General features: G+C 71.2%; 102 protein-coding genes (2 of these 102 running past the window's edge). 42 read left to right on the top strand and 60 right to left on the bottom strand.

The features are described 5' to 3' along the window. From ACE3TA_RS06485 to ACE3TA_RS06475, 3 genes are all read right to left on the bottom strand, one after another. A protein-coding gene (locus ACE3TA_RS06485; protein WP_374571726.1) for a putative quinol monooxygenase crosses the window boundary here: on the bottom strand, positions 1–205 show its 5' portion. 86 nt of this gene lie to the left of the window's left edge; only the first 205 of its 291 coding nucleotides appear in the window; it begins with the start codon at positions 203–205; its stop codon lies beyond the left edge, outside the window. A gap of 107 nt (positions 206–312) precedes the next feature. Continuing rightward, positions 313–534, bottom strand: coding sequence for a hypothetical protein (locus ACE3TA_RS06480; RefSeq protein WP_374571724.1), 222 nt, complete (start codon positions 532–534; stop codon positions 313–315). 165 nt (positions 535–699) lie between these two features. After that, a complete protein-coding gene (locus ACE3TA_RS06475; protein ID WP_374571722.1) occupies positions 700–1,395 on the bottom strand; it encodes a TerB family tellurite resistance protein in 696 nt (231 codons plus the stop codon). A gap of 71 nt (positions 1,396–1,466) precedes the next feature. On the opposite strand from ACE3TA_RS06475, the gene ACE3TA_RS06470 reads away from it, so the two are divergent. Next, entirely contained in the window at positions 1,467–5,102 is a 3,636-nt protein-coding gene (locus ACE3TA_RS06470; protein WP_374571720.1) for a hydantoinase B/oxoprolinase family protein, read from the top strand. Positions 5,103–5,115: 13 nt separating this feature from the next. Continuing rightward, on the top strand, positions 5,116–5,901 hold the full coding sequence (locus tag ACE3TA_RS06465) for a hypothetical protein (RefSeq protein WP_374571718.1): 786 nt from the start codon (positions 5,116–5,118) through the stop codon (positions 5,899–5,901). A gap of 7 nt (positions 5,902–5,908) precedes the next feature. Here ACE3TA_RS06465 and ACE3TA_RS06460 read toward each other — a convergent pair whose 3' ends face one another. Together ACE3TA_RS06460 and ACE3TA_RS06455 are read right to left on the bottom strand one after the other, a co-directional pair. Beyond that, positions 5,909–6,256 (bottom strand): PilZ domain-containing protein, encoded by a 348-nt coding sequence (locus ACE3TA_RS06460; RefSeq protein WP_374571716.1) that lies wholly within the window; start codon positions 6,254–6,256, stop codon positions 5,909–5,911. Positions 6,257–6,363: 107 nt separating this feature from the next. After that, a complete protein-coding gene (locus ACE3TA_RS06455) occupies positions 6,364–6,531 on the bottom strand; it encodes a hypothetical protein (protein WP_374571714.1) in 168 nt (55 codons plus the stop codon). Between the two features lie 98 nt (positions 6,532–6,629). On the opposite strand from ACE3TA_RS06455, the gene ACE3TA_RS06450 reads away from it, so the two are divergent. Then, a complete protein-coding gene (locus tag ACE3TA_RS06450) occupies positions 6,630–7,526 on the top strand; it encodes a LysR substrate-binding domain-containing protein (RefSeq protein WP_374571712.1) in 897 nt (298 codons plus the stop codon). A gap of 69 nt (positions 7,527–7,595) precedes the next feature. Continuing rightward, the gene (locus ACE3TA_RS06445; protein ID WP_374571710.1) at positions 7,596–7,853 is read left to right on the top strand and encodes a hypothetical protein; all 258 of its coding nucleotides are present in this window, start codon (positions 7,596–7,598) and stop codon (positions 7,851–7,853) included. Between the two features lie 6 nt (positions 7,854–7,859). Here ACE3TA_RS06445 and metH read toward each other — a convergent pair whose 3' ends face one another. The 9 genes from metH to ettA form a co-directional block, all read right to left on the bottom strand. Next, entirely contained in the window at positions 7,860–10,517 is a 2,658-nt protein-coding gene (gene metH / locus ACE3TA_RS06440; protein WP_374571708.1) for a methionine synthase, read from the bottom strand. 11 nt (positions 10,518–10,528) lie between these two features. Further along, complete coding sequence (locus tag ACE3TA_RS06435; protein WP_374571706.1) at positions 10,529–11,197, bottom strand: gamma-glutamyl-gamma-aminobutyrate hydrolase family protein; 669 nt, start codon at positions 11,195–11,197, stop codon at positions 10,529–10,531. Further along, positions 11,194–12,183, bottom strand: coding sequence for a D-alanine--D-alanine ligase (locus ACE3TA_RS06430; RefSeq protein ID WP_374571704.1), 990 nt, complete (start codon positions 12,181–12,183; stop codon positions 11,194–11,196). The genes ACE3TA_RS06435 and ACE3TA_RS06430 overlap by 4 nt, the downstream gene beginning before the upstream one ends. Positions 12,184–12,189: 6 nt before the next feature. Continuing rightward, the gene (locus ACE3TA_RS06425) at positions 12,190–13,266 is read right to left on the bottom strand and encodes a homocysteine S-methyltransferase family protein (protein ID WP_374571702.1); all 1,077 of its coding nucleotides are present in this window, start codon (positions 13,264–13,266) and stop codon (positions 12,190–12,192) included. Beyond that, complete coding sequence (gene metF, locus ACE3TA_RS06420) at positions 13,263–14,213, bottom strand: methylenetetrahydrofolate reductase [NAD(P)H] (RefSeq protein ID WP_374571700.1); 951 nt, start codon at positions 14,211–14,213, stop codon at positions 13,263–13,265. The genes ACE3TA_RS06425 and metF overlap by 4 nt, the downstream gene beginning before the upstream one ends. Next, positions 14,210–15,181 carry an ArsR/SmtB family transcription factor gene (locus ACE3TA_RS06415; protein ID WP_374572396.1) on the bottom strand — a complete coding sequence of 324 codons (972 nt, stop codon included), beginning with the start codon at positions 15,179–15,181 and terminating at the stop codon, positions 14,210–14,212. Before ACE3TA_RS06415 ends, metF begins: the two co-directional genes overlap by 4 nt. 60 nt (positions 15,182–15,241) lie before the next feature. After that, entirely contained in the window at positions 15,242–15,721 is a 480-nt protein-coding gene (locus tag ACE3TA_RS06410; RefSeq protein ID WP_374571698.1) for a hypothetical protein, read from the bottom strand. A 59-nt stretch (positions 15,722–15,780) separates the two neighbouring features. After that, complete coding sequence (locus ACE3TA_RS06405) at positions 15,781–16,692, bottom strand: 2-hydroxyacid dehydrogenase (RefSeq protein ID WP_374572394.1); 912 nt, start codon at positions 16,690–16,692, stop codon at positions 15,781–15,783. Between the two features lie 230 nt (positions 16,693–16,922). Beyond that, entirely contained in the window at positions 16,923–18,584 is a 1,662-nt protein-coding gene (gene ettA, locus ACE3TA_RS06400; protein ID WP_374571696.1) for an energy-dependent translational throttle protein EttA, read from the bottom strand. Between the two features lie 225 nt (positions 18,585–18,809). Between ettA and ACE3TA_RS06395 the strand changes: the two genes are divergently transcribed. The 6 genes from ACE3TA_RS06395 (at position 18,810) to ACE3TA_RS06370 (ending at position 27,371) form a co-directional block, all read left to right on the top strand. Continuing rightward, the gene (locus ACE3TA_RS06395; protein ID WP_374571694.1) at positions 18,810–21,110 is read left to right on the top strand and encodes a TonB-dependent receptor; all 2,301 of its coding nucleotides are present in this window, start codon (positions 18,810–18,812) and stop codon (positions 21,108–21,110) included. A 149-nt stretch (positions 21,111–21,259) separates the two neighbouring features. Further along, positions 21,260–21,442 carry a CsbD family protein gene (locus ACE3TA_RS06390; RefSeq protein ID WP_374571693.1) on the top strand — a complete coding sequence of 61 codons (183 nt, stop codon included), beginning with the start codon at positions 21,260–21,262 and terminating at the stop codon, positions 21,440–21,442. Between the two features lie 146 nt (positions 21,443–21,588). Continuing rightward, on the top strand, positions 21,589–23,178 hold the full coding sequence (locus ACE3TA_RS06385) for an amidase (protein WP_374571692.1): 1,590 nt from the start codon (positions 21,589–21,591) through the stop codon (positions 23,176–23,178). 171 nt (positions 23,179–23,349) lie between these two features. Beyond that, the gene (locus ACE3TA_RS06380) at positions 23,350–25,839 is read left to right on the top strand and encodes a zinc-dependent metalloprotease (RefSeq protein ID WP_374571690.1); all 2,490 of its coding nucleotides are present in this window, start codon (positions 23,350–23,352) and stop codon (positions 25,837–25,839) included. Between the two features lie 126 nt (positions 25,840–25,965). Then, the gene (locus tag ACE3TA_RS06375; RefSeq protein WP_374571688.1) at positions 25,966–26,883 is read left to right on the top strand and encodes a hypothetical protein; all 918 of its coding nucleotides are present in this window, start codon (positions 25,966–25,968) and stop codon (positions 26,881–26,883) included. A 17-nt stretch (positions 26,884–26,900) separates the two neighbouring features. Further along, entirely contained in the window at positions 26,901–27,371 is a 471-nt protein-coding gene (locus ACE3TA_RS06370; protein ID WP_374571686.1) for a cupin domain-containing protein, read from the top strand. Positions 27,372–27,375: 4 nt separating this feature from the next. Here ACE3TA_RS06370 and ACE3TA_RS06365 read toward each other — a convergent pair whose 3' ends face one another. After that, positions 27,376–28,275, bottom strand: a complete 900-nt coding sequence (locus ACE3TA_RS06365) for an aminoglycoside phosphotransferase family protein (RefSeq protein ID WP_374571684.1) — start codon at positions 28,273–28,275, stop codon at positions 27,376–27,378. A 119-nt stretch (positions 28,276–28,394) separates the two neighbouring features. On the opposite strand from ACE3TA_RS06365, the gene ACE3TA_RS06360 reads away from it, so the two are divergent. Both ACE3TA_RS06360 and ACE3TA_RS06355 read left to right on the top strand, forming a co-directional pair. Then, positions 28,395–29,615 (top strand): glycosyltransferase, encoded by a 1,221-nt coding sequence (locus tag ACE3TA_RS06360; protein ID WP_374571682.1) that lies wholly within the window; start codon positions 28,395–28,397, stop codon positions 29,613–29,615. 86 nt (positions 29,616–29,701) lie between these two features. Further along, positions 29,702–30,118 carry a hypothetical protein gene (locus ACE3TA_RS06355; RefSeq protein ID WP_374571680.1) on the top strand — a complete coding sequence of 139 codons (417 nt, stop codon included), beginning with the start codon at positions 29,702–29,704 and terminating at the stop codon, positions 30,116–30,118. 13 nt (positions 30,119–30,131) lie between these two features. On the opposite strand, the gene ACE3TA_RS06350 is transcribed toward ACE3TA_RS06355, so the two are convergent. Together ACE3TA_RS06350 and ACE3TA_RS06345 are read right to left on the bottom strand one after the other, a co-directional pair. Continuing rightward, positions 30,132–31,358, bottom strand: a complete 1,227-nt coding sequence (locus ACE3TA_RS06350) for an acyl-CoA dehydrogenase family protein (RefSeq protein ID WP_374571678.1) — start codon at positions 31,356–31,358, stop codon at positions 30,132–30,134. A gap of 12 nt (positions 31,359–31,370) precedes the next feature. Next, positions 31,371–32,486 carry an acyl-CoA dehydrogenase family protein gene (locus tag ACE3TA_RS06345; protein ID WP_374571676.1) on the bottom strand — a complete coding sequence of 372 codons (1,116 nt, stop codon included), beginning with the start codon at positions 32,484–32,486 and terminating at the stop codon, positions 31,371–31,373. Positions 32,487–32,644: 158 nt separating this feature from the next. On the opposite strand from ACE3TA_RS06345, the gene ACE3TA_RS06340 reads away from it, so the two are divergent. Beyond that, on the top strand, positions 32,645–33,217 hold the full coding sequence (locus ACE3TA_RS06340) for a hypothetical protein (protein WP_374571674.1): 573 nt from the start codon (positions 32,645–32,647) through the stop codon (positions 33,215–33,217). Positions 33,218–33,403: 186 nt separating this feature from the next. Here the strand turns inward: ACE3TA_RS06340 and ACE3TA_RS06335 are convergent, their stop codons facing one another. After that, positions 33,404–34,051, bottom strand: coding sequence for an OmpW family protein (locus ACE3TA_RS06335; RefSeq protein ID WP_374571672.1), 648 nt, complete (start codon positions 34,049–34,051; stop codon positions 33,404–33,406). A 147-nt stretch (positions 34,052–34,198) separates the two neighbouring features. On the opposite strand from ACE3TA_RS06335, the gene pepN reads away from it, so the two are divergent. Together pepN and ACE3TA_RS06325 are read left to right on the top strand one after the other, a co-directional pair. Then, positions 34,199–36,820, top strand: a complete 2,622-nt coding sequence (pepN, locus tag ACE3TA_RS06330; protein WP_374571670.1) for an aminopeptidase N — start codon at positions 34,199–34,201, stop codon at positions 36,818–36,820. A 209-nt stretch (positions 36,821–37,029) separates the two neighbouring features. Next, the gene (locus ACE3TA_RS06325; protein WP_374571668.1) at positions 37,030–39,498 is read left to right on the top strand and encodes an ATP-binding protein; all 2,469 of its coding nucleotides are present in this window, start codon (positions 37,030–37,032) and stop codon (positions 39,496–39,498) included. Here the strand turns inward: ACE3TA_RS06325 and ACE3TA_RS06320 are convergent. From ACE3TA_RS06320 to ACE3TA_RS06230, 19 genes are all read right to left on the bottom strand, one after another. Further along, positions 39,495–40,010 (bottom strand): periplasmic heavy metal sensor, encoded by a 516-nt coding sequence (locus ACE3TA_RS06320; RefSeq protein ID WP_374571666.1) that lies wholly within the window; start codon positions 40,008–40,010, stop codon positions 39,495–39,497. The two genes, ACE3TA_RS06325 and ACE3TA_RS06320, sit on opposite strands and share 4 nt — an antisense overlap. Beyond that, positions 40,007–40,462, bottom strand: a complete 456-nt coding sequence (locus ACE3TA_RS06315) for a hypothetical protein (RefSeq protein ID WP_374571665.1) — start codon at positions 40,460–40,462, stop codon at positions 40,007–40,009. Before ACE3TA_RS06315 ends, ACE3TA_RS06320 begins: the two co-directional genes overlap by 4 nt. 7 nt (positions 40,463–40,469) lie before the next feature. Then, positions 40,470–41,018 carry an RNA polymerase sigma factor gene (locus ACE3TA_RS06310; protein WP_374571663.1) on the bottom strand — a complete coding sequence of 183 codons (549 nt, stop codon included), beginning with the start codon at positions 41,016–41,018 and terminating at the stop codon, positions 40,470–40,472. Between the two features lie 47 nt (positions 41,019–41,065). Continuing rightward, positions 41,066–41,485, bottom strand: coding sequence for an EF-hand domain-containing protein (locus ACE3TA_RS06305; RefSeq protein ID WP_374571661.1), 420 nt, complete (start codon positions 41,483–41,485; stop codon positions 41,066–41,068). Between the two features lie 75 nt (positions 41,486–41,560). Further along, positions 41,561–44,458, bottom strand: a complete 2,898-nt coding sequence (locus ACE3TA_RS06300; RefSeq protein ID WP_374571659.1) for a bifunctional [glutamine synthetase] adenylyltransferase/[glutamine synthetase]-adenylyl-L-tyrosine phosphorylase — start codon at positions 44,456–44,458, stop codon at positions 41,561–41,563. Between the two features lie 110 nt (positions 44,459–44,568). Beyond that, positions 44,569–45,216 carry a DsbA family oxidoreductase gene (locus ACE3TA_RS06295; RefSeq protein ID WP_374571657.1) on the bottom strand — a complete coding sequence of 216 codons (648 nt, stop codon included), beginning with the start codon at positions 45,214–45,216 and terminating at the stop codon, positions 44,569–44,571. Positions 45,217–45,315: 99 nt separating this feature from the next. After that, positions 45,316–46,719, bottom strand: coding sequence for a sensor histidine kinase (locus tag ACE3TA_RS06290; RefSeq protein WP_374571655.1), 1,404 nt, complete (start codon positions 46,717–46,719; stop codon positions 45,316–45,318). Between the two features lie 18 nt (positions 46,720–46,737). Then, complete coding sequence (locus ACE3TA_RS06285) at positions 46,738–47,409, bottom strand: response regulator transcription factor (RefSeq protein ID WP_374571653.1); 672 nt, start codon at positions 47,407–47,409, stop codon at positions 46,738–46,740. A gap of 29 nt (positions 47,410–47,438) precedes the next feature. Next, positions 47,439–49,010: a Do family serine endopeptidase gene (locus ACE3TA_RS06280; protein ID WP_374571651.1), complete on the bottom strand. Its 1,572-nt coding sequence runs from the start codon at positions 49,008–49,010 to the stop codon at positions 47,439–47,441. A 144-nt stretch (positions 49,011–49,154) separates the two neighbouring features. Beyond that, complete coding sequence (locus ACE3TA_RS06275; RefSeq protein ID WP_374571649.1) at positions 49,155–49,622, bottom strand: cytochrome c-type biogenesis protein; 468 nt, start codon at positions 49,620–49,622, stop codon at positions 49,155–49,157. Further along, positions 49,619–51,595: a heme lyase CcmF/NrfE family subunit gene (locus ACE3TA_RS06270; RefSeq protein WP_374571647.1), complete on the bottom strand. Its 1,977-nt coding sequence runs from the start codon at positions 51,593–51,595 to the stop codon at positions 49,619–49,621. Before ACE3TA_RS06270 ends, ACE3TA_RS06275 begins: the two co-directional genes overlap by 4 nt. Then, positions 51,592–52,095, bottom strand: a complete 504-nt coding sequence (ccmE, locus tag ACE3TA_RS06265) for a cytochrome c maturation protein CcmE (RefSeq protein ID WP_374571645.1) — start codon at positions 52,093–52,095, stop codon at positions 51,592–51,594. The genes ACE3TA_RS06270 and ccmE overlap by 4 nt, the downstream gene beginning before the upstream one ends. Next, positions 52,092–53,207 (bottom strand): c-type cytochrome biogenesis protein CcmI, encoded by a 1,116-nt coding sequence (gene ccmI, locus ACE3TA_RS06260; RefSeq protein WP_374571643.1) that lies wholly within the window; start codon positions 53,205–53,207, stop codon positions 52,092–52,094. The genes ccmE and ccmI overlap by 4 nt, the downstream gene beginning before the upstream one ends. Positions 53,208–53,280: 73 nt before the next feature. Continuing rightward, positions 53,281–54,645, bottom strand: a complete 1,365-nt coding sequence (locus ACE3TA_RS06255; RefSeq protein ID WP_374571642.1) for a hypothetical protein — start codon at positions 54,643–54,645, stop codon at positions 53,281–53,283. A 77-nt stretch (positions 54,646–54,722) separates the two neighbouring features. Continuing rightward, a complete protein-coding gene (locus ACE3TA_RS06250; RefSeq protein ID WP_374571640.1) occupies positions 54,723–56,111 on the bottom strand; it encodes a sensor histidine kinase in 1,389 nt (462 codons plus the stop codon). A 10-nt stretch (positions 56,112–56,121) separates the two neighbouring features. Continuing rightward, on the bottom strand, positions 56,122–56,826 hold the full coding sequence (locus tag ACE3TA_RS06245) for a response regulator transcription factor (RefSeq protein WP_374571638.1): 705 nt from the start codon (positions 56,824–56,826) through the stop codon (positions 56,122–56,124). 11 nt (positions 56,827–56,837) lie between these two features. Further along, positions 56,838–57,176, bottom strand: a complete 339-nt coding sequence (locus ACE3TA_RS06240; RefSeq protein WP_374571636.1) for a hypothetical protein — start codon at positions 57,174–57,176, stop codon at positions 56,838–56,840. Positions 57,177–57,247: 71 nt separating this feature from the next. Then, complete coding sequence (locus ACE3TA_RS06235; protein WP_374571634.1) at positions 57,248–58,174, bottom strand: DnaJ C-terminal domain-containing protein; 927 nt, start codon at positions 58,172–58,174, stop codon at positions 57,248–57,250. Positions 58,175–58,284: 110 nt separating this feature from the next. Beyond that, entirely contained in the window at positions 58,285–61,014 is a 2,730-nt protein-coding gene (locus ACE3TA_RS06230) for a winged helix-turn-helix domain-containing protein (RefSeq protein ID WP_374571632.1), read from the bottom strand. Positions 61,015–61,324: 310 nt separating this feature from the next. On the opposite strand from ACE3TA_RS06230, the gene ACE3TA_RS06225 reads away from it, so the two are divergent. Both ACE3TA_RS06225 and ACE3TA_RS06220 read left to right on the top strand, forming a co-directional pair. Beyond that, positions 61,325–61,990, top strand: coding sequence for a hypothetical protein (locus tag ACE3TA_RS06225; RefSeq protein ID WP_374571630.1), 666 nt, complete (start codon positions 61,325–61,327; stop codon positions 61,988–61,990). 32 nt (positions 61,991–62,022) lie between these two features. Further along, complete coding sequence (locus ACE3TA_RS06220; protein ID WP_374571628.1) at positions 62,023–62,553, top strand: hypothetical protein; 531 nt, start codon at positions 62,023–62,025, stop codon at positions 62,551–62,553. A 10-nt stretch (positions 62,554–62,563) separates the two neighbouring features. Here the strand turns inward: ACE3TA_RS06220 and ACE3TA_RS06215 are convergent, their stop codons facing one another. Next, a complete protein-coding gene (locus ACE3TA_RS06215; RefSeq protein ID WP_374571626.1) occupies positions 62,564–63,028 on the bottom strand; it encodes a YcgN family cysteine cluster protein in 465 nt (154 codons plus the stop codon). A 50-nt stretch (positions 63,029–63,078) separates the two neighbouring features. Between ACE3TA_RS06215 and ACE3TA_RS06210 the strand changes: the two genes are divergently transcribed. The 8 genes from ACE3TA_RS06210 (at position 63,079) to ACE3TA_RS06175 (ending at position 74,024) form a co-directional block, all read left to right on the top strand. Next, positions 63,079–65,151 (top strand): transglycosylase domain-containing protein, encoded by a 2,073-nt coding sequence (locus ACE3TA_RS06210; RefSeq protein ID WP_374571624.1) that lies wholly within the window; start codon positions 63,079–63,081, stop codon positions 65,149–65,151. A gap of 49 nt (positions 65,152–65,200) precedes the next feature. Continuing rightward, positions 65,201–67,000, top strand: coding sequence for an ABC-F family ATP-binding cassette domain-containing protein (locus tag ACE3TA_RS06205; protein WP_374571622.1), 1,800 nt, complete (start codon positions 65,201–65,203; stop codon positions 66,998–67,000). Between the two features lie 522 nt (positions 67,001–67,522). Beyond that, positions 67,523–69,598, top strand: coding sequence for an ATP-binding protein (locus tag ACE3TA_RS06200; protein WP_374571620.1), 2,076 nt, complete (start codon positions 67,523–67,525; stop codon positions 69,596–69,598). Positions 69,599–69,671: 73 nt separating this feature from the next. Then, positions 69,672–70,676 (top strand): ABC transporter substrate-binding protein, encoded by a 1,005-nt coding sequence (locus ACE3TA_RS06195; RefSeq protein WP_374571618.1) that lies wholly within the window; start codon positions 69,672–69,674, stop codon positions 70,674–70,676. Then, positions 70,673–71,419: an ABC transporter ATP-binding protein gene (locus ACE3TA_RS06190; protein ID WP_374571616.1), complete on the top strand. Its 747-nt coding sequence runs from the start codon at positions 70,673–70,675 to the stop codon at positions 71,417–71,419. The genes ACE3TA_RS06195 and ACE3TA_RS06190 overlap by 4 nt, the downstream gene beginning before the upstream one ends. 5 nt (positions 71,420–71,424) lie before the next feature. After that, positions 71,425–72,183, top strand: coding sequence for an ABC transporter permease (locus ACE3TA_RS06185; RefSeq protein WP_374572392.1), 759 nt, complete (start codon positions 71,425–71,427; stop codon positions 72,181–72,183). Positions 72,184–72,217: 34 nt separating this feature from the next. Continuing rightward, positions 72,218–72,919: a hypothetical protein gene (locus ACE3TA_RS06180; protein ID WP_374571614.1), complete on the top strand. Its 702-nt coding sequence runs from the start codon at positions 72,218–72,220 to the stop codon at positions 72,917–72,919. Between the two features lie 10 nt (positions 72,920–72,929). Continuing rightward, positions 72,930–74,024, top strand: a complete 1,095-nt coding sequence (locus ACE3TA_RS06175; RefSeq protein WP_374571612.1) for a DUF2336 domain-containing protein — start codon at positions 72,930–72,932, stop codon at positions 74,022–74,024. Here ACE3TA_RS06175 and ACE3TA_RS06170 read toward each other — a convergent pair. The 7 genes from ACE3TA_RS06170 to ACE3TA_RS06140 form a co-directional block, all read right to left on the bottom strand. Next, positions 74,021–74,743 (bottom strand): hypothetical protein, encoded by a 723-nt coding sequence (locus ACE3TA_RS06170; RefSeq protein ID WP_374571610.1) that lies wholly within the window; start codon positions 74,741–74,743, stop codon positions 74,021–74,023. The genes ACE3TA_RS06175 and ACE3TA_RS06170 overlap by 4 nt on opposite strands. A gap of 53 nt (positions 74,744–74,796) precedes the next feature. Then, positions 74,797–76,176, bottom strand: a complete 1,380-nt coding sequence (locus ACE3TA_RS06165; RefSeq protein ID WP_374571608.1) for a hypothetical protein — start codon at positions 76,174–76,176, stop codon at positions 74,797–74,799. Positions 76,177–76,372: 196 nt separating this feature from the next. Continuing rightward, the gene (locus ACE3TA_RS06160) at positions 76,373–77,116 is read right to left on the bottom strand and encodes a pseudouridine synthase (RefSeq protein ID WP_374571606.1); all 744 of its coding nucleotides are present in this window, start codon (positions 77,114–77,116) and stop codon (positions 76,373–76,375) included. Continuing rightward, positions 77,113–78,027, bottom strand: a complete 915-nt coding sequence (locus ACE3TA_RS06155; protein ID WP_374571604.1) for a class I SAM-dependent methyltransferase — start codon at positions 78,025–78,027, stop codon at positions 77,113–77,115. The genes ACE3TA_RS06160 and ACE3TA_RS06155 overlap by 4 nt, the downstream gene beginning before the upstream one ends. 2 nt (positions 78,028–78,029) lie before the next feature. Continuing rightward, on the bottom strand, positions 78,030–79,628 hold the full coding sequence (locus ACE3TA_RS06150) for a peptide chain release factor 3 (protein ID WP_374571603.1): 1,599 nt from the start codon (positions 79,626–79,628) through the stop codon (positions 78,030–78,032). A gap of 49 nt (positions 79,629–79,677) precedes the next feature. Next, positions 79,678–80,058, bottom strand: a complete 381-nt coding sequence (locus tag ACE3TA_RS06145; protein WP_374571601.1) for a hypothetical protein — start codon at positions 80,056–80,058, stop codon at positions 79,678–79,680. 93 nt (positions 80,059–80,151) lie between these two features. Beyond that, positions 80,152–80,484: a DUF1491 family protein gene (locus ACE3TA_RS06140; protein WP_374571599.1), complete on the bottom strand. Its 333-nt coding sequence runs from the start codon at positions 80,482–80,484 to the stop codon at positions 80,152–80,154. Positions 80,485–80,613: 129 nt separating this feature from the next. Here ACE3TA_RS06140 and ACE3TA_RS06135 point away from each other — a divergent pair, with 129 nt between their 5' ends. Then, entirely contained in the window at positions 80,614–81,480 is an 867-nt protein-coding gene (locus ACE3TA_RS06135) for a hypothetical protein (RefSeq protein ID WP_374571597.1), read from the top strand. A 24-nt stretch (positions 81,481–81,504) separates the two neighbouring features. Here the strand turns inward: ACE3TA_RS06135 and ACE3TA_RS06130 are convergent, their stop codons facing one another. Then, the gene (locus ACE3TA_RS06130) at positions 81,505–83,121 is read right to left on the bottom strand and encodes a sensor histidine kinase (protein ID WP_374571595.1); all 1,617 of its coding nucleotides are present in this window, start codon (positions 83,119–83,121) and stop codon (positions 81,505–81,507) included. A 246-nt stretch (positions 83,122–83,367) separates the two neighbouring features. Here ACE3TA_RS06130 and ACE3TA_RS06125 point away from each other — a divergent pair, with 246 nt between their 5' ends. Next, positions 83,368–84,132 (top strand): sensor histidine kinase, encoded by a 765-nt coding sequence (locus ACE3TA_RS06125; RefSeq protein WP_374571593.1) that lies wholly within the window; start codon positions 83,368–83,370, stop codon positions 84,130–84,132. Positions 84,133–84,179: 47 nt separating this feature from the next. Continuing rightward, positions 84,180–84,602 (top strand): SufE family protein, encoded by a 423-nt coding sequence (locus ACE3TA_RS06120; RefSeq protein ID WP_374571591.1) that lies wholly within the window; start codon positions 84,180–84,182, stop codon positions 84,600–84,602. 34 nt (positions 84,603–84,636) lie between these two features. Here the strand turns inward: ACE3TA_RS06120 and ACE3TA_RS06115 are convergent, their stop codons facing one another. The 4 genes from ACE3TA_RS06115 to ACE3TA_RS06100 form a co-directional block, all read right to left on the bottom strand. After that, positions 84,637–85,122, bottom strand: coding sequence for a PAS domain-containing protein (locus ACE3TA_RS06115; RefSeq protein ID WP_374571589.1), 486 nt, complete (start codon positions 85,120–85,122; stop codon positions 84,637–84,639). 174 nt (positions 85,123–85,296) lie between these two features. Next, positions 85,297–85,716: a MucR family transcriptional regulator gene (locus ACE3TA_RS06110; RefSeq protein ID WP_374571587.1), complete on the bottom strand. Its 420-nt coding sequence runs from the start codon at positions 85,714–85,716 to the stop codon at positions 85,297–85,299. Between the two features lie 241 nt (positions 85,717–85,957). Then, entirely contained in the window at positions 85,958–87,181 is a 1,224-nt protein-coding gene (locus ACE3TA_RS06105) for a DUF2336 domain-containing protein (RefSeq protein ID WP_374571585.1), read from the bottom strand. An 83-nt stretch (positions 87,182–87,264) separates the two neighbouring features. Further along, the gene (locus ACE3TA_RS06100; protein WP_374571583.1) at positions 87,265–88,149 is read right to left on the bottom strand and encodes a crotonase/enoyl-CoA hydratase family protein; all 885 of its coding nucleotides are present in this window, start codon (positions 88,147–88,149) and stop codon (positions 87,265–87,267) included. 140 nt (positions 88,150–88,289) lie between these two features. Between ACE3TA_RS06100 and ACE3TA_RS06095 the strand changes: the two genes are divergently transcribed. Then, a complete protein-coding gene (locus ACE3TA_RS06095) occupies positions 88,290–89,828 on the top strand; it encodes an acyl-CoA synthetase (protein ID WP_374571581.1) in 1,539 nt (512 codons plus the stop codon). A 207-nt stretch (positions 89,829–90,035) separates the two neighbouring features. Here the strand turns inward: ACE3TA_RS06095 and ACE3TA_RS06090 are convergent, their stop codons facing one another. Together ACE3TA_RS06090 and ACE3TA_RS06085 are read right to left on the bottom strand one after the other, a co-directional pair. After that, entirely contained in the window at positions 90,036–90,665 is a 630-nt protein-coding gene (locus ACE3TA_RS06090; protein ID WP_374571579.1) for a hypothetical protein, read from the bottom strand. A gap of 141 nt (positions 90,666–90,806) precedes the next feature. Continuing rightward, the gene (locus ACE3TA_RS06085; protein ID WP_374571577.1) at positions 90,807–91,694 is read right to left on the bottom strand and encodes a restriction endonuclease; all 888 of its coding nucleotides are present in this window, start codon (positions 91,692–91,694) and stop codon (positions 90,807–90,809) included. A gap of 182 nt (positions 91,695–91,876) precedes the next feature. Here ACE3TA_RS06085 and ACE3TA_RS06080 point away from each other — a divergent pair, with 182 nt between their 5' ends. From ACE3TA_RS06080 to ACE3TA_RS06060, 5 genes are all read left to right on the top strand, one after another. Then, positions 91,877–92,278 carry a hypothetical protein gene (locus ACE3TA_RS06080; RefSeq protein ID WP_374571575.1) on the top strand — a complete coding sequence of 134 codons (402 nt, stop codon included), beginning with the start codon at positions 91,877–91,879 and terminating at the stop codon, positions 92,276–92,278. Between the two features lie 337 nt (positions 92,279–92,615). Then, positions 92,616–92,921, top strand: a complete 306-nt coding sequence (locus ACE3TA_RS06075) for a hypothetical protein (protein WP_374571573.1) — start codon at positions 92,616–92,618, stop codon at positions 92,919–92,921. 183 nt (positions 92,922–93,104) lie between these two features. Beyond that, positions 93,105–93,581, top strand: a complete 477-nt coding sequence (locus ACE3TA_RS06070) for an HIRAN domain-containing protein (protein ID WP_374571571.1) — start codon at positions 93,105–93,107, stop codon at positions 93,579–93,581. Between the two features lie 339 nt (positions 93,582–93,920). Further along, a complete protein-coding gene (locus ACE3TA_RS06065) occupies positions 93,921–94,079 on the top strand; it encodes a hypothetical protein (RefSeq protein WP_374571569.1) in 159 nt (52 codons plus the stop codon). Between the two features lie 105 nt (positions 94,080–94,184). Then, positions 94,185–94,658 carry a YaiI/YqxD family protein gene (locus tag ACE3TA_RS06060; protein WP_374571567.1) on the top strand — a complete coding sequence of 158 codons (474 nt, stop codon included), beginning with the start codon at positions 94,185–94,187 and terminating at the stop codon, positions 94,656–94,658. Positions 94,659–94,665: 7 nt separating this feature from the next. Here the strand turns inward: ACE3TA_RS06060 and ACE3TA_RS06055 are convergent, their stop codons facing one another. The 3 genes from ACE3TA_RS06055 to ACE3TA_RS06045 form a co-directional block, all read right to left on the bottom strand. Next, positions 94,666–95,067 carry a GFA family protein gene (locus ACE3TA_RS06055; protein ID WP_374571565.1) on the bottom strand — a complete coding sequence of 134 codons (402 nt, stop codon included), beginning with the start codon at positions 95,065–95,067 and terminating at the stop codon, positions 94,666–94,668. 19 nt (positions 95,068–95,086) lie between these two features. Then, positions 95,087–95,530 (bottom strand): VOC family protein, encoded by a 444-nt coding sequence (locus tag ACE3TA_RS06050; protein ID WP_374571563.1) that lies wholly within the window; start codon positions 95,528–95,530, stop codon positions 95,087–95,089. Positions 95,531–95,621: 91 nt separating this feature from the next. Beyond that, on the bottom strand, positions 95,622–97,823 hold the full coding sequence (locus ACE3TA_RS06045; RefSeq protein ID WP_374571561.1) for a formylglycine-generating enzyme family protein: 2,202 nt from the start codon (positions 97,821–97,823) through the stop codon (positions 95,622–95,624). Between the two features lie 230 nt (positions 97,824–98,053). Here ACE3TA_RS06045 and ACE3TA_RS06040 point away from each other — a divergent pair, with 230 nt between their 5' ends. Next, positions 98,054–100,591, top strand: coding sequence for a hypothetical protein (locus ACE3TA_RS06040; protein WP_374571559.1), 2,538 nt, complete (start codon positions 98,054–98,056; stop codon positions 100,589–100,591). 24 nt (positions 100,592–100,615) lie between these two features. On the opposite strand, the gene ACE3TA_RS06035 is transcribed toward ACE3TA_RS06040, so the two are convergent. After that, positions 100,616–102,175: an aminoacyl--tRNA ligase-related protein gene (locus ACE3TA_RS06035; protein ID WP_374571557.1), complete on the bottom strand. Its 1,560-nt coding sequence runs from the start codon at positions 102,173–102,175 to the stop codon at positions 100,616–100,618. 123 nt (positions 102,176–102,298) lie between these two features. Here ACE3TA_RS06035 and ACE3TA_RS06030 point away from each other — a divergent pair, with 123 nt between their 5' ends. Genes ACE3TA_RS06030 through ACE3TA_RS06020 form a run of 3 tightly spaced genes read left to right on the top strand, consistent with a single transcriptional unit; the run spans position 102,299 to position 104,993 of the window. After that, positions 102,299–102,745 (top strand): MaoC family dehydratase, encoded by a 447-nt coding sequence (locus ACE3TA_RS06030; RefSeq protein ID WP_374571555.1) that lies wholly within the window; start codon positions 102,299–102,301, stop codon positions 102,743–102,745. Positions 102,746–102,758: 13 nt separating this feature from the next. Then, the gene (locus ACE3TA_RS06025; RefSeq protein ID WP_374571554.1) at positions 102,759–103,169 is read left to right on the top strand and encodes a VOC family protein; all 411 of its coding nucleotides are present in this window, start codon (positions 102,759–102,761) and stop codon (positions 103,167–103,169) included. A 42-nt stretch (positions 103,170–103,211) separates the two neighbouring features. Further along, positions 103,212–104,993 (top strand): chloride channel protein, encoded by a 1,782-nt coding sequence (locus ACE3TA_RS06020; RefSeq protein WP_374571552.1) that lies wholly within the window; start codon positions 103,212–103,214, stop codon positions 104,991–104,993. 6 nt (positions 104,994–104,999) lie between these two features. Here the strand turns inward: ACE3TA_RS06020 and ACE3TA_RS06015 are convergent, their stop codons facing one another. Further along, on the bottom strand, positions 105,000–105,911 hold the full coding sequence (locus ACE3TA_RS06015) for a serine protease (RefSeq protein WP_374571550.1): 912 nt from the start codon (positions 105,909–105,911) through the stop codon (positions 105,000–105,002). 170 nt (positions 105,912–106,081) lie between these two features. On the opposite strand from ACE3TA_RS06015, the gene ACE3TA_RS06010 reads away from it, so the two are divergent. The 4 genes from ACE3TA_RS06010 to ACE3TA_RS05995 all read left to right on the top strand — a co-directional run bounded on the left by ACE3TA_RS06010 (position 106,082) and on the right by ACE3TA_RS05995 (position 110,706). Further along, on the top strand, positions 106,082–108,184 hold the full coding sequence (locus ACE3TA_RS06010; RefSeq protein ID WP_374571548.1) for a S9 family peptidase: 2,103 nt from the start codon (positions 106,082–106,084) through the stop codon (positions 108,182–108,184). Positions 108,185–108,413: 229 nt separating this feature from the next. Continuing rightward, positions 108,414–108,953 carry an N-acetyltransferase family protein gene (locus ACE3TA_RS06005; RefSeq protein ID WP_374571546.1) on the top strand — a complete coding sequence of 180 codons (540 nt, stop codon included), beginning with the start codon at positions 108,414–108,416 and terminating at the stop codon, positions 108,951–108,953. 132 nt (positions 108,954–109,085) lie between these two features. Next, positions 109,086–109,880 carry a TauD/TfdA family dioxygenase gene (locus tag ACE3TA_RS06000; RefSeq protein WP_374571544.1) on the top strand — a complete coding sequence of 265 codons (795 nt, stop codon included), beginning with the start codon at positions 109,086–109,088 and terminating at the stop codon, positions 109,878–109,880. Further along, positions 109,870–110,706 (top strand): aldo/keto reductase, encoded by an 837-nt coding sequence (locus tag ACE3TA_RS05995; RefSeq protein WP_374571542.1) that lies wholly within the window; start codon positions 109,870–109,872, stop codon positions 110,704–110,706. Before ACE3TA_RS06000 ends, ACE3TA_RS05995 begins: the two co-directional genes overlap by 11 nt. On the opposite strand, the gene ACE3TA_RS05990 is transcribed toward ACE3TA_RS05995, so the two are convergent. The 3 genes in view from ACE3TA_RS05990 to ACE3TA_RS05980 are tightly spaced (at most 37 nt apart) and all read right to left on the bottom strand, a layout consistent with a single transcriptional unit that may run on beyond the window. After that, positions 110,703–111,053: a cytochrome c gene (locus ACE3TA_RS05990; protein WP_374571540.1), complete on the bottom strand. Its 351-nt coding sequence runs from the start codon at positions 111,051–111,053 to the stop codon at positions 110,703–110,705. The genes ACE3TA_RS05995 and ACE3TA_RS05990 overlap by 4 nt on opposite strands. A gap of 37 nt (positions 111,054–111,090) precedes the next feature. Continuing rightward, entirely contained in the window at positions 111,091–111,396 is a 306-nt protein-coding gene (locus tag ACE3TA_RS05985; protein WP_374571537.1) for a hypothetical protein, read from the bottom strand. 24 nt (positions 111,397–111,420) lie between these two features. After that, positions 111,421–112,259: the 3' portion of an MBL fold metallo-hydrolase gene (locus ACE3TA_RS05980; protein ID WP_374571535.1), read on the bottom strand. It continues 784 nt past the right edge of the window; 839 of the gene's 1,623 nt are visible here — the last part of the coding sequence; the start codon falls outside the window, past its right edge; its stop codon occupies positions 111,421–111,423.

Here is a 112,259-nt window from a genome sequence, read left to right as displayed (position 1 = left end):
TGCCGCCGTGGTGCTTGAGCGCGTCCGCGTCGACGTACATCTCCAGCACCTTGTAGACCGTGGGGTCGGTGCGGCTCTTGGTGAGCTGGTACATCAGGCAGCCGGGCTCGTTGGCCTTCACCTGGGCGGTGAGATCCTTGAACACCGCTTCGAATTCAGCGCCCTTGCCTTCCTGGACCTTGAGGGTCGCCACCACGCCGATCATGTCGTTCTCCCAACACTTGTTTGAACGCAGACGGTAGTCGGCGCGCGCGCCGGGAGCAAGGCGCGTTCGATGCAAGCGATATGGGAGCGTCTAGCCGCGCGCGGCGGTCAGGGCCGGTCGTTCCAGCCGTAGGCGACCCAGTGGTGGCCGCCCAGGTGATGGGCTTCGATCACCCCGTCGGTGCGCCGGCGGGCGGCGCCGCGGCGGGCGCGGAAGGCCAGGCCGGTCAGGGCCAGGAGCGCGCTGGCCATCACCGCGATGACCACCACGGTGGCGGCGAAGAAGAGGGCCAGGACAGCGCCGATCGCCACGGCCAGGGTCGTCGCCAAGGCGCCGCCTACGGCGACGAGGCTGCGAAACGCCGAACCGGGACGAGTTGCGAATTCCCTGACCATCTCTTTCGCCTCCGCCGTCTTCTTACGGCCTGCAGTTCATGTCGGCATGGCGCGGCCGGCGATCAAGCACTCTAGCACCAAAAACCGCGCGATCCGACATCATGCCGCACCCGCAGGCGCCAGAGCGCGGCGCTCGCGCATGGCCGCGTCGAAAGCGGCGTTGATGGCCGCCGCCTTGGCCTCGGCGAGCGCGATGAACTCGGCCGGCAAGCCCCGGGCGCGCGCCCGGTCGGGGTGGGCTTCCACCAGCGCCCGCTTCCAGGCCGCGCGCAGCTCCTCGTCGGGCGCGTCGTGCGGCGTCTCCAGGATGGCGTAGGGGTCGTCCTCGGCCAGGCCCAGGTGCGTCGCCTTCAGCCGGCGGAAGGCGAGCGGCGACATGGCGAACAGGTCGGACACCCGCTCCAGGTAGGCCATCTCGTCGTCGGTCACCGTCCCGTCGGAGGTGGCGATGTGGAACAGGCCGTCCAGCACGTCCTCGAGGATCTGCGGGCAGCCGGCGTAGCGCTTGGCCAGCCGCCGCGCGTAGCTTTCGAAGCCGCGCGTGGTCTGGCGGGCGAACTCGTAGAACCGGCGCACGTCCTGCGCCGAGCGGCCCTCGGGGTGGAACACCTCGGCGAAGGTCTCGTATTCAATGTCGCGGGCCTTGCCGTCGGCCTTGGCCAGCTTCGCGCCAAGCGCCGTCACCGCGGTCGAGAACGCCGGGTCTTCGCCCGGCATGCCGGGAGGGCAATCGGGGCAGTCCGCGAAGTCGGGACGGCGGGCCGCGAGCCCTGCAATTTTGCGCCAAAAGCTCATGGGAGTAAGCGGAAGCCTAGAGTCGCGCCGGCGCCGTGACAACGACAATCGAACCTCTGGAAGGTTAAGTTTTGGACAGGCGATATGCTTTCTGGATCGATAGGGGCGGCACCTTCACCGACGTGATCGCCAGCTCCGACGACGGCGCCGAGGTTTCCCTCAAGCTGCTCTCCGCCTCGCCCGCCTACGAGGACGCCGCCGTCGAGGCCATGCGGCGGGTGCTGAACGCGGCCCCCGGCGATCCGTTCCCGGCCCACCGGGTCGAGGCGATCAAGATGGGCACGACGGTGGCCACCAACGCGCTGCTGGAGCGGCGCGGGGCGCGCACCCTGTTCGTCACCACGGCGGGCTTCGCCGACGCCCTGGTCATCGGCGACCAGGCCCGGCCCGACCTGTTCGCCCTGAAGATCGAGCGCCCCGCGCCGCTGTACGAGGCCGTGGTCGAGGCCGACGAGCGGCTGGCGGCCGACGGCTCTGTGGCGCGTCCGCTGGATCGCGCGGCGCTGAAGGCCCGGCTGGAGGCGGCCGCGGCTGAGGGATTCACCGCCTGCGCCGTCGCTTTCCTGCACGCCGACCTCAATCCCGAGCACGAGCTGGCGGCGGGCGCGATCGCCGAGGCGGCGGGCTTTTCCTTCGTCGCCCTGAGCCACGAGGTCTCTCCCCTGCCCCGCTTCGTGCCGCGCGCGGAGACGACGGTGGCCGACGCCTATCTGACGCCGGTGCTGCGCGCCTATGTGGACCGGGTGGCCCGCGCGGTGGCCGGCGCGCCGCTCTACTTCATGACCTCGGCCGGCGGGCTGGTGCGGGCCGAGGCCTTCCGCGGGCGCGACGCGGTGGTTTCCGGCCCGGCCGGCGGAGTGGTGGGCGTGGCCCGCACCGCCCACGCCGCGGGCGCCCTGGCCGTGCTGGGCGTGGACATGGGCGGCACCTCCACCGACGTCTGCCGCTTCGCCGGCGCCCTGGAGCGGCGCGACACGGCCCGCGTGGCTGGCGCGCGCCTCAGAAGCCCGATGCTGGACGTGGAGACCGTGGCCGCCGGCGGCGGCTCGATCCTGGCCTTCGACGGCTTTCGCGCCCGCGCCGGCCCGGCCAGCGCCGGCGCCGATCCCGGGCCCGCCGCCTACGGCCGGGGCGGCCCGGCCACGGTGACCGACGCCAACCTCGTGCTCGGCCGGCTGGACCCGCGCCGCTTCCCCAAGGTGTTCGGGCCGGGAGCCGACGCGCCGCTGGACGCGGCCGCCGCCCGCGCGCGCCTGGCCGAACTGGCCAAGGCCATGGGCGCGGAAAGCCTGGAGGCCGCCGCAGAGGGCTTCGTCGCCGTGGCCGTCGAGCAGATGGCCCAGGCGGTGCGGCGCATCTCCACCGAGCGCGGCTTCGACCCGCGCGACCACGCCCTGGTGGCGTTCGGCGGGGCCGCCGGCCAGGTCGCCTGCCAGACCGCCGAGGCGCTGGGGGCGGCCGAGGTGCTGTGCCCGCGCTACGGCAGCGTGCTCTCGGCCTGGGGGATCGGCCAGGCGCGGGTGACGGCCCTGCGGCAGGCGGGGCTGGAGACGCCGCTCTCCGCCGAGGGGCTGGACGAGGCGCGCTCGGCGCTGGACGCCCTAGCCGCCGAGGCCGAGGCCGCGCTGGCCGAACAGGGCGCGCGGGCCGGCGAGGCGCGCCGCACCCTGCGCCTGCGCTACGACGGCGCCGACGCCGAGCTGCCCGTTCCGCTCTCGGACCTGGCCGACGCCAGGACCGCCTTCGAGGCGGCGCACCGGCGCCTGTTCGGCTTCGTCGAGCCGGCGCGGCCCCTCCTGATCGCGGCGGTGGAGGCCGAGGCTGCGGAGCCGGAATTTAAAACTCCCCCTCCGTCGGCTTCGCCGCCACCTCCCCCAGAGGGGGAGGATCTGTCCGGCGCGAAGATGCTCCCCCTCTGGGGGAGCTGTCGCGAAGCGACCGAGGGGGGTTTCGACACCATCCGCCTCTACGCCGCCGGCGCCTTCCACGACGCCCCGGTGATCCCGGCCGAGGCGCTGAGCGCCGCCGAGGGGCCGGCGCTGATCGTGCGCGGCGACACCCAGATCGCGGTGACGCCCGGCTGGCGGGCGCTGGCGGGCGAGGACGGCCTGATCCGACTGGTGCGCGCGGGCCAGGCCCGGCGCGCCGAGATCGCCCTGGACAGGCCCGACCCGGTCACCCTGGAACTTTTCAACCGCCGCTTCATGGGGGTGGCCGAGGCCATGGGCGCGGCCCTGGAGCGCACCGCCCACTCGGTGAACATCAAGGAGCGGCTGGACTTCTCCTGCGCCCTGTTCGACGCCGACGGCGGACTGGTGGCCAACGCCCCGCACATGCCGGTGCACCTGGGCTCGATGGGCGCCAGCGTGCGGGCCGTGCGCGAGCGCCACCCGCGCCTTCGCCCCGGCCAGGCCTTCGCCCTGAACAACCCCTACGCCGGCGGCACCCACCTGCCGGACATCACCGTGGTCATGCCGGTGTTCATGGACGAGGGGCGCGAGCCGGCCTTCTACGTCGCTGCCAGGGGCCACCACGCCGACGTGGGCGGCATCCAGCCCGGCTCCATGCCGCCCTTCTCGCGCACGATCGAGGAGGAAGGCGTGCTGCTGGACGCCCTGCCGATCATGCAGGACGGCGTCTTCCTGGAGGATCAGACCCGCGCGGCGCTCGCCGCCGGCCCCTGGCCCGCCCGCGCGCCGGAGCGCAACCTCGCCGACCTGAAGGCGCAGATCGCCGCCTGCCAGGCGGGCGCGGCCTCGGTCGCCCAGATGATCGAGACCTACGGGCCCCAGGCCGTCCACCGCTACATGACCTTCGTGCAGGAGAACGCGGCGGCCTGCGTGCGCCGGGCGGTGGGCCGGCTCTCGAGCGGCTCGGCCGAAGTCCCCATGGACGGGGACGGCAGGATCGTGGTGCGCACCACGGTGGACGCCGCCAGGGGCGAGGCGGTGCTCGACTTCACCGGCTCGGCCGATCAACTGCCGTCGAACTTCAACGCCCCCTCGGCGATCGTCGACGCCGCCGCGCTCTACGTGTTCCGCAGCCTGGTGGACGACGACATCCCGCTGAACGCCGGCTGCCTGGAGCCGCTGGGCGTGATCACCAGGCCGGGCTCGATGCTGGCGCCGCGCCCGCCGGCCGCCGTGGTGGCGGGCAACGTGGAGACCAGCCAGCACGTGGTCGACGCGCTCTATGCGGCGCTGGGGGTGATGGCCAACGCCCAGGGCAGCATGAACAACTTCACCTTCGGCGACGAAGAGCGGCAGTACTACGAGACCCTATGCGGCGGGGCCGGCGCCACGGCCGACGCCGACGGGGCCAGCGCCGTGCACACCCACATGACCAACTCGCGCCTGACCGATCCGGAGATCCTGGAGCGGCGCTTCCCGGTGCGGGTGGAGACCTTCGCCATCCGCCTGGGCTCCGGCGGCGCGGGCTTGCGGCGCGGCGGCGACGGGGCGGTGCGGCGCATCCGCTTCCTGGCCCCGATGGAGGCGGCCCTGCTCTCCACCCGGCGCGAGCACGCGCCCCAGGGCCTGGCCGGCGGCGGGCCCGCCCTGCCCGGCGCCCAGCGTTGGATCACGGCGGCGGGCGAGGTAAGGGAGCTTTCCGGCTGCTTCTCCGTTACGGTGCAGCCTGGCGACGCGATCGAGATCGAGACCCCCGGGGGCGGGGGCCATGGCGCGCCGCCGCAAGTATCGCCCTAGGGATCGCGCCTTGATGTCCGTGTTGCTCTTCGCCCTGGCCCTGTTCGCGGCCGCCGATCCCGAAGCCGCCGCCCCGGCCGAGGCGCCGCCCGCCGAGGCGGCCGCGCCGGATGCGCCCGCCGCGGAGGCGCCGGCGGCCGACGACGCCCCTGCCCCGCCCGTCTATCCGGTCGGCGCGCCGCACGACGACTACGGGCTGGTGGCCTGGTGCTACGGCGCGCTCGGCGGCTACCTGGACCTGCACGACCAGGTGATGCCCGAGGTGACGCGCATCGAGACCACCTGGCGGCGGCCGGGCTCGAACCTGGCCGACGACCTGAAGGTCTACAGCGACATGCAGAAGGAAGGCCGGGCGAACCTGAAGCTGTTCGCCGGCGCCATCCAGGCCGCCGAGAAGGCCAGCCTGAAGCCGATCAGCGCCCGCGGCCAGCAGGCCGTCAAGCAGGGCCGCTCCACCTGGACGGCGGCGGCGACCATGCCCAAGGCGCGCGTGGCGCAGGAATGGATGAGCTGGACCCTGCCCGAGATCTGCATGACCACGGCCACGCGGCTGAAGACCGAGGCCACGCTGATGGGGGCGACCTTCGACCCCACCGAGGCCGTGGACGCCGCGCCCGAGACGCCGCCCGAAGCGGCGCCGGACGCCGCCGCCGCGCCGACGCCGGAAGCCGCGCCGGAAGCGCCGCCCGCCGAGAGCCCGGCCGACGACGGAGCGCTCAGCATCGACCGGCTGCTGGCGCCGTCCACCAACGCCGCCACGAATTCGGACCAGGCCGGCGAGGCGGCCCCGGCGAACTGACCGGCGCTCAGCGGGGAAGCTGGTCCAGCCACAGACGGCGGGTGTAAGGCATGGGCTCCGGGCCCGGCTGGGTCAGGTCGTAGCTTTCCTCGAAGGCCAGGCCCGCCAGGGCGCCGTGCCGCCAGGCGGTGCGCGCGGCGAACGCCTGGCCGGTGCGCAGGACGATCAGCACCGGATCATTCGGGGCCAGGGGATCGGCCAGGCGCACCTTCGCGCCGCCGTCCGAGAGGTCGCGGATCGTGCAGTCGCCCGACAACATGTTGTCGCGCCAGGCGATCTTGCCGCTCATCAGCACCTTGCGGCGGCGCTCCGAGCGGCGCTCGGGCCGGATGTTGTCGTTGGCGGTGGCGCGCATTGAAGTCTCCCCCAGCTGGAGCCTCGGGCGTCCCGGTATGCGACGCCCTGGGGTTGCGGCTTCAAGCTTGGCGCCACCTCGGCGAAGCCTGTCGCGACAGGACCCGCTCAATGGGGCGCCGACAGCCGGTTCAGGTCGTCCGGCGGCGTCAGGGCCAGCGGCTCGCGCCAGGGCGCGCGACGCGCGCGGCGGCGGCGAACGGCGGCCAGCGCCTGGCCGATCCAGAGCACCCAGCCGAATGGGACTTCCTTATGCTTCCGATGCGCCTCTTCCATGGCGAGGACTCGCTTCCAGCTCTTGAGATGGCCGGATTTTCAGCCTTTGAAGCCCTCGGGACAAACGGGTCCTCCTCGTCTATACATTAGCTCTTCTTATGTCTGACATCCTCGCCCAGATCCCGCTCAGCGCTATCCGCGTCTTCGAGGCCGCCGCCCGCCTGAAGAGCTTCACCCGCGCGGCCGAGGAGCTGGGGATCACCCAGGCGGCGGTGAGCTGGCAGGTGAAGGCCCTGGAGAAGCGGCTGGGCCAGTCCCTGTTCGTGCGCCTGCCCAGGCAGGTGGAGCCGACCGCATCCGGCGAGCGCCTGGCCCGCGCGGCGACAGAGGCGCTCGGCCTGCTTCGCGGGGCGCTGAGCGAACTGACCGAGACCGCCGAGGGGGTGCTGTCGATCACCGCCCTGCCCTCCTTCGCCGGCCAATGGCTCGCCCCGCGGCTGGGCGACTTCCAGCTCGCCCACCCGAAGATCGCCGTGCGCCTGGAGGTCTCCAGCCGGGTGGTCGACCTGCAGCGCGAGCCCTTCGACGTGGCGGTCCGCGGCGGCGGGGGCGACTGGCCGGGCCTGGAGAGCCATCACCTGGGCCCGGCGGACCTGACGCCGCTGTGCACGCCGGCCTTCGCCAGGGCGCACGGCGGGCTTGGCCGGGCGCAGGACCTGCTGGACACGCCCCGGATCGGCGAGGATTCCGAATGGGCCCAGTGGTTCGAGGCCGCCGGCGTCACCGACGCCGGAGCCGCCGCCGGAGCCCGCCTGGCCACCGACAGCCAGGTGATCGAGGTGGGCGTGGCGCTGGCCGGCCAGGGGCTGGCGCTGGGCTCGCCGTTCCTGTGGCGGCGGGAGCTGGCCGAAGGCCGGCTGATCCAGCCCGTGCCGGTCGAGATGCCCTACAGCCAGTATTGGCTGGTCTATCCGAAGGAGCGCCGGCGCTCACCCAAGATCGCCGCCTTCCGCGACTGGATGGCCGGCCAGGTCGCCGAAGACAGCCAAGCCTGATCCCAAAGCCCGGCTTTTGCGTTATGCTTAAGCAAGTCGGGGGACGACAGATCCTCGGGAGGCGACGTCATGGACGAACGCTTTACGGCCCCGCCGGACGCGGAGCTACTGGCGCACGAGCGCACCTACCACATCTTCAACATGCTGGTGCGATGGTCGATGGTCCTCTTGGCCACGTCCATCTCCTTCCTGACCCTGTGGTTCGCCACCCCGGCGGGCTTCCTGGGCGGGCTGGCCATAGGCGCCGTCGTCTTCGTGACCGGCTACCTCGGCCTGATCCGCCACGAGGCGCACCAGCCGCTCGACCTCTGGAAAGAAGGCCGCTGAGCCGGCTCAGGCCGGCTCGTAGTTGAGGATCGGCGCAAGCCAGCGCTCGGCGGTCTTCAGATCCCAGCCCTTGCGCCGGGCGTAGTCCTCCACCTGGTCCTTCTCGATGCGGCCGACGCCGAAGTAGTGCGACGCCGGATGCGAGAAATAGAGCCCCGAGACGCTCGCCGGCGGGGTCATGGCGAAGCTTTCCGTCAGCTCGATGCCGGTGGCGGCCGTCGCGTCCAGCAGCTTGAACAGGGTCGCCTTCTCGGTGTGGTCGGGCTGGGCCGGATAGCCGGGCGCCGGGCGGATGCCCCGGTATTCCTCTGCGATCAGGGCGGCCAGGTCGAAGGGCTCGTCCGGGGCGTAGCCCCAGAGTTCGGTGCGCACCTTGCGGTGCAGCGCCTCGGCGAAGGCCTCGGCCAGCCGGTCGGCGAGCGCCGTGGCCAGGATCGCCGAATAGTCGTCGCCGGCCGCCTTGAACCGCGCCGCCACGTCCAGCTCCCCATGGCCGGCGGTCACGGCGAAGCCGCCGATCCAGTCGGGCCGGCTGTCCACCGGGGCGACGAAGTCGGCCAGCGCCACGTTGGCCCGGCCCTCCTCGCCCTTGGGCTTGAGCATCTGCTGGCGAAGGGTGTGCAGGCGCGCCCGCTCGGTGGTGCGCTCGTCGTCGGCGTAGACGACGATGTCGTCGCCTTCGGCGTTGGCCGGCCAGAAGCCCACCACGCCGCGGGCCTCGAACCATTTCTCGGCGATGATCTTCTCCAGCATGGCCTGGGCGTCGCGGTAGAGGTCGCGGGCGGCCTCGCCGACGATCTCGTCGTCCAGGATCTGCGGGAAACGGCCGACCAGCTCCCAACTGGCGAAGAACGGCGTCCAGTCGATGTGCCGCGCCAGCTCCGCCAGGTCGTAGGGCGCGAACGCGCGCACGCCGGTGAAGGCCGGCCGCGGCGGGCGGTACTCGGCCCAGTTCGGCGTGAAGGCGTTGGCGCGGGCCTCCTCCAGGCTGGCGCGGGCGCGATTGCCCTGCCCCCTGGCGAACTGCTCGCGCACGCGGGCGTATTCGGCGCGGGTCTCGGCGGTGACGCGCGGCCGCTCGGTGGCCGACAGCAGGCCCGAGACCACGCCGACGGCGCGGCTGGCGTCCACGACATAGGTGGTCGGGCCGGCCTTGTAGGCGGGCTCGATCTTCACCGCCGTGTGGGTCTTGGAGGTGGTGGCCCCGCCGATCAGGAGCGGGATGTCGAAACCGCGCCGCTCCATCTCCGCGGCGACGAACACCATCTCGTCCAGCGACGGGGTGATCAGGCCCGACAGGCCGATGATGTCGACCTTGTTGGCCACGGCCTCGTCGAGGATGCGGTCGGCCGGGACCATCACGCCCAGGTCGATCACCTCGTAGTTGTTGCACTGCAGGACCACGCCGACGATGTTCTTGCCGATGTCGTGGACGTCGCCCTTGACGGTGGCCATCAGGATCTTGCCGGCGGCCTGGCGGACCTGGCCCTCCTTTTCCGCCTCCATGAACGGCAGCAGATAGGCCACGGCCTGCTTCATCACCCGGGCCGACTTGACCACCTGGGGCAGGAACATCTTGCCCGAGCCGAACAGGTCGCCGACCACGTTCATGCCGTCCATCAGCGGGCCTTCGATCACGTGCAGCGGGCGCTCGGCGGCGGCCCGCGCCTCCTCGGTGTCGGCCTCGATGTAGTCGGTGACCCCGTGCACCAGGGCGTGCACCAGCCGGTCGCGGGGGCTGCCCTCGCGCCAGGCCAGGTCCACGGTCTTGGCCTTGCCCTTCTCGCCCTTGTACTTCGGCGCGAGCTCCACCAGCCGCTCGGTGTTGGAGATGTTTCCGCGCGGGGGACGGTTCAGGATCACGTCCTCCACCGCCTCGCGCAGCTCCGGGTCGATGTCGTCGTACACCGGCAGGTCGCCGGCGTTGACGATGCCCATGTCCATGCCCGCCGCGATCGCGTGGTAGAGGAACACCGAGTGGATCGCCCGGCGCACCGGCTCGTTGCCGCGGAAGCTGAACGAGACGTTCGAGACCCCGCCGGACACCCGCGCGTAGGGCAGGCTTTCCTTGATCTCCCGCGTCGCCTCGATGAAGGCCACGGCGTAGTCGTCGTGCTCCTCGATCCCCGTCGCCACGGCGAAGATGTTCGGGTCGAAGATGATGTCCTCGGGCGGGAAGCCGACGCGCTCGGTCAGGACGTGGTAGGCGCGCTTGCAGATGGAGACCTTGCGCTCCACCGTGTCCGCCTGCCCCTCCTCGTCGAAGGCCATCACCACCACCGCCGCGCCGTAGCGCAGGCAGGCCTTGGCCTGCTCGATGAACTTGGCCTCGCCTTCCTTCATGCTGATGGAGTTGACGATGGCCTTGCCCTGCACGGTCTGCAGCCCGGCCTCGATCACCTCCCACTTGGACGAGTCGATCATCACCGGCACGCGGGCGATGTCCGGCTCGGCGGCCACCAGGTTCAGGAAGGTGCGCATGGCCTGGACCGAGTCTAGCAGGCCCTCGTCCATGTTCACGTCGATCACCGCCGCGCCGGCCTCCACCTGCTGGCGGGCCACGGACAGGGCGGCGGCGTAGTCGCCCTCGGCGATCAGCTTGCGGAACTTGGCCGAGCCGGTGACGTTGGTCCGCTCGCCGATATTGATGAAGGTGGGTCGCATACGCCGAGTTCCTAGGTATTGCGGACGCAGGCGTCGACGAAGCCAGCGAAGATGGCCTGGCCGGGATGACCGGGCCCAAGGAGTTCCTGGTGCCACTGAAGGCCCAGGGCGAACGAAAGGTCGGGGAGCTCGATAGCCTCGATCACGCCGTCCGGCGCGCGGCCGCAGGCCCGAACTTGCGGGCCAAGCTCCACGATCGCCTCCCGGTGGAAGCTATTGACCATCAGTTGCGCCCCCACCAGGCGCTCTAACAACGAGCCCGACGCTATCTGCACCGGATGGACGGCGGCACGATCGTCATGCCCCTCCACATGGGCGGTCATACGGCATCCGCTCAGGCAGGCCAGCGCCTGCATCCCGGCGCAGATGCCCAGGACAGGCTTGCCCGCGGCCAAGAAGCCTTCGAGCAAGGCTCGTTCCGCATCCGGCCGGTCAGTCCGCGGCGCGGGATATGCGGCGCCAACGTACCAGGCGTCGGGAACGGCGAACCGGCCGCCGCAGGTCATCAGGCCGTCGAACTCCGTGGCCGTCTCACGGGCGATCCCAGGCGCATAGGGAACGCCGTAGGGCGCGGCTCCGGCGGACAACAGACCGTCGAAATAGCCCTTGGCCGCCTCGTAACGGGTCCCACCCGAAGACGTGTTCTCGTCAAGCAGCACGGCGATACGGGCGCGGCTCATTGGCGGGCGCGCCGTTCGGCCAGTGCGACCTGGCCCTTGAGGAATGCGTCGAAAGCTACGCCCTGGGCCGCCAGCGTCTTGGGATAGAGCGAGGCTGGAGTGAGACCGGGCAACGTGTTGATTTCTAGGAAGATGAGCCCATGCGGCGTGACGATGAAATCCGAGCGTGAATAGCCGGCCGCGCCGACGGCGCGATGGGCGTCCAGCGCGCTGGCCTGGAGGGCCGCGTTGACCTCGGGCGCGAAGGTCGCCGGGCAGATCTCCCGGGTCTGCGCCGACAGGTACTTGCTGGCGTAGTCGAAGGCGCCCCCGCCCGGCAGGATTTCCACCGGCGGCAGGGCGATCAGTCCGCCGTCTGTCTCCAGCACGCCACAGGTCGCCTCCTGGCCGGCGACGAAGGGTTCGATCAGATAGGCCTCGCAGGCGGCGGCCTGCGCAAGTCGCGCCAAACCCTCGGCGTCGTCGATGAACAAAAGGCCATAGCTCGAGCCCTCGGCGACGGGCTTCGCGACCAAGCGGCCGTAGCGCGCCAAGCCCTCGGACGCGGCATCAAGCGCCACCTCGCCCGCCACGGCCACGCCCGCTCCAACGACGGCGCGCTTGGCCGCAGCCTTGTCGAACGCGAGCCGGCTAGCAGCGGCGCCGGAACCGGTGAACGCCACGCCTCGCGCCTCGGCGAGCGCGGCGAACTCGCCGCTCTCGGCGGCCCCGCCATGCAAGGCCAGAACTAGCACCCGGCGCTCGGCCACGGAGCGGTCAAGCGCCGCCTCGATCGGACCAAGGTCTTCACCCTCGCCTGCCGGAAAGTCGATCTCGAAAGGCCGCTGATGGGCGATCAGCGCCGAGCGAGCGGCCGTGCGAACACGACCGTCGGGGGTCCAGAACCACAGGTCCGCCTGCGGCAGCGCGGCGATGATCGCCTGGGCGCTGGCCACTGAGACCAACCGCTCACGGTTGGTTCCGCCAAAAAGGATCGTTGGCTTCATCGGCGATCACGCCAGCTCGAACGGCTCCAGCCCCGCAAGCCGCATGGCGTGCGGCCGTTCGGGGATTCGCCGGGGCTTCATGCCGCGCACCTCGTCGGCCACGTGGCGGATGTGGTCGGGGGTGGTGCCGCAGCAGCCGCCGAGGATGTTGACCAGCCCGTCGCCGGCCCAGTCGTGCAGCATGTGGCCGGTCTGGTCCGGGGTCTCGTCGTATTCGCCCATGGCGTTGGGCAGGCCGGCGTTGGGATAGGCCGAGACCAGGGTGTCGGCGATGCGCGCCAGCTCGGCGATGTGCGGGCGCATCAGCTCCGCGCCGAGCGCGCAGTTCAGCCCCACCGCGAACGGCTTGGCGTGGCGCACCGAGTTCCAGAACGCCTCCACCGTCTGGCCCGACAGGGTGCGGCCCGAGCGGTCGGTGATAGTGCCCGAGATCCAGATCGGCAGCGGCTCGTAGCCCTCGTCCTCGACGTCCAGGATCGCCTTGATCGCGGCCTTGCAGTTCAAGGTGTCTGTGATGGTCTCGATCAGGAACATGTCGGCGCCGCCCTCGTGCAGCGCCCGCACCTGCTCGCGGTAGGCGTCGTAGACCTGGGCGAAGGTCACCTTACGCGCGCCCGGATCGTTCACGTCCGAGGACATCGACAGCATCACGTTGAGCGGACCGATCGAGCCGGCCACGAAGCGCGGCTTGTCCGGCTCCCTGGCGGTCCATTCGTCGGCGACCTTGCGGGCGATGCGCGCGCCCTCGAAGTTGATGTCCCACACCGCGCCCTGCATCTCGTAGTCGGCCTGGGCGATGGTGGTGGCCGAGAAGGTGTTGGTCTCGGAGATGTCGGCGCCGGCGGCGTAGTACTGGTCGTGCAGGTCGGCGATGATGTCCGGCCGGGTCAGGCACAACAGGTCGTTGTCGCCCTTGAGCTGGACCTTGTGGTCCTTGAAGCGCTCGCCGCGATAGTCGTCCTCGGTCAGGCCGCGCTTCTGGATCATCACCCCCCACGAGCCGTCGAGGATGAGGATGCGCTCCTTGGCGATCGCCTTCAGGCGGGCGATGCGTTCGGCGCGGCCGGGTTGCACCTTGCTCATTGGGCGGCGCTCCTTTGACGGGCGGGTTCGGCTTCGCGCACGCCCAGCACCCGGCAGATCGCATAGACCAGGTCCGCGCGGTTCAGCGTGTAGAAGTGGAAGTCCGAATAGCCTTCCTCGGCCAGGCGCGCGCACATCTCGGCGGCCACCGAGGCGGCGACCAGCTTGCGCGTCTCCGGATCCTTGTCGAGGCCCTCGAACAGGTTGCCCAGCCACTGCGGCAGCGGAATGCCCACCGGCTCGGCCATGCGCTGCAGGCCCTTGAAGTTGGAGACCGGCATCACCCCCGGCGAGATCGGAATCGTCACCCCGGCGGCGCGGACCTTGTCCATGAACCGCAGGAAGGCGTCGATGTCGTAGAAGAACTGGGTGATCGCCCGCGTCGCCCCGGCGTCGATCTTGGCCTTCAGCACGTCGATGTCGTGGTCCAGCGACGGGCTTTCCGGGTGCTTCTGCGGATAGAGGCTGACGCTCACCTCGAAGGGGGCGATGGCGCGGATGCCCGCGGTCAGCTCGGTGGCGTTCAGGTAGCCGTCCGGGCGGGGGACGTAGACCCCGCCGATCTGGCCGGGCGGATCGCCGCGCAGGGCCACGATGTGGCGGATGCCCGCGTCCCAATAGGCGCGCACCACCTCGTCCACCTCGGCGCGGCTGGCCTCCACGCAGGTGAGGTGCGCGGCGGGCTTCAGCGTCGTCTCCTTGAGCATGCGCACGACCGTGCGATGCGTGCGGTCGCGGGTGGAGCCGCCCGCGCCGTAGGTCACCGAGACGAACTCCGGGTTCAGCGGCTCCAGGCGGCGGATCGCCTGCCACAGGCTCTCCTCCGCCTCCGGGGTCTTCGGCGGCGAGAACTCGAACGAGATCTTCGGGCGCGGGCCGAGCCCGGCGCCGGCATGGGCGACGGGGCCGAGGGCGCTGGCGCGCTCGGGCGCGCGGACGGGTTTCATGCGGCGCTCCTTTGGCGGGCGGACGGTCGCACCGCGCTCCAGATTTTCACGGTCAAGCCCCCGTCGCGGATCGGCGGCAGCTCGACGGCGGCGATCTCGGCCAGGCCCGCCTCGGCGAGCCAGCGGTTCATCTCGGCCTCGGAGAAGCCCAGGCGGCGGTGCTGGTGCTGCTCGCGCAGGAACTCCAGGGCGTGGGGGGCGAAGTCGACGATCAGCAGGCGTCCGCCCTCGGCCACCAGGCGGGCGGCCTCCCTCAGCGCGGCGGCCGGATCGCCCAGGTAGTGCAGCACCTGGTGGACGACCACCAGGTCGGCGCTCTGGCCCGGCAGGCCGGTGCCGAAGATGTCGCCGTGGCGCAGCTCGCAGCGGTCCAGCCCGGCGCGAGCCACGCGGCTGCGGGCGATGTTCAGCATCTGCTGCGACAGGTCCAGGCCCAGCGCCCGCTCGGCGTGAGGACCCAGGAGGGTGAGCATCCGCCCCGCCCCGGTGCCCAGGTCGATCATGCGGCGGAACGGGCCGGGTCCGGCGGCGGCCAGGATCGCGGCCTCCACGTCGGCCTCGGAGACGTAGAGCGAGCGGATCTCGTCCCAGCGCGCGGCGTTGCGGGCGAAATACTCCCCGGCCTCGGCCTCGCGCTCGGCGCGCACCGCGTCCAGCCGCTCGGCGTCGCGGAGCAGCACCGGATCGGCCGGATCGATCAGCGCCAGCGCCTGGGCGACCAGGGCCCCGGCCTCGCGGCCCGTGAGCAGGCGGTAGAACACCCACGCCCCGTCCGGAAACCGCTCGACAAGGCCGGCCTCGGCCAGCAGCTTCAAATGGCGCGAAACCCTGGGCTGGCTCTGGTCGAGCACGCGGCACAGCTCCAGCACCGCCAGCTCCTCGCGGGCCAGGAGCGCCAGGATGCGCAGGCGCGTCGGCTCGCCCGCCGCGCGCAACACCTCCACCGCCTGTTCAGCGCTCATCGCCATGGCGGACATAAAGATATCTTTATATGGTTATGTCAACGTCCAAGTGGGCGTCGCGCCGGCCTAGAGCCCCCGCAGCTTGGCCAGGTTGGTCTTCGGAATCGGCGAGGCGAACGCGCCGGCGGCCTTGGCCTTGTCGCGGGCGAACTCGGCCCAGGCGGCGGCGAAGGCGAGCGGGGTCCCCGCGCCGGCCTCGGCGCAGACCAGGCGCAGGCTGCGCCCCTTCGCGGCCGTGACGATGCGGGCCCAAAGGTCGAGGTCCTCGCTGGGCGCCTGCTCGCCCGTCGCGGTCCCGGCGATCGCCGCGGCCGAGCGCAGGATGCGGACGCTTAGGGTGTGCAGGACCGCTTCCGCGCCGGCCGGCAGGGTCTCCAGCGCCGCGGCCAGGCCCGCCAGCTCGATGCGCTCGCCGGTGAGGTTGCGCTCGCCGCCGGCCACGCCGGTCACGGCCCCGTCGGCCGCGCGCACGAAGGCCCAGCCGCCGCAGCGGAAGGCGGCGTGATGGCTCAGGGCCAGCCAGATTCGGATCGGCGCGTCGCTCATGACGCGGCTCTATAGCCCGCGCCGGCCCGCTCCAGGCGCAAATTCCGCGGAAAGGCGCCCTACTCCGCCACCGGGCTCGCCAGCGGCTGGCCGTCCAGGAAGCGCGCGACGTTGTCCAGCGCTTGCCCGACCATCTTCGGAATCGCGTCGATGGTGCCGCCGGCGGTGTGCGGGGTCAGCACCACGCCGGGTACGTCGGCCCAGCGCCCGGCCGGCGTCGGCTCGGTCTCGAACACGTCCAGGCCCGCGCGCGCCAGGCGCCCGTCCTTCAGCGCCGCGATCAGGGCGTCCTCGTCGATGATCGAGCCGCGCGCGACGTTGACGATCAGCCCGCGCGGGCCCACCGCCTCGATCACCTCGGCCGAGATCATCTTGCGGTTGGAGGCGTCGGCGCGGCAGGCCACCACCAGGATGTCGGCCTCACGGGCCAGGTCCAGCAGGCTCGCCGCCCGCGGCCAGGCGGCCGGCTTGTCCCGGGGGGCCCACCAGGAGACGGTCATGCCGAAGGCCTCCACGCGGGTGGCCACCGCCGCGCCGATGTGGCCGAGGCCGACGATCCCGACCTTTCGCCCGCGAAGGCCGGGGCGCGGGGCCATGCGGTCGGCCAGGGTCCAGCGGCCCTCGCGCACCATGCGGTCGCCGGCGACGATCTCGCGCCAGGAGGCGATGATCAGGCCCACGGCGTGGTCGGCCACGTCGTCGGCGTTCAGCCCGTCGGCGTGGGTGACCTCGATCCCGCGCGCGCGGCACCAGGGCACGTTCACCCCGTCGTAGCCGACGCTGACGCAGGCGATCAGGCCTACGTTCGGCAGGCTTTCCAGGAACTCCGGCTCCAGCTTGGCCTCGCCGGCGTGGACGATCACCCGCACGTCGGGCTTGTCCGCCTCGGCCAGCTCCCAGCGCCGGGCCACGCGCCAGCCCTTGCCCTCGAGCGCCGGCTGCATGACCGCCAGCATCGGGTGGGAGATCATCACGAGCGGGGCGGCGGTCTCGGTCACGGGCGTCTCCTGCGGCTGGGGCTCGGGTGCACATGGCCGCCCCGGCCGCGCCGCGCAACTGGCGCGAGGCTCAGAATCGCTCGCTTCTGCGACGCGCCGCCGCGACAGGCGCCGGCCCCGCCTCGCGCGGCGCCTGAAATTCAAGCTTCAAGCAACTGATCCGAATCAGTTTTCGCGCCCCGCTTGAGGCACGAGGCGAATCCCTAGCGCCCGAATTTCTGGAACTTGATGCGGTGGGGGATCAGGCTGTCCGCGCCCAGGCGGCGCTTCTTGTCCTCTTCGTAGGCTTCGAAGTTGCCCTCGAACCATTCGACGTGGCTGTCGCCCTCGAAGGCCAGGATGTGGGTGGCGAGGCGATCCAGGAACCAGCGGTCGTGGCTGATCACCACCGCGCAGCCGGGGAAGTCCTCCAGGGCGCTCTCCAGGGCCTGCAGGGTCTCCACGTCCAGGTCGTTGGTCGGTTCGTCGAGCAGGATCACGTTGCCGCCGTCGGCGAGGGTCTTGGCCAGGTGCACGCGGTTGCGCTCGCCCCCGGAGAGCAGGCCGACCTTCTTCTGCTGGTCGCCGCCCTTGAAGTTGAACGAGCCGACATAGGCGCGGCTGGGGATTTCGCGGGTCCCCACCTTCATGATGTCCAGCCCGCCGGAGATCTCCTCCCAGACGGTCTTGTTGGGATCGAGGGCGTCGCGGCTCTGGTCGACGTAGGCCAGCTTGACCGTCTCGCCCAGGCGGATGGCGCCCTGGTCGGGCTCTTCCTTGCCGGTGATGATCTTGAAGAGGGTGGACTTGCCCGCCCCGTTCGGCCCGATCACGCCGACGATGCCGCCGGGCGGCAGCTTGAACTCCAGGTCCTTGAACAGGAGCTTGTCGCCGTAGGCCTTCTCCAGGTTCTCGGCCTCGATCACCACATGGCCCAGGCGCGGGCCGGGCGGGATCTGGATCTGGGCGAAGGTCTGCTTGGCGCGCTCGGCCTGATTGACGAGGTCGTCGAAGGCGGCCAGGCGCGCCTTGGACTTGGAGCGCCGCGCCGAGGGCGAGGAGCGCACCCACTCCAGCTCGCGCTCGATGGTGCGCTTCTTGCCGGCCTCTTCGCGCTCTTCCTGGGCGGTGCGCTTGGCCTTCTGCTCCAGCCAGGCCGAGTAGTTGCCCTCGTAGGGAATGCCCTTGCCGCGGTCGAGCTCGAGCGTCCACTTGGTGACCTGGTCCAGGAAGTAGCGGTCGTGGGTGACCAGGATCACGCAGCCGGGGAAGTTCTCCAGGTGGTGCTGCAGCCAGGCCACGGACTCCGCGTCCAGGTGGTTGGTCGGCTCGTCGAGCAGCAGCATGTCGGGCTTGGAGAGCAGCAGCCGCGCGAGCGCGACGCGGCGCTTCTCACCGCCCGAAAGACTGTCGACCATCCAGTCGTTGGGCGGGCAGCGCAGGGCGTCCATGGCCATCTCGATGCGGCTGTCGATGTCCCACAGGTCGCCGGCGTCCAGCTTTTCCTGGAGGGCGGTCATCTCCTCCATCAGCTCGTCGGTGTAGTCCTCGCCGAGTTTGGCGGCGGCCTCGTTGTAGGCGTCGAAGATCTTCTTTTCTTCGCACCAGGCGATGACGTTGCCCCACACGTCCAGTTGCTCGTCGAGCTGGGGCTCCTGCTCCAGGTAGCCCATCTTGGTGCCCTCGGCGGCGAAGGCTTCGCCGGAGAACTCCGTGTCGAGCCCGGCCATGATCTTCATCAGGGTCGACTTACCCGAGCCGTTGACGCCGACCACGCCGATCTTGGCGTCCGGGTAGAACGACAGCCAGATGTTCTCGAACACCTTCTTGCCGCCCGGGAAGGCCTTGGTCAGGCCCTGCATCTGGAAAATGTACTGCTGCGCCATGGGTGGTCCGCGCCCGTGTTCGAAGGTTTTCGGAAGTCGGCGCCGGAGATAGCCGCCGCGCGGGCGTGAGGCAATGGCGGGGCGGCCAGGCCGCCGGCTTCGGCCGTCACACAGCCGTCACGCCACGGACGCCGGGGCGCAACAAATCCATCAATTGTCCGTCGCATGTCCCTGATAGCGGCGTTTTCCGTTGCGCCCGCCACGGGCGTGCAGGGGATCACCGACATGAGACAACATCTGCTGCTGGGCGCCGCCATCGGCGCGCTGCTGGCGACGGCCGGCCAAGCCGCCGCGGAAGAAGCCGATTCCACGGCCGCCGCCGGCGCCGACGCCGAGGTTTCCGAACTGGTCGTCTACGGCCAGGGCGAGACCCGCCAGGTCCAGGCCATCAAGCCCCAGGAAATCGAACAGGCCGCGCCGGGCACCAGCCCGATCAAGCTGGTCGAGAAGCTGCCGGGCGTGAACTTCCAGTCCTCCGACCCGTTCGGCGCCTACGAATGGTCGACCCGCATCTCGATCCGCGGCTTCAACCAGAACCAGCTCGGCTTCACCCTGGACGGGGTGCCGCTGGGCGACATGAGCTACGGCGCCTTCAACGGCCTGCACATCAGCCGCGCCATCTCCAACGAGGACATCGGCGGGGTCGAACTGGCCCAGGGCGCCGGCACGCTGGAGACGGCCTCCACCTCGAACCTCGGCGGCACGCTGAAGTTCCTCTCGCGCGATCCGTCCCACGAGATGGGCGGCCAGGTCCAGGTGACCGGCGGTTCCAGCAACACCTGGCGCGGCTACGTGCGCTTCGAGACGGGCGACCTGCCCACCGGCGGGCGCGCCTACATCAGCTACACCGACCAGAACGCCGACAAGTGGAAGGGCGAGGGCAAGCAGAAGCAGAAGCAGATCGACTTCAAGTTCGTCCAACCGATCGGCTCGGCCACCCTCACCGGCTTCTACGACTGGTCGCGCCGCCGCGAGAACGACTACCAGGACCTCTCCAAGGGGATGATCTCGCGCCTGGGCTACGACTGGGACAACATCACCGGCGACTGGGCCAAGGCCGTGGCCGTGGCCGAGACCTACCTGGCCAATCCGGCGGGCGACTGCTCCACCAACGCCTATCCCTCGCCGATCCAGTGCGTGGACGACGCCTACTACAACGCCTCCGGCCTTCGGAACGACGACCTGTGGGCCCTGACGCTGGACGCGCCGTTCGGCGACAACTTCAAGGCCAGCGCCACCGTCTACGGCCACACCAACGACGGCCAGGGCACCTGGTACACGCCCTACGTGCCCTCGCCGAACTACGGCGTCGCCGGCGCCACCACCGACAACGCCCCGATCTCGGTGCGCACCACCGAATACAGCATCGACCGCACGGGCCTGGTGGCCAACGCCGACTGGACGCTGGGCGCCCACACCATCAGCTTCGGCGGCTGGTACGAGGACAACGATTTCAACCAGTACCGGCGCTACTACGGCCTGGACCTGGCCTCGCCCAAGGGCAACCTGAGCTTCTTCTCCAACCCCTTCTACACCCAGTGGGGCTACGCCTTTAACACCAAGACCGCCCAGGGTTACATCCAGGACCTGTGGGAGGTGAACGACGCCCTGAAGGTCAACTTCGGCTTCAAGGCGGTGCGGGTGAAGTCGACCTCGGACACGGTCGTGGCGGTCTCGCCGCAGATCAACGGCTCGATCACCTCCGAGGACAGCTTCCTGCCGCAGGTGGGCGTGAACTACCGCTTCGCCGAGGGCCAGGAGTTCTTCGCCGACTACGCCGAGAACATGCGCGCCTTCGGCGCGGCGCACACGGGCCTGTCGCCCTTCGCCACGACGCAGGACGGCTTCAACGCCATCGTCGGCAAGCTGCAGCCGGAAAGCTCCAAGACCATCGAGGCCGGCTGGCGCTTCCGCTTCGCCCAGGTCCAGGGCGTGCTGGCGGCCTACTACGTCAAGTTCGACGACCGCCTGATCGGCACCTCCGCCGGTTCCGGCATCGTTGGCAACCCGACGATCCTGGCCAACGCCGGCTCGGTGACCTCCAAGGGCTTCGAGGCGGCCGCCACCTGGCGCTTCGCCGACGCCTGGTCGCTGTTCGGCTCCTACGCCTACAACGACAGCCAGTACGACGACGACATCGTCGACTCCACCGGCGCGGTCACCCAGCACATCTCGGGCAAGACCGTGGTCGACGCCCCCAAGCACCTGGCCAACGCCGAACTGGCCTTCGACCAGGACGGCTGGTTCGCCAAGCTGTCGGCGCACTACACCTCCAAGCGCTTCTACACCTACACCAACGACCAGAGCGTCGGCGGCGTGGTCACCGCCGACCTGTCGGCCGGCTACCGCTTCGACGGCGAGGGCTGGATGAAGGGCCTGGAGGTGCAGGCCAACGTCACCAACCTGTTCGACAAGAAGTACGTCTCCACCCTGGGCTCGAACGGCTTCGGCTACTCGGGCGACGCCCAGACCCTGCAGGCCGCCGCTCCGCGGCAGGTGTTCGTGACGGTTCGCAAGGCGTTCTAGGACGCCCGGACGTGCGGCGCGGCCGGGCGGGATCCCCTTGCCGTCCGGCCGCGCCAAGCGCGCGTCATGGAACGAAATCCGTCCCGATGCGTCCTTTGAAGCACTGGGGAGGCGCTCGCGCCTCCCCTTTCGTTTGAAGGAGACCCGACATGCACAAGGACGAGATCAAGGGCGCGGCCAAGGACGCCAAGGGCGCCGTGAAGGAGGCCGTCGGCCGCGCGACCGGCGACCATCGCCTGGAGGCCGAGGGCGCGTTCGAGCGCGCCGCGGGCAAGGCGCAGAAAGCCGCGGGCCACCTGAAGGAAGCCGCGCGCGACGCGCTCAAGCGCTAATCGCGGGCCGGGCCGCCCCGGGCCGCCGGCCCGGGCGGCCGTCGCCCAACAACTGACCGCCCCTCGCATCCCCAGGCGCCGCCCGCCCCTGCCCGCTTCCCAAGCCCGGCCAGTCGCGCTCCAATACCGCTACAACGGAGGGGCGCATGTTGAAGGTGCTGGCGGGAGCGATGGCGGTGGTGTTGAGCGCGGGACCTGCGGCGGCGGCGGACCTGGCCTTTGCGACGGGGGCCGAACAACAGGCCGCGATCGCCGGCGGCCAGGCGACCTCCAAGAGCCTGACTGAGATGTATCTGGACCGGATCGCCCGGATCGACCGCGCCGGCCCAACCCTGAACAGCGTCATCGCGCTCAATCCCGACGCCCTGAAGACCGCCACGCGGCACGACGACGAGCGCGCGGCCCACCACGCCCACGGCCCGCTGCACGGCCTGGCGATCCTGGTGAAGGACAACATCGAGACCGCCGATCCCATGGCCACCACCGCCGGCTCGCTGGCGCTGAAGGACAACGTGGCCGGCCGCGACGCGCCGCTGATCGCGCGCCTGCGCCAGGCCGGCGTGGTGATCCTGGGCAAGACCAACCTTTCCGAATGGGCCAACTTCCGCTCGACCCGCTCGATCAGCGGCTGGAGCGGGATCGGCGGGCTGGTGCGCAATCCCTACGCCCTGGACCGCTCGGCCTGCGGCTCCAGCTCCGGCTCGGGCGCGGCGGTGGCCGCGGGCCTGGCCTGGGCCGCGATCGGCACCGAGACCGACGGCTCGGTCACCTGCCCGGCGGCGATGAACGGCATCGTCGGCCTGAAGCCCACCGTGGGCCTGGTCTCGCGCACCCACATCGTGCCGATCTCGGCAAGCCAGGACACCGCCGGGCCGATGGCGCGCACGGTGGCCGACGCCGCCGCCCTGCTCACCGCCATGGCCGGCTCCGATCCGGCCGACCCGGCCACCGCCGAGGCCGACGCGCACAGGACCGACTTCCTGGCCGGGCTGGACGCCGGCTCGCTGAAGGGCGCGCGGCTGGGCTACGTGCGCAGCATGACCGAGCGTTCGCCCAAGACCGAGGCGGTGTTCGACAAGGCGCTGGAGACGCTGAAGGCGGCCGGGGCGGTGCTGGTGGAGGTGAAGCTTCCCGACGAGACCCCAGTCGACAAGGCCGAAGACGTGGTGCTGCATGCCGAGTTCAAGGCCGGGATCGACGCCTATCTGGCCTCCACCGCGCCGGACAAGGTCAAGACCCGCACCCTGGACGACCTGATCGCCTTCAACGCCGCCACGCCGCGCGAGACCGTGCTGTTCGGCCAGGAGATCTTCGAGGAAGCCGCCAAGGCCCCGGCCTTGACCGATCCGGCCTACAAGACGGCCCTGGAGACCGGGCGGCGCCTGGCCGGGCCAGAGGGGATCGACAAGGTGCTGGCCGAGGCGAACGTCGAGGCGCTGGTCCTGCCCAGCGGCGGGCCGGCCTCGGTGGTCGATCCGGTGAACGGTTCGCGCTGGCTGGGCTCTCCCTCCACCTGGCCGGCGGTGGCGGGCTATCCGCACCTGACCGTGCCGATGGGCTATGTCTCGGGGCTGCCGGTGGGGCTCTCGTTCATCGGCCCCAAGTGGTCGGACGGCCGGCTTCTGTCGCTGGGCTACGCCTTCGAGCAGGCCGCCCCCGCCCGGCTCGCGCCCGCCTTCCCGCCGACGGTGTCCGGCCGGCCGGAATACGAGGCGGCCTACGCGCCCGCGCCGTAGGGACCGCCGCCTCGCAAAGCCTTCACAAAACGCATTCGCAGCGCTGAAATTCATCACAATGAGCGCATATTCTACAGATATTCGAATTTCGTGGACACATTAACGCTGGATATTGATTGAGCCCGCCACCACCGCCCTCCTGCCCTGCGCAGGTAGTCGGGAGGGTTGGTCATGCGGTCTGGTCGAGGCGGACTTCACGTGGTTCTGGCGGCGGCGCTGGCCGTCGTGGCGGCCGGGGCGCCGGCGGCGAGCTCGGCGGCGACGGCCCCGCCCCCCGCCGCGGCCAAGGGGATCGCCGGCCTGAAGCGCACCGACGGCTTCATCCCCTTCTACTGGGACGCCGCGCGCGGCCGCGTGCTGCTGGAGATCAGCCAGTTCGACACCGACGTGCTCTACTATGTCCAGGCCGCCACCGGCGGCGGCTCGGTGGAGCTGCCCTTCGACCGCGGCGTGCTCGACAGCGAGGTGATCCGCTTCGAGCGCGTCGGCCAGCGCGTGCTCGTCAACGAGGTGAACCTCGACTACCGCTCCATCAACGGCGACGCGGCCCACGCGGCCAACACCACCACCTCCTTCCCCACCTCGGTGCTCGCCGTCCTGCCGATCGAGGACGAGGCCGACGGCCACGTGGTGGTCGACGCCACGGCGCTGTTCATGCGCGACGCGGCCAATGTCGAGGGCCGGCTGAAGCAGGCCAAGCAGGGCGCCTACAAGTTCGACGCCGCGCGCAGCACCTTCTATCCGGCGAAGATGAAGGCCTTCCCCGAGAACACCGAGATCGAGACGGTGGCGACCTTCACCGGCGACGGGACCGGCGCGCTGGTGCGCAACGTCACGCCCGACGCGCGCATGTTCACCCTGCGCATCCACCACTCCTTCCTGAAGGCGCCGACCGGCTACACGCCGCGGCAGGCCGATCCGCGCATCGGCGTCTCGGCGATCCGGTTCCACGACTATTCCAAGGCGGTCAGCGATCCGACGAACACCGAGTGGATCACGCGCTGGCGGCTGGAGAAGAAGGACCCGAACGCCGCGCTCAGCGAGCCGGTCAAGCCGATCACCTTCTACTTCGACCCGGCGATCCCCGCCCCGCTGCGCCACGCCATGGAACAGGGCGTGATGTGGTGGAACAAGGCCTATGAGCAGGCCGGATTCAAGAACGCCATCGTGGCCAAGGACGCGCCGCCGGACATGGATCCGATGGACATCCGCTACGCCTACGTCATGTGGATCGACCGCGACGAGCGCGGCTTTTCCAGCGGCGGCACCTTCCGCGACCCGCGCACCGGCGAGATCCTCGGCTCGAAGACGCACATGGATTCCAGCCGCGTGCGCACAATCGCCAGCTTCTTCGACGCCTACAGCGGCGGCCTGCCGAGCGACGGCACGGGGATCACCGTCGCCGACCCGAGCCTGCTGACGCCGGACGGCCTGGACGGCATGCCGCCGGCCCAGCGCGACATGGTGCTGCTGCGCCAGGCCCTGCTCACCGCCCACGAACTGGGCCACGCCCAGGGCTTCAGCCACAACTTCGCCGCCAGCCTCAACGACCGCGCCTCGGTGATGGACTACCCCACGCCGCGGGTGAAGGTGACCAAAGGCAAGCTCGACCTTTCCGACGCCTTCCAGACCTCGGTCGGCGCCTATGACGACTACATGGTGCGCTACGCCTACACGCCCTTCGCGCCGGACAAGGAGAAGGCCGGGCTGAACGCCGTCATCAAGGACATGCGCGACCACGGGATCATCTTCACGCCGATGAGCGATCCGCGCTGGACCTGGTACGACGACCGCGCCACGCCGCAGGAGAACCTGCGCGAGACCATGGCGGCGCGGAAGATCATGCTGGCCGACTACGGCCAGGGCATGCTCAAGCCCGGCGAGGCGGTGGGCTCGATGCGCGACATGCGCCTGTGGATGGCCTATCTGCACGACCGCTACGCCATCGAGTCCGGCCTGAAGTACGTCGGCGGCCTGTTCACCAACATCACCGTCAAGGGCGAGGACCTGCCGCCCACCGAGTTCATTCCCGGCAAGACCCAGCACGAGGTGCTGGACCTGCTGATGGACGAGATCGAGCCGGACAGCCTGTCCATGCCCGACGCCCTGGTGGCCCAGCTCACCCCCGATCCGGGCGGCAACCTGGAGGACATGTCCGACGACGCCGCGTTCGACCCGCTGCAGGCCGCCCGCATCCGCGCGGCCCTGGTGCTGGAGCCCCTGTTCGACAAGGACCGCGCCGAGCGCATGGTGGCGCTGGCCACCCGTCAGGGCGACGCCCTGACCTTCCCGCAGATGGTCGACGAGGTGATGGCCCGCACCTGGAAGGCCGGGTCGGACGGCACGGCGAAGGCCAAGGCGATGCGCCGGGTGAGCCAGGCGGTGGCGCTGGACTCCATGATGGTGCTGGGCGGGGCGGACGGCGCCTCGCCGGAGGCGCGGGCCTATGTGCTCGACCAGCTCGCCCAGCTCTCCACCAGCCTGAAGGCGCGCAAGGACGCCGACCCGCTGACCCAGGCCTTCTATCGCCAGACGGCCAAGGACATCGACCGCTACCTGGAAGATCCCAAGGCCAACGCGCCCAAGGCGGTCTCGCCGGCCTGGGGCGGCAAGCCGCGCTCGCGCTATCCGCTGCCGCCCGGCCCGCCGATGGGCGGCTAGCGCTCAACGCCGTCCTCTCGCTTCTGCGAGCGGGAGGACGGCGCCGGGAGCCCGGCCTGGCTTGCAACGACGGCGGTTCCGGGGGAGGTTCGCCGCGCTTCGCAACCGTTCGCCAGGAGTCCCCGCATGAGCTTTGACACTCCCCTCGCCATCGCCGGGCCCCTGCGCCAGCCGCGCCAGATGCTGGCCGACCAGGAATACGGCGGCCATTCCTCGATCCACGACGACTCCATGGCCGAGAAGCTGGGCTTCCGCGCCGGCCCGATCGAAGGACCGACCCACTTCAGCCTGTTCCCGCCGCTGATGGAGAAGATCTGGGGCCGCGCCTGGTTCGAGCAGGGCTGCATCTCGTCCCACTACATGAACATGGTGGTCGAGGGCGAAGAGGTGCGGGCCTTCGCCGAGATCCCGCCCGAGGGCGCCAAGTCGACCCGCGTCTGGGCCGAGAAGGCCGACGGCACGCAAGTGCTCGAAGCCAGCGCCAGCATCGGCCCGGACGCCGGCCCCACGCTTCTGGAACAGCGCATGGCCGCCCTGCGCCCGCCCGGCAAGCTCTTGATCCTGGAGGACCTGAAGGTCGGCATGACCGGCGCGGCCGACGAGCGCGTGCGCATGGACCCCGACCAGCACATGGGCGCGCTCTATCCGTTCAGCCTGAACCAGAAGCTGAAGGTGATCACCGAGAACTCGCCCTGGTATTCCGACGCCAAGGCCTCGCCCTGGGGCCGGCCGATCATCCCGCTGGAGATGATCAGCGTGCTCGCCGAGTATTCGAACCGCCAGGCGAAGTTCCCGGTGAAGGGCCCGGCGGTGGGCCTGTTCGCCGACCAGGAGATCCGCCTGATCGAGGGACCGCTGTTCGTCGGCGAGGAATACGTCCTGCGCCGCGAGATCGCCGCCCTGGCCGAGAGCAAGCGCACCGAGTCCTACTGGGTGCGCACCCGCATCTTCGATTCCGCCGGCAAGACGCAGGTGGCCGAGATGCTGCTCAACCACGCCACCTTGAAGCACTCCTACGCCGGCTACGCCGAGGCCGCCGGCTGACCCGCAAGGAGGCGGCCATGTCGCAGACCGACGACGGCTGGAAGCATTCGGGCGTCAGGGTGATCCCCGGCGACCAGCTCGACGACAACACCGCCCAGACGCCCGGCATGGAGCGCGCCGCGGCGATCAACTTCGCCCGGGTCGGCGCCCAGAAGCTGTGGGCCGGGACGGTGCACATCCACGCCGGCGCCAAGACCGGCGCGCATCACCACGGCCCCCTGGAGAGCGTGATCTACGTGATCCGGGGCAAGGCCCGCATGCGCTGGGGCGAGAAGCTGGAGTTCACGGCCGAAGCCGGCCCCGGCGACTTCATCTACGTGCCGCCCTACGTGCCGCACCAGGAGATCAACGCCTCCTCCGACGAGACGCTGGAGTGCGTGCTGGTGCGCAGCGACAATGAGGCGGTGGTGGTGAACCTGGAGATCGACGCGGCCGAGACGGTCGAGGAAGTGCTCTGGGTCGACCCGATCCACAAGGCGCCGGAGTAGGCCGCTAGTCGCCGGCGGCCCGATCGGCCAGCACGGCGGCCAGGGTCGCTTCGGAGGCGGCCACGTCGCGCGCCGGTCCCCTGGCCACGCCGCTGACCAGGATCAGGGCCTTCCACAGCGCCCAGCCGCGCCCGCGCGCCCAGGTTCCCTCGTCCAGCGGCAGCGCCTCGCGCAGGGCCGCGCGCCCCGCCTCGCCTAGGAAGCTCCAGGCGATGGCGAGGTCGCAGGCCGGATCGCCGACGCCGAGCTGGCCGAAATCGATCACGCCGCAGAGCCGGCCCTCGTCCACCAGGAGGTTGCGCGGCGCGAAGTCGCCGTGCACCCACACCGCCAGCCCGGCCCAGCCGGCGGCCAGCGCCGCCTCCCAGACCGCGCGGCAGGCGCGCATGTCGGTCCGGCCCTCCAGCCGGGTCAGCGCGTCGCGCACCTGGCCGTCGTAGGTGGAAAGCGGCCCGCCGCGGAAGAAGTTCTGCGGCCCGGCCGCCGGTCCGCCCGCCGGGTCGATCCGGTGCAGGGCGGCCAGGAACGCGCCGAGGTCGCGGGCGAACCGCGCTTCATCCTCCGGCGGCGCCTCCTCGGCCGTGCGGCCGGCGATCCAGCCGTAGACCGCCCAGGGCCAGGGATAGCCCTGCCCCGGCGCGCCGAGCCCCAGCGGCGCCGGGACCGCGACCGGCAGGGCGCCCGCCAGGCGCGGCAGCCAGGTGCGCTCCTTCTCCGCCTGGCCGGCGTAGGGCGCAGCGCTAGGCAGGCGCACGACCATGGTCTCGCCCAGGTGGAAGGTGCGGTTGTCCCATCCGCTGACGGTGACCGGCCGCACCGGCAGATGCGCCCACTGCGGGAACTGGGCGGCGACCAGGCGGGCCGCCAGGGCGGCGCCGATCACCGGCTTCGCGCCGTCCGTCATGGCTCGTCTCCTCCCCTGACTCGCCCGTCGCATGAGATTTACAGCTTGGCCGTTGGATCAAAAGGCCCGGTTCGGCGGTTCTGGGTCCAGGTGAAGCTTAGAACCGGAAAGGACGCCGGGTGTCCGACGCTGCAGTCCCCAAGTTCGCCGACATGATCCGCCTTGAGCCTGGCGAAGCGCCTGAATTCGGCGCCGCGGGCCGCGCCGGGTTCCATCTCCTCGACACGACCATGATGTTCGCCCCCCGAAGCGGCGGGGTGAAGCGCTATCTGCTGGCCAAGAACGGCTGGCTTCGCCGCCACCGGCCGGACGTGCGCCACACCCTGGTCGTGCCTGGCCCGAAGACGGCCGTGGGACCGGGCGGCCTCGTCAGCATCGCCGCCGCGCGTCTGCCGTTCGGCGACAGCTACCGCATGCCCACCAACGCCATGAAGTGGGAATCGATGCTGCGCCTCTTGGAGCCGGACGTGATCGAGGCGGGCGATGTCTTCGTGCCCGGCCGCGCGGCCCTGGACGCCGGCGAGGCCCTGGGCGCGCCCGTCGTCGGCTATTGCCACACTGACGCGGCGGCCCTGGCGGTGCTGCACCTGGGCGACTGGGCCCATGCGCCGGCCATGCGGCGCTGGGCCGACGCCTATCGCCGCTTCGACCGGGTGGTCGCCCCCAGCCGGCACATGGCCGCGCGGCTCGCCGAGGCGGGCGTGCGCCGGGTCGACGTGCTGCCCCTGGGCGTCGACCTGGAGACCTTCGATCCCGGCCGGGCCGACCGGGCGGGCCTTCGCCGGCGGCTGGGCCTGAACGCGCGCACGCGGCTGCTGGTCTTCGCCGGCCGGCCGGCGCGGGAGAAGAACATCGAGGCCCTGGTCTGCGCCGTCGAGCGCCTGGGCGATCCCTATCGCCTGCTGCTGGTGGGGGCCGGCCGCGACGCGCGCTATTCGCCCCATGTGATCGCCCTGGACTACGAGCGCGATCCGGTGCGCCTGGCCGAGCTGATGGCCGGCTGCGACGCCTTCGTGCACGGCAATCCGAACGAGCCCTTCGGCCTGGTGGTGCTGGAGGCCATGGCCGCCGGCCTGCCGGTGATGGGGCCGGCGGCGGGCGGCGTGGGCGAGCTGATCGACGAGACCGTGGGCCAGCGGGCCGCCGGCGCCGAGCCCGCCGACCTCGCCGAGGCGATCGACGCCCTGTTCGCCCGCGACCTCTCCGTGCTGTCGGCCGCCGCGCGACGCCGCGCCGAGGCCCGCCACGGCTGGAACGCCACCTTTGAGGGGCTCATGCGTCTTTATGGAGAACTGCTGCACGGCGGGACCCGTCCGGAGGCCCTGCCGCTCAGCGCCTGAGGCCGCCCCCGGTTGATGGAGGTCAACGCGTCACGCCGGCGGGCGGCGCAGCGTCGCTGCGATTGAGCGACTACGGAGGAACCGCCATGCGCCGCTTGTTTCTGTTGTCCGCCCCCTTGGCCGTCGCCCTCGCCGCCGGCGCGAGCCTGGCCGCGCCCGCGGACGCGCCGGCCAAGCCCGACGCGACCCAGCCCGACACCGCCCAGCCCGTCTACGGCTGTCCCATGGCCGGCCAGGCGATGGGTCCGGGCCAGCACATGGCCGGCGCCGGCTACATGATGGGCCAGGGCCCGGCGATGGCCGGCCAGGGAATGGCGGGCCAAGGCATGATGGGACCGGGCCACATGGCCGGCCAAGGCATGGTTGGCCAGGGAATGGCGGGTCAGGGCATGATGGCCCAGAACGGGCAGCCGGCCATGGCTGGCCAGATGGCCGCTCACTGCCCCTACGCCCAGCCCGCCGCGCCGCCGCCGGCCGAGGCCGCGCCGGAAGCCCCCAATTAGGGCCGCCCGATCCTCAGCGCCCGGTCGGCATGTCCTTGAAGGGCACGTCCTTGTCCACGCGGATGTCGCCGGGCAGGCCCAGCACGCGCTCGGCGATGATGTTGCGCAGGATCTCGTCGGTGCCGCCGGCGATGCGCAGGCCGGGCGCCGACATGAACGAGGCGTGGAACGCCGCGCGCAGGGGCGCCAGTTCCGGGTCGCTGATGATCCCGTACTGATCGAGCATGTCGATCGCCGTGCTCGCCAGGTCCTGCATCTGGGTGGCGGCCACGACCTTGCCGATCGAGCTTTCCGGCCCCGGCGTCTGGCCGCGCGACAGGGCGGTCATGGTGCGGTTGCGCGTGTGCTTGAGCCCCTCGGCCTGGACGTACCAGTCGGCGAGCTTCTCGCGCAGGGCCGCGTCCTTCAGCGCCGAGCCGCCATCCGCGCCGGGAACCGAGCGCGCCGCCTCCATGAACTCGGCCCAGCCGGCCCCGGTGGAGCCGCCCACGGCCAGGCGCTCGTTCATCAGGGTGACGAGGCTCACCTTCCAGCCGTCGCCCACCGCGCCCAGGCGCTGGCTGTCCTTGACCCGCACGTCGGTGAAGAAGACCTCGTTGAAGCCCGAGCCGCCGGACATCTGGTGGATCGGCTTCACCTCCACGCCGGGGGCGTGCATGTCGAGCCAGAACATGGTCAGGCCCTTGTGCTTGGGCACGTTGGGGTCGGTGCGGCAGACCACGATGCCGAAGTCCGAGAACTGGGCGCCGGTGGTCCACACCTTCTGGCCGTTGATGATCCAGTCGCCGGAGCCGTCGTCCGCCTGCACTGCGCGGGTGCGCGCGGCCGCCACGTCCGAACCGCCGGAGGGCTCGGAGAAGAGCTGGCACCAGATCTCCTCGCCGCGCAGGGCCGGGCCCACGAAGCGCGTCTTGGTCGGCCCGTCGGCGAAGGCCATCACTGTGGGCACGCACATGCCCAGGCCGATCTGGAACGGATTGCCCGGCGTCGGATGCTTGGCTTCCTCGGTGTTGAAGATCACCTGCTGGATCGGCGTGCCGCCCGGCCCGCCCCACTCCTTGGGCCAGGTGATCTGGGCGTAGCCTGCGGCGGCCTTCTTGGCCTGCCAGGCCTTGGCCGCGGCCATGTCGAAGCCGGCCTCGACGTCGCCGTCGCCGCCGCGCTTCGGGGCGTTGGCCGCCAGCCAGTCCTGCACCTGCTTGCGGTAGGCGGCTTCCTCGGGGGTGTCCTTGAAGTCCATCTTGCGTCTCCCTCAGGCCGCGTTGCGCCGCTCGAGCTGGCTGACCAGCCGTTCCTTCCAGACGCGCGGGGCGCCGGCCACCAGGCTGAGCTGGCGCGCCCGCCGGTAGTAGAGATGGCAGTCCATCTCCCAGGTGAAGCCGATGCCGCCGTGGGTCTGGATGTTCTCCTTGGCCCCGAACCAGAAGGCCTCGCTGCCGGCGATCCGCGCGGCCGAGGCCGCGAGCGGCAGCTCCGGCGCGTTGGTGTTGAGCGCCCAGGCCCCGTAGTAGGCGTTGGAGCGGGCCAGCTCGTTCTTCACGTACATGTCGGCCAGCTTGTGCTTGATCGCCTGGTAGGAGGCGATGGTGCGGCCGAAGGCGTAGCGCTCCAGGGCGTAGTCCTTGGCCATCTCCAGGCAGCGGTCGGCGCCGCCGCACTGCTCGAAGGCCAGCAGCACCGCGGCCCGGTCGAGCACCTGCTCCAAGAGGGCGAAGCCTTCGCCGGCCTCGCCGAGGCGCTCGGCCGCGGCCCCGTCGAAGACGATCTTCGCCGCATCGCGGGTGGGATCCAGCGTCTCCAGCGGCTCGCGCGTCACGCCCGCGCCGGCAAGATCGACCAGGAAGAGGCCCGGCTTGCCGTTCTCCTTGGCCAGCACGATGGCCACGTCGGCGATGTCGCCGTCCGTGACCGGCAGCTTGGTCCCCGAGAGCTTGCCGCCCTCGACCACCGCCTTCAGCGTCGCGGGGCCGACCGCGCCGGGCCCCTCGGAGGCAGCCAGGGCGCCGATCACCTCGCCGGCGGCGATCTTCGGCAAGAGGGCCGCCTTCTGGGCGTCCGAGCCGGCCAGCATCAGCGCCTCGGCCAGGATGTAGACCGTCGAGGCGAACGGGATCGGCGCGACCACCCGGCCCAGCTCCTCGGCGATGGCGCACAGCTCGATGTGGCCCAGCCCCAGCCCGCCGTGTTCCTCGGGGATGGCGCAGCCCAGCCAGCCCTGGGCGGCCACGGCCCTCCACAGCTCGGCGTCATGGCCCTTGGCGGCGTCGTCCAGCACGCCGCGCACCCGCGATGTCGGACAGTTGGCCTCCAGGAATTTCCTGGCTTCGGCCTTCAGGAACTTCTGATCGTCTGAAAAGTCGAAATTCATCTCTGACCTATCCCGCCGTATCGGCCGACGTTTCCTCCCGCCACGCCTTCGAGGCGCGTGCTGAATTCAGCATAGCCGTCCCGAAAGCCTTGGAAAGATTGACCTCGCGTCAATGATTTCGGGCTTCTATCGGGGTTCGGACCCCGAGGGAGCGCCACATGGCCAAGGCGGTATTTCAGCGGAATCAAAAGGTCTGGGTCGAAAGCGTCGGCGCCTGGTCGGTGATCGAGCGCATCGTGCCGATCTGGGCCCGCGGCTTCGACGAGCCCGTGCGCGTGACCTATGACGTGGGCCTGGGCCGTGAATTCCACGCCCATGAGCTGCGCGCCGAGCAGGATGGGCCCGAGATCCTCGATCAGGCCGGCGCCCAATGGCGGCTGCTGCGCGCCCGCAACAAGTGGCAGACCCCCGAGGACTGCCGCCACCACCCCTATCCGGGCACCTATCCGGTGGTGGTGACCGACGCGAACGACTGGGGCGGCTGGCGCGTGCCCGGCGCCGAGTACGATCGCGACCCGCACAAGATCGAGGCCCAGGCCCGGCTGATCGCCGTGGCCCCGCACCTGCTGGCCATCGCCCGCGCGCTCACCGAGTTCATCAGCGAGGCGCCCGACGACGCGCCGCCGGAAATCCGCCGCCTGGCGGAGGAGACGGTGAAGATCGAGCGCTATCTGTCCGAAGTGCCGGCCCCGCTGACCGGACCGGAAGACCAGGGCACCGTCGCCGCCTAGGGCGAAACTCGGTCCAGGCGGCCCGCGCCGCGAGGCATCCCCCCAAACGCGTCGTCGCCCGGCTTTCACCGGGCGACCCAAGCACGCTGGAACCTGGGCCCCGACCGCCGCGCCTGGCGGCGGAACGGGACGACGCCGTTCGGACGGGCCGCGGCGGGGGGCGCCGGCGTCCGTCCGCCCCGAAAACTAGAACTTGTAGCCGAAGCCCGCGGAGATCACCCACGGGTCGAGGTGCACCGACGACTTCAGCGCGCCGTTGTTGATGTTGGCGTCGGTCTTGAAGAACACCTTCTTCACGTCGAGGTTGGCGCTCCAGGGGCCTTGCACGGCCACGTCCACGCCCGCCTGCAGGGCCAGGCCGAAGCCGTCGTCCAGATCGACGGTGAAGCCGTTCTTGTCCTTGCCGGAGTAGAAGATCATGTAGTTCACGCCGGCGCCGACATAGGGGCTGACCTTGGCGGCCGGAGCGAAGTGGTATTGCAGGGCCACCACCGGCGGCAGCACCCAGGTGTCATGCACGGCCACGTCCACGCCCGGGCCCTTGGCCTTGATCTCGTGCTTGGTCGTGCCGGCGATCACTTCCACCGCGACGTTGTCGGTCAGGAAGTAGCTGAGGCCGATGGTGGGCATCACGTCGTTCTTGACGTCGACGTTCAGGCCCGTGGCCGCGCCGGCCGCGGTCTTGATCGGATCGTTGGCGTCGCTGGTCACGTCGGTGACGCGGACGTTGAGCATCAGAAGGCCCTTTTCCTTGGGCCGGAAGTCCTGCGCGTGCGCGGTCCCGGCCAGGGCCAGGGCGGCGACGCCGGCGAGCGCGTAACGGATAGCGGTCATGACATATCCCCAATTTTTTTGTGGCCTTTTGGCCGGGTGGCGGAAAACTCCTCCCGCGCGCCAACCTCCGCCTTGACATTGCTCAAACGCCGTCAGCATGCCGCAGGCCCCCTGGCGGGCGGCCCCTGGCGGCGCTAAATCCCTTGGATGCGCACCGAAACGCCCCAGCCGATCCGCCTGTCCGACTATCGCCCGCCGGCCTTCCTCATCGACGAGGTCCGGCTGGACTTCGCCCTGGAGCCGAGCCGCACGCGGGTGAAGGCCCGCTTGGCGGTGCGCCGCAACGGCGACCACGCCGAGCCGCTGGTGCTGAACGGCGAGCGGCTCAAGCCGATCTCGGTGGCGATCGACGGGCGCGTCCTGGCAGAGGCCGAGCGCACGATCGACGCCGAGTTCCTGACCATCCCGGGCGCGCCCGACGCCTTCGTGCTGGAGACCGAGGTCGAGATCGACCCGGCGGCCAACAAGGCGCTCGACGGGCTCTACATGTCGGGCGGCCGGTTCTGCACCCAGTGCGAGGCCGAGGGCTTCCGCAAGATCACCTGGTATCCCGACCGGCCGGACGTCCTGTCGAAGTTCACCGTGCGCATCGAGGCCGACAAGTCGTTCCAGCACCTTCTGTCCAACGGCAACCTGATCGAGTCCGGCGAGTTGCCGGGCGGGCGCCGCTTCGCCGTCTGGAACGACCCCTTCCCCAAGCCCTGCTATCTCTTCGCCCTGGTGGCCGGCGAGCTGGACGTGCTGGAGGACAAGCTCGTCACCATGAGCGGGCGCACGGTGGACCTGCGCATCTTCGTCGATCCCGGCATGGCGGCCCGCGCGGCCTACGCCATGGACGCGCTCAAGCGCTCGATGAAGTGGGACGAAGAGGCGTTCGGCCGCGAGTACGACCTGGACCTGTTCATGATCGTCGCCGTGCGCGACTTCAACTTCGGGGCGATGGAGAACAAGGGGCTGAACATCTTCAACTCCTCGCTGCTGCTGGCCGATCCGGAGACCGCCACCGACTTCGACTACGAGCGCATCGAAAGCGTCGTGGCCCACGAATACTTCCACAACTGGACCGGCGACCGGATCACCTGCCGCGACTGGTTCCAGCTTTGCCTGAAGGAAGGCCTGACGGTCTTCCGCGACCAGAGCTTCTCGGCCGACATGCGCGGCGAGGCCGTCCAGCGGATCAAGGACGTCAAGGCCCTGCGCGCCCGCCAGTTCCCCGAGGACCAGGGGCCGCTGGCCCACCCGGTGCGCCCGTCGAGCTATCTGAAGATCGACAACTTCTACACCGCGACCATCTACGAGAAGGGCGCGGAGGTGATCCGCATGCTCAAGACCCTCATCGGGCCTGAGCTGTTCCGCAAGGGCATGGACCTCTACTTCGAGCGCTGGGACGGCCACGCCACCACGGTGGAGGCCTTCATCGCCTGCTTCGCCGACGTGTCGGGCCGCGACCTGACCGACTTCTTCGCCTGGTACGAACAGGCCGGCACGCCCACCCTCACCATCAGCCGCCGCTACGACGCGGCGGCCAGGACCCTGGAGCTGGAGCTCAGCCAGGAGACCGCCCCCACCCCCGGCCAGCCGACCAAGCGGGCCCTGCCGGCGCCGGTCTCCATCGGCCTGCTGGACGCAGAGGGCCGCACCATGGCCTTCGAGCGCGACGGCCAGGCGATGGACGAGACGGTCGTGGTGCTCGATCAGGGCAAGGCGAGCGTCACCCTCACCGGCGTGGACAGCGAGCCGGTGGTCTCGGCCCTGCGCGGCTTCTCCGCCCCCGTCACCCTGAAGACCGACGCCAAGCCCAAGGACCGCTACGTCCAGCTCGCCGCCGACCCGGACCTGTTCAACCGCTGGGAAGCCGGCCAGGACCTGGCCCGCGACCTGATCCTGGCGCGCGCCGCCGGCCACGCCGACGAGGTGGCCGAGGAGCGCTACGCCGAGGCGCTCGGCCGGGCGCTGTCCGACCAGGCCGCCGATCCGGCGTTCAAGGCGCTGACCCTGGCCCTGCCCACCGAGTCGGAGCTGTCGCTGGCGATGAAGCCGGCCGACCCGGCGGCGCTGCACGAGGCGCGCGAAGCCCTGCGCATGCGCCTGGCCCTGCACCTGGAGGACCAGCTCAGGCGCCTGCACATCGGCCTGCAGCAGCTCGGCGAGTTCACGCCCGACGCCGCCGGCGCCGGACGCCGGGCCCTGCGCAACGCCGCGCTGGAGCTGCTGGCGGCCAATCCGCGCTCGGACGTCGCCGAGCTGGCCGACGGCCACTATCGCGCCGCCAGCAACATGACCGACGCCATCGGCGGGCTGAACGCCCTGATGCTGGTGGGCGGGGAAGCCTTCGAGGCGGCCTTGGCCGACTTCTTCGATCGCTGGAAGGCCGAGCCGCTGGTCATCGACAAGTGGTTCGCCCTGCAGGCCCGCGACCCGAGCGAGGGCGCGCTGGGCCGCGTGCTGGGGCTCACCACCCATCCGGCCTTCGACCAGAAGAACCCCAACCGCCTGCGCGCCCTGGTGGCGACCTTCGCCGCGGCCAACCCGGCCCGATTCCACGATCCCAGCGGCGCGGGCTACCGCTTCCTGGCCGACCAGATCCTGGCGGTGGACGGCTTCAACCCGATGACCGCCGCGCGGATGATCGAGCCGCTCGGCGGCTGGCGGCGCTACACGCCCGAACTCGGCGAGCTGATGAAGGCCGAGCTGGCCCGCATCGTGGCGACCGAGGGCCTGTCCAAGAACGTCTTCGAGCTGGCGAGCAAGGCGCTGGGCGAGGGCTGACGCCGGCGCCCGCGCCAAGCCCCTGTGGCGCCGAGGACTCTCATCGTGAAGATCGAGCGCGCGGACTCGTGACGCGACGCAGACGCACGCGTAGACTCCTAAACGCGGGGTGACTCGGGTTCGGTTTAAGGGAGCGGCGCGCGTTGGCCAGACGCGGGGGCGAGAACGCGGCTGATTCTGGCGTCAACGCGTCAGGCGGGGACCTGACAGTGTTCGCGCGGCCGCCTGAAACCCAGACCTTCGCCCGCATCCTCATCCTGTCGACCTTGCTGCTCCTGGCCATCTATTCGGTGGTGGCGGTGATGCGCATCCAGCGCGAGCCGCAGGGCGCGGCCCTGGCCAACGGCGCCCTGCCCGGCCGCGCCGACGCCATGGCCGCGCGGCTGGACGGCGAGGTGACGGCGCTGAAGGGCGGCCTGATCGCCGCCCGCGAGGCCCTGGTCCGCGCGCCCGGCGCGCCGATCGACGCGGCCGAGGCGGGCATGCGCGCCGCCGACGGCGCGGCCCGCGCGGTGGGCGTGCTGGACGACGCCGAGCTCCTGGCCCAGTCCGGCAGGAGCCGCGGCGTCGACTGGCGCGAGGCCGCGCGCGCCGCCGGGCGCGCCGACGGCGACCTGTGGATCGGCGCGGTCGGCGACGCCAAGCCCCTGCTCACCGCCGTGACCGCCGTCTCCACCGCGCAGGGCCGGCGCTGGATCATCGCCTCAGAGGACCCCGCCCGCCTGGCGCGGATCATCTCGCCCACCGCGCCGGAGGCCCTGGTCACGAACGACGGACGCATCCTGACCGCCGGCGGCGAAGGCGGCGTGGCCCAGGCGGCGACGGTCAACGAGGGCTTCGCCCTGGCGCCCGACCAGTTGAAGGCCGGCCAGTTCCTGAAGGCCAAGCGCCCGGACGGCGCGGCGCTGGATCTGGTCGTCCAGCCGGCCGCCGGCGGCGCGCTGGCGGCGCTGGCGGCCGGGCCGGCGAGCGCGGCCGGCACGCTGTCCGTGCGCGAACAGATCGCTTGGGTGATGGTCCCGCTGTTCGTCGCCTTCCTGCTGACGGTGATGCTCCTGTGGCAGAGCCGCAAGGTGGAGAAGGCCGAGCAGGCGTTCAGCGAATCCGAGCAGCGCTTCCGCATGGCCGTGGAGGCCGCCCGCTGCGGCATCTGGGAATGGGATGTCGCCACCGACAGCATGTACATGTCCGACGTCACCGGCGCGATCCTGGGCTGGGGCGGCGGCGGCGTGGTCAAGGCCGACGAGGTGATCGAGCGGGTCGCCGCCGAACACCGCGAGCGCCTGCGCCAGGCGGTCACCACGGCGGCGATCTACGGCGGCTTCGACGTGTCGTTCCGCGTGCCCAATCCGCAGGGCGGCCGGCCGATCTGGATCGACGCCCGCGGCCAGGGCTTCGACCGCGCCGCCGACGGCAGCTATGCGCGGATCATCGGCGTGGCGCTTGACGTCACCGAGGAGCGCGTCGCCCAAGCCCGCGCCCAGGCCGCCGAGGTGCGCCTGCGCGACGCCATCGACAGCGTCACCGAGGCCTTCGTCCTGTGGGACCGCCACGGCCGGCTCCTTTTGTGCAACAAGAACTACCGCGACTTCTTCTCGCTGGACCCGCGCATCCTGCGCCCCGGCGCGCCCCGCGCCGAGGTCAACAAGCTCGCCCAGATCGCCATCAAGCAGGAGAGCCCCGCCCCCGACGGCAAGCGCGGCGTGCGCGAGGCCGAGCTGTTCGACGGCCGCTGGATGCAGATCTCCGAGCGCCGCACGGCCGAGGGCGGCCTAGTGATGACCGCCGCCGACATCACCGCCATCAAGGCCCAGGAGGAGGCGCGCCGCCTCAACGAGGAGCAGCTCCAGCGCGCGGTGGTCAGCCTGGAGCAGAGCCAGGAGCAGCTCTCCGAACTGGCGCGCAAGTACGAGGCCGAGAAGCTGCGCGCCGAGGGCGCCAACAAGGCCAAGAGCGACTTCCTGGCCAACATGAGCCACGAGCTGCGCACGCCGCTGAACGCCATCAACGGCTTCTCCGAGATCATGGTCGGCGAGATGTTCGGCCCGCTCGGCGACAGGCGCTACAAGGAATACGCCCAGGACATCCTCAGCTCCGGCCAGCACCTGCTGGCCCTGATCAACGACATCCTCGACATGTCGAAGATCGAGGCCGGCAAGATGACGCTGAAGTTCGAGCCCATGTCGCTGGAGGAGATCGCCGAGGACGCCGTGCGCCTCGTGCACAACCGCGCCGAGGCCACGGGGCTGGCGCTCTCGCTCGATTTCCCGCCCCTGCCCGACGTGGAGGCCGACTACCGGGCCATCAAGCAGGTGCTGCTGAACCTGCTCTCCAACGCCATCAAGTTCACCCCGCGCGGCGGCAGCGTGACCGTGCGCGCCGAGCTGCGGCGCGACGCCCTGGGCGAGCGCGTGCGCGTGAGCGTGCAGGACACCGGCATCGGCATCGCCGCCGAGGACCTGAGCCGCCTGGCCCGTCCCTTCGAGCAGATCGAGACCCAGCACGCCAAGTCGCAGCAGGGCACGGGCCTGGGCCTGGCGCTGACCAAGTCGCTGGTGGAGATGCACGGCGGGGCGCTGGACATGCAGAGCACCCCCGGCGAGGGCACGACGGTGAGCTTCACCGTGCCGATCCGCCAGGTCCGCGGCGGCCAGCCCGCCGGCGTCGCCGCCGCCTAGGGCTCCGCGCCCCCGGCCGGCGGAACGGCGGGCCGGCGCGGCCGGCGCTCCAGGGCCTGCCCGTCGGCGTCGACCGGCGCCAGCCGCTGGGCGAAGCGGGCCCGTTCCTCCGGCGGCAGCCCGGAGGCGAACTCGACGATCCTGTGCTCCACCTCGCCGCGGGCCTGCATCTCCGTGGCGCGGGCCTGGTCGAGGGCGCCGGTGACGGCCCGGCCGTCGAACGGCTCGCGCCCCATCATCCGCCAGGCCTCGCGCCGGGCCTGGCGCACGGCGTGCAGGCGCTGGTTCACGGCGGGCCCCTGCTCGCGCAGCATCTCGCGGAAGCGCAGCCGCTCCTCGGGACCGAGGGCCTGGGCCGCGGCCCAGATGGCCGGCCCCGGGCGCGGCTCCTGCGCCGGTTGCGGCGGCGGCGTCCGCGCGGCCACCACCAGGCCGCCCACCACCGCGCCCACGGTGAACAGGTTGACCGCCAGCGAGACGAACAGGGCGATCAGCAGCACTCGGCGGCTCATCCGGCGGCCTCCTCGGACGACGACCCATCCAGCGCGATGGCTTCATAGCCCGTCAGGGCGCTGGCCACCGCCGCGGCCCCGGCGGGCGCCTGCGACAGCAGCGAGACCTGGGCGCCCGCCACGACCCCGGCGGCGCAGGCCGCCGCCAGGCCCGCGCCAAGCCCGGCCCGCGTCAGCCAGCCGGCCAGGCCCAGCCCCCGGCGAACCCGCGGCGCGGCCGCGATGATCGCCTCGCGCAGGGCGTGGCTCGCCAACTGCGGGCGCCAGGCGTCCAGCGCCGCGTCCAGCTCGCCGGCCGCGGCCAGGATCTTGGCGGTCACCAGCGGCGCCTCGGCCACCGCCAGGGCGGCGGCGTCGCGCACCTCTTCCGGCCAGCGCGAGACGTCCCCGCCATAGGCCTCGGCCAGGGCCTGGAAGCGCTCGAAGGTCAGGCGTTGCATCGGCTCGGTCATCGGCTCCTCACGGCCGCGCCACGTCGGCGAGCGCGGCCCTCAGCCCCCGGCGCCCGCGCGCCAGGAGGCTCTCCAAGGCATCCACGCTCACGCCCATCAGGGCGGCGGCTTCGATATTGGTCATCTCTTGATAGTGGCACAGGGTGATGGCCTCGCGCTGGCGGTCCGGCAGACGGGCCATCGCCTCGGCCACGCGCCGGCCCACGTCCTGGGCCTCCAGCCCGCGGTCGGGCGCCGGCCCCTCGTCGGGCCGCTCGGGCGGATCGTCCGTCGCCACTTCCCGGCGCCGGCGCAGGCGGTCGTAGCAGAGGTTCAGCGCCACGCGGTGCAGCCAGGTGTCGAACCGCGCCGCGCCCGGCTTCCAGTTCGGCGCCTGGCGCCAGGCGCGCACGAAGGTCTCCTGCACCACGTCCTCGGCCTCGGCGGCGTCCCCCAGCATGCGCTGGGCGAGCGACATCAGGCGCGGCAGCTTGCGCGCCATCAGCGCGCGCACCGCGTCGGGCTCTCCTTTGCCCACACGCGCCACCAGCGCTTCGTCGGGATCGCTCCGGCTCAAGCCTCACCTCGCCCCGCGCCGCCCCCGGGCCGGACGAATATGTCCCGTCAGTCGGCACGAGCTCTTGATGGCCGCGCGGCCGACAGCTCGTCCTTGCTGAGCCATCCGTCGCCGTTGGCGTCCGCCATCTTGAAGCGCCTGACCGCGCCGGCGTCTATCTCGGCGCGGGTGATCACGCCGTCCTTGTTCGTATCGAGCCGGGCGACCATCGCGTTCAGCCGGTCGGCGGCCTGCGGCCGGCCGAAGGACTTGGCCCGCTCGGCCATGGCCTGGATCTCGTCGGCGGTGATCTTGCCGTCCTTGTTCGCGTCCAGCCGGCCGAGCATGCCGTCGGCCTCGGCCTTGCGGAACTCGTCCAGGGTCACCTTGCCGTCCTTGTTCAGGTCCGGATCGACGCCGCGCATCTGCGCGTGGGCCGCGCCGCCCACGGCGGCGAGGCAGGCGGCGGCGATGAGAGCGTGCTTCATGAAACCATCCTTTCGGCCTTCGGGGGCAGGAAGGCCTTCATCGCTTGAACGGGCGATGAACCGCAGTTCCGTCGCTCAAGGTGTCAGGACGATGTCATAGGCCTTGCGCGCGGCCTCCCGCGCGGCGCGCAGCCGGGCCTGCAGGGCCTTGAAGTCGCGCGCGCCGCCCGCCCGCGCCAGCAGCGCGCGGAACGCCGTCGGCTCCTGGGCCGGATCGGCGTCGTCCTCCAGCGCCACCTTCAGGAGCTGGGTCAGGTTCTGCTGCAGCCGCCCGGCCTCCTCCAGGGCGGCGAGCGGCGCCTTGGCCGCCAGCCCGGCGTCGCTGAGCGCCGCCAGCGCCTCGGCGGTGTTCTGCCGCAGCGGCCCGCCGCCAGCCGCGTGCAGCAGTTGCAGCCCCTGGGCGGCGAACTCCACGTCCACCAGCCCGCCGGGCGTCAGCTTCATGTCCCAGAAGCCCTTGGGCGGGCGCTCGCGCTCCATCAGGGCGCGCATGTCGCGCACGTCGGCGATCGTGCGGGCGTGGTCGCGCGGCCGGCGCAGCGCCGCCTCGATCGCCGCCGCCGCGTCCGTGGCGAAGCCTTGCGAGGTCGCCCACACCACCCGCGCGCGGGTCAGGGCCAGGTGCTCCCAGGTCTCGGCCTCGCCTTCGTAGTAGCTCTCGAAGGCGGCGAAGCTCACCGCCACCGGCCCCTTGGTGCCCGAGGGGCGAAGCTGCATGTCCACCTCGTAGAGCCCGCCCTCGGCGGTGGGGATGGAGAGCGCCGCGATCAGCCGCTGGGTGAAGCGGCCGAAATAGGTCTCCGCGCCCCACTCCTTGATGGACGAGGCCGCGCCCGGCTCGTCGGCGCGATAGAGGGTCATCAGGTCCAGGTCGGAGCCGGCGCTCATCTCCCGCGAGCCGCACTTGCCCAGCGCCACCACCGCCACCTGCCCCGGAAAGGCGCCGCCCATGCGCTCGGTCTCGGCCAGGGCCGCCGGCGCCAGGGCCCCGATGCACAGGTCGGCCAGCTCGGCGAAGGCGCGGCCGGCCACCTCGGCGCTGGCCGCCCCGCTCATCACCTGTACGCCCACGCGGAAGGCCTGCTCGCGGTGCACGCGGCGCACCGCGTCCATCGCCGCCTCGAAGCCCTCGGCGCGGTCCAGCGCCAGGGCCATGGCCTGGCGGTCCTCCTCGATGTGGATCGGCTGGAAGAAGTCGGCGTCGAGCATCGCATCCAGCGCCGCGGGCCGCCGCGCCAGGGTCGAGGCCAGCTTGGGGGCGAAGGCCATCACCTCGACGATCAGCTCGAACAGCCGCGGCTGGGCCAGGAACAGCGACTGGATCTGCACCCCGGACGCCAGCTTGGCGAAGAAGTCGACGAAGCGGTTGAACGCCGTGTTCGGCGCGCCGGTGGCCTCCAGCGCCTCCAGCAGGCGCGGCGCCAGGCGCGTGAAGAGCTCGCGCCCCCGCTCGGTGCGGGTGGCCGGGATGTGGCCGTGGTGCCAGGCGCGGATCGTCTGCGACACCCGCGCGGGGTTGTCGAAGCCCATCCGCGACAGCGTCTCCAGCGTCTCCGGGTCGTCGTCCACGCCGGTGAACACCAGGCTGCCGAACCTGGAGGAGAGCTGCTCCTCCTCCGGAAAGAGTTCGCCATAGCGGGCGTTGACGGTGCGCAGCACCTTGCTCACCGCCGCATCGAAGCTCGGCAGGCGGCTGAAGCCCGACAGCAGCGCCACGCGCCGGCGATCGGCGTCGGCCTCGGGCAGGCGGTGGGTCTGCTCGTCGGCCACCATCTGCACCCGGTGCTCGATGGCGCGCAGCATGAGATAGGCGTCGTGCAGCTCGCGCGCGGCCGCCTCGTCCACGTGGCCGGCCGCCGCCAGGGCCGCCAGGGCGTCCAGGGTGCGCGAGGAGCGCAGGTCCGGATTGCGCCCGCCCAGGATGAGCTGCTGGGTCTGGACGTAGAACTCGATCTCGCGGATGCCGCCGCGCCCGAGCTTCAGGTCGACGCCCTTGGCCGTCAGGCGCTCGTCGACCTTGTGCACGTGGATCTGCCGCTTGATCGAATGGATGTCGGCGATGGCGGCGAAGTCGAGGTTCTTGCGCCAGATGTAGGGCTGCAGCTCCTCCAGGAAGGCGCGGGCGCGGGCCATGTCGCCGGCGCAGGGCCTGGCCTTGATGAAGGCCGCCCGCTCCCAGTTCTGGCCGACGCTCTCGTAGTAGTCCAAGGCCGCGGCCACCGGCACCGCCGGCGGGGTGGACGACGGGTCGGGCCGGAGCCTGAGGTCCACCCGGAAGACGTAGCCGTCGCCGGTGCGGTTCTGCATCAGCTCGGCCAGCGCCTTGGTCAGGCGCACGGCGAAGCCCTGCGGCTCCACGCCCTCGGCCAGCGGCAGGGCCTCCGGCTCGTAGAAGACCGAGATGTCGATGTCGCTGGAGTAGTTCAGCTCGAAGGCGCCCTGCTTGCCCATGGCGATGCAGAACCAGCCGGGGACCGGACCTTCCTCGCCCTGCCCCAGCCGCGCGAGCCTCCCGGCGGCGAGCTCGGCCCGCGCCAGGCTCTCCAGGGCCGCGGCGACGGCCGCGTCGGCGACGCGGGTGATCGCGCCGGTCACCGCGTCCAGGTCCCACAGGCCGCCCAGGTCGCAGAGCGCGGTCAGCAGGTGCGCCTCGGCCTTCAGCTTGCGAAGCTGGGCGCCGGCCGCCTCCGGCTCCAGCGTCGCGGCGGCGCGGATGCGGGCGAGCAGGTCGGCCAGCCGCGCGTCCGGATCGGCCTCCAAGAGCGCGCGCAGCCGCTGCGGGTCGCGACGCGCCAGGCCCGCCAGGTAGGGCGCGGCGCCGAAGGCCGGTTCCAGCGCCGGCCAGGCGGCGGCGAGCAGGCCGGTCCAGCCCTGGGCCTGCGCGGCCTCGGCCAGGGTCTCTCGCAGCCGCTCGGCGGCCTTGGGGTCGGCCACGGGGCCGCAGGGCTTCAGGCGATCGGCCAGGCGAGTCATGGCCCCGACTTTGCCCACGGATCGCCCCGCGGCCAACTGGTCGTGATCACGCTCTGCAGAGCGCCGACACTAAAGATGCTCCCCCAGAGGGGAGCATCTGGCCCAGCGCCTTAGGCTTCCTCGGAGATGCGGCGCAGGGCCTTTTCGAACAGCTCCGCCGGCTGGCCGCCGGTGATCACGTAGCGGTCGTTGATGATCAGGGTCGGCACCGAGGCGACGCCGGCCTCGTACCACTGGCGCTCCGTGTTGCGGATATGCTCGGCGAACTTGCCAGACGTCAGCACCTCGCGCGCGGCGGCGGGATCGAGCCCGGCCTGCCCGGCCGCCTCGACCAGCACCTCGTGGTCGCCCGGATTGCGCCCGTCGGTGAAATAGGCCTGGAACAGGGCCTTCTTCAGCTCGAGCTGGCGGCCCTGCAGGCCCGCCCAGTGCAGCAGGCGGTGGGCGTCGAAGGTGTTGTAGATGCGGCTGTCGGGCCGGTAGGTGATGGTGAAGCCCACGTCGGCGGCGCGCTGCTGGATCGCCGCGCGGTTGGCCGCCGACTGCTCGGGCGTGGCGCCGTACTTCTCGAAGACGTGCTCGGCGATGTCCTGGCCCTCGGCCGGCATCTGCGGATTGAGCTCGAACGGGTGGAAGGTGATCTTCGCGTCCACCACCCCGTCCAGCCGGCCCAGCGCCTCCTCCAGGCCGCCCAGGCCGATCACGCACCAGGGGCAGACCACGTCGGAGATGAAGTCGATCTTCATGGGCTTGGTCATGGCGCGCCTCCCGACGCTCGTCTGGCGATGCGCCGCCCTCGGCCGCGCGGCTCTTCGACAGATAGCGCCGCGGCCGCGGAATCCAAGGCCGGCGCGGCCCTAGCCGGCGCGCGGCAGGATCAGCGCCACCCGCAGGCCCGGGCCGATGTCGCCCACCTTGCCGGGCCCCTCGTCCAGCTCCAGCCGGCCGTGGTGCGCCTCGGCCACGGCGGCCACCAGCGACAGGCCCAGGCCCGAGCCGGGCTCGTTGCGGCTGTTCTCCAGGCGCACGAAGCGCTCGACCACCCGCTCGCGGTCGGCCTCGGGCACGCCGGGCCCGGTGTCGGTGACCGAATACTCCACCTCGCCGGAGGACCGGCGGCGCACGCGCAGCATGATCGCCCCGCCGGCCGGGGTGTACTTTACCGCATTGTCCAGGATGTTGGCGATCGCCTGAGCCAGGAACTCGCGGTTGCCGCGGATCGTCAGGCCCTTCTGCAGCTCGGCCTTGAAGTCGATCTCCTTGTCCTCGCACAAGGGCTCGTAGAGCTCGGAGATGTCGGAGGCGAGCTCGGCCGGGTCGAACAGCGTCTGGTCGGGCGCCTCGCCGGCCGCCTGCAGCCGGGCGATGGACAGCACCGCGGCGAAGGTCTTCAGCACCCCGTCGGTGTCGTCCAGCGCCTGGGCCAGCGCCTGCTGCGGATCGCCCTTGCCGGCCTCCACGTCGAGATAGGCCGCCTCCAGCCGCGCCCGAAGCCGCGTGAGCGGCGAGCGCAGGTCGTGGGCGATGGCGTCGCCGGCGTGCCGGTGGCCGGCCATGGACCGCTCCAGCCGGTCGAGCATCTCGTTCAGGCCCTCGGCCAGCTCATCGAACTCGTCGCGCGTGCCGCGCACCTGGGCGCGGGCGGCCAGGTCGCCGTTGCGCACGGCGGCGACCACGTCGTTCAGCCCGCCCATGCTGCGGCTGACGTTGCGGCTGACGATCACCCCGCCGGCCAGGCCCAGCACGATGACCAGGCCCCAGGCGCCCCACAGCGCCCGCACCACCTTGACCACATAGGCCTCGTCCTCGCCCACGTCGGCGCCGACGAACAGGATCTCGCCGCCGCTCAGCCGCTCCTGCAGCCCGCGCGCCGGATGTTTGGTCTCATGGCCCTGCAGGTCCTGGTCGGTGACCTGGAAGGTCGTCCAGGCGGGCTCGCCCTTGAAGTCGTCCAGCGGGCTCTCGGCGATGGAGCCGGAGATGCGGGTCCCGTCGGGCTTCATCAGCAGATAGAGGAACGGCCGCTCCGACGCCGCCCGCTCGATCAGCGCCTGGTTCAGCAGGTCGACGCCGGCCCGGTCGTAAGCGCCCTGCAAGGTGCGCATCTCGCGGGTGATCTCGCGGTCGGTGCGCCGCGTCGCCTCGCCCGCGGTGGCGATGTAGATGTAGGCGAGGAAGGCGCTGGCCGCGGCGGCGAACAGCGCCAGGAAGAGCAGCGTCAGCCGGAACGGCGTGGTGCGGAAAATCCGGGGAAGGCGCATGGGCGGCGCCGTTCGGCCTTAAGCGTCGAGCCGGTAGCCCGCGCCGCGGATGGTCTGCAGCATGGGCTTGTCGAAGCCTTTGTCGATCTTCGAGCGCAGCCGCGAGATGTGCACGTCGATCACGTTGGTCTGCGGATCGAAGTGATATTCCCAGACCTTTTCCAGGAGCATGGTGCGCGTCACCGACTGGCCGGCGTGGCGCATCATGAACTCCAGAAGCTGGAACTCGCGCGGCTGCAGGTCGATCTCCTTGCCCTGGCGATGCACCGTGCGGCCGATCAGGTCCATCTCCAGGTCGCCGACGCGCAGCAGCGTCTGCACCGAGCCGGTCTCGCGCCGGCGAGCCAGGGCCTCGACCCGGGCGATCAGCTCGGCGAAGGCGTAGGGCTTGACCAGGTAGTCGTCGCCGCCGGCCTTCAGGCCCGCCACGCGGTCGTTGATCTCGCCGAGGGCGGAGAGGAAGAGGACCGGCGTCTGGTCCCCCTCCCGCCTGATCGTCTCGATCAGGGTGACGCCGTCCATGCGCGGCATCATCCGGTCGACGATCATCACGTCGAACTGGCCCTCGCGCGCGGCGACGAGGCCCGCCTCCCCGTCGGCCGCGCGCACGCACTCGAAGCCGGCTTCGGAAAGCCCGCGCTCCATGGCGTCGGCCGCTTCAAGGTCGTCTTCGACGATCAGGATCCGCATTCGACTCGCACCCCCAGTGGTCCGCGAGCCTAACCCGCGACCTTGAGCGGCAGGAAGAGGGTCCGTCCGGCGCGGTGGACGCCCACCAGCACGCTCGTGCGGCCGGCCTTCTTGGCCACGTCAACGGCCGAGGCCAGGTCGCTGGCCTTGGCCACGTCCGTGTCGCCGGCGCGCACGATCACGTCGCCGGCGCGCAGGCCCCGCTGGGCCGCGTCGGACGAGGCGTCGACGCCTTCCACGACCACGCCGGTCACCCCGGCGCCGACGCTGTAGCGGCGGCGCGCGGCGTCATCGAGCGGCGCCAGCTTCATGCCGAGCACCGAGGGCACGACCGCGCCGGACGAGTCCGCGCCGCCGCCGCTCGAGCCGCCCTGGGCGTTGTCGTTGGCCGCCAGCTCGCTTTCCGAGGGCCGCGTGCCCGAGCGCACGTCGACGACGCGGTGCTTGCCGCCGCGGATCACTTCCAGGTGCAGGACGTCGCCGGCCTTGGCCTTGGCCACCTCGCGGGTCAGCTCCGAGGAGGTCTTCACCCCATGGCCGTTGATGGAGACCACCACGTCGCCGGGCTGCAGGCCGGCGCGCTGCGAGGGCCCGCCCGGCACCAGGTCGGCCACGATCGCGCCGCGCTGGTCGCCCAGGCCCTGGGCCTCGGCCATCTCGGCGTTGAAGTTCTGGATCGTCGCGCCGATGTAGCCGCGGGTCACCTTGCCGCCGGCGATCAGTTGCTTGGTGATCGAGTCGGCCACGTCGGCGGGAATGGCGAAGCCGATGCCCACCGAACCGCCGGAGGGCGAGAAGATCGCCGTGTTCACGCCGATCACCCGGCCGTAGATGTCGAACGTCGGCCCGCCGGAGTTGCCCCGGTTGATGGGCGCGTCGATCTGGATGTAGTCGACGAAGGTCTCGCCGATGTCGCGGCCGTAGGCCGAGACGATGCCGGCCGTGGCCGTGCCGCCCAGGCCGAACGGGTTGCCCACGGTGATCACCCAGTCGCCCACGCGCGGCTTGGCGGCGTTCTCGAAGTTCACATAGGGGAAGTTCGAGCCCTTCACCTTCAGCACGGCCAGGTCGGTGCCCTCGTCGCGGCCGACGATGGTGGCGTCGAGTTCGCGCTCGTCCTTCAGCACCACCTTGATGGTCTCGGCGTTCTCGACCACGTGGTTGTTGGTGACGATGTAGCCGTCCGGCGAGATGAAGAAGCCCGAGCCGGAGGACTGCTGGGTGGGCAGGCGCGGCCGGCTGCTGGAGCCGCCCTTGCTGTTGTCGTCGTCGCCCTGGTCGTCGCCGCCGTCGTCAGGCTGGCCCGGCAGGGCGAACGGGAAGTTCTCGAAGCCAGGCAGGCGGCGCAGGGTGGCCGGATCGACCTTGGAGGTCACGTTGATCGAGACCACCGCGGGCGAGACCTTCTCGAAGATGTCCGCGAACGACAGGGGCGCCCCGGGCGGCGGGGCGAAGATGGGCGCGGTCGACGCCTTGATCACGTCGCTCTGCTGGGCGGCGCGCGCCGGAGGCAGTTGCATGCCCGCGCCCGCCAGCGCGGCGGCCGCGACGCCGGCGCCGGCGACGGCGCCCAGGAGATAACCGGTCTTCTTCGAGGTCATAAGCCTTCACTTCCCTTGGGGACGCGTGCCTGTGGCGCGTTCACCCGTTTAGCTAGGTTCGATGCACGAGACTGCAACGGCTCTCAAGTTACGTTTAGGTCACCCTTGGGCGCAGGAACGCGACCGCAATTGGGCGCGATCTTGTCACGGAGCCTGGTCCCGCATCAGACCTTTCAACCTGTCGGCTTCCTCGTCGGACAGTTCTTCCTCAGGCGCCCGCCGTCTGAGCTGCGCCGCCAGCAACAGGGCGCCCAGCCCCACCACCACGAACGGGCCGACCCACAGGGCCGCGTTGCCGAACGAGAAGCTGGGCTTGAGCAGCACGAACTCGCCGTAGCGGGCGGTCAGGAAGTCGCGGATCTCGCTGTCGCTGCGCCCGGCGGCCACCTGCTCGCGCACGATCTTGCGCAGGTCGGCGGCCAGCTCGGCGTTGGAATCGTCGATCGACTCGTTCTGGCAGACCAGGCAGCGCACGTCGCGGAAGATGTGCCGCGCCCGCGCCTCCTGGGCCGGATCGTCAAGCCGCTCGGCCGGGTCCGAGGCCGCCGCGATGCACATGATCGCCGCGAGCGCGGCGAACAGGCTCGCGAGGCGGTGAAACGGCGAGATCATGTCGCAACATCGCTCTGTTTGCGTCCGACCGCCAGCCTCAGGCGCCGGTCGGACAGGGACACCGCCCCGCCCAGGGCCATGATCACTGGTCCTAGAAAGATCAACAGCGCCCAGGGGTTCCAATAGGCGCGCACCAGCCACACCGGCTCGCCCTCGCTCCCGCGCCGCTCGCCCAGCACCATGTAGAGGTGGCTGAGCCCCACCTGGCAGATCGCCACCTCGGAAGTGGTCTGGCCGCCGGCCGGATAGAACCGCCGCTCCGGCGCGCCGACGCACACCTGCCGGCCGGCCTTGGTGGCGCGGATGATCGCCCGCTCGGCCTCGTAGTTGGGTCCGTCGACCGCGCCGACCTTCTCCATCGTCAGGTGGTAGGCGCCCACGTCCAGGCCGCCGCCCACCGGCACGGTCTCGGCCGCTTCGACCTTCCAGCCGGTCTCGAAGCAGACGCCCAGCACGAACACGCCCAGACCGATGTGGGCCAGCGTCATGCCCCAGGCGCCCCGCGGCAGGCCGCCCAGGCGCCGCCAGCTCTCCGCCGCCGGGACGCGGAAGGCGCGCGCGCGCTCGGCGAGCTCGGCCAGGGCGCCGGCGATCAGCCAGGCGCCCAGCCCCAGGCCCGCCGCGCCCAGGGCGTGGCGCGGGCTGACCAGCGCCAGGGCCGCCAGGCCGGCGGCCAGCGCGATCGCCGCCGCCGCGCCCAGCCGCTGCGCCGCGCCCAGGGCGTCGCCCCGCTTCCAGGCCAGCAGCGGCCCGGCGGGCAGCAGCAGCAGCAGCGCGGCCATCAGCGGCGTGAAGGTCAGGTTGAAGTAGGGCGGGCCCACCGAGATCGACTCGCCGGTCGCCGCCTCGCGGATCAGCGGATAGAGCGTGCCCAGCAGCACCGTCACCGTCGCCGCCGCCAAGAGGATGTTGTTCAGCACCAGGGCGCTCTCGCGGCTGATCGGCGCGAACAGCCCGCCGCGCGGCAGGCTCGGCGCACGCCAGGCGAACAGCACGAAGGCCGCCCCCGCGGTCACCCCCAGGATGATCAGCAGCAGCACCCCGCGGGTGGGATCCACGGCGAAGGCGTGCACCGAGGTCAGCACCCCCGAGCGCACCAGGAAGGCCCCGAGCATCGAGAAGGTGAAGGCCGCCAGCGCCAGGAACAGGGTCCAGCCGGCCAGGGCGCCGCGCTTTTCGGTGACGATGGCGGAGTGCAGCAGCGCCGCGCCCACCAGCCAGGGCATGAAGCTGGCGTTCTCCACCGGGTCCCAGAACCACCAGCCGCCCCAACCCAGCTCGTAGTAGGCCCAGAACGATCCCAGGGTGATGCCGATGGTCAGAAGGCTCCAGGCGGCCAGCGCCCAGGGGCGGATCCAGCGGGCCCAGGCCGCGTCGGCCCGGCCCTCGATCAGGGCGGCCACCGCCAGGGAGAAGACCACCGAGAAGCCGACGTAGCCGGAGTAGAGGAACGGCGGGTGGAAGGCGAGCGCCGGGTCCTGCAGCAGCGGGTTCAGCGAGCGGCCCTCCACCGGCGGATCGAGCAGCCTGGCGAACGGGTTGGAGGCGAAGACGGTGTAGGCCAGGAACACCGCGCCCAGCACGCCCTGGGCGCCGACGGCCAGGGCCTTCAGCCCCCGCGGCAGGGTCTTGCCGAAGATGGCGATGGCCGTGCCGAAGCCGGTGAGCGCCAGGCACCAGAGCAGCATCGAGCCCTCGTGGCTGCCCCAGGTCCCCGCCACCTTGTAGAGCATGGGCTTTTCGGTGTGCGAGTTGGCCGCCACGTTGGCCACCGAGAAGTCCGAGGTGACGAAGGCGAACATCAGCGCGAAGAACGCGCCGGCCACGCCCAGGAAGGCGACCAGGGCGGCCCCTTCGCCGGCCGCGGCCAGCCTGGCCGAGCGCCTGGCGCGCGCAGCGAACGAGGCGGCGACCTGGGCCAGCGAGAAGGCCAGCGCCAGGGCGAGCGCGAAGGCGCCGGCTTCAGCGATCATAGGGCGTCCGATTTAGCGGGCTTGGCGTAGGCGGGCGCGCCGGCGCCCTCGCCGCGCCACTCGCCCTGGTCCTTGAGGGCCTTCTCGAGCTCGCGCGGCATGTAGCGCTCGTCGTGCTTGGCCAGCACCTGGCGGGCGACGAACACGCCGTCGGCCCGGTAGGAGCCGGTGGCGACGATGCCCTGCCCCTCGCGGAACAGGTCCGGCAGGTCGCCCTGATAGACCACCTTGTCGGCGGCGCTGTGGTCGGCGACCACGAACTCCACCTCGCCGTCGGGATGTTTCGACACGCTGCCGGGCTGCACCAGGCCGCCAAGCTGGATCGAGCGGCCCGGCGGCGGCTTGGCCGCGGCCGCCTGCGAGGGCGTGTAGAAGAACGAGATCGAGTCGCTGAGGCCCCACAGCGTCAGCCCCGCCGCCAGCGCCAGCACCGGGGCGATCGCCGCGATCAGCAGCAGCCGCCGCCTGGCCTTCGGCGACTTGGGAAGAAAACCGCTCACGGTCGGGCCTCCTTTGCGGGCGCGGCCATGGCGGGCGTGGCCGCCGCCGCATCCAGTTCCTTCAGCACCGCGGGCTGCTGCGCATAGCGCGCCCGCGCCTTGGCCAGCGCCTCGTCGCGCTTGGCCGTCTCGCCTAGCACGGCATAGGAGCGCACCAGCCGCACCCAGCCTTCCGGATCGTCCGGCGCGGTCTCCAGGCGGCTGGCCAGGCCCGCCACCATGCCGCGGATCGCGTCGAGCTGGCCGGCGGCGAAGGGCGCGGCCTGCTGCGGCTGGGGCGCCGGGCCGTGCTCGGCCTCGGCGATGGCTTCGCTCAGGGCCTGCCGGCGCGGATCGTCGGGCTTCAGGTCGGCCAACAGGGCGCGCCAGTCGGCCAGGCCGCCGGCCTTGTCGCCCGCCTCGATGCGGCCGCGCGCCAACAGGAAGCGCGCCGGCACCGACTTGGGATCGCGCTTGAGCGTCTCATGCAGCACCGCCTCCACCTGGGGCGTCACCTGGCCCTCGGCGTCGACCAGCAGGACCTCGCTCAGCTTCTCCCACAGGTCGGCGCGCTCGGGCGCCAGCTCGATGGCGTGGCGCAGCGCCCGCGCGGCCTCGGCGTTGTCGCCGGCGGCGGCCTCGGCCAGGGCCAGGAAGCGGTAGGCCTCCGGGTCGTTCGGGCGCTTGGCCGTCAGGTCCTTCAGGATGGCCGCCAGTTGCGGCGGCGCCAGGGTGGACGGGTCGGACTTGCGCCAGCGCTCCAGCCGCGCGGTGAACGGCTGGTCGGGCATGCCGGGCGATCCGACGAACAGATAGACCGCGACCCCGGCGACCGGCGCCAGCGCCGCAAGCGCCAGGATCCAGCCGCGATAGCCGCCCGTGCTCCACTCGGCGGCCTTGGCCTCGCCCGCGCCCAGCAGACGGCGGCCGGCCTCGGCCTGGGCGCTCTTGCGCTCGCTCTCGGCCAGCAGGCCCCGCTCGGCCAGGTCGTCGATCTCCTGGAGCTGGCGGCGATAGAGCGCGAGCGCCGGGTCCTCGCCGCCGGCTGAGACGCCGACGCGGGCGGCGCGTCGCAGGACAAGACCCGCGGCGGCGGCGGATACGAGCGCGGCCACGGCCCAGAACATGATCATGTCGGCGCGTTTAGCCCAAAGCGGCCCCGCGCGCGAGGTCCGGTGAATTGCGGAGTCGCCGCGGGCGCGTGGATCAGGCCGCCGCCGTCAGGGCCGCGGCCCGCCGGCGCACCACCTCGGCGGCCCGGCGGTCGCGCACCAGGCCTGCGAAAGTGGCCGCCAGGTTCAGATAGGCGTGGCCGATCGCGGGGTCCTCGACCTCTCCGTGGCGCATCATGTCGAGCACTTCCTCGACGTAGATGTCGATGGCCTCGCCCAGGCTCTCCAGCACCTTGGTCCGCATGGAGGCGAAGCCCCCGTAGTTGGCGCTGGAGCGAATCTCCTCGGCGAAGTTCAGCAGCGACATGGCCCGGTTCACCGCCGCGCCGTCGGGCGCCTCGGTCAGGCGCGGCATGTCCTTCATCACCCGCGCGACGCGCATCGGCGCGCGCGGCAGGGCCGCCATCATGGCCCTTTCGGCCTCCCGCAGGCGCCGCTCCACGGTCTGGGCCAGGTTGCGCCGCTCGTTCGCCAGGCGCTTGCCCCAGCCGGTCTCGCGCGCCAGCTCGATGGCCTCGTCGATCAGGCCGATCTGGTGGGTGATGATGTCCACCAGCTTGCCCGCCGCCCGGGCCTGGGCGACGCCGGCGCCGGCGTCGAACCGGCCGACCTCGGCCAGGCCGTCGTCCACCGCCTGGAACACCCGCTCGGCGAAGACCGCCAGCTCCGAGCCGGCCAGATAGGCCTCCGAGGGCTTGTCCATCACCACCGAGATGATGCGCAGCACCCGCCAGGGCTCGGCGAGCTGACCCGCCAGCATCTCGAAGAAGCGAGGCCCGGAGTCCTCGGAAATGCTCACCGCGTCCTTGTAGGCCAGGCGCGCCACCGCGGCGCGCTCCTCGCTCAGGCGGCCGATCCATTCGGGCAGGCGCGCGATGGCCTCGCGCGCCACGGCCGACAGCTCCAGGCAGGCGCAGAGCTCGCGCCCGCCGTTCTCCCGCGCCCCCTCGGCCAGCGTCAGGGCGCGCTCGAAGTCGGGCTGGCCGCCCGCGCGCATGCCGGCCAGGGCCCGGCTCACCAGGTCGTCGAAGGGCTCGGCGGAGGTCTCGCCGGCGCGATAGTCGATCAGCCAGAAGGCGGCGTACTCGATCTCGCGCGGACAGATCGCCTTCAGCCCGCGCCAGATGGCCGCCAGCACCTGGGCCGGGAAGCGCAGGCGGTCCGGATCGCGGCCGTCGCCCACGCACAGGGGCGCGATGGCGATGAACACGGCGTTGCGCAGCCGCCGGTCGGCGGCCTCCACCTCCACCAGGCGGCGCACGCTGGACAGGGCCGGGTCCGCGCCCGCGTTCATCAGCGCGGCCTGCAGCCCGCCGACCACGCCGTCGGGCGCCGACTGGACGAGGTTGCGAACGATCGCGATCTTTTGCTCGGGCAGTCCGGCCATCTGGTCTTCCATACGCGGTCTCCCGCGCTTCGGGCCAAAATGCCGACAGGGGGGTTAAGGTTTGACAAACCACGACTATGCGTCGCGGCTCAGGCCTCGGCGCGCGGCAGCTCCAGTTCCACCGAAAGCCCGCCGAGGGCCGCGTCGCCCAGCCGCAGCGATCCGCCGTAGGCGCGGGCCAGCTCGTCGATGATGTTCAGGCCCAGGCCGGAGCCCGGCGCGGCCTCGTCCAGCCGCGCGCCGCGCTTGAGCACCTCCTCGCGCCGGTCCGGCGGCAGGCCCGCGCCGTCGTCCTCCACGACCAGCCGGAAGCGGTTCGCCGACAGCGGCTTGGCGCGCACGCGCACTCGGCCGCGGCACCACTTGCAGGCGTTGTCCATGGCGTTGCCGGCGATTTCCAGGAGGTCCTGCCGCTCGCCCAGGAAATAGAGGTCGTCCTCGGCGTCCCAGTCGACGGTGACGCCCTTGTCCTGGAAGATCCGCTCCAGGGTGCGGGCCAGCTCGTCGAGCACCTCGGCCACGCTGGTGCGCTCGCCCTGGCCCTGGGTGCGGGCCGCGGCCCTGGCCCGGCGCAGGTGGTGGTCCACCTGGCGGCGCATGGCGTCGGCCTGGCGCGCGACCACCTCGGCCAGCGGCCCCGGCTGCTGCTCGGCCTCGGTGGTCATCACCGACAGCGGGGTCTTCAGCGCGTGCGCCAGGTTGCCCACGTGGGTGCGCTGGCGCTCGACGACCTCCTGATTGTGCGCCACCAGGGCGTTCAGTTCCTCGGCCAGGGGCGACAGTTCGGTAGGATAGGTCCCCATCAGCCGTTCGGCCTTGCCGCGGCGCACCGAGGCCACCTCGCGGCGCAGGTCGAACAGCGGAGCCAGGCCCACGCGCACCTGCACCACCACCGCCCCGATCATGCCGGCGGCCAACAGGCCGAAGGCGAGCGCCGTGGCGGCGATGAAGCCGCGCACGTCGCGGTCCACCGGGCTCCTGTCCTCGGCGGCCATGAAGATCACCGGCGCGTCGCGGCCGGGCAGCTTGGCCTGCGAGGCCATGGCCCGCAGCGGCTCGTTCAGCGGCCCGCGGGTGTCGTAGACCACCGGCTTGCCTGGCGTGGCGGCCACCTCCTCGACGATGTCGGCCGGCGCCTTCAGGTCGCTGTCCCACAGGGAGCGCGAGCGCACGATCACCCGCAACGCCCCGCCGGACGCCGGCTCGGCGACCTGCCAGTACTTGCCCGAATAGGCCCGAAGCGCGCGCAGGTCGGTCAGCGCCGGGGCGATCACCTCCTGGTCGTCGCCGATGGTGGCCCCGGCCAGCAGGTTGTCGATCAGCTCCGACAGGCCCTGGTCGAACCGGCGCAGCGCCGCCTGCTGGAACAGCATGGCCAGCACCACCGCCGTGACCAGCAGCACGACCAGGCTCCAGCCCGCCGCCAGGATCACCAGCCGGCGGACGAGGGACGGACTGCGCAGCGCCTCGAGTTTCACGGGCCCGGCGTCACGGACGCGCGCCGCCCCGGGCCGCGCCGTCGTCGAGCTCCTCCATCGGGCAGGTCAGCCGGTAGCCGAGGCCGCGCGCGGTCTCGATCCGCTCGGCCCCGATCTTCTTTCGCACCCGGCCGATGAACACCTCTATGGTGTTGGAATCGCGGTCGAAATCCTGGTCGTAGAGGTGCTCGATCAGCTCGGTGCGGCTGATCACCCGGCCCTGGTGCATCATCAGGTAGTGCAGCAGGCGGTACTCCAGCGAGGTCAGCCGCAGGGGCTCGCCGTTCACCGTGGCGCGGGCCGCGCGCGGATCGAGCCTCAGTCCCCCGCAGGTCAGGCTGGGGGCGGCGTGGCCGGCCGAGCGGCGCAGCAGGGCGCGCAGGCGGGCGAGCAGCTCCTCGGTGTGGAACGGCTTGGTCAGATAGTCGTCGGCGCCGGCGTCGAACCCGGCGACCTTCTCGCTCCAGGCGCCGCGCGCGGTCAGGATCAGCACCGGCGTGGAGATGTTCCCCCGCCGCCAGCGCTCCAGCACCGAGACCCCGTCCACCTTGGGCAGGCCCAGGTCCAGCACCACCGCGTCGTAGGGCTCGGTCTCGCCCAGGTACTGGGCCTCCTCGCCGTCGGCGGCGTGGTCGACGGCGTAGCCGGCGTCGGTCAGCGCGAGCTTGAGCTGACGGGACAGGTCCGGATCGTCTTCCACCAGAAGAATGCGCATGTCGCTGGCTCCTAACCCCCGCGTCGGCCGATGATCTGACCGCTCTCGGCGTCGACCACGAAGATCACCACCTGGCCGTCGGGCAGTTGCCACTGGACGAAATAGACCGGCCGGCCGCCCACATCGCCCTGGGTGGTGTTCAGGTGACGCCCCGGCGTGCGCTGGGCGATCGACGCCAGCACGCGCGAGAGCGGCGCCTGGCGGCCCGAGCGCACCGCGTCTCGCGCGCGATCCTGGTCGCTGCGCTCGGCGCCGTACACCGGCCGCCCGTCGTCCTGCCAGGGCGGCTGGGCGGCCGCGCCCACGGGGGCGGCCAGCAGCAACGCGGCGATGACGAAAAGGCGCTTCATGGCGCTGGGATTAGGCCCCCGTGACTGAACCCAGGCTGAACATGCGGCTCAGGAAGCCGCAACCGGGTCTATCACGCCCGGCGGCGCGGCGTGTAGGGCCGATCCTTGCGCCAGCGCTCGGCGAAGGCCTCGAGCTCGGGATCCGCCGCATCCGGCAGCATCACCACCAGCCGGGCGAACAGATCGCCGCGCTTGCCGTGCGCGCCCACCAGGCCCTTGCCCTTCAGCCGCAGGCGCGAGCCGGAGTTGGAGCCCTTGGGCACGGTCAGGGTCACCGGGCCGTCCGGCGTCGGCGCCTCGACCTTGCCGCCCAGCACCGCGTCGGGAACCGAGACCGGCAGGTCCATCACTAGCGCCTCGCCCTCGCGCTTGAAGATCGGGTGCGGCCGGATGGCCAGCTCGATCAGGGCGTCGCCGGGCCCGGCGCGGCCGGGGGCGCCCTGCCCCTTCAGCCGCAGCACCTGGCCGTCGCTGGCGCCCTTGGGAATGGTCACGTCGATGGTGCGCCCGTCGGAGAAGGCGATGCGCTTGGGCCCGCCCTGGATGGCCTCCTCCAGGTCGATCTCCAGGAGCGCCCGCACGTCCGGCCCGCGGCTCTGGAAGCCGCCGCCCTCGAACCCGCGCGCGCCGCCGCCGCGGCCGCCGCGCCCCAGCATCTCGCTCAGGATGTCGGAGAAATCGACGCCTTCGAAGTCGCCGCCGGAGAAGCCGCCGCGCGGGCCGCCGCCCTGGAAGCCGCCGAAGCCGCCGCCCGGAGGGGCGCGGAAGATCTCGCGGCCGTCAGCGTCGATCTCGCCGGCGTCGAACTTCTTCTTCTTCTCGGCGTCGCCCAGGATGTCGAAGGCCGCGCTCACGCGCTTGAAGCGCTCCTCGGAGGCCTTGTCGCCCGGGTTGGTGTCCGGGTGGTGGGCCTTGGCCAGCTTGCGGAACGCCTTGCGGATCTCATCGGCGCTCGCGCCGCGGGACACGCCCAGTTCCTGATATGGGTCGTTGGCCAAGGAACAGCCTCTCAAAACCAGCTACGGATACGCCTTGTAGATTGGCCCTTTCGGCGAGTCTCGCAAGGCTTCCTGTGACAATTTTGCCACACAACTGAGATCGGCGGCGCCTAGTCGCCCAGGGCGGCCTTGAGCGCCTTGTATCGCCGCGCCTGGAAGGCGTCCGCCGTGGACTTGGCGAAGACCGGGGCGGCGGCGTTCAGCTCGCGCCTGGCGCCGTCGCGATCGCCCCGGGCCATGTCGATCTCCGCGTGCGCCAGGTTCAGGTTCGCCCCCCAGTCGGGATCGGCGGCCAGTTGCGCGACGGCGACGGGGTCGATGCCCCGCAGCTTGCCGTCCGCCTCGTCGTAGCGCCGGGCCAGGATCAGGCAGTCGGCGACGGCGTAGGCCACCCCCTGCTCCAGGGCGGCGCCGGCGAAGCCCCGGCGCGCGCTCGCATAGGCGGCCTCGGCGCTCTTCAGCCCCTCGGCGAGCCGTCCGGCGTGGCATTGCGAGGTGGCCATGTCGGCCTGCGACGCCACCGCGAAGAACGACACCGGCCCCTGCTTGGCCACGGCGGCCTCATGCACCGCCCGGGTGTCGGCGATGGCCGCGTCCCAGCGCTCCAGCGCCCCTTCGGACTGGGCGCGCGTGGCCAGAAGCTGCAGGGTCATCTCGTTGTCCGCGCCCAGGGTGGCGGCCAGCTTGGGATAGAGCGCGTTCGCCTCGGCCACCGCCTCGGCGTGCTTGGCCTGCACCATCAGCGCCTGCACCAGGTTCATGCGCACCATAAGGACGTCGCCGCTGTCCGGCCCCTCAAGGGCGGCGTAGTCGCGGGCGAGTTGGCGGAACAGCCGCTCGGCCTCCTGGCCCTTGCCCAGGCGGATGTTGGTGAAGGCCAGGCGCTGGCGGAAGGTCAGGCGCTGGCCCAGGTCGAACAGGTCCGGCCGCGCGTCGGCGGCGCGGGCGGCCGCGCCGAAGCCCTTGGCCGCGCCCTCGATGTCGTCGCCCACCAGGGCCGCCATGCCCTCGGCCGACGCCAGCCAGACCGCCAGCTCCGGCCGCGGCGCCTTCAGGGCGGCGATCGCCGGCGCCTCCTCGGCGATGATCGCCCTGGCCCGCGCCAGGCTGCCGTCGCCATAGGAGCGGGCCTCCATCATCGCCTCCTGCAGGCGCACGATGCGCAGGTCCTGCGAGGCCGGCCCGGCGGCGGCGCGCCAGAGCTTGGCCGCCTGGCCGTATTCGGCGCGGGCGCCGGCCCAGTCGTTGCGCCGGTCCAGGGCGTGGGCGATCGTCAGGTGCAGCTCGGCGGCCACCTGCGGCTCTTCGGCGAAGCGGCGGTCGATCTGCGGCGAGGCCTGCTTGACCGCGCTCACCAGCGTCTCCTCGGCCGCCCCGCTGCGGAACGGACTGGTGCGGGCCAGCAGGTCGTTGGCCAGGAAGCTGTTCACCGCCTGGGCGATGGCGGTCTGCCGCCGGGCGATGTCCCGGTCGCGGCGGGCCTGCAGGAAGAGAACCCCGCTCGCCGTCATCCCCACCGCCAGCAGCGCGACGGCCGCGGCGACCCAGGGCCGGCGGGCGCGGGCGCGCACCAGTTGCCGCTCCAGGGCCTCGGCCCGCTCGGCGGCGTGGGCCCGCACCTCGGCCTCGGCGCGGCGGGCCTCCAGGGTCTTCAGCCGATGGGCGAGCTCGGCCGCCGCGCCCAGCCGCCGGGCCGGATCGCCCGACGCCGCCAGGGCGATGTCCTCTCGCAGCAGGGGATCGGCGACCTCGGCCTCCCAGCCGGCCGCGAGCGGCTTGGAGAAGTCGCCCGCCACGAGCTGGTAGAGCATGACGCCCAGGGCGAAGATGTCCGAGCCGGTGCTGGGCGCGGCGCCGGCCAGCACCTCCGGCGCCAGATAGGGCAAGGTGCCGCCCGCCGTGGCCGCCGAGCCGGGCTCCAGCGTCTCGCCGAAGCCGAGGCGGGTGATGCGGAAGGCGTCCAGCAGCTCCGGTTCGACCAGGCTCGCGTCGCCGAAGTCGACCACCACCGTGCGCCAGTGGCCCTCCGGCACCGGCGCGGCCAGCACGTTGGCCGGCTTCAGGTCCCGGTGCAGCACGCCCACGCTGTGCGCGGCCGCCACCGTCTCGCAGATCTGCACCGCCAGCTCCAGGCGCGTCTCCAGCGGCAGGGCCGACAGGCCCCCGTGCTCCTCGGCCCAGCCCGGCAGGTCCTGGCCGCGGTAGGCGATCTCCAGGAAGAACGGCTGGGTCTCGAAGTTCCACTCCAGCACCGGAGCCAGGTCGTCGCGCTCACCGAGGCTCGCCCGCAGGAGCCGCGACAGCGTCGCCTCGCGCTTGAGCCGACGCAGGAACGCCGGGCCGAAGGCGAACTTGAACACCCTGGGCTCGCCGGTCTTCTCGTGCTCGGCCAGCCACACCTCGTTGGCCCGCGAGGCGCCCAGCCGGCGCGTCAGCCGCCACTGCGGCCGGCCCGGCGGCGACTGGCCGGCCTTCAGCTCCAGCTCGGGCGGGGCGCTGGGCGGCGCCAGGCTGGTCTCGACCTCGGCCGCCAGGCGGTAGCCGATGCGCGGCGCGGTCTGCACGATCTGCTGGTCGGCGTCGCCCAGCGCCTTGCGCAGCTTGGAGATGGCCGTGGTCAGCGAGCCCTCGACGACGATGGTCGACGGCCACACCGCCTCCATCAGCTCGTCCTTCGAGACCACCTCGCCGGCATGGCTCAGCAGCTCCAGGAGCAGTTCGAGCGGCTTGATCTCCAGGTCCACGGCCTCGCCGCCGACCGTCAGCCGCCAGCGGCTTTCGTCGAACTCGCAACCGGCGAAACGCCAGACGCGGCGTCCGGCGTTGCGTTCGCCAGACATGGATCGGCGAGATCCGCTCAACGCTCAACGCCCCCGCTTGGCAGACACCAAATTCGGCCAGACGCCAATCCGGCCAAACACCAATCCGGCGAGCGCCTCGCCGGCCGCGAACAGGCGGAACCCAGGACGCCCGCGGGGATAATGCGAAGCACGGTCCCGCTTGTCGACGCTGCAACCGCCAAAATCGCCCGGCGCGCGAACGCCCGCCCGTTCTTGAGAACTTCTTGAGCCCGCCGTGAGGACGCCTGCGCCGGTCGCGGCCTCTGATCCATGGCATGGGCGCGTGGGCGCCCCTGGCATGGGGGATCGCATGTACATCCTGAATGGCGACAAGAAGGTCCAGTTCAACGGCAAGACCTATGGTCTCCATAGCGTCAGCGGCAAGGTGATGGACACCAACACCCGCTCCGAGACCGAAGTGACCGGCAGCGGCGGCGGCGGCGGCGGCTTCAGCTACCAGGGCACCGGGGCCTCGAGCACCCGCGCCATCCGCATCACCTCGACGACCACCCGCTTCACCAAGATCTTCATCCTCGGCGAGGACGGCGTGGAGCACGCCGCCGAGCTGGTCGATTTCGACGTGCGCTGCCGCGCCGGCAACGGCCTGACGCTGATCTGGGCGATCAAGGAGGGCAAGGACAAGGGCCCCTACATCGCCGCCTACAACCACTCCAGCCGCGACATGGAATTCGACGAGGACGTGATCGGCCGGCTGTGCCGGCCCACCATGGTGTCGATGCTCGCCGGCTCCGCGATCGGCTTCGTGCTTCCGCTGGTCATGCACTGGGGCGGCAAGGCCTCGCCGCTCGTCGCCTTCGTGATGCTGTTCGTCGGCATGTGGGTGGGGATGCTGGTCGCGCGCATGATCGGCAAGCAGCGCGCCAAGGCCTTCATCCAGGGCCCGGACGTTAGCGGCATGCGCGCCCAGCTCGAGGCCGTGCCCGTCGCCAAGCTGACTCAGCTCACCGCCGCCTGAACCGTCGACCATCGAAGCAGGGAAGCTTGCACATGCGCACCATTCCGCTCGTCCTCGCCGCCGTCCTCGCCTCGGCAGGCGCGGCCTCGGCGGCCCCCGCCCCGCGCCTGCCCGCGGCGGTCCAGGCCTATGTCGCCGAGTTGAACAAGAGCTGCCGCGAATATGGCGGCGCGCCGACCGCCGCGCCGAACCTGGTCAAGGTCGCCGACCTCAACGGCGACGGCCTGCCCGACTACCTGGTCAATGTCGGCGCCTACAGTTGCGAAGGGGCCGCGTCCGCCATGGGCGCGGGCCAGTTCGGCGCGGACGTGGAGATCTTCGCCGGCGGCCCCGGCGGGACCGCCGCGAAAGCCTATGAGAACGCCGTCTACGACGCCGAAATCGTGACCAAGGCCGGCAAGACCGAGGTCTGGCTGATGGTCTCCGGCGAGGCCTGCGGCCAGAAGAACGCGATCAACCTGCCGTTCTCCGACTGGAAGGCTTGCAAGCGCTCGCTGGTCTGGAACGCGGCCAAGCGGCAGTTCGTCTTCGCGCCCCTGTCGATGGCCCGCCCGGTCGAGTAGGCGCGGCGGCTCACAGGTCGCTCTTGTCCTCCAGAAGATCCCAGGCGCTGAAGTCCAGGGCGTCCTCGGGATCTTCCAGGCAGGCCTCCGAGATCGTCTGCCCGCGCACCGAGACGCCGGCCTCGTGCACGCTCTCCGGATCGCCCGTCACCAGCGGGTGCCACGAGGGCAGGCCCAGTCCCTCGTGCAGGCGCCGGTAGGCGCAGCTCTTGGGCATCCATTCCAGCGCCTCGATGTTGTGCGGCGTCAGCTTGATGCAATCGGGCACGTAGCGCTTGCGCTCGGCGTAGTTGCTGCACCGGCAGGTGTCCGGATCGAACAGGCGGCAATGCACCCGCGTGGGGATCACCTCGCCGGTCTCCTCGTCCTCGAACCGGATCAGGCAGCAGAGCCCGCATCCGTCGCAGAGGCTCTCCCACTCGCGCACGGTCATCTGCTCGAGGCGCTTGGTCTCCCAGAAAGGTCTCGTCGGCATGGCCCGCGCGTCCTAAACCCAATCGCTCCGCGTCGCCACAACCCACGCACTTGACCGAACCGCCCAGACCAAGCGCCCGTCCGTTCGGCCGGGCCAAGCCCCGCACCGCGCCGCCGGCGCCGGCCCGCGCCGCGCCCCGGACCGTGCGGCTGCGCGCGGCCCTGGGGGCGGGCGCAGCCGTGCTGGTCGTCCTGGCGCTCGGCTTTTCCCTGGCGATCTGGCTGGCCTACCTGCGCGACACCCCCAGGCTGCCGCCCCGCGAGGCGCTCTACGCGGCCGGGCGCGCCCCGGCGATCAAGTTCCTCGACCGCGCCGGCCAGGTGATCGCCGCGCGAGGGCCGCGCTACGGCGAGCGGGTGCGCCTGGCCGACCTGCCCGAGGCGGTTCCCCTCGCCTTCCTGGCGGCCGAGGACCGGCGGTTCTACCAGCACGGACCGGTGGACCTGCGCGCCATCGCCCGCGCCGCCTGGATCAACTGGCGCACGGGCCAGGTCGTCCAGGGCGGCTCGACCATCGCCCAGCAGCTCGCCAAGAGCCTGTTCCTGACCCCCGAGCAGACCCTGAAGCGCAAGCTGCAGGAGGCGGTGCTGGCCGCCCGGCTCGAGCACGTGCTCAGCAAGGACGAGGTGCTCGAGCTCTATCTCAACCGCGTCTACTTCGGCGCCGACACCTACGGGATCGACGGGGCGGCGCGGGCCTATTTCGGCAAGCCCGCCACCCGCCTCACCCTCGGCGAGGCCGCCGTCCTCGCCGCCCTGCCCAAGGCGCCCTCTCGCCTGGCGCCCACGCGCAACATGGCCGGCGCCCTGGCCCGCTCGCGCCTGATCCTGGCCGAGATGCGCCGCAACGCCTGGATCACCCCGGCGCAGGAGGCCGAGGCCCTGGCGAACCCGCCGCAGCTCTCGCCCGCCGCGCGCCAGGACATCGCCGACTTCGGCTACGCCCTGGACTACGCCACCGCCGAGGTCCTGCGCCTGGTCGGCCCCAACGCGCCGGACGTGCAGGTGCGCCTGTCCCTCGATCCGGCCCTGCAGCGCCAAGCCGCCCGCATCGTGCGCCAGACCCTGGCCGAGGACGGGCCCGCCGCCGGCGCCGGCCAGGCCGCCCTGGTGGCCCTGGGCGCGGACGGCGGCGTGCGCGCCATGGTCGGCGGAACCGACTACGACGAGACCCCCTACAACCGCGCGGTCCAGGCCCGCCGCCAGCCCGGCTCGTCCTTCAAGCCGTTCATCTACGCCGCGGCCCTGGAGAAGGGCGTGCTCCCGACCGACGTGCGCGTGGACGGGCCCGTACGCATCGGCGCCTGGTCGCCCAAGAACTACGGCGGCGGCTATCGCGGCCCGGTGACGGTGCAGACGGCCCTGGCCCGCTCGATCAACACCGTGGCGGTCAAGCTCGCCCGCGAGGCCGGCCCGAGCGCCATCGGCCAGCTCGCGCGGCGCTTCGGCTTCACCGGCCTGCCGGACAGCCCCGACCTGTCGGTGGCCCTCGGCGCCTACGAGGTCAGCGTGCTGGAGATGGCCGGCGGCTTCCAGGTGTTCCAGGACGGCGGCGGGCGCATCGCGCCCTGGATCGTCGAGGACGTGCGCACCCTGGACGGCCGGCCGCTCTACGTGCGCCCGCCCACCGCCGCCGCCCCGGCCTACGACGTCGCCCACGCCGGCCAGATGGTGCGCATGATGGAGAAGGTGATCACCTCCGGCACCGGAACCCACGCCGCCTTCGGCCGGCCGGCCGCGGGCAAGACCGGCACCAGCCAGAACTGGCGCGACGCCTGGTTCGTCGGCTTCACCCCCGACGTGGTCGCGGCCGTCTGGGTCGGCAACGACGACGACCGGCCGATGAACAAGGTCACCGGCGGCGCCCTGCCCGCCGAGATCTGGCGGCGGTTCATGATCGTCGCCCACCAGGACCTGCCGATCCGCGACTTCGACTGGATCTCGCCGGTCGCCGAACCCGGCCAGCCGGCGCCGGATCCGCGCAACGCCTTCTACGGCTCGCTGGCCGCCGAGTTCGCCCGCACGGCCTCGATGAACGCCCCGCCCGCCAGCCAGGCCGCCGCCGAATCCGCGCCCGCGCCGGCGGCCGAGGCGGCGTCGCCGCCGCGCGATCCGCCGTTCTGATTTCGCCGGGGCTTGATCGCGCCGCCCCGCCCGCTATGTCCCTCGCCCGATGAGACCTCCCATTCTCGCCCTGAAGGACGTCCGCCTGGCGGATGGGCCGCGGATGCTGTTCGACGGCGTGGACCTGGCGCTGGAGCCCAGGGCCCGCGCCTGCCTGGTCGGCCGCAACGGCGCGGGCAAGTCCACCCTCCTGCGCGTCCTGGCCGGCGAGATCGAGGCCGACGCCGGCGAGCGCACGATCACGCCCGGCGCCCGCATCGCCTTCGTGCGCCAGGAGCCCGAGATCACGGGTGAAACCCTGCTGGACCACGCCGCGGCCGGCGGCGCGGCGCGGCACGAGGCCGAGGCCGCGCTGCAGGCCTTCGGCCTGGACCCCGCCAAGCCGGCCCAGGGCCTCTCCGGCGGCGAGACCCGCCGCGCGGCGCTGGCCCGCGCCTTCGCCGAAGCGCCCGACGTCCTGCTGCTCGACGAGCCGACCAACCACCTGGACATCCTGGCCATCGAGACCCTGGAGGATCAGATCGCCGCCTGCGGCGCGGCCATGCTGATTGTCAGCCACGACCGGGCGTTCCTGGAGCGCGTCACCAACCGCTCGTTCTGGCTGGAGCACCGCCGGGTGCGCCGCCTGGACAAGGGCTTTTCCGCCTTCGATGACTGGGCCGAGCGGATCATGACCGCCGAGGCCGAAGAGGCCCGCCGGCTCGACAAGGCCATCGAGCGCGAGCAGCACTGGATGGCCCGCGGCGTCACCGCCCGGCGCGCGCGCAACGAGGGCCGCCGCCGCCGGCTGATCGACATGCGCCAAGCCAAGGCCGAGCGGCTGCGCGAGGCGCGCGGCTCGATGTCCATGGGGCTGGCCTCCTCGGGCCTGTCCGGCCAGCGGGTCGTTGAGGTGAAGCACCTCTCCAAGGCCTTCGGCGAGCGGACGATCGTCAAGGACTTCTCCACCCGCATCCTGCGCGGCGACCGGGTGGCCATCGTCGGTCCCAACGGCGCGGGCAAGACCACCCTGGTCAGGCTGCTGCTGGGCGAGCTCGAGCCCGACGCCGGCGAGGTCAAGCTCGGGGTGAACCTGGAGATCGCCTACATCGACCAGACGCGGGCCGACCTGAAACCCGACATGACCCTGAAGGACGTGCTGACGCCCCTGGGCGGCGACCAGGTGCTGGTGCGCGGCCAGCCCAAGCACGTGGCGGCCTACGCCAAGGAGTTCCTGTTCACCGACGCCCAGATCCGCCAGCCGGTGCGCAGCCTCTCCGGCGGGGAGCGCAACCGCCTGCTGCTGGCCCGAGCCCTGGCCACGCCCGCCAACCTGATGGTGCTCGACGAGCCCACCAACGACCTGGACATGGACACCCTCGACCTGTTGGAGGACCTCCTGGCCGACTATGAGGGCACGCTGATCCTGGTCAGCCACGACCGCGACTTCGTCGACCGCCTGGCCACCTCCACCATCGCCCTGAACGGCAAGGGCGACGTGGTCGAGACCCCCGGCGGCTGGCAGGACTTCGTCTCGCAGAACCCCGGCTTCTTCCGCCCGGTCATCCAGGCGCCCGCGCCCAAGCCGCGGGCCGAGCACCCCGCCGCCGCCCCGGCGTCCAAGCCCTCCAAGCTCTCCTACAAGGACCAGCGGCGCCTCGCCGAGCTCGACGCCCTGATCGCCGAGCTGCCCGGCCGGATCACCGCCCTGGAGGCCGAGCTGGCGGATCCTGCCCTCTACGCCCGCGATCCGGCCCGCTTCGAGCGCGTCAGCCAGGCGCTGGAGGCCGCCCGTACGCAATTGTCCGACGGCGAGGAGGAATGGCTGGCCCTGGAGGAGCGCCGCGAGGCCCTCGAAGCCGGCCGTTGACCGGCGTTCGGCGAGGCGCCACGCGCGGACGCGTTTCCTGTGGATAACCTTATCGGCTGAATTTCCTGGGGGTTTTCGCCGGCGTCCCCAAGCGGTCCACAGGCCGTCCACCGCGATCCGCCGGTTCGCGCACATGGCGGCTAAGCTGGGCGCTTGCTTCATAGACGGCTGGGGAGCAACGTCAAGGGGCCGAGAGGAACTGCGGCGCCCACGGGCCGGGAAACTGGCTCCCTGGAGTGGCCGCAAGCGGTTCGGTGGAGTTGGAAGCTGGGGCGACCCAGGGACCTTCCTCCAACGGACACCGGGGAACGACGGAAACCAGCGGGGCTTCCCGCAATCGAAGTCGCCCTCGACCTTTCCGGCGCAGATCCCCCCAACGGATCTGGATGAGAGGGCGACGCTCCGGGCGACCGAGGCGCCGCCCTCTTGCTATGGGCGGGATCGCCGCCGGGGCGCCGGGCCGCGCCATTAACGAAAATCTTCCATTGCTTAGGTTATTCCGCGACATCGTTCGGAGTAGCCATGGCGCAGTCCAATCGCTCGACAGTCGGCCGCCGGCTCGCCATCGCCGCCGCCCTGACCATCGCATCCGTCGTCAGCGCCAAGGTCGGCGTAGCTCTGAACGTGGAGGCGGACGGCGCCTCGCCGATCTGGGCGGCCAACGCCTTCATGGTGGCGGCCATGCTGCTGCTGCCGCGGGCCTGGGCGCTGGCCACGGTGGTCGCCTGCGTCGCCGGCCAGATCGGGCTGGACGTGGTCGATCACGGCAATCCCGTGCTCAGCGTGGCGCTGGCCCTGGTGAACCTGGGCGAGGCCCTCGTCACCGCCGTGCTCGCGCGCAAGGTCTGCGGCCAGACCGTGCGCCTGACCAACTTCGCGCGCGTGGCGCGGCTGCTGGCCTTCGCCATCCTGCCGGCCTCGATAGTCTCGGCGACGGAGGCGGCGGTCATCGAACGGGTGGTGATCGACCGGCCCTTCATGATGACCTTCCCGTCGTGGTTCCTCTCCGACCTGCTGGGCATGGCCCTGGTGCTGCCCGCCCTGCTGCTGGCCCGCAACACCTCCCAGGCCTTCCGCCGGCCGCTCTGGGAGCATGCGCTGATCTATCTTGCCCTGGCCCTGGTCACGGCGGCCGCCTTCAGCGTCAAGGGCCTGCCCCTGCACTTCCTGCTGTTCCCCGCCACCCTGGTGGCCGCGTTCCGGCTGGGCCCGCGCGGCTCCGGCTACGCCATGCTGATGATGACGTTCCTGACGGTCGCCTTCGTCGCGCTCTCGCCGGGCGAAGGCTTCAACCCGGCCTGGACTATCGCCCAGCGCATGCGGGTGGGCCAGCTCCTGATCGGCACCATCTTCCTGACCTCGCTCGCCACCGCCATGGCCCTGAGCGACCAGGCCCGCCTCAAGCGCCTGTGGGTCAACCGCAGCGCCCTGGCGCGCAAGGCGCAGATGCGCGCCACTGCGGCCGGTCGCGCCAAGGCCGAGTTCCTGGCGACCATGAGCCACGAGATCCGCACGCCGATGAACAGCATCCTGGGCTTCACCGAGGTGCTCCTGCGGCGCGGCGACCTGCCCGTCGAGGCGCGCGCCCAGCTCACCCTGATCGACCAGGCCGGCGCCTCGCTGCTGACCGTGGTCAACGACATCCTCGACTTCTCCAAGATGGAGGCCGGCGAGATCGACCTGCAGCCCCAGCCCTGCATCCCGCGCGAGGCGGCCCGCGCGGCGCTGGCGATCGTCGCCGACTCCGCCCGCGCCAAGGGGCTGGCCCTGGAGCTGGAGATCCACGGCGACGCTGACCGGGCCGTGCTGTTCGACGACCTGCGCGTGCGCCAGATCCTGCTCAACCTGCTCTCCAACGCGGTCAAGTTCACCAACGTCGGCGAGGTGCGCCTGAGGCTCGAGGTGCTGGAGGGCGCGAGCCGCCTCGCCTTCTCGGTGATCGACACCGGCGTCGGCGTCGCCCCCGACAAGCTCGACCGGCTGTTCAAGCGCTTCTCCCAGGCCGACAGCTCGGTCAGCCGCGCCTATGGCGGCACCGGCCTGGGCCTGGCGATCTGCAAGGGCCTGACCGAGCGCATGGGCGGCCAGATCGGCGTGTCCAGCGCGCCCGGCGCCGGCTCGCGCTTCTGGTTCGAGATTCCGGCGCCGGCGGCCGAGGCCGCCGTCCAGGACGCCGCCGACGTCGCGCCGGACGAGACCGGCGGCCTGCGCGTGCTGCTGGTCGACGACCATCCGATGAACCGCGAGCTGGGCGCCACCATCCTGGCGATCCTGGGCTGCGAGACCTTCCTGGCCGAGAGCGGCGAAGAGGCCATCGAGGCGGCCCAGGCGGCCGAATTCGACGTGATCCTGATGGACCTGCACATGCCGCACATGGACGGCTGGCAGGCCGCCCGCGCGATCCGCGCCCTGGGCGGCGAGGCGGCGCTGACGCCGATCATCGCCCTGTCCGCCGACGTGATGCCCGAGACGGCCGAGCAGTGCCGGCGCGCCGGCATGGTCGACGTGGCCGCCAAGCCGATCAAGATCGAGGCGCTGCACGCCATCCTGTCGCGCTGGGCCGGCCGCGGCGCCGACGGCGGACGGCGAGCGGCCTGACCGGCGCGAATTGACGCTCCCACCTGGGCCGATTGCATTCTAGGGTTCGGCCCGTTCGAGTCCGGGAGCCCGCATGAAAGCCCTTCGTCCCCTAGCCCTCGCGCTGGCCATGCTGGTCGCCGCCTGTTCGCCGGCCAAGAAGGAAGCCGCGCCGCAGCCGGCGCGCACCACCATCCGCTTCGCCACCGACTGGCGCGCCCAGGCCGAGCAGGGCGGCTTCTATCAGGCGCTGGCCACGGGCGAGTACGCCAAGCGCGGGCTGGACGTGCAGATCGTCCAGGGCGGCCCCGGCGTGAACGTGCCCCAGCTCATCGCCTCCGGCGCGGTGGAGATGGGCATGGGCTCCAACAGCTTCATCGTCATGAACCTGGCCCAGGAAGGCGTGCCGGTGAAGGCCGTCGCCGCCGAGTTCCAGAAGGACCCGCAGGTGCTGATCGCCCACCCGGTCAAGGAGATCAATTCGATCGCCGACCTGAAGGGCCACCCGATCCTGCTCTCCGACGCCTCGGTCACCGCCTTCTGGGTGTGGCTGAAGGCCAAGTACGGCTTCACCGACAGTCAGATCCGCAAGTACACCTTCAATTCGGCGCCGTTCCTGGCCGACAAGCGCGTGGCCCAGCAGGGCTACGTCACCTCCGAGCCCTACACCATCGAGAAGGAGGCGCACTTCACGCCCAAGGTCTTCCTGCTGGCCGACGAGGGCTACCCCGGCTACGCCACCATGATCCTGGCGCCCGACAGCCTGATCCAGAAGAACCCGGCGGCGGTGAAGGCCTTCGTCGAGGCCACGGCCGCGGGCTGGAAGTCCTATCTCGACGGCGACCCGTCGCCGGGGAACGCCCTGATCCGCAAGGACAATCCGGAGATGGCCCAGGATGTCCTCGACCAGGCCCGCGAGAAGCTGAAGTCTTACGCCATTGTCGATGGCGGCGACGCCATCAAGGGCGGGATCGGCGTGATGACCGACGCGCGCTGGACCGAATTCGCCGACATGGCCAAGAGCCAGGGGGTCTATCCCAAGACCCTGGACCCGAAGAGCGCCTACACCCTCCAGTTCGTGGGCCAGGCGGCCCAGTGAGCGTCGCCTCGCTCGACGCCGTCGAGGTCGACTATCCCGGGCGCGGCCGCGCGCTGGGCCCGTTCAGCCTGGCCCTGGCGCCGGGCGAGATCGTCTCGCTGGTGGGCCCCAGCGGCTGCGGCAAGTCCACCGCCCTTCGCCTGCTCGCCGGGCTGGAGGCGCCCGCGCGCGGCGGCGTCCGCCGCACCCCCGGCCGCGGCGAGACCTCGGTGGTGTTCCAGGCGCCGACGCTCGCGCCCTGGCTGTCGGCCGCCGCCAACGCCGCCCTGCCGCTGGAGCTGGCCGGAACCCCCAAGGCCGAGGCCCGCGCCCGCGCGGTCCAGGCCCTGTCCCGCGTCGGCCTTTCCGGGCACGAGGCCGCCCGCCCCGCCCAGCTTTCCGGCGGCATGGCCATGCGCGTCTCCCTGGCCCGCGCCCTGGTCACCCAGCCGCGCCTGCTCTTGCTGGACGAGCCGTTCGCCGCCCTCGACGAGATCACCCGCCGCGCCCTCGCCGACGACGTGCTGGCGCTGTGGGCGGACAGCCGCCCGGCCATCGTCTTCGTCACCCACAACGTGGAGGAGGCGGTCTACATGGCCTCGCGCGTGGTGGTGATGACCCGCGGCCCCGGCCTCATGGCCGGCGACATCCCGGTCGAAGGTCCCCTGCCCCGCCCGCACGGCTATCGCGCCAGCGAGCCGTTCCGCCGCACGGTGGAGATCGTCTCCAACACCCTGGAGAGCGCCATGGAGCCGGCCGCGTGAAGCGCCTGGCCGCCATCGCCGCGCCCCTCGTGCTGGTGGCGCTCCTGCTGGCCGTCTGGGAGGCCGCCTGCCGCCTGCTGCAGGTGCCGGCCTATTTCCTGCCGGCGCCCTCGGCCATCGCCGTCGCCCTGGCGGCGGACGCGCCGGGCCTGATCGCCTCGGCCTGGAACACGCTCGCCATGGCGCTCGCCGCCCTCGTCGTCGCCAGCCTGTCGGCCCAGGCGCTGGCGCTCGGCGTCGCCCTAAGCCCCGCCGCCGAGCGGGCCGTGCGCCCCCTCGCCGTGGTGCTGCAGGTCACCCCCGTGGTGGCCATCGCGCCCCTGGTGGTGATCTGGGCCGGGATCGACCATCCCCAGCGCGCGATTATCGCCCTGGCGGCGGTGGTCGCCTTCTTCCCGATCTTCTCGGGCGCGCTCACCGGCCTGAAGGCGGCCGACCCGGACCTGGAGCGGCTGTTCGACCTCTATGGCGCGACCCGCGTGCAGCGGCTGACGCGCCTTCGGTTGCCCTCGGCCGTGCCGTTCCTCCTGGAGGGACACAAGGTCGCAGCCGGCCTGGCGGTGATCGGCGCGGTGGTGGCCGAGTTCGTCGCCGGCTCCGGCGGCGCCCAGGGCCTGGCCTGGCGGATTCTCGAGGCTGGCAACCGTTTGCAGACCGCGCGCATGTTCGCCGCCCTGGTGGTGCTGGGGGTGCTGGGCGCGGGGCTGAACGCCGGGCTCGACCGTCTGGAGAAGGCCGGCCTTCGCTGGTGGCGCGGGCGTTAGCGGGCGATTAAGCGCCGCCATGTAACGCTCCCCCATGATGCGTATGGGGCTTGCATTGATAACCTGCCTGGCGTGCGCCACGAGCGCCGCGGCCCAGACCGCGCCCGACCGCTACGGGCCGGTGCGCACGCCTGCGCGCGCGCCGGCGCAAGCCCCCATGCTCACGGCCTCGGCGGCCGACACCCTGACCTACGGCTCGCGCATGCTGAGCTGGGCCAGCAAGGTGGAGCCGGCGCCCGCCGCCGCGCCGGCGCCCGTTTCCGCCCCACTCGCCGCGCCCGCGCCGCAGCGCCCCGCCGCGACCGACCCGCGCGCCTACACCCTGGGCGAGATCGAACCGGCCCCGCGTCCCGCGCCCGCCCGCCAGGCGCCTGTCCCCGCCAGTCTCTACGACAGCCCCGCGCCGGCCCCGGCCGCCCCGGTCCAGGCGGCGCGGCCCGAGCCCGCCTCCGCCGCCCCGGTCGCGGCCGCCCAGGTCCAGCCCGCCCAACCGGCGGCGGCGCCCGTCCGCGTGGCCGCGGCCTCGCCCATGGCCGGCGCCGGCGGCGGCGTGCCCGTTCGTTTCTATTCGGTGGCTCGCGAGTACGGCCTCACGCCCGATCCGCTGCCGCCCACGCCCAAGGGCGACCACTATGTGCTGATCGGCCCGTCCGACGAGGCCACGGCGCCCGATTCCGATTCCAACTCGGCGAAAGACGCCGACCAGCGGGCCGACGCAACGGACCGTCTGTTCTGAGATGACAGGCATGGAACGCAGCAAGCTTCACGACCTGATCGAACTCGCCCAGGAGCCGTCCAGCGAGCGCCGCCGCGAACTGCTGCGCGGGGTCACGGATCTGTTCTTCGCCAACGACGAGAAGCCCAGCGGCGTCGAGATGCAGCTCTACGACGACGTGATGAGCCAGCTCGCCGGCGAGATGGAGGAGGCCGTCCGCGCCGAGCTCGCCGAGCGCCTGGCCGCCTCGGACGCCGCGCCCCAGGGCCTGCTGCGCGACCTGGCCCGCGACGCCTCGATCGCCGTGGCCAAGCCGGTGCTGACCTCGTCCAAGGCGCTCTCCGAGGACGACCTGATCATCGTGGCCCGCACCCGCGGCCAGGAGCACCTGCGCGCCATCTCCCAGCGCCCGACCGTGTCGGAGGCCCTGTCCGAGGCCATCGTCGAGCGCGGCGACAACCAGACGCTGAACCTGCTCCTGCGCAACGAAGGCGCGGCCATGTCGCGCGAGACGCAGGAAGCCGTCGTCGACCGCGCCGCCGAAGACCCCGACCTGCACGAGGCGGTGATCGGCCGCCAGAGCCTGCCCATCGACCTGCTCAACGAGATGTACTTCCAGGTCGAGGCTCAGCTTCGCGACAAGATCCTCAAGCGCAACAGCGAGGTCGATCCGGCCGAGCTGGACGCGGCGCTGGCCGCCGGCCGCAAGAAGATGGCCGCCCGCGACGGCGCCCTGCCGGCCGACTACGCCCAGGCCGAGAAGGAGGTGCGCCTGCTGCGCGCCAAGCGGGCGATCACGCCGGCCGTGCTCGCCGCCTTCCTGCGCAACCGCGAGACCACCAAGTTCCTGGTGGCCCTGGCCGAGCTGGCCGACATCGACTTCCACACCGCTCGGCGCATCCTGGAGCGGCGCGAGCTCGACGCCCTGTCGATCGTCTGCAAGGCGGCCGGCTTCGACCGCTCGCTCTACCTGACGTTCGCCGTGCTGATCCTGGACCGCGACGTCAACGCGATGGCCCGCGCCCGCGAGTATGGCGACCTCTACGAGGCCCTGCCCATGGAAGCCGCCCAGCGCACCATCCGCTTCTGGCGCCTGCGCCGTCAGTCGGGCGCGGCGGCGGCCTAGTCGGCGGGCGGCGCGCCGGCGTCGTAGCGCAGCGGAACCCGCACCACCGCGCCGATCACCGGCAGGCCCTCGGCCGACCAGGCGTTCAGCCTGAAGCGGCCGCTGAGCTTGAGAGCGGCGTCGCCGAAGCCCAGGCCGGCGGGCTCCTCGCTCTCCACCGCGCAGCCTTCCAGCGCCCCGCCCGCGCCGGCCGTGCAGCGCAGCACCACACGCGCCACGCCCACGCCGGCCTGCATGGCCGCGGCGGGAAAGCCGGCCCGGAACGCCTCGACGTCCGGCAGCGCCACCCAGGTCGCCTTGCCGGTGGGCCGCTTGGCCGGATCGAGCATGTCCGGCGTGAAGCTGAACGGGATTTCGGTGTAGGCGCCGCTGATCGAGCCGCCGTCCGAGCCTTCGGCCGGTCCCTGGAACAGGCCCGCCAGGCTTTGCGCGGCGCTGGCGAAGCCCAGGCCCTTGGGGGCCTCGTCGATCGTCCGGCAGCCCTTGATCCAGCCGTCGTCGCCGAAACGGCACTTCAGCCTCGCACGCCCGCCGAGCCCGGCCTTGGCGGCCCTCGGCGGATAGGCCGCGACCACCTGGTCGTAGGCGGGCGCCGCGCGCCAGGGAATGTTCGACAGCACCGCGTTGCGATCCGCGGCCCGCGCGGCCATCGGCGTCGCGATCAGGCCCAGCGCCAGGACCGCCGCGGCGAACCCCTTCATCGGATCGGCTGCTTGCATGGACGCGCAGCCTCGCACGGGCGCGCCGGGATCGGAAGAACGGCCTTCCCGGCTCAGACGGCGGTGCGCGGCGTCGGCATTGCGCCGCGCAGGCGCTCAAGCCCTTCGATGGCGATCAGGCTGAAGGAGCGTAGGCCTTCCTCGGCGAAGATGTCGAAGGCCGCGGTCAGGGCCACGGCGGCGGCGGCGCGCTCGCCCCGGTCCTTGCCGGTGATCTCCACCCGCGCCTCGTAGACCCGCGCCAGGTTCACCTGGGCCAGCGCCCATCCCACCGGGTCGTGGCGGGCGCGCAGGCTGGCCAGCTCCATCTTGAACGCCGCCTCGGCCGCGTCGAGCACGCCCAGATCGCCGGTGAGCTCGGCCGAGCGCGCCAGGCAAAGCGCGCGGTTGCTGGCCGCCATCGCGCGCAGCGACAGGGACGGGGCGGACTTGAACACGTGTCCGGCGCGGTCGTAGCAGGTGACCGCCTGCTCATAGGCCCGCTCGCTGGCGGTGGCGTCGCCCAGCGCCTGCAGCGCCTGGGCCAGGGCCATCTGGCTCTTGGCCCAGTCGAGCGGGCTGTGGTCGCGCGAAAGCTCGTCGATCACCCCGGCGATGGTCTGCACGCCGTCGGCGATCGCCTCGACCTCGCCGGTGGTTTCGCCCAGGAGGGCCAGGATCTGGCCGCGCAGCACCGTCACCCGAGCGCAGGTGAGCGGCTCGTAGGTTTCGTCCAGGCTGTCCAGCGCCGCGCCGGCCTCGTCCAGCGCCATTCGCAGGAGGTCGCGGTCGCGCAGCCGCGCGCCCCATCCGGCCAAAAGGTCGGCGCGGATCACCCGCGCCTCGGCCACCAGCAGCCGCGCGCCCTTGCAGCGGCGCACCAGGGCCTGCAGGGCGATGATCGGCGCGGCGAAGCGGGCGGAGACCACCCGTGCGGCCTGGGCGTCGCCCACGGCCAGGCGCCGGCGTCCCTCCACCGCGGCCAAGCCCACGTCGGCCAGGGGGGCGGCCAGTCCGCCGCGGGCGGCGGCGCGGGCCTCGCGGAAGGCGATCTCGGCCGCCGCGTTCAGTCCGTCGTCGCCGAAATGCTCGGCGCCCAGCATGGCGCAGAAGGCCTGTTCGCAACGGGCGCGGGCCCAGCCGTCGGGGCGGCGGTTGCGGTCGAAGGCGGTGGCGGCGGCCTCGGCGATGGCGGCGGCCTTGCGCAGCGGCGCCGAGTCCCCGCTGCGGCGGGCGATCTCGCGCCAGACGATGGCGGCCTCGAGAAGACGCTGGGCCTTGTCCTTGGCGCTGATGCGCCCGGCGGCGACATCGGCCGCCTTGCCTTCACTCTGCAGGAGACGCAGGTCGAGAAGCTCCAGAAGCGCGGCGTCGCCGCCGGTCAAACCGTCCTGGACCGGACGAAATCCGTCCGCTCCGAACAGCTTGCGAAGCTCTCTGCCAAACTCGAACATCAATGACCGCCCCCGAGGCCGATGGTTACCGTCCCAGCGCGGGACGTTCCGCGCTGGCTCCCCAGGGACATAGCAAAGCCGGAGCCGCCGGCTTTAACAAGTCATTAACCTTTTACTTAAAATTGATCGGCGACTGGCCCGGGACTTGCAAAGGGTTAACGCCCCTGCCTCCGAGTTGAGCTCACCGGCGCGCCGATCAACTCTGAATTGCAAATATCAGGCCAAGTTCTACTTCGCTGAGCCGGCGCCACTCGCCGGCGGCCAGGTCGGCGGGCAGCTTCAGGCCGCCGATGCGGTCGCGATGCAGGGCGCTCACGTGGTTGTCCACGGCGGCGAACATGCGCCGCACCTGGTGATAGCGCCCCTCGGTGATGGTCAGCAGGGCCGTCGTCGGCGACAGCGGCTCCAGCGCCGCCGGCGCCAGGGGCTCGGTCTCGCCCTCCAGCATCAGCTCGCCCGAGGCGAACACCGCCGCCTCGTCGCCGCGCAGAGGCCGCTCGAGCGTGGCCAGATAGCGCTTGGGCACATGGTTCCTGGGCGAGATCACCCGGTGCAGCAGCGGCCCGTCGTCGGTGATCAGCAGCAGGCCGGACGTGTCCTTGTCCAGCCGGCCGATGGTCGAGAGCCCCGGCATGCGCGCGCGCCAGCGGCTCGGCAACAGCTCGTAGACGCTGCGCCCGGCCTCCTTGTGCGAGCAGACCACGCCGAGCGGCTTGTGCATGATCAGGGTCAGCGGCGCGGGCGGGTCCACCGGCGCGCCGGCCACGCTCATCCGCTCGGGCAGGTCGGGCGTGACCGCGATCCTGGCCCCGGCGTCCTTCACCGTCGCCCCGTCCAGCACGACCTGCCCGGCCCGCACCAGGCCGGTCACCTCGCGCCGCGAGCCGTAGCCCAGGTTGGCGAGCAGCCGGTCCAGCCGGGCCGTCGGCGCCTTGCTCATCGCCGCGCCTCGTAGACCTTGAAGCCCTCCGCCTCGGCGACCAGCCTAGTCTGGGCGAAGGCCTCGCCGAGCACGGCCTCGTAGGGCAAATGCCGGTTGGCCACGAGCCAGAGGGTCCCGCCCTTGCGCAGCGCGCCGGCCGCCACGCCGATGAACGCCTGGCCCAGCGCCTTGTCCTCCCGCCCCCCGTCATGGAACGGCGGGTTCATCACCACGAAGTCCAGGCCCGAGAGGGTCTCGCCCAGGCCCCGCACGTCGGCCTGCACGATCCTGGCGCGCGGATCGTCGACGTTGCGGCGGGCGGCCTCCACGGCGCGGGCGTCCAGCTCCACCAGGGTCAGGGCGCTCACCCGCGGCGAGGCCAGCACCGCATGGGCCAGCACGCCGATCCCCGCCCCCAGGTCCGCCCCCGCCCCTTCCAGCGCCGGCAGATGCTTCACCAGGAGCGCCGTGCCCGGATCGAGCCGGTCCCAACTGAAGACGCCGGGCTGGGTCCAGAGCCCCAGCTTCGGATGCAGCCGGGGCGCGCCCTCGGCGATCGCCGCCTCCAGGCCCTGCGGCGCCTGCGGCCGGACGACCATGCAGATGCGGTGATGCCGCTTGGCGGTCTCGGCCGTTTGGCAGCCGAACGCCTCCAGCTCCTTCTTCAGCCGCGAGCCGCCCTTGTCCTTGGGCGCCAGGGCGGTGAGGCGCCCGCCAGGCTTCAGCGCCCGCAGCGCCTGGGCCAGCACATAGCGCCGCTCCACCGCGCCGGGCGGCGCCAAGAGGGTGAAGCTCTCCAGGCTCCGATCGGCGAAGCTCTCGATCGCCGCCGCGCCGGCGACCAGCGGCGAGCACTGGACCGCGCCCGCCGGCGCCAGCGCCAGCTCCGGCGGCGGCTTGCCGTAGAGGCCGTGCGTCGCCGCCGCCACGCCTACGCCCGCTCCTTGGTCCGCTCGAAGGCGACGTTGGCGTAGCGCTCGCCGACATAGCCGATCTCCCAGGCCGACTTGGCCAGGAACACGGGCTGATTGTCGATGTCGGTGGCCATCGCGGTCTTGTGCTTGTTGGCGAAGTCCTCCAGGTCGGCGCGCTCGCCGACGATCCAGCGGGCCTCGGCGTAGGGACTGGGCTCGAAGATCACCTCAAGCTGGTATTCGTTGGCCAGGCGATCGGCCATCACCTCGAACTGCAGTTGGCCCACCGCGCCGACGATGAAGTCCGAGCCGATGTCGGGCCGGAAGAGCTGGGTCACCCCCTCCTCGGCCAGGCCCTCCAGCGCCTTCTTCAGGTGCTTGGCCTTCAGCGGATCCTTCACCCGCACCCGCTGCAGGATTTCCGGGGCGAAGTTGGGCAGGCCGGCGAAGCGCAGGGCGCCGCTTTCCGACAGGCTGTCGCCCACCCGCAGCACCCCGTGGTTCGGAATGCCGATCACGTCGCCGGCGAAGGCCTCCTCGGCCAGCTCGCGGTCGGAGGCGAAGAACATGATCGGCGCGTTCACCGAAAGCTGGCGGCCGGTGTTCTGCACCTTCAGCTTCATGCCGCGCGAGAACCGGCCCGAGCAGAGCCGCAGGAAGGCGATGCGGTCGCGGTGGTTGGGGTCCATGTTCGCCTGGACCTTGAAGACGAAGCCGGACACTTCCGGATCGCCCGGCGCCACGTGGGTGGGCTCGCCGGCGCGGGTGGCCGGCACGGCCTTGGGCGGCGGGGCGTAGGCGCCCAGCCCGTCCAGCAACTGGTCCACGCCGAAGTGGCGCAGGGCCGAGCCGAAGAACACCGGCGTCATGTGCCCTTCCAGGAACGACTGGGGATCGAACGGCTTGGAGGCTTCCTGCACCAGCATGGAGCCCTCCTCCAGCTCGCCCTGCTCGTCCGGGTCCAGGTAGCTGACGACGGCGTTGCCTCTGAAAGCCACCGGCGCGGGATGGCCTTCCTCGTCGTCGGAGCTCTTCTTGGCGAACGGCAGGAACTGGTCCTTGCGCAGGTCGAGCATGCCCTTGAAGCGTCCGCCCGAGCCCGCCGGCCAGTAGAGCGGCGCCGGGTCCAGCGCCAGCTTGGCGGCGATCTCGTCCAGGAGGGCGAAGGGGTCCTGCGCCTCGCGGTCCATCTTGTTGATGAAGGTGACGATCGGGATGTCGCGCAGGCGGCACACCTCGAACAGCTTCAGGGTCTGCGGCTCGATCCCCTTGGCCGCGTCCAGCACCATCACCGCCGCGTCCGCGGCCGTCAGCGTGCGGTAGGTGTCTTCGGAGAAGTCCTCGTGGCCCGGGGTGTCCAAGAGGTTGAACATCAGCCCGTCGTGGTCGAACGTCATCACGCTGGCCGACACCGAGATGCCGCGTTCGCGCTCGATCTTCATCCAGTCCGAACGGGTGCGCCGGTTCTCGCCCCGCGCGCGCACCGCCCCGGCCGCGCGGATCGCCCCGCCGGCCAGCAGCAGGTTCTCCGTCAGCGTCGTCTTGCCCGCGTCGGGGTGGGAGATGATGGCGAAGGTGCGCCGGCGCGCGGCCTCGGCGGCGGGGGAAGTGCTCATTGGCGCGCGATACCCTGGGGCGCGCGCCGTGGCAAACGGCGAAAGCCGGTCAGGCGGCCAGACGGCGCCACACCTCGCGGTCGGCGGCCTGCAGGTCGAGCGCGCCCTTGCTCTGGCGATAGAGAAGCTGGGCCATCACGTGCGGCCCGATCGTCATGTAGCGCACGCTCACCTCGTGCGGCGCGCAGCCGAAGTCGGGGGCGACGAACAGGGCCGCGTTGATGGTCGGCGCCTTGGCCATGATCAGCGACGCCAGCCGCATGGCGCGGTCGCGGTGCGTGGCGTGCAGCAGCGGCCGCTCGGCGTAAAGCTCCTGGCCCATGCGCGTGACGTCGTTGACGCCCAGGGCGCGGAACCCCTCTGCGGTGTGTCGCGGGGCCAGATGAAGCCGATCAAGGTCCAGCACCACGTCGTTCAGCAGGAAAAGCATCGGCCGGCTACACGCTCACGTTGTTTCGGGGAACGAGCATGATCATGGCGGGTCAGGATTTCGGCCGGGTTCACGAAGGCGGTGAATCGCCGGCTAACCCTGTTCCACCGGCTCGGTCAGGAAGTGGCGGCCTTCCTTGTCGTCGATCTCGACGACCCAGACGTCGGGATCGAAGCGCGCGGCGCGCTCGATGTAGGCGTCCAGGTCCGGCTCGTCGATCGAGCCCTTAGGCTGCATCCAGACCTGCTCGCCGTCGCCGCGCGTGGCCTCGGCGTAGAGCCGGGCGCTGCCGTCGCGCCGGTCGAGCACCTTGACCAGCACCGCGCCGGCCCGCGCGTCGCCCTTGCGCACGACCACGGCGAAGCCGCCGCCCAGCTCGACCCGGCGGATCAGGGCGGCCACCCAGATGTCGGTCGACAGCATCATGCGCGGGCAGGCCTTTCGATAACCGGACGGAAACGCCGGGGTTCTAGCATCACGCCCCGGTCCTTGGACCATACGAGAAAAGACTTGAGCATGACGAGCGCCCGAACAACGGGGCCGGCGGCTCGATGGATGGGGCGATTGATCGGCGCGGCCGTCCTGGCGGCGCCCGCGCTGGCCATGGCCGGGCCGGTCGACCTGTTCTACGAGCGCACGGTGATGACCGCCGCCAACGCGCGCTGCGAGCTCTTCGAGCCGCAGGTGGCCGCGGCGCTGACGGCCGCGCGGGTCCAGGCGCACGGCGCGTCCCTGCGCAGCGGCGTCAGCGAGGAGGACCTGGACGCGGTGGCCCGGCGCGCCCGCGCCAAGGCCGACGCCGCGCCCTGCGATTCGGCCGACATCACCACCGCCGCCGAGCGGGTGAAGACCGCCTTCGCCGGCTATGCGCGGCTGCTGCGGATGGACTATCCGGGCGAAATCTCAAGCTGGCAGGCCGACCGCGGCACCGGCCGCGCCGCCCGCTGGCGCCTGGCCCAGACCGTGCCCTTCGGCTGGGACAAGATGGTGTTCGGCCTGGCCGGCCGGGCCGGCGGCGACGCCCTGATGGCGGTGGGGATCTTCGCCGACGGCCAGGAGCCCTACGCCGCGCGCCTGGTCATGCGCGACGTCTCGCGCACCACCGGCCCCTACCTCGACACCCGCGAACACGATCCCAAGCGCCGCCCGGCCCTGGCCAAGCGCCTGCCGCCCGCTGCGCTGAAGGTCTATTCCGCCGAGGCGCGCAGCTCGGCGGGGACCGACCTGTTGCCCAAGGGCGCGTCCGGCGGGTGGGCCTTCCGCTTCCCGGCCGAGGCCGCCGCCGAGATCGCCCGGCTCGACCCGCGCGAGGCGGTGGCGGTGGACTTCGTCTTCGCCGGCGACCGCGACGAAGTGCGGCGGGCCTATGTGGAAGTGGGCGACTTCGCCGCCGGCCGCGCCTTCCTGCTGATCACGCGCTAGGACGCCGCGCCCGCGCCCGCGCCCCTAGCCGACGCCGCCGCCGGGCCCGGCGCTGTCGCGCGTGACGTCCTCCACCGCCTCGGGGATCAGGACCGGCATGCGCACGGTCACCGTCGTACCTTCGCCGAGGGTGCTTTCGATGGACATGTCGCCGCCGTGGAGCTGGGCGAAGGCGCGCACCAGCGACAGGCCCAGCCCCGTGCCGGTCGCCCGCTTGCCGTAGTCGCCCGCCTGTTCGTAGGGCCGGCCGATGCGCTCCAGGTCCTCCGGGGCGATGCCGACGCCGGTGTCGGCCACCACCAGCTCCAGCGCATCGTCCCTCGGCTGCAGGGTCACGGTGACCGAGCCGTCCTTGGGCGTGAACTTCAGGGCGTTGGAGATCAGGTTCAGCGAGATCTGCTTCAGCGCGCGGCGGTCGGCGATCGCCTCGATCGGCTCGCGCGGCAGCACGCCGCGCAGGTTCACGCCCGCCCGGTCGGCCTGGCCGCGCATCAGGCGCAGCACCGCGCTCACCGCGTCCCGCGCGTCGAACTCCTCCAGGGCCAGCTCGAAGCGCTCGGCCTCGATCTTCGACATGTCGAGCACGTCGTTGATCAGCTCCAGCAGGTGCGCCCCGGACTCGTGGATCAGCTCGGCGTACTCGCCGTACTTCTCCGGCATCGGCCCGAAGAGCTGGGTGCGCATGATGTCGGAGAAGCCCATGATGGCGTTCAGCGGCGTGCGCAGCTCGTGGCTCATGTTGGCCAGGAACCGCGACTTGCCCGCGTTCTGCGCCTCGGCCTCGTCGCGCGCGGCGATCAGCTCGGCCTCGCGCACGCGCTCGGGCGCCCCGTCGCGGATGGCGGCGACGAGCTGCTTGTCGCCCACCTTGCGGATCGCGGCCACCAGCCAGGCGTCCGGCGCGCCCGCCGGGGCGAAGCACACCTCGGCGTGGCCCTGGTCCATCGCCCGGCGCAGGGCTTCCTCCACCACCGGCCGCTCGGCCGGGGCGGCCACCTGGGCCAGCGCCCGGTCGACCAGGCCGCTGGCCGCCACGCCGGGCGGCGCGTGGCCGTAGACGCCGGTCACCTGGCGACCGGCCTCCATCCAGACCAGCAGGTGCGGCTGGTCGGCCAGCAGGCTGCGCAGGCGCGCCTCGGAGGCGTCGCGGCGGCGGTCGCCGTCGGAGATGGACCGCTGCAGGGTCACCAGGCCGATCCCGAGGCCGGCCGCCGTGGTCGACAGCGACAGAAGGCCCAGCCAATAGGCGGCCGCCGCCTTGGTGGGCGAAAGCCCCAGCAGCGGCGCGGCCAGGGCGCAGACGCCCACCGCGACCAGCGAGGCGGCCGCGCCGAACGCCAGCAGGTTCACGCTCGCCATGGCCGCCGCCGCCGCGATCGGGGCCAGGCACCAGACCGCCAGGGGGCCGGCCACCCCGCCGGTCAGCAGGGCCGCGGCCGCCCCGCCCACGCTCCACACGCCGATGGCCAGGGCGCGGTCGAAGTTGTGGCGCGCCTGCATGGCCACCAGGCCATAGAGCGCCGGGATCGCCCCCACCACCAGCGCGGCGATGTCCAGCCGGGTCGCGCCCGATTCGGGAAACAGCAGCAGCCGCGCGCCGACGCCCACCGCCGCCAGCCAGCCGACATGCCACCAGAACAATTCAGGGCGGCCGCGAATGGGAAACGGCGAGGTCTTGCGCGGTCGGCCTTGGTCGGAGGTCTGGGTCAATCGATTCGAAATGAGGTCTCGTTCCGAAAGCTCGGAGCTTATCGGCGCGCCGGCGGCGGCGCGAGATCGCTCGCCCGACGCGCGACCGTCCGCCGGCGCCTCTTCCCGCGCCTCGAAACCAAATTGTAAGCGCGATCGCCCAGGCTCGCCGTCCCGGTTGATGAAGGCCCGCGCCCAATGCCCCAGGCGGCTCACCTCGCGCCCCCGATCAAGGCCGAGAAGCCCGCGCCCGACGCGCGCGTCCCCGCGCTCGACGAAAGCATGCGGTCGTTCCTGCGCATGGTCAGCCATGAACTGCGCACTCCGCTCAATTCGATCCTGGGCTTCTCGGAAATCATCGCTTCGGAACTGTGCGGCCCGGTAGGCGCGCCGCAGTACAAAGAATATGCGGGAATCATCCGCGCCAGCGGCCAGAGACTGCTCAATCTGGTGAATCAGATCCTCGAGATCGTCCGGCTCGAGGCCAACGCCGCCGACCTGGACCTGCGGCCCGAGGCGCTGGACCATGCGGTGGACGACGCGCTGGACGGGCTGCACGAGGATATCGAGGCCCACCGCACCCGGATCACCGTCGCCGGCCGCGGCGCCCTGCCGGTGGTGACGGCCGACGCCAGGGGCCTGCGCACCGTGCTCACCAACCTGATCCACAACGCCGTCATCTTCAGCCCCGACGGCGCGGAGGTGCGGATCGAGGCCGCGGCCGACGGCCGCTTCGTCGACATCGCCGTCGTCGACCAGGGCGAAGGGATCGCCCCGGCCGAGGCCGCGCGGCTGATTCGCCCCTTCGAGCAGGGCGAGAACGCCTTGGTGCGGCGCACCGAGGGCGCGGGCCTGGGCCTGCCGATCGTCGACCTGCTCTGCCAGGCCATGGGCGGGAGCCTGCGCCTGGACGAAGCGCCCGGCGGCGGGCTGAAGGCCGTGGCCCGCCTGCCGCTCGGCTGACGGCGCGGTTGCGCCTGGCCCCCGCGCCCCTTAAGTGCGGACCGCCCATGTCCAAGATCGACGACGCCCTGCAAGACCTCTCCGCCGAATTCGACCTGCTCGGCGACTGGGAGGAACGCTACCGCTATGTGATCGAGCTTGGCCGCGAGCTCGAGCCGCTCACCGACGCCGAGCGGTCCGACGCCAACAAGGTGCGCGGCTGCGCCAGCCAGGTGTGGCTGGTGACCGAGCCCCAGGCCGACGGGACGATCCGCTTTCGCGGCGATTCCGACGCCCACATCGTCCGCGGCCTGATCGCCATCCTGCTTCGGCTGTTCTCCGGGCGCACGCCGGACGAGATCCTGGGCTTCGACGTCAAGGCCGCGTTCGACCAGCTCGGCCTATCGGGCGCGCTTTCCTCGCAGCGCTCCAACGGGCTGGCGGCCATGGCCACGCGCATCCGGCGCGACGCCGACGCCCTGGCGGCCTGATTTCCGGTTTCAGGTCTGGCTTCAGGTTCTGGATTCAGGCGGCGCGGATGCCGCTGACCGCGCCGTGCAGCCCGACGACGGCGTCGTAGCCGAGGATCATGTCCACGTCCTGGCCGTTGGTGGCCAGCGGCAGGCGCAGCCACAGGACCGACAGGTGCCCCGCCCCGCGCCAGGCGAGGTTGTGCATGCCGACCGAGGGTTTGCGGGTCTCGATCACCTTGGTCAGCTCCTTGCGCCAGTAGTCGGCGGCGCCGGAGTTGTAGACCTCGTCGAGGGTGCGGCCGGTGATCTCGCGCCCATAGACGCCGTAAAGGCCCGTGCCGGCCAGGCGCATCCTGAAATCCAGGGGCTCGCGCGTCACGTCGATCAGGCTGACAGTCGGCAAAAGCCGTTTGAAATCACCAGGATCGATGTCGCAGCGGCCAGGCAGACGCGAGCCATGCTTCAACGATGACCAGTAGCTGAAAAGTTCCTCATGCGCGCGGGCGGCCGCCGCCGAGGCTCCGATCTGCGCCGCCATGTATAGAGTCCCTAAACAACCCCTAAAAACTGCCCGAATCACTTATCGCCTGATCCGCGAATCTGCGGCAAGGGCCAAACGGCTGCTGCGACAAAGAAAACGGTTAACGACTCGTCGAAAAGCAAAACGCCCGCCAGACGGCGGGCGTTCCACGAAAGGGTGCGACCGGGACGATCAGCGCTTCTTGCGCGGGGCCTGGCGGCCGCCCTGTCCCAGGCCCATCTGCTTGGCCAGATCCGAGCGCGCCTTGGCGTAGTTCGGGGCGACCATCGGGTAGTCCTTCGGCAGGGCCCACTTGGCCCGGTATTCCTCGGGGCTCATGTTGTACTTGGTGCGCAGGTGCCGCTTCAGCGACTTGAACTTGCGCCCGTCCTCCAGGCAGATCAGGTAATCCGGCGTGATGGACCGGCGCACCGGGACGGCCGGCTCCTTCGGCGCGGCTTCGGTGGTCTCGCCGCCGGTGGTGATCCCGGACAGGGCGCGGTGGACGCTTTGGATCAGACCCGGCAGATCGGCGGCCGCGACCGAATTGTTGCCGACATAGGCGGACACGATGTCCGCGGTCATTTCGATGACTTCCGTCTTTTCGTCCATTTCTCACAATCCGAAGGGCGCGACCGCGCACAATGGTCAGAACTGATTCACTAGATCAGTTTCGGCGTCATTATAGACGACTCGGACCAAGCACAAGCACGTTCGAGCATTTTGCCGCTTGATTGAACAGGTTCCGCGACAAGACAACGGTTCATCAAACACGTGGTTAGCGAAGCGCCGCTTTCAAATGAGCGCGGCGTTCTACCTGCTGAACGCATGGAAGCTGGCGCGCCAAGACGCTCTATCCGCGGCCGAATTCCCTGGCGAGGGCAAGCATGGCGGCTCGCTGCGGCACGGAGTATTCGTCGATCGCCTCCTCGTCACCTTCGCGGATCGCCTTGAGCAGGGCCGGAGTCAGCGCCGAGGACAGTGACCAGTTCCAGTAACGCAGCACCGTCTGCGCCCGGTCCACGGCGATCGTGTCGTAGGCGATCAGCACCCGCTCGAGCGACGGATTGGGCTCGCCCCTGGCGTTCGTCTCCGGACGGCGCAGGGCCCGCCACAGGGCCCGCACGGCCGAGCGCGGCAGGCCGGTGGCCTTGCACAGGATCGCCAGCGGCTCGCCGCCCGGATCGGTGAAGATCTTGGCGCCGGTCATCGGCTTGAGCCCCGACAGGTAGGAGATCTCCTCGGCGACCTCGCGGGTCATGCCCTCCTGGGCGGCGGCGACGGCGGCCTCCAGGCTCTCGTAGGGGCTGCGCTGCAGGGCCGCGCGGTTGCGCTGGCGCCGCTCGATGAACTGCAGGGCCTTGCGCGCCAGCGGGTCCTGCCAGCCCTCGGCCGAGGCGAGCTGGAAGATGTCGCTGGCCGCCTCCTGCAGCACCTCGCGCGAGACGGCGAAGCGCGAGAGGATCGTGCGGCGGGCCTCGGCGTCGGCCCACCAGAACAGCACGTAGGCGTGGGAGGGCCGCAGCTCCGGCCGCTTGAGCAGCACGCTCACCAGGCGCGCGTCGCCGCGGGTGCCGGCGACCACCGCCTCCAGCCCGTCGTAGGACAGGCGCGAGCCCTCGTTGCGCAAGAGGCAATCGATGACCGGGGTCTCGCCGTAGCCGATCAGGGCGTCGGAGACGACCTCGCTGACCGTGCGGCGGATGGCGATCAGCCGCCGGTGCTCCAGGCCCGTCTCGCGGATGCAGTCGAGCAGGTCGGCGTCGGAGAGCGACTGGCTGTTCTCCAGGAGGGCGCCGGCGATCTCCACGTCGTCGCGCAGCAGGATGCGCACCAGGGTCGGCGGCGCCTCGGTCAGGTTGGCCAGGCGCCGGGCCACCTTGAGCCGCTCGCCGGGGGCGGCCTCGCGCAGCATGTCCACCAGCACGTCGGCGGTCATCGACCGCTCGAAGGCGTTGACCCGGCTGGACGGCAGGCAGACCACGTCGGCCAGGCGCTTGAGCAACGCATGCCTCGCCCGCAAGGCTGGCGCCTCGCGCGGGGCGGCCGGTCGGGAAGCGGTGAGGGTCTGGTTCATCGACGTAGCGCCCATGGGAGCACAGCGTCATTAACCGTTTGTTGTCGTCCTGGGACGGACGGCCCGCCCCAGGACGGGCGCCCCTAGCTGAAGCTGGGCGCCTTGTAGAACGGCCAGACGTCCGGCAGGTCGGTCGACACCTTGTTGCTGAAGGCCGGCGGGCGCTTTTCCAGGAACGAGGTGACGCCCTCCTTCGCGTCGGCCGAGGCGCCCCGCGACTGAATGGCGCGGCTGTCGGCCTGGTGCGCGCGCATGGGATGCTCGGTGCCGGCGTTGCGCCAGATGAGTTGGCGGGTCAGGGCGAGCGAGACCGGGGCGCAGTTGTCGGCCATCTCGCGGGCCAGGGCGCGGGCGGCGGGCAGGAGGTCGTCCGGCTCGTGGATCGAGCGGATCAGGCCGCCGTCCAGCGCCTCCTGGGCGGGGAAGACGCGGCCGGTGTAGCACCACTCCAGCGCCTGCTGCACGCCGACCAGGCGCGGCAGGAACCAGGAGGAGCAGGCCTCCGGGTTGATGCCGCGGCGGGCGAAGACGAAGCCGAAGCGCGCGGCGCTGGAGGCCATGCGGATGTCCATGGCGAGTTGCATGGTCACGCCGATGCCGACGGCCGGGCCGTTGATCGCGCCGATCACGGGCTTCAAGCTGTCGAAGATGCGCAGGGTGACCAGGCCGCCGCCGTCGCGGTGCACGCCCTGCTCCTGGCGGGCCATGCGGTCCTCGCCGCCGCGCTTGTCGTAGTCGAAGGTGGCGCCGCCGGCCTCCAGGTCGGCGCCGGCGCAGAAGCCGCGCCCCGCCCCGGTGACGATCACGACCTTGACGGCGTCGTCGGCGTCGGTGGCGTCGAAGGCCGCGATCAGCTCCTTCATCATCTGGGTGTTGAAGGCGTTGAGCCGGTCGGGCCGGTTCAGCGTGAGGGTGGCGATGCCGTCCTCCACCTCGAGCTTGATGGTCTCGAAGGTCGTCGCGGTCATGGGCGTTCTCCGTTGATGATTTCGCATACCGCGCCGCTTGACGGACGGGAGGTCAAGTCCCGCAATAACGAGCCGAACAACGATAATTTCGGGAGGACGGCCGTCGCGCCCGCCAGGGCGCCCGGCCAGAAGGAAGGTTCATGCATCCAGCCGTCCACGCCAAGACCCGCCCCGAGCGGCCCGCCTACATCATGGCCGGCTCGGGCGAGACCGTGACCTACAAGGAGCTCGACGAGCGGTCGAACCAGGGCGCGCACCTGTTCCGCTCGCTGGGGCTGAAGGCCGGCGACGTGATCGCCCTGCTCCTGGAGAACCACCCGCGCTACTTCGAGATCGCCTGGGCGGCGCAGCGGGCCGGGCTCTACTACACCTGCATCTCCTCCAAGCTCTCGGCCGGCGAGGTGGAGTACATCGTCGGCGACTGCGGGGCCCAGGCGCTGATCACCTCGGCCGGCGTCGGTCCGGTGGTGGACGAGCTGCCCGCCCTGCTGCCCGGCGTGAAGCTGTTCATGGTCGGCCAGACCCGCGAGCCCTACCTCAGCTTCGAGGCCGCCCGCGCGGCCTTTCCGGCGACGCCGATCGCCGACGAGACCGCCGGCACGGACATGCTCTATTCGTCGGGCACCACCGGCCGGCCCAAGGGCATCAAGCCGCCGCTGACCGGGGCGGCGATCGACGAGCCCAACGCGCTGGTGATGATGGCCCAGGGCCTGTTCGGCTTCACCCCCGACAGCGTCTACATCTCGCCGGCGCCGCTCTATCACGCCGCCCCGCTGCGCTGGACCATGGCCGTGCAGCGGCTGGGCGGCACGGTGATCGTGATGGAGAAGTTCGACCCGGAGACCACCCTGGCGCTGATCGAGAAGCACAAGGCCGACGTGGGCCAGTTCGTGCCCACCCACTTCGTGCGGATGCTGAAGCTGCCCAAGGAGGTGCGCGAGAAGTACGACGTCTCGTCCATGCGCTCGGCGGTGCACGCCGCGGCCCCCTGCCCGATCCCGGTGAAGGAGGAGATGATCGCCTGGTGGGGGCCGGTGCTGAACGAGTACTACGCCGGCAGCGAGGGCAACGGCTTCTGCTTCATCAACTCCACCGACTGGCTGACGCACAAGGGCTCGGTGGGCCGGGCGGTGACCTCGCCGCTGCACATCTGCGGCGAGGACGGCGAGGAGGTTCCGCCGCGCACCGAGGGCGTGGTCTATTTCGCCAGCGAGCAGCCGCTGGCCTACCACAACGCCCCGGAGAAGGTGGCCGAGAGCACCAACCAGCACGGCTGGACCACCCTGGGCGACGTGGGCTGGGTGGACGAGGACGGGTTCCTGTACCTGACCGACCGCAAGAGCTTCATGATCATCTCCGGCGGGGTGAACATCTATCCGCAGGAGCTGGAGAACCTTCTGATCACCCACCCCAAGGTGGCCGACGCGGCCGTGGTGGGCGCCCCCGACGAGGAGATGGGCGAGAAGGTGGTGGCGGTGGTGCAGCCGATGGAGGGGATCGAGGCCGACGACGACCTGCGCGCCGAGCTGATGGCCTTCTCCCGCGCCAACCTCTCCCACGTGAAGACCCCCAAGGTGATCGACTTCATGGAGGAGCTGCCGCGCCACGCGACCGGCAAGCTCTACAAGCGCCTGATCCGAGACGCCTACTGGGGCAAGAAGGAAAGCCGGATCGTCTAGGGCTTCGGCCGCCGGGCAGCCCGATTCTCCTCCCCCTCTGGGGAAGGGGGACTGCAAGTTGGCCGGGGCGGTTTCGCCCATCCCTCATCGTCTTCCCCGGGCTTGTCCCGGGGATCCATGGGGCGGCTGGGCCGTGAGCGGGCTTGAGAGGTCTGGGCCGCGGAGACATGGATCCTCGCCACAAGCGCGAGGAAGGCGGGGGAAGGTTCAGGCCGAGTTCCGATAGGACGGCGACGCCCCCTCCACCCCTTCGGGGTCCCCCTCCCCCACTATCGCGGGGGAGGAGATCGAGGCGGTGATCGCTGGGCGCTCTCCTCCCCCTCTGGGGGAGGGGGACCCCGAAGGGGTGGAGGGGGGCTCGGCGCTTGAGACGCCTGCGTCGTTCGCCGGCAATCCCAGATCGGCGCGGATGCGGGCGATGGCGGCCTCGACGGGACCGGTGGCGAGGCGCTCGAAGAGGACCTCGTCCTCGATCAGGGCGTCGAGGGAGTCCAGCAGGGCCTCGGCCTCGTCTTCGCGCCCGTCGGTCTCGGCCCAGATCTCGCGCCAGACGGCGGTGCGCACCTGTTCGGCGCGCCGTTCGTTGCGGCGCTCGACCTCGACGCGGCGGATACGAGCCACCTCGCCCTGCTCGCGGGCGAGCCTGGATTCCAGCGCCAGGGTCAGGCGCACGGTGCGGGCGATGCGATGGAAGGCGAGCGCCAGGCCCTCGGCCTGCTCGAGGCTCTCGACCTGACCCACCCGGTCCTTCAGCTCGCGGGCGAAGTCCATGCCAAGCTCGGCCAACTCGCCGAGGAGACGACCTTGCCTGTCCTGCATCTCCTCAAGGTCGATCATGAACGAAAAGAGAACATAAGTCGAGGCGGGCGTCAAGGAAAAGGTGGCCTCAACGGCGCGACGCGATGGCCGCCTCGAGCGGTCGATACGCGCTACCCTCCACAGCAGTGAGTTCCGCGCGAAATGCGATTGAAGATTTGCCTACCCTTTTCTCGCCTCAATATGTCTAGTCACCCCAGTACTGTCTCTAACCCAATGAACGCTCACCGGCCCGTCAGGAAACATAGGCTCGAATTTCTCGACAAGAAGATCGTGAATGACATATGATACCGGCCTTCCAATTGACACATTGAAAAATACTCCAACGCCAAATATCATTCGATCGATGGGATATCTATCACTTTCGTCTTTCCAAACATGAGCATCAACTTGAACGACAAATTCTACCCACCTAGGCGGATTCGGATGCTCTACGAACCATTGCCACCGCTCGCCTATCTTCGCGTCGACAGCGTCGGATACTTGGGTGGCAACGTGTTTATGGAAGTAGCTTCTTATATGTTCATAGACAGCTTCAGACAGTGCATCTCGGTGCATAGGCGTGCGTCCATCCGGAGTGACATCGGTCCACGTGACTACGTGACCTTCGATTTCCGTCACGACCCTCATTAGTGTAAAGGAGTGCGTCATAACTTTTCGATCGCCGACCAGTTTAGCCGCCCAGTCTACGCTGAGCGCCTGCTTGACCGTGACGAGCTCAATTTTGTGAGCAGCGGCTTTACTCGCCGCCGCGCGGCTGAAGCCCTTCGGACTAACCGCAATTGCCTTATCGACTGGAAGATCAGAAAATTTACCTATCAGAGCATCAACCCACTCCAGCGTCTCAACACGGCCCCGGTCTCTACATTCGATTGCGAGGCGAAACGTGGAGGCAAATCCGTGCATCTCCGCCAAGATATCAATCTCGCGCTCTGTAGTTCCGGATCGATCTTTGACCAGAACCGACTCCCGAACTGTCGCTCCGGCGGATGCCAGCGCGCGATAGGCCGCCGCAACGATCTCTTGAAATTCATTGGTACGCTTTGGCATGACGCATTCTGCTCCAGAAGGACTGCTGATGATCGCAGATGCAGCCCCCGAACTAACTTCAAACGACGTTGCGAAGCGTCGAACGATGGATCCCACCTTGACGCACGACGGGAAACACTCGCCCCTTGGCATCCGAATGAACGCAAAGATCTGGGATCGACACGCGACGAACGCCTCTTCACATGGCTTTTACGGATAAAAGGTTTTCTAGCGCGATGCTCACGCCTTTCGCCTACATCGCCGGCCCATTTTACGTCTACACGATCTCCGCTCCTATTCCGGGGGGAGAATTCGAGCCGATTTACGTCGGCAGGGGACGCGGCCGCCGCGCGACAACCTACTATCGGCTTGGCTTTTCAGGGCAAGCACTCTCGCCGCGCTATCTAGCCCCCAAGACACACAATCCCGGGCTCGATGCCAGAGTGGCTGCCGTTCGAGGTGCGGGCCAGGAAGTCTCCATCATCGCAGAAGACTGCGGAAATTCACTCGGCGCAGCTAAGATATTGGAGAAGGCTCTGATCCGGCGGTACGGCCGCAGGCATCTCGGGACCGGCACACTTTACAATCGACGCAGCGGCGGCTGAATCAACTAATCCACTCACCAATATTTGCTTTCCACGTGACCGCCAATTTCGGACCCATCCCCCCGCCCTCCCCGCCCCATGGATCCCAGCTTTCGCTGGGATGAGCGGGCATGGGATAAGCACCATCGTTGGCCGTTAGGCCCAGATCGGCGCGGTCGCGGGCCAGCTTGGCTTCCAGCGGCAGGGCCAGTCGCACTGTGCGGACGCTACAATGGCCCGCAATGCGGCACCATGGAACACTACTCATCGAGCAAACCGACCAATGTTTAGCAGTTGCCGACGACAGGGTATCCGGGCGCCGAATTCCCATGAAGGCAACTAGATTGGAGGGAAGGGGATGTACTCGCTCAACGCGACCCTAAATATTCTGACGGTCTTGGCCAGCCTAGCGGCCTCCGGACTTGCGTTTATTGCGGCGCGGAAGTGGTTTTCAGCGAGCAGGATTGAAGTTGAGGACACAACGCCGATGATAGTTGTTTCCTGGGAGGATGCTCCAGCATTAGGCATCTATGAGGCCGTGGCCGCGGTGGACGCCATCAAAGATGCTTACAAACGAGCGGCCAATCTCAACGCTGATGCCGCGCGTTGGACCTGTTGGGCCGCCGTCGTGACCGGGGTCGTCGCAGTCCTCTCGGCGATCTAAATTCTTCTCCTCTCTCCTCTCTTTGCAACTCCGCACCCGCCCAATGCGGACACCGATTTTCGACGCTAAGAACAGAGCCAAGGACCGATCCCGGCGCAAACGAGAACCATTTCGGCAGGCTTTTAGCGTCCAGATATATTTTATGCGCCGCGCTTCCTTTTTGAAATAGCGGGAGAATGACGGATGGGATTGCTGAATTTTCTCTTCGGGAAGCGAGGGGCTTCGAAATCCGCCGCAAGAATGGCTCCAAAGAAACTTGCGCCAAAGCAGCGAACCGAGAACGCGAGCAAGGAGGCGTGGTGCGACCTACCGATTGTCGGTGAAAGCAAATATCAAGACGCGCTGCTCCGAATATGCGGTGGCTACACAAGAGACGGACATCAGTTGCGCACGCGCGCGCAACTCGTGCCTGAGCCGTCCAACCCCTATGACAAGAACGCGATCCGCGTGGACATTGACGGGCAAACAGTCGGGTACCTAAAGCGCGATCACGCCGCGCGTTACGCCAAGCGCCTTGCGGAAGAAGGCCTTTCAGGCGAAATCCTCGATGTACGCGCCTACATCACTGGGGGCTGGCGGACAAACCAGCATGACAAGGGATTCTTCGGCGTCCAGCTAGAGACGCCATGGCCACTGAAGAGAGGCGCCGCGAAGAAGTAGTGCGGGTAGGCGGACAACGTCCGCTGCCGGCGCAGTTCTCAGGGGCCGCCCCTGCCCGCCAATCCTGCCCGCCCTCCCCCGCCCCATGGATCCCGGCCTTCGCCGGAATGAGCGGGTGCGGGGTGGACCGGCGGCGCGCCGCCGCACCCGGCGAGCGTTCAGATTCCCGTTGATCTGGGTCAAGGCGGCCGTGGTCAGGTCGAGGGATACGAACACCTCATTGGGCAGGCGTAAGTTGCAAGTCCCCAGGCGGCGTTCTCAATCAAGAGCGTCGGCGACAGTGGACAAGACTTGCGGGCGCGCGATGCTCTGAACCGATTTACATGAGAGCTGGACGCCATGACGAAGCCTGTTGACGCGCATCACGAAGAAGAAGTTGTCGAACGTCTGGAGAAGGCCGAGGGCCGGCTCGGGCGGGTGGGCATCATCGTGCTGGCCCTGGCGGCCGTGGCGATCACCGTCGCCTTCTTCTCGCTGGGCGGCGGCCACATCGGCTGACGCCGCCGGCCCGGCGCGGGCCGGGCTGATCGGGGGACCGATCCGGGGGGCGTTTCGGCGCGTGCGAGGCGCGCGCCGTCGGCCGCGGGCCTGTAAGCTGCGGCCATGACCATCCTCTATATCGACGCCGACGCCTGTCCGGTGAAGGACGAGGCCTACAAGGTGGCCGCGCGCTACGGGCTTTCGACGTTCGTGGTGTGCAACAGTTGGATCCGCACGCCGGCGAGCCCGAAGATCAGCCTGGTGGTGGTGGACGAAGGCCCGGACGTGGCCGACGACTGGATCGCCGAGCGCGCCGGGGCGGGCGACATCGTGGTGACCGCCGACATCCCGCTGGCCGAGCGGGCGCTGAAGGCCGGCGCCCAGGCGATCCACCCGGCCGGGCGGGCGTTCACCGACGACAACATCGGCGGCAAGCTGGCTGGCCGCGCGATCGGCGAGCACCTGCGCTCCATGGGCGAGATCACCGGCGGGCCGCGGGCCTTCGCCGCGGCCGACCGCTCGCGCTTCCTGCAGGCGCTGGACGCGGCGGTGGTGAAGGCGCGGCGGGCCCCGGCCCGGCCGCCGCCGCGCGCCTAGCCTCAGCCTAGAACCACAGGTCGCGCACGCAGCGGCCGTCGCGCGGCAGGTCGTCGAAGCTGTCCAGGCCGTCGAAATGGTCGATCGGCAATTGGCCCACCGCCTCGGGCGGGGCCAGGCGCAGGTTGACGGCGATGCGCCGGCGCCCGTCCGGGCCCGTGCGCAGGCCGCGCCAGGCCAGGACGCAGCCGCAGGCCGGGCAGAACAGGATCTCCAGCGCCGGATCGGCCTTGCCCGCGCGGCGGTAGGACGAGGCCGGGCCGGCGACCGCGATCCGCTCGCCCTCGTAATCGTAAGCCCAAAGGGCGCCGTAGCGGCGGCAGAGGGTGCAGTTGCAGGCGGTGGCCGGGCCGGGATCGCCCTCAAGCGTCCAGTGGGCGGCGCCGCAGTGGCAGGTTCCCTTCAGCATGCGGCCCTCCCCCGGCGCGTCATGACTTGACCTCGGGCGGGCGGCCGCCGCGCTTGACCTTCTCCAGGAAGTACATCGCCTCCAGCTTCAGGCCGTCCGGATCGAGGAAGTAGACGGCGTAGTAGCCCTCGCCGTAGCTGGGATAGGCGGCGGGCGCGTCGACGATGGCGACGCCCTCGCGCTCCAGGAAGGCGCCGAGCTCGTCCACCTCCTCGCGGGCGGCGAGTTCGAAGGCGTAGTGGTGGTAGCCGATGTCGCCGGTGTGGTGCGGCCGCTTTCGGCCGGCGGCGTCGGCCTCGGTGATCCAGAACATGGTCACGCCGTTGTTCCAGCCGACGGTGCGGTCGAACTCCCACTCGCGCACGAAGCCCAGGAAGCTCAAGAGCCGGTCGTAGAAGCGGCGCGAGGCCTCGAAGTCGCTGACGCGGATGGCGAGATGATCAATGCCGACGACCTTGGCCATGGGACTGCTCCGGGCGGACGGGCGCCATTGAGGCGCAAGGCGGCCGGCCGATCAATCACCGAACGACGACGGGGCGGCGCTTAGGGGGCGCCTAGGGGGCGGCGTCGACCACGCAGCGGAAGCCGATGGTGGCGGCCCGGTCCTTGCCCGGCGACATCAGGAGCAGCTTGCCGTGCTGGTCGTTGCGGTAGGCCTCAGGGAAATACCAGATCGAGCCCTGCGGCTGGTAGTAGGAGCCGCCGCGCAGGATGGCCGCGCGGGTGTGCTCGTCGCGGACCTCGTCGGTCCACTGCCAGACGAGGCCGGTCATGTCCTGCACGCCGAACGGGCTGGCGCCGGCCGGGTGGGCGCCGACGGCGGACGGCGGGCCCGGATCGCGGGTCCGGTCCGGGACGGGGACGGCGGCCGGGTTCCACGCCTCGCCCCAGGGATAGGCCCGCCCGTCGCCGCCCTGGGCGGCGTACTGCCACTCCCATTCTCGCGGCAGGCGCTTGCCGGCCCAGGCGGCGTAGGCGCGCGCGTCTTCCAGCGAGACCCAGGTGACGGGGCGGTCGGCCCAGCCGGCCGGGTAGGTTCCGCCCGTCCAGTCCTTCAGGAAGTTGAAGTCGTCCTTGGGGTGGTAGCCGGTGGCGTCGAGGAAGGCCTTGAACTGGGCGTTGGTCACCGGCGTGCGGTCGATGAAGAAGCGCTTCATCTGCATCTGGCGGTCATGGAAACGGCGCGCGCCGTCCTCCCAGGGATAGGCCACGTCGACGCCGGCGCCGTTGGCGCCCTCGACCTCCAGGCCGCGCACCTGGAAGCGGAAGGCGCCGGCGGGGATCTCGACCATGCCGGGCGGGGCGGTCTTGGCCGGGCGGGTGGGCGCGGCCGGGACCATCTCCTGCGGCAGGGGTGTCCACTGGTCCGGATAGCTGGCGAGCGGGCGGGCGGTGACCGCCTTCATGCGGGCCATCAGGGCGCGCTGGGCCGCGTCCGGCTCGCCGTCCAGCGCCAGCACCGCGCCGTAGCCGTGGGCCTCGACCGGGAACGACAGCCACGTCTCCTGCCCGTCCCGCTCCGGCGTCAGCTCCACGCCATGGTAGAGGTCGAAGAAGCGCCGGCCGGGGGCGGCGGCGACCTTCATCTGCCGGCCGTCGACGCCGTACTCGTTGCGGTTGACGATGGTCCAGACCTCGGCGCCGGCGCGCGGCCAGCGGCTGGCGAAGACGCCGTAGCGGGCCATCGGATAGAACGGCTCCCAGTCGGGGCTGGTGAGGAAGGCCGCGACGCCGCGCTCAAGGGTGGCGACCCGGCGGGCGGCCTCGCCGTCGCGCGGGGTGATCCCGTTCCAGATCCCCCAGATGTTCTCCCAGCTCTCCCAGCCCTCGCCGTTGAAGAAGGCGTACTGCAGGTCGTCGGTCTTGGAGCGGGCCCAGCGGTCGGAGATGTTGACCATGTGCCGCGGCTCCAGCCAGCGGTAGCGGTCGACCTTGGGCACGAAGCCGAAGTCGTACTGGCCCCAGGACATCACGTTCCACGACAGCTGCTCGTCGTGCATGACGCCCTCGGGCTGGAAGGCCAGCGCCCGGCCCTGGCGCTCGGCGGCGAGGGAGAAGCTGAGGGGCACCCCGTCCTGGGTGTCGCCGTTCATGCCGTCGGCGCCGATCTCGATCATCAGCCGGGTCAGGGCCTGCGGCCACGGGGCGCCGGGATCGTGCGCGCCCTGGTCCCACATCATCATGGGGAACAGCACCCTGACGCCGCGCCGGTGGAAGTCGGCGATCATCGCCTTGACCCCGGCCACGCCCCCCGGAAGGGCGTGAATCATGTCGATCTGGTTGCGCGCGTCGACGCCGAGGTTGGGATAGTCGGGCCACAGCAGCACCGCGTCGATCCCGCCGAAGCGGGCGATCAGGTCGTCCAGGTAGCGGTCGACGGTGTAGCGGCCGGCGACCGGATCATAGAGGTAGCGGTCCTCCATCATCGCCTGGGCCTGCATGAAGCTGCGCTGGGTCCAGGCGAGCCCGGGGTCGGCGTAGCGCGCGCCATCCAGCCCGACGCGGATGCGCCGCTCGGCCCGCCAGCGCGTGACGTCGGCCAGCCAGGCCTTCTGGTCGGCCTCGGTGCAGGGGCTGAAGGCGCCCTCCCACGGCTCGGGATAGGTGTGGCAGCGCGGCCCCAGGATCATGTTCTGCTTGGTCCAGGGGAAGGTCGAGTACTGGGTGTCCTGGGCCCGGGCGGCGCCGGCCAGGAGCAGCACGCTCAGCGCGGCGGCGAGGACGGCGCCCGCGCGCCCGGCTTGGAAGTGGATCAAGGAACGGCGCCTCGCAGGTCGAAACGATGAGCAAGCCGCCAGGGTGATGCGCCCCGGCGGCGCTGTCTTGCCCAAAGGCGCATCGGATGTTTGCAGACCGCCGCCGCGGCGGCCCGGGCGCCGGCCGCCGAGCCGCCAAAGCTTCGCCACATCTGCGTCCAAACGGAAATTCGCCGAATACATCAGGCGGGTACCAACGCGCGCTTGTTCGGTTGTTCGGATGACGTCTCTTGCGTTGCTTTCCTGATCCTTCGCGCCGCGCGGCGGCGGGCTCCTGGCGGTGGCTGGCCGGCGCGGCGGCGCTGGCCCTGAGCGTCCACGGCGGCGGGGCGCTGGCCCAGGAGGCGCAGCCGGCGCAGGCCCCGAAGGCCGCCCCGGCCGAGCCGGACGTGGACAAGGAAGTGGACGAGCTGGTGGTGGAGGGCACGCACGAGCTGCCCTTCGCGGCGATCGGCGACATCGCCCCGGAAATCGTCATGTCGCCGCGGGAGATCCGCGCCTATGGCGCCGCCACGGTCGAGGAGTTGCTGAGCGCGCTGGCGCCGCAGCTCACCAGCGGCCAGGGCAGCGGCGGCCGGCCCGTGCTGCTGATCGACGGCGGGCGCATCTCCGGCTTCAACGAGATCCGCGACCTGCCCACCGAGGCGATCGCGCGGGTGGACATCCTGCCCGAGGAGGTCTCGCTCTCCTACGGCTATCCGGCCGAGCAGAAGGTGGTGAACTTCGTGCTGCGGCGGCGCTTCCGCGCCCTGCTGGCCGAGGGCTCGGCGAGCACGCCCACCCAGAGCGGCGGCGGGGCGACCACCGAGGCGCACGGCGGGATGCTGCACATCCTGCGCGGCCGGCGGCTGATGGTCGACGCGCGGGGGACGTGGACCGACCCGATCCTGGAGAGCGACCGCAACGTCGCCGGGGGCGAGGGCGACTACCGCACCCTGCAGGCGCAGAAGACCGACGCGCGGCTGAACACGGTGTGGGCCAAGCCGCTGGGGAACGGCGTGTCCGCCTCGGTGAACGGGACCTTCGAGGACACCGACAGCCAGTCCAAGCTGGGCCAATCGGACGTGACCGGCCAGGCGCTGCTGCGCGACTCCGACGCGACCGACGCGCGGCTGGCCGGGGCGCTGAACGGCGCCTGGGCCGGCTGGCAATGGTCGTACACGGCCGAGGCCGAACGGAACCTGTCGAAGAGCACCACCGACCGGGCGGCGAGCGGGACGGCCTATCAGGACCGCACGCGGGCGACGACCACCGAGGCGCAGACCGACATCGTGCTGAACCGGGCGCTGTGGAGCCTGCCGGCCGGCAAGGTGGCGATGAGCCTGACCGGGCGCGCCTCCACCCTGCAGCTCGAGAGCGACGCCACGCGGGCGGGCGCGGCCCTGAACACCGACCTGGACCGCAGCATCGGCGAGCTGCGCGCGAGCGTGACCGCGCCGATCACGCGGGAGGGACCGCTCGGGCGGCTGTCCGCCAATGTGAACGCCGGGGTCAAGCACCTGTCGGACTACGGCGACCTGCAGACGATCGGCTACGGCCTGCACTGGCGGCCCAACTCCAAGCTGCGGATGCTGGCCAGCTTCAGCCGCACCGACGAGGCGCCCAGCATCAACGACCTGGGCGATCCGCTGACCACCACGCCGAGCGCGCGGGTCTACGACCTGTCGAGCGGCCAGACCGTGGAGGTGACGCGGCTGAGCGGCGGCAACACCGACCTGCAGGGCGGCCGGCAAGACACCTTCAAGCTGGGGGCGACCTTCAAGCCGCTGGAGAAGACCAACCTCACCTTCCAGGCCAACTACGTGGTCAAGAAGACCCGCGACGGGGTGGCCGCCTTCCCCTCGGCCTCGACCCAGGTGGAGAGCGCCTTTCCCGACCGCTTCATCCGCGACGCCGACGGAACGCTGGTGCGGGTGGACGCGCGGCCTGTGAACCTGGCCGAGCAGACGCGCGAGGAGCTGCGCTGGGGCTTCACCTATTCGCGCAACATCGGCCCGAACCTGACGCCTGAGCAGATCGCCGAGCTTCGCAAGCGGTTCCGCGAGGCTCAGGGCGGTCCGCCCGGCGAAGGCCGCGAGCCGCCGGACGGGCCGCCGCCGGAGGGCGGGCCGCCTCCCGGCGAGGGCGGCGGAGGGCAAGGCGCGGCGTCAGGACAAGGCGCGGCGTCTGGCGGCGGACAGGCTGGCGGCGGACAAGCTGGCGGCGGTCCGGGCGGTCCCGGCGGCGGGCCTCCCGGCGGAGGCCCCGGCGGTCCGCCCGGCGGATTCGGCGGCTTCGGCGGCGGCGGCGCGCGGCGCGGCGTCTTCCAGGTCAGCCTCTACCACACCTGGGCGTTCAAGGACGAAGTGGTGCTGCGGCCCGGCCTGCCGGCGCTGGACCTGCTGGACGGCGGCGCCCTGGGTTCGGGCGGCGGCTCGCCGCGCCACCAGGTGGACCTGCAGGCCAACCTCACGCGCGGCGGCCTGGGGGCGGCGATGACCGCGAGCTGGCAGAGCCCGACGCGGGTGGTGAGCGCCGGCCAGACCCTGGACTTCTCGGACCTGACGACGGTGAACCTGCGGCTGTTCGCCGACCTGGGGCTTCGCCCCTACGCGCGCGACCACAAGTGGATCCGGGGCCTGAGGGCGAGCCTGGACATCGACAACCTGTTCGACGCGCGCCAGGACGTGACCTCCTCGTCCGGGGTGACGCCGGTGAACTACCAGGCCGACCTCTTGGACCCGGTGGGACGCTCGGTGAAGCTGACCGTCAGGAAGCTGATCTTCTAGCCGACCGGCCTCGGCGCAGCCCCCCTAGTACGCGCGGCCGATCAGGATCTCCTCGACGCCGGGGGCGCCGGTGAAGATGCAGGGGCCGAAGCTGTCCGGCTGGTCCATCGGCACGTTGCGCAAGGTGAGCTTGAGCGTCTTCAGGCGGGCCTCGACCTCGTCCAGCGCCGCGCCGGTGGGGCGCGACCAGGAGGCGCGGACCCAGCCCCTGAAGGGCGCGCCGGCCTCGTCGTCCTCCTCGGCGGGACCGAAGTATTCGGCCAGCGCGTCGAAGGTGGCGATGTCGGTGCGGATGTTGGCGACCAGCCGCGCCTTGGCCTCGTCGTAGAGCGCCTGCTGGATCTCGGCGAGCAGGGCCGGCGCGGCCTCGACGAACGCCTCGCGGGGCGCCTGCTGGGACTTGACCTTGTCGCCGTCGCGCAGGGCGTCTCTACGCATGAAGCTGACCTGGCCGGCGGCCGCGTCGCGCGGGCCGAGCTCGATGATGATCGGCGCGCCGCGGCGCACCCAGTTCCAGCGCTTGTCGGCCGAGCGCTGGGCCTTGGTGTCCAGGAAGGCGCGGATCGGCTCGCCGAGGGCGACCTTGGTGTTGAGCTCCTTCACCAGGGCCTCGCCGAAGGCCAGCACCTCGGCGTCCTCGGGCTTGTCGCGCAGCATGGGCACGACGACGATCTGGCGCGGCGCCACGGCGGGCGGCAGGCGCAGGCCGTCATCGTCGCCGTGGGTCATGATCACCCCGCCGATCAGGCGGGTGGAGACGCCCCAGCTCGACGTGTGGGCGTATTCAAGCTCGCCGCTCTCGGCCTGGAAGCGGATGTTCTGGGCGTGGGCGAAGCTGGTTCCCAGGTAGTGCGAGGTGCCGGCCTGCAGGGCCTTGCCGTCCTGCATCATGGCTTCGATGGAATAGGTGGCCACCGCGCCGGGGAAGCGCTCGTTCTCCGGCTTCTCGCCGGCGATCACCGGCATGGCCAGCACCGTCTCGGAGAACTCGCGGTACATCTCCAGGGCCTGCATGGTCGAGGCGCTGGCGTCGGCGCGGTCGGCGTGGGCGGTGTGGCCCTCCTGCCAGAGGAACTCGGAGGTGCGCAGGAACAGGCGCGTGCGCATCTCCCAGCGCACCACGTTGGCCCACTGGTTGATCTTCAGCGGCAGGTCCCGGTAGCTCTTGATCCAGCGGGAGAAGGCGTCGCCGATGATGGTCTCCGACGTCGGCCGCACGATCAGCGGCTCTTCCAGCTTGGCGTCGGGATCGGGCTGCAGCTTGCCGTCGATGGACTTCAGCCGGTGGTGGGTGACCACCGCCATCTCCTTGGCGAAGCCCTCCACGTGCTCGGCCTCCTTGGCGAAGAAGCCCAAGGGGATGAACAGCGGGAAATAGCAGTTGTCGACGCCCATCTCCTTGATGCGCCGATCCATGGTCTGCTGGATCCGTTCCCAGACGCCGTAGCCCCACGGCTTGATGATCATCGAGCCGCGGACGGGGCTGACCTCGGCCATGTCGGCCTCGCGGACGACGGCCTGATACCAGTCGGGGAAAGTCGAGCGGTTGCCGGTTTGCCGGGTGACGCTGAGAGCGCGCTGCATGGGTCCTCCAGATCGGGGGCTTCTTTAAGCGCGCCGCGCGCTTCGGGCAAAGGCGCCTTGCTCGCCCGGCCCCAGATGCTAGACCCTCGAACACCTGTTTCAGAGTCATCGAGGGAGCAAACGATGGACCCGGTGGAGTTCAAGGACCTGCCCGGACTGGTCGGTCAAGAGATCGGCGTGTCGGACTGGCTGGAGGTCACCCAGGAGCGCGTGAACCTTTTCGCCGACGCCACCGGCGACCATCAGTGGATCCACGTGGACGTGGAACGCGCCAACCGCGAGATGGGCGGCCCGATCGCCCACGGCTATCTGACCCTGTCGCTGATCCCGTTCCTGTCGGCGGGCCTGTTGCCGGTGAAGGGCGTGACCCGCGGCATCAACTACGGCTCGGACAAGGTGCGCTTCGTCAACATGGTGCGCGTCGGCAAGCGCGTGCGCCTGCGCCAGAAGCTGCTGGGCGTGGAGCCCAAGGCCGGCGGCGTGCAGATCCGCAACGAATGCACGATCGAGATCGAGGGCGAGTCCAAACCGGCGTGCATCGCCGAGACCCTGTCGCTGCTCTACGCCTAAGGGCCGCACGCGCGTGCGCGGCGCGGTCCACCATGTCGACCTGACGGTCGCCGATCCCCAGGTCTCGCGGCCGTTCTACGACGCGGTCCTGGGGTTCATGGGCTATCGGCTGAGCGCCGAGCACCCGGCCGGCTTCGACTGGGACCTTGAGGACGGCGCCGGCGGCTTCTGCTCGATCGGCGTCGTCGCCGCCAAGGGGCCGAACCGCGCACGCGCGCACGACCGCTATTCGCCGGGCCTGCACCACCTGGCCTGGAACGCCGGGAGCCGGGACGACGTGGACGCCCTGCACGCCCTCTTGCAGGAGATCGGCGCGCAGGTGCTCGACGCCCCGGCCGACTATCCGCAGTACGGCGAGGGCTACTACGCCGTGTTCTTCGCCGATCCGGACGGGCTGAAGCTGGAATACGTGTTCAAGCCGTAGGGGCCGGCGCGGCGCCGCTGGGGCGTCCGGAAGGGAGCAGCCGTGGAGACCAAGGGGCGTCAGCTACAGCTCACCCGCACGGTGACGACCCTGCGCACGCGCCCGCTGGCCTGGCTGCGGCTGCGGCTGCGGGCGAGCGACGCCTGGTTCATCGCCCTGGCGGTGGCCGTGGGCTGCGGGGCCGGCGTCTTCGCCGTGGCCCAGTCGAAGATCGCCCGACATGTGCAGGCCGCGCTGTTCAATCTGGACCTCAACGACCGGCTGAGCACGGCCGCCCACCTGCGGCCGGCCTCGCTGCTGTGGCTGCCGGCCGGCGGGCTCCTGCTGGGTCTGTTCGGCTGGCTGCTGAGCCGCCGGCGCACGCACGCCATGGTCGACGTGGTGGAGGCCAACGCCCTCTACGGCGGGCGCCTGTCGCTGCGCGACAGCGCCACGATCTGCGCCCAGACGCTGATCTCCAACGGCGCGGGGGCCTCGGTGGGGCTGGAGGCGGCCTACGCCCAGGCCGGCGGCTGGTTCGGCTCGGCCATCGGGCGCTGGGTCAGACTGCGCCGGCACGACCTGCGCACCCTGGTCGGCGCGGGCGCGGGCGCGGCGATCGCCGCGGCCTTCGGCGCGCCCCTGACCGGGGCCTTCTACGCCTTCGAGATCGTCATCGGCACCTACGCCCCCTCGAGCCTGGCGCCGGTGGCGGCCGCCTGCCTGGCGAGCGTGCTGGTGGCCAGGCTGCTGGGGGCGGCGCCCTACTCCATCGACATCGCCGCCACGGCGATCCCCGATGCGACCACCTACCTGCTCTACGGCATGCTGGGCGCCATCGCGGCCCTGGTCGGCATCGTGGTGATGCTGGCCGTCACCCGCACCGAGCAGGCGATCAGGGCCTGGAAGGCGCCCAACTGGCTGAAGCCGGCGGTGGGCGGGGCGCTCTTGATCCCGCTGGCGACGATCTCGCCGCAGGTGCTCTCCTCCGGCCACGGGGCGCTGCACCTGGACATCACCGCCGGGGCGAGCCTGGAGCTGATCGCCCTGGTGTTCGTGCTGAAGGCCTCGGCCTCGGTGGTGTCGCTGGGCTTCGGCTTCCGCGGCGGCCTGTTCTTCGCCTCGCTGTTCCTGGGCTCGCTGCTGGGCCAGATCTGCGCCCAGCTCCTGACCCTGGCGAACATCGGCCTGTCGCTGCACCCGGAGAACGCGGCCCTGGTGGGCATGGCGGCGCTGGCCGCCTCGATCGTCGGCGGGCCGCTGACCATGTGCTTCCTGGTGCTGGAGACCACGCGGGACTTCGGCGTGACCGCCGCGGCGCTGGCCGCCGCCCTGGTGGCCAGCACCGTGGTGCGCGAACGGTTCGGCTATTCCTTCTCCACCTGGCGGCTGCACCTGCGCGGCGAGATGATCCGCAGCGCCCGCGACGTGGGCTGGACCCGGACGCTGACGGCCGAGCGGATGATGCGCCGCGACACCCCCACCCTGGCGGCGGCGACCTCGCTGGCCGAGTTCCGCCAGCGCTTTCCCCTGGGCTCGACGACGCGGGTGATCCTGACGGACAAGACCGGCAAGTACGCCGGCATCGTGCAGACCGCCGACGCCTACGCCGACGGGCGCGACACGGCCCCGGTGAGCAGCATCGCCGGCGCCGCCGACGTCAGCCTGAGCGGCGACATGAACATCGAGGACGTGATGCGCGCCTTCGACGAGACCGAGGCGGACGAACTGGTGGTGGTGGACGCCCACGGCAGGGTCATGGGCCTGCTGGCCGAGGCCTATGCGGCGCGCCGCTACGCCCGGGAGTTGGAGAAATCGCAGCGCGACCTGTTCGGCGAGACGTGACCCGCCCTACTCCGGCGCGAGCGCCTCCGTCGCCGAGGCGGCGCGGGCCGTGCCGGGGTCGGTCTCGTCGCGGGCGAGCGTGACCGGGGCGTTCGGATCGTCCAGGCGCGCGATGGTCTCGCGGATGAACTTGGCGTGGGTGACGATGCCGATCTCCAGCCGCTCGCTGTTCAGCTCCACCTGCTGGGTGAGCAGGCCGGCGATGAACTCCGGCTGGCCGTCGGGGCCGACCATGGGCGCCTCGGAGGGCGCGCCGGCGGCGGGGGCGCCCGTGCGCGCGGCCGCGTCGGCGCCGGCCTCGCCCGCCGCGCGGACCTGATGGCGCCAAGCCTGGCCGGTCATGAACACCGGCCCGCCGGAGTTGCCCGGGAACACCGAGAAGTCGAGCAGGAAGGTCGGGTAGATGTCGGCCGGGGCCACCGGATAGGAAGCCACCCGGCCGGAGCGCAGGATCGGAAAGCCGGCCTGATTGGCCGCCAGGCCCCGCGGGAAGCCCAGGGCCATCATCTCGTCGCCGGCGCCGACGCCGTCCTTGGCGAAGGTGTCGCCGTCGGCCAGCCAGCCCTCGGGGATTGCCGCCTTGGCGAAAGCCTCCGGCGCGGTGATGGTGATGGCGGCGACGTCGCGCGAGGGATGGTGGGTCCACAGCTCGCCGCCCTTGTCGTCGCGGATCTTCAGCGGCTGGGGCGCGTAGGTCCAGCTGCCGTCGGGGTTGGCGATGCGGTAGCCGATGCGGGCCTCCGGGCCCGGCATCCGCTCGAACACGTGGTTGGCGGTGATCAGCACCACGCGCGGCTTGCCGTCCGGCGTGGGCGCCTCGATCAGGAAGCCGGTGCCGACGGTGCGCGTGCCGTCGCCGAGCGGCTGCTCGAGCTGCACCGTGGCGTGCATCAGCTCCATGGACAGATCGAAAGCCATCGACGCCCCAATGGAAGAAACCCCTGACGGCTCACTACGCGGCCAGGTCGGTGAGCGAGGCGTTAACGGAGCCGCTCACGACGCCGTAATCGCCTGCGCCAGAAGGGCGCAGCGGACCGCGCGGGCCATTGCGGCTTGAGACGGACGGCCAGCCGGCGCATCTAGCGGACATGAACGCGTCCTCCCCCAACGCCCCCAAGCCGCCGGTCGCCAAGCGCGCGCCAAAGACCATCACCCAGCTCGGCCGCACCCGGACCGACGACTACGCCTGGATGAAGGACGACAACTGGCAGCAGGTGCTGCGCGACCCGAAGGTCCTGCGCGCCGACATCCGCGAGCACCTGGAGGCGGAGAACGCCTACACCGCGGCGATGCTGGCCGGGACCGAGGCGCTGCAGGCGGCGATGTTCGCCGAGATGAAGGGGCGGATCAAAGAGGACGACAGCTCCGTGCCCGCCCCCGACGGGCCCTGGGACTACTACGCCCGCTACGAGACCGGCGCGGAGCATCCCGTCCATGGCCGGCGGCCGCGCGGCGCCGAGACGGGCGAAGAGGTGCTGCTGGACGAGGAGGCCGAGGCCAAGGGCAAGGCCTACTACCACGTGGGCGGAGCGCACCACAGCCCGGACCACAGACTCTACGCCTGGGCGGTCGATGAGCAGGGCTCGGAGTACTACACGATCCGTGTGCGGGACCTGGAGAGCGGCCAGGAGGCGGGCCAGGCGATCGAGAGCGCCTATGGCGACTTCTGCTTTTCTCCGTGCTCGGCCTGGCTGTTCTGGATCTGGCGCGACGAGAACGCCCGGCCGGCCAAGGTCTTCCGCCGTCCTGCAAGAGGCGGAGAGGACGTGCTGGTCTACGAGGAGCATGACGAGGGCATGTTCCTGGGCGTCGGGACCACGGCCGACGACAGCCACGTGGGCGTGCACGTGGGCAACCAGGAGACCACCGAGACCTGGCTGATCCCGGCCGCCGATCCGACGGCCGAGCCGGTGTGCGTCGAGCCGCGGCAGGTGGGGGTGAAGTACGACGTCGACCACTGGTCGGACCGCTGGGTGATCCGCACCAACGCCGACGGGGCGGTGGACTTCAAGCTCAGCGTCTCCACCGCCGAGATCCCGGCCAAGGCGAGCTGGAGCGACTGGATCGCCCATGAGCCCGGCCGCTACATCACCGGCTTCCTGGCCTACGCCGGGCACTTGGTGCGGGCCGAGCGGGTGAACGCCTGCGACCGGATCGTGGTGACCGCCCGCGACGGCGCCGAGCACGCCATCGCCTTCGACGAGGAGGCCTACGCCCTGCACCTGGAGGGCGGCTTCGAATACGAGACGGCGACGACGCGGTTCGTCTACCAGTCGCCGACCACGCCCCGGCAATGGTTCGACTACGACATGACGAGCCGCGAGCGGACCCTGCGCAAGACCCAGGAGGTGCCGTCCGGCCACGATCCGAGCCGCTACGTGGCCAAGCGGCTCTACGCCAAGGCCGCGGACGGGGCGGAGGTGCCGATCACCGTCCTGATGCTGAAGGACACGCCCGTGGACGGGACCGCGCCGCTGCTGGTCTACGGCTACGGCTCCTACGGCTATGCGATGGAGCCGGCGTTCTCGATCCGCAACCTATCCCTGGTGGACCGCGGCTGGATCTGGGCGACGGCGCACATCCGCGGCGGCTCGGACAAGGGCTGGGGCTGGTTCCTGGACGGGCGCAAGGAGAAGAAGACCAACACGTTCACCGACTTCATCGCCTGCGCCGAACATCTGGCCGCCGAGGGCTACGGCGCCAAGGGCCGGATCGCCGCCTACGGCGGCTCGGCCGGCGGCATGCTGATGGGGGCGATCGCCAACATGCGCCCGGACCTGTGGGGCGCGATCATCGCCGCCGTGCCGTTCGTCGACGTGCTGAACACCATGAGCGACACGACCCTGCCGCTGACCCCACCGGAGTGGCCCGAATGGGGCAATCCGCTGGAGGACGCGGACGCCTACGACCGGATCGAGAGCTACAGCCCCTACGACCAGGTGGGGCCCAAGGCCTATCCGCCGGTGCTGGCCACGGGCGGCCTGTCGGACCCCAGGGTGACCTACTGGGAGCCAGCCAAGTGGACGGCCAAGCTGCGCGAGTTCTCCACGAGCTCGTCGCCGATCCTGCTGAAGATCAACATGGAGGCCGGCCACGGCGGCGCCTCGGGACGCTTTGACTTCCTCAAGGAGATCGCGCTGGACTACGCCTTCGCCGTCTGGGCGCTGGACAAGGGCTGGGAGAAGGCATGAGCGCAGGTCGCGAGCGGCCGTCGGGAGCCGCGATCCTTCTCCCCTTGCGGGAGAAGGTGGCCTGCGGAGGCAGGCCGGATGAGGGGTCTCTCAAACCCCTCCACCGAAGCCCTGCACGGTCGATCGTGAAGCGGATGGACCGGCGCGACCCCTCACCCGACCCCGCTCTGCGGGGCCACCCTCTCCCGCAAGGGGAGAGGGAAACCGGCAACCCTGGAGCCTCCGCCACATGATCATCCGCGACGCGATGGAGGCCGACGCCGGGGCCTTGGCGGCGATCTACGGCCATCACGTGCTGAACGGCTTCGGCACCTTCGAGGAGGTTCCGCCGTCGCCGCAGGAGATGGCGAACCGGCGGGCGGCGATCGTGGGGCGCGGCCTGCCCTATCTGGTGGCCGAGACCGAGGGCAAGGTGCTGGGCTTCGCCTACGCCGGGCCGTTCCGGCCCAGGGCCGCCTATCGCTACACGGTCGAGGACAGCGTCTACGTGGCGCCGGACGCGGTGGGCCAGGGCGTGGGCAAGGCGGTGCTGGAGGCGGTGCTCACCTCCTGCGAGGCGCTCGGCCTGCGCCAGGTGGTCGCGGTGATCGGCGATTCCGGCAACGCGGCCTCCATCGGCCTGCACCGCTCGCTGGGCTTCCAGCACGCGGGCGTGGGCAAGGGATTCGGCTACAAGCACGGCCGCTGGGTGGACATCGTCTGGATGCAGAAGCCGCTGAACGGCGGCGCCGCGAGCGAGCCGGACACGCCCGGGATCGCGCCGGGCTGACGCCGCGCGCTCAAGATTCGTTAACGATGATCGCCCACCGTCGCGGCGGGGCTCCGGGACGATGGGAACCGGGTCTGCGCCGGCCGCCTCCGGCAGGGCGCTCGCAGCCCCCGTGGAACTGAGGGCGATCCGATGACGGGCTCATGGCTCAAGGTGCTGGACGGCTCGGCGCTGGCCGAAGACGCCGTGGAGGACGTGATCCGCAAGGGCATGGCCGAGGCCAAGGTGCTGCGCATCGTCGGCATGAAGCCCAAGGGCGATCCCCTCGCCTTCTGGGGCGAGAAGGGCAAGGTGACGGGCGCGCCGGCCGTGGTGCTGGAGAGCAGCGACGGGGCGATCATCCCCGCCGACGCCGGCTGGATGGACGTGCGCTTCGAGCCCGACCGGCCGGACACCTATCGCCACGCCAACGTCGGCCAGCCGATGCATACGGACGGCGCCTATTCCGACGACGGCCAGGACATCGGCCTGTTCTTCCTGGAACGCCAGGCCGAGAGCGGCGGCGAGAGCCTGATGATCGACGCCGAGACGATCGCCGAGCGGCTGTCGAAGACCGACCCCGACCTCTTGGAGCGCCTGTTCTCCACCACCGTGCGCTTCGGCAAGGGCGAGGCGGGACGCATCGCGCCGATCCTCGTGCGCCAGGGCGAGCGGCTGAAGATCCACTGGAACTGGTTCCGCGTGCTGCCCGGCCAGGGCGAGGCGGTGGACAAGCTGCGCGAGGACTTCCGCGCGGCCCTGGAGGACATGGTCGAGGACGGCACGGTCGCGGCCTTCCGCCTGCAGCCGGGGGACGCGGTGTTCTTCCGCGACGACGAGGTGCTGCACGGGCGCAAGGCCTATGCGGCCAAGGTCAGCGGCGACCGGCTGCTCTGGAAGACCTATTTCGTCAGCGATCCGGCCCGCGCCCGGACCCATGCCGCCTGAGGCGGACGCCCCGCCCTGCCCGCGGCGGACGTTCGGCGAGACCGGCGTTTTCCTGAGCGCCTTCACCTTCGGGACCATGCGCCTGGCCGAGCGCGGCTTCGACGAGGCCGGCGCGGCGGATTTCGCCGCGTGGCTGTTCGACCGGGGCGTCACCAGCTTCCACGTCTCGCACGAATACGAGAGCCATCCGCTGGCCTGCGCGGCGATCCGGGGCCTGCGCCGGCGCCGGCCCGGCGCGCGGATCGAGATCGTCGCCAAGCTCGCCTCTCCGCACTTCGACCAGACCGCCTTCGACGCCGACCGCGCGCGGGGGATCGTGGAGGACCTGCGGCGCGACCTGGAGGCCGAACGCATCGACGTGGTGCAATGGATGGCGCGCCATACGCCGAACGAGGACGCCCCGCGCCTGGCGATCCTGGAGCGCGACGCGGGCGCGATGGAAGCGACCTGGGCCGCGCTGAAGGCGCAGGGCAAGGTCGGCGCGCTTTCGGTGTTCCCCTACTCCGACGCCTTCCTGCGCGCGGCGCTGGACTATCCCTGGATCGACGGGGTGGTGAGCTATCTGAACTTCCAGGAGACCGAGGCCGCGCCCTATCTGGACCGGCTGGCGGCCGAGGGCCGGGGCTTCTGCGCGATCCGCCCGCTGAACGCCGGCAAGCTGGCGGCCGACGCCGAGGCGGCCATCGCCTTTCCCCTGCTGCATCCGGCCACGGCGAGCGTGATCCTCACCGCCTCCAGCCGCGAGCGGGCGGCGACGGCGCTCCGGGCGGTGGCCGGCGCGCACGCGGACGCCGCCGCCTTCCACGCGGCCCTGCGGCCGGCCTAGCGCGGGGCGCCCAGACTTTCGATGTAGGCGGACAGGGCGCTCACGTCGTCGGCGCCGAGCTTGAGCGGCGGCATGTCGTAGTGATCGCCGCCCGAGGCGATCTCGGCCATGCGCCGCTGGAAGGCGATCGGGTTGTTGCGCAGGCGCACCGTACGGAACGGCGGGGCGTCCGCGCGGGGGCTGTCGCCGACCGGCCCGGCCGCATGGCAGCGGCTGCAGGTGCGCGCGGCGATCGCCTGGCCCCGCTCTATCGCCGGAGACGGGCGCGAGGCGTCGGCCTCGGCGCCCGCGGATGCGCAGCCGGCGAGGAGCAGGCCCGCCGCCGTCAATCCGATGGCTTGGCGCATGGCCCCCTCCCCGCCGACGACTCCGTTTGGAGGCAGGCTACGCTTCGTGCTTGCGGCGCGCCACAGCCACGCCGATCAGCGCCACGGCGGCCGCGGCGATGGCGGCGGTGGCCGCCGGATGCTCGCGAATCTCCTGGCCGGCCTTCTTGGCCATGTCCTTGGAGCGGGCCTTGGCGTCCTCGGCCAGCTCCACGGCGGCGTGGGCCAGGGCGACGGCGGTCTGGGAGAGCTTGTCGCCGGTGTCGGCGCGCAGATGCTCGGCCATGGTCTTCAGATTGGCGACGACGTCTTCCATCACTTCGCCGGCGTCTTCCGAGAGGCGTTCCATGGAGGTCTTGCTCATTGGGGAGCTCCGTTGCTGGTGACCCTATTGGGCGGCTTCCGCGGGCTCTTTGCGTTGACGCAGGTCAACATCGAGCGCGCCCTGCAGATGGGCGATGAGCGCCTCGCGGGCGTCGTCATCGGGGGCGGCCTCCAGCGCCTCACTGAGCGCCATGAGCAGCCTGGCGCGGGCGTTGTGCCAGTCGGGCGCGGCGGCCCGGCGCGGCGCCAGGCGCGCGGGCGCGCCCTCGGCCGCCTCGGCGCGGGCGCGACGCAGCTTGAAGGTCTCGTCCATCTCCGGAGCGACGAGCTGGTCGGCGGGAAAGCCGGCCGCCTCCAGGCGCGCGATCAGGCCGCGCACGGCGTCCGGCTCGCCGTGGTCGAGGAAGATGGAGCCGGCCACCGGCGCGCGGGCCTTGGCCCAGTCGGTCAGCGCCTCGGCGTCGGCGTGGCCGGAATAGACGTCGAGCATGCGCACGCGGGCGTGGACGCGCACCTCGTCGCCCTGGATGGAGACGCGCTGGGCGCCGTCGGCCAGCAGGCGGCCGAGGGTGCCGGCGGCCTGGAAGCCGGAAAGCAGCACCGTGGCGTCCTTGCGCCACAGCAGGCGCTTGAGGTGCTTGCGGATGCGGCCGGCGTCGCACATGCCGCTGGCGGCGAGGATCACGTGCCAGCCGCGCAGCCGCTCCAGGCTGTCGCTCTCCCACGGCTTGGACATGAAGCGCAGCCGCCCGGAAGGACGCACCTCCTGGAACGGATTGCGCCCGGCCTGGGGATTCCAGCCGCGCTCGAGGAAGACCTCGGTGGCCTCGATGGCCAGCGGGGAGTCCAGGAAGATGTCGCCAGCCGGCGCCTCGCCGTCGTCCATGACGGTCAGGAGGTCGG

The organism is Phenylobacterium sp. (assembly GCF_041916435.1).
GTDB lineage: Bacteria > Pseudomonadota > Alphaproteobacteria > Caulobacterales > Caulobacteraceae > Phenylobacterium.
The sequence above is the reverse complement of the archived record's forward strand: the minus strand, read 5'-3'. Positions and strand labels throughout refer to the sequence as shown.

Bases quoted from the DNA above. Each gene is read 5' to 3' on its own strand.
- ACE3TA_RS06270 (WP_374571647.1), bottom strand. From the start codon at position 51,595: ATGATCGCTGAAGCCGGCGCCTTCGCGCTCGCCCTGGCGCTGGCCTTC.
- ACE3TA_RS06000 (WP_374571544.1), top strand. From the start codon at position 109,086: ATGACGGGCTCATGGCTCAAGGTGCTGGACGGCTCGGCGCTGGCCGAA.
- ACE3TA_RS06120 (WP_374571591.1), top strand. From the start codon at position 84,180: ATGTCCAAGATCGACGACGCCCTGCAAGACCTCTCCGCCGAATTCGAC.
- ACE3TA_RS06345 (WP_374571676.1), bottom strand. From the start codon at position 32,486: ATGAATTTCGACTTTTCAGACGATCAGAAGTTCCTGAAGGCCGAAGCC.
- ACE3TA_RS05995 (WP_374571542.1), top strand. From the start codon at position 109,870: ATGCCGCCTGAGGCGGACGCCCCGCCCTGCCCGCGGCGGACGTTCGGC.
- ACE3TA_RS06140 (WP_374571599.1), bottom strand. From the start codon at position 80,484: ATGATGCTGTCGACCGACATCTGGGTGGCCGCCCTGATCCGCCGGGTC.
- ACE3TA_RS06395 (WP_374571694.1), top strand. From the start codon at position 18,810: ATGAGACAACATCTGCTGCTGGGCGCCGCCATCGGCGCGCTGCTGGCG.
- ACE3TA_RS06205 (WP_374571622.1), top strand. From the start codon at position 65,201: ATGAGACCTCCCATTCTCGCCCTGAAGGACGTCCGCCTGGCGGATGGG.
- ACE3TA_RS06280 (WP_374571651.1), bottom strand. From the start codon at position 49,010: ATGACCTCGAAGAAGACCGGTTATCTCCTGGGCGCCGTCGCCGGCGCC.
- ACE3TA_RS06230 (WP_374571632.1), bottom strand. From the start codon at position 61,014: ATGTCTGGCGAACGCAACGCCGGACGCCGCGTCTGGCGTTTCGCCGGT.
- ACE3TA_RS06390 (WP_374571693.1), top strand. From the start codon at position 21,260: ATGCACAAGGACGAGATCAAGGGCGCGGCCAAGGACGCCAAGGGCGCC.
- ACE3TA_RS06065 (WP_374571569.1), top strand. From the start codon at position 93,921: ATGACGAAGCCTGTTGACGCGCATCACGAAGAAGAAGTTGTCGAACGT.
- ACE3TA_RS06100 (WP_374571583.1), bottom strand. From the start codon at position 88,149: ATGACCGCGACGACCTTCGAGACCATCAAGCTCGAGGTGGAGGACGGC.
- ACE3TA_RS06160 (WP_374571606.1), bottom strand. From the start codon at position 77,116: ATGAGCAAGGCGCCGACGGCCCGGCTGGACCGGCTGCTCGCCAACCTG.
- ACE3TA_RS06305 (WP_374571661.1), bottom strand. From the start codon at position 41,485: ATGAAGCACGCTCTCATCGCCGCCGCCTGCCTCGCCGCCGTGGGCGGC.
- ACE3TA_RS06295 (WP_374571657.1), bottom strand. From the start codon at position 45,216: ATGACCAAGCCCATGAAGATCGACTTCATCTCCGACGTGGTCTGCCCC.
- pepN (WP_374571670.1), top strand. From the start codon at position 34,199: ATGCGCACCGAAACGCCCCAGCCGATCCGCCTGTCCGACTATCGCCCG.
- ACE3TA_RS06035 (WP_374571557.1), bottom strand. From the start codon at position 102,175: ATGCAGCGCGCTCTCAGCGTCACCCGGCAAACCGGCAACCGCTCGACT.
- ettA (WP_374571696.1), bottom strand. From the start codon at position 18,584: ATGGCGCAGCAGTACATTTTCCAGATGCAGGGCCTGACCAAGGCCTTC.
- ACE3TA_RS06145 (WP_374571601.1), bottom strand. From the start codon at position 80,058: ATGCTTTTCCTGCTGAACGACGTGGTGCTGGACCTTGATCGGCTTCAT.
- ACE3TA_RS06450 (WP_374571712.1), top strand. From the start codon at position 6,630: ATGTCTGACATCCTCGCCCAGATCCCGCTCAGCGCTATCCGCGTCTTC.
- ACE3TA_RS06180 (WP_374571614.1), top strand. From the start codon at position 72,218: ATGATGCGTATGGGGCTTGCATTGATAACCTGCCTGGCGTGCGCCACG.
- ACE3TA_RS06430 (WP_374571704.1), bottom strand. From the start codon at position 12,183: ATGAAGCCAACGATCCTTTTTGGCGGAACCAACCGTGAGCGGTTGGTC.
- ACE3TA_RS06030 (WP_374571555.1), top strand. From the start codon at position 102,299: ATGGACCCGGTGGAGTTCAAGGACCTGCCCGGACTGGTCGGTCAAGAG.
- ACE3TA_RS06135 (WP_374571597.1), top strand. From the start codon at position 80,614: ATGGGGCGATTGATCGGCGCGGCCGTCCTGGCGGCGCCCGCGCTGGCC.
- ACE3TA_RS06375 (WP_374571688.1), top strand. From the start codon at position 25,966: ATGAGCTTTGACACTCCCCTCGCCATCGCCGGGCCCCTGCGCCAGCCG.
- ACE3TA_RS06090 (WP_374571579.1), bottom strand. From the start codon at position 90,665: ATGATCGACCTTGAGGAGATGCAGGACAGGCAAGGTCGTCTCCTCGGC.
- ACE3TA_RS06410 (WP_374571698.1), bottom strand. From the start codon at position 15,721: ATGAGCGACGCGCCGATCCGAATCTGGCTGGCCCTGAGCCATCACGCC.
- ACE3TA_RS06150 (WP_374571603.1), bottom strand. From the start codon at position 79,628: ATGAGCACTTCCCCCGCCGCCGAGGCCGCGCGCCGGCGCACCTTCGCC.
- ACE3TA_RS06465 (WP_374571718.1), top strand. From the start codon at position 5,116: ATGTCCGTGTTGCTCTTCGCCCTGGCCCTGTTCGCGGCCGCCGATCCC.
- ACE3TA_RS06125 (WP_374571593.1), top strand. From the start codon at position 83,368: ATGCCCCAGGCGGCTCACCTCGCGCCCCCGATCAAGGCCGAGAAGCCC.
- ACE3TA_RS06010 (WP_374571548.1), top strand. From the start codon at position 106,082: ATGAACGCGTCCTCCCCCAACGCCCCCAAGCCGCCGGTCGCCAAGCGC.
- ACE3TA_RS06175 (WP_374571612.1), top strand. From the start codon at position 72,930: ATGGAACGCAGCAAGCTTCACGACCTGATCGAACTCGCCCAGGAGCCG.
- ACE3TA_RS06055 (WP_374571565.1), bottom strand. From the start codon at position 95,067: ATGCTGAAGGGAACCTGCCACTGCGGCGCCGCCCACTGGACGCTTGAG.
- ACE3TA_RS06080 (WP_374571575.1), top strand. From the start codon at position 91,877: ATGGCTTTTACGGATAAAAGGTTTTCTAGCGCGATGCTCACGCCTTTC.
- ACE3TA_RS06285 (WP_374571653.1), bottom strand. From the start codon at position 47,409: ATGCGGATCCTGATCGTCGAAGACGACCTTGAAGCGGCCGACGCCATG.
- ACE3TA_RS06365 (WP_374571684.1), bottom strand. From the start codon at position 28,275: ATGACGGACGGCGCGAAGCCGGTGATCGGCGCCGCCCTGGCGGCCCGC.
- ACE3TA_RS06355 (WP_374571680.1), top strand. From the start codon at position 29,702: ATGCGCCGCTTGTTTCTGTTGTCCGCCCCCTTGGCCGTCGCCCTCGCC.
- ACE3TA_RS05990 (WP_374571540.1), bottom strand. From the start codon at position 111,053: ATGCGCCAAGCCATCGGATTGACGGCGGCGGGCCTGCTCCTCGCCGGC.
- ACE3TA_RS06050 (WP_374571563.1), bottom strand. From the start codon at position 95,530: ATGGCCAAGGTCGTCGGCATTGATCATCTCGCCATCCGCGTCAGCGAC.
- ACE3TA_RS06445 (WP_374571710.1), top strand. From the start codon at position 7,596: ATGGACGAACGCTTTACGGCCCCGCCGGACGCGGAGCTACTGGCGCAC.
- ACE3TA_RS06015 (WP_374571550.1), bottom strand. From the start codon at position 105,911: ATGGCTTTCGATCTGTCCATGGAGCTGATGCACGCCACGGTGCAGCTC.
- ACE3TA_RS06315 (WP_374571665.1), bottom strand. From the start codon at position 40,462: ATGACCGAGCCGATGCAACGCCTGACCTTCGAGCGCTTCCAGGCCCTG.
- ACE3TA_RS06200 (WP_374571620.1), top strand. From the start codon at position 67,523: ATGGCGCAGTCCAATCGCTCGACAGTCGGCCGCCGGCTCGCCATCGCC.
- ACE3TA_RS06085 (WP_374571577.1), bottom strand. From the start codon at position 91,694: ATGCCAAAGCGTACCAATGAATTTCAAGAGATCGTTGCGGCGGCCTAT.
- ACE3TA_RS06340 (WP_374571674.1), top strand. From the start codon at position 32,645: ATGGCCAAGGCGGTATTTCAGCGGAATCAAAAGGTCTGGGTCGAAAGC.
- ACE3TA_RS06350 (WP_374571678.1), bottom strand. From the start codon at position 31,358: ATGGACTTCAAGGACACCCCCGAGGAAGCCGCCTACCGCAAGCAGGTG.
- ACE3TA_RS06335 (WP_374571672.1), bottom strand. From the start codon at position 34,051: ATGACCGCTATCCGTTACGCGCTCGCCGGCGTCGCCGCCCTGGCCCTG.
- ACE3TA_RS06290 (WP_374571655.1), bottom strand. From the start codon at position 46,719: ATGCGCCTTCCCCGGATTTTCCGCACCACGCCGTTCCGGCTGACGCTG.
- ACE3TA_RS06455 (WP_374571714.1), bottom strand. From the start codon at position 6,531: ATGGAAGAGGCGCATCGGAAGCATAAGGAAGTCCCATTCGGCTGGGTG.
- ACE3TA_RS06165 (WP_374571608.1), bottom strand. From the start codon at position 76,176: ATGTTCGAGTTTGGCAGAGAGCTTCGCAAGCTGTTCGGAGCGGACGGA.
- ACE3TA_RS06275 (WP_374571649.1), bottom strand. From the start codon at position 49,622: ATGATCTCGCCGTTTCACCGCCTCGCGAGCCTGTTCGCCGCGCTCGCG.
- ACE3TA_RS06425 (WP_374571702.1), bottom strand. From the start codon at position 13,266: ATGAGCAAGGTGCAACCCGGCCGCGCCGAACGCATCGCCCGCCTGAAG.
- ACE3TA_RS06405 (WP_374572394.1), bottom strand. From the start codon at position 16,692: ATGATCTCCCACCCGATGCTGGCGGTCATGCAGCCGGCGCTCGAGGGC.
- ACE3TA_RS06460 (WP_374571716.1), bottom strand. From the start codon at position 6,256: ATGCGCGCCACCGCCAACGACAACATCCGGCCCGAGCGCCGCTCGGAG.
- ACE3TA_RS06225 (WP_374571630.1), top strand. From the start codon at position 61,325: ATGTACATCCTGAATGGCGACAAGAAGGTCCAGTTCAACGGCAAGACC.
- ACE3TA_RS06105 (WP_374571585.1), bottom strand. From the start codon at position 87,181: ATGAACCAGACCCTCACCGCTTCCCGACCGGCCGCCCCGCGCGAGGCG.
- ACE3TA_RS06370 (WP_374571686.1), top strand. From the start codon at position 26,901: ATGTCGCAGACCGACGACGGCTGGAAGCATTCGGGCGTCAGGGTGATC.
- ACE3TA_RS06320 (WP_374571666.1), bottom strand. From the start codon at position 40,010: ATGAGCCGCCGAGTGCTGCTGATCGCCCTGTTCGTCTCGCTGGCGGTC.
- metH (WP_374571708.1), bottom strand. From the start codon at position 10,517: ATGCGACCCACCTTCATCAATATCGGCGAGCGGACCAACGTCACCGGC.
- ACE3TA_RS06385 (WP_374571692.1), top strand. From the start codon at position 21,589: ATGTTGAAGGTGCTGGCGGGAGCGATGGCGGTGGTGTTGAGCGCGGGA.
- ACE3TA_RS06255 (WP_374571642.1), bottom strand. From the start codon at position 54,645: ATGGAAGACCAGATGGCCGGACTGCCCGAGCAAAAGATCGCGATCGTT.
- ACE3TA_RS06415 (WP_374572396.1), bottom strand. From the start codon at position 15,181: ATGGCGATGAGCGCTGAACAGGCGGTGGAGGTGTTGCGCGCGGCGGGC.
- ACE3TA_RS06240 (WP_374571636.1), bottom strand. From the start codon at position 57,176: ATGAAGCGCCTTTTCGTCATCGCCGCGTTGCTGCTGGCCGCCCCCGTG.
- ACE3TA_RS06300 (WP_374571659.1), bottom strand. From the start codon at position 44,458: ATGACTCGCCTGGCCGATCGCCTGAAGCCCTGCGGCCCCGTGGCCGAC.
- ACE3TA_RS06060 (WP_374571567.1), top strand. From the start codon at position 94,185: ATGACCATCCTCTATATCGACGCCGACGCCTGTCCGGTGAAGGACGAG.
- metF (WP_374571700.1), bottom strand. From the start codon at position 14,213: ATGAAACCCGTCCGCGCGCCCGAGCGCGCCAGCGCCCTCGGCCCCGTC.
- ACE3TA_RS06110 (WP_374571587.1), bottom strand. From the start codon at position 85,716: ATGGACGAAAAGACGGAAGTCATCGAAATGACCGCGGACATCGTGTCC.
- ACE3TA_RS06170 (WP_374571610.1), bottom strand. From the start codon at position 74,743: ATGCAAGCAGCCGATCCGATGAAGGGGTTCGCCGCGGCGGTCCTGGCG.
- ACE3TA_RS06435 (WP_374571706.1), bottom strand. From the start codon at position 11,197: ATGAGCCGCGCCCGTATCGCCGTGCTGCTTGACGAGAACACGTCTTCG.
- ACE3TA_RS05985 (WP_374571537.1), bottom strand. From the start codon at position 111,396: ATGAGCAAGACCTCCATGGAACGCCTCTCGGAAGACGCCGGCGAAGTG.
- ACE3TA_RS06115 (WP_374571589.1), bottom strand. From the start codon at position 85,122: ATGGCGGCGCAGATCGGAGCCTCGGCGGCGGCCGCCCGCGCGCATGAG.
- ACE3TA_RS06005 (WP_374571546.1), top strand. From the start codon at position 108,414: ATGATCATCCGCGACGCGATGGAGGCCGACGCCGGGGCCTTGGCGGCG.
- ACE3TA_RS06380 (WP_374571690.1), top strand. From the start codon at position 23,350: ATGCGGTCTGGTCGAGGCGGACTTCACGTGGTTCTGGCGGCGGCGCTG.
- ACE3TA_RS06215 (WP_374571626.1), bottom strand. From the start codon at position 63,028: ATGCCGACGAGACCTTTCTGGGAGACCAAGCGCCTCGAGCAGATGACC.
- ccmI (WP_374571643.1), bottom strand. From the start codon at position 53,207: ATGATCATGTTCTGGGCCGTGGCCGCGCTCGTATCCGCCGCCGCCGCG.
- ACE3TA_RS06245 (WP_374571638.1), bottom strand. From the start codon at position 56,826: ATGCGCATTCTTCTGGTGGAAGACGATCCGGACCTGTCCCGTCAGCTC.
- ACE3TA_RS06475 (WP_374571722.1), bottom strand. From the start codon at position 1,395: ATGAGCTTTTGGCGCAAAATTGCAGGGCTCGCGGCCCGCCGTCCCGAC.
- ACE3TA_RS06095 (WP_374571581.1), top strand. From the start codon at position 88,290: ATGCATCCAGCCGTCCACGCCAAGACCCGCCCCGAGCGGCCCGCCTAC.
- ACE3TA_RS06070 (WP_374571571.1), top strand. From the start codon at position 93,105: ATGGGATTGCTGAATTTTCTCTTCGGGAAGCGAGGGGCTTCGAAATCC.
- ACE3TA_RS06075 (WP_374571573.1), top strand. From the start codon at position 92,616: ATGTACTCGCTCAACGCGACCCTAAATATTCTGACGGTCTTGGCCAGC.
- ACE3TA_RS06195 (WP_374571618.1), top strand. From the start codon at position 69,672: ATGAAAGCCCTTCGTCCCCTAGCCCTCGCGCTGGCCATGCTGGTCGCC.
- ACE3TA_RS06220 (WP_374571628.1), top strand. From the start codon at position 62,023: ATGCGCACCATTCCGCTCGTCCTCGCCGCCGTCCTCGCCTCGGCAGGC.